Origin of the sequence: Pseudomonas graminis, from assembly GCF_001705435.1 — a bacterium.
GTDB lineage: Bacteria > Pseudomonadota > Gammaproteobacteria > Pseudomonadales > Pseudomonadaceae > Aquipseudomonas > Aquipseudomonas graminis_B.
Map to the genome: position 1 here is coordinate 1 of NZ_MDEN01000057.1, position 115343 is coordinate 115343.

The following is a 115343-nucleotide window of genomic DNA, read 5'->3' on the forward strand; positions in this document are numbered from 1 at the left end:
GTCCAACTCTTTGATTATCAAGGAGTTTTCCGTTTCGTCTGCGCCGGAAGTGGGGCGAATTATAGACAGATCCAGAGGGGCGTCAACCCCTAATTTAATGAAACTGTCATATCAGTCAAAAAATAGCTGCTGGGAGGGCAAGTTTGGCAACTTGCCCTCCCCAAAGCTTTAAAGACTCGGGAATGCGAACTGCGATGCCTCGTGACTGGCGCGCTGCGGCCACCGCTGTGTGATGGCTTTGCGGCGGGTATAGAAACGAACGCCATCCGGGCCATAGGCATGCAAGTCACCAAACAGTGAACGTTTCCATCCACCAAAGCTGTGATAAGCGACAGGCACAGGCAGCGGAACGTTCACCCCAACCATACCCACCTCGATCTGATCGCAGAACAAGCGGGCCGCCTCACCATCGCGGGTGAAAATGCAGGTGCCATTGCCGTATTCATGGTCGTTAATCAACTGCATCGCATGTTCAAGACTGTTCACACGCACAATGCACAGCACCGGCCCGAATATCTCTTCTTTATAGATACGCATCTCGGCCGTGACATGGTCGAACAGGCAGCCACCCAGAAAGAATCCATCTTCATGTCCGGGGACCGTGAGCCCACGACCATCTACCACAAGCTTCGCACCTGCACCCACGCCGTCTTCTATATAGCTGCTGACCTTGTCACGATGCTGCCCCGTGACCAGAGGGCCCATATCAAGGCCGTTGGAAGTCCCGGCGCCGATCTTCAATCCATTGATTTGCGGCACTAGCTTGGCAACCAATGCGTCGGCTACCTGGTCACCCACGCACACTGCAACCGAAATCGCCATGCAGCGCTCGCCGCACGAGCCATAGGCCGCGCCCATCAAAGCGCTCACGGCGTTATCCAGGTCTGCGTCGGGCATCAGCACGGCGTGGTTCTTCGCGCCGCCCAGTGCTTGAACCCGCTTGCCGCGTGCGGTGGCTTCTTTATAGATGTACTCGGCAATCGGTGTAGACCCCACAAAGCTCAGCGCTTTGACTTCAGGGGCTTCGATCAGCGCATCAACCGCCACCTTGTCGCCGTGCACGACATTGAGTACACCCTTCGGCAATCCGGCCTCATGCAGCAACTCAGCGATCAGCAACGTTGAGCTCGGATCGCGCTCGGACGGTTTGAGGATGAAACAGTTGCCGCAGGCGATCGCCAACGGGTACATCCAAAGCGGAACCATCGCGGGAAAGTTGAACGGGGTGATGCCCGCCACTACGCCAAGCGGCTGAAAGTCAGACCATGCATCAATGTTCGGGCCGACGTTGCGGCTGTACTCGCCCTTGAGGATCTCAGGCGCCGCACTCGCGTATTCGACATTCTCGATACCGCGTTTGAGTTCTCCCGCCGCGTCTTCGAGGGTCTTGCCGTGCTCTTCGCTGATCAGTCGGGCAATACGTGCCTCGTTCTGCTCCAAGAGCTGCTTGAAGCGGAACATCACCTGCGCGCGTTTGGCAGGAGGGGTGTTGCGCCATGCAGGGAAGGCCGCTTTGGCCGAGTCGATCGCCTGTTGCACGGTTTCGCGACTGGCGAGTGGCACCGTGCGAATGGCCTGGCCAGTCGACGGGTTGAACACATCGGCGCTGCGGCCGTTTTCGCTGATCAGCTCGCCATGTATCAGGTGTTGAATGGTGCTCATGCATAACTCCGGAAAATATCAGCCCGCAGGCGCTACCGAAGTGGCGCCTGTGAGCCTGCAAAGGGGATCAGTCGATTTGATTCAGGGCCTGACCAACTGCGTCAAACATGCGGTCGAGGTCGTCCGGCTTGCTGTTGAAAGTCGGGCCAAATTGCAGGGTGTCACCGCCGAAGCGCACGTAGAAACCGGCCTTCCACAGCTTCATCGCGGTCTCGAAGGGACGCACAATGGCATCGCCGTCACGCGGTGCAATCTGAATAGCGCCTGCAAGCCCATAGTTACGGATGTCGACGACGTTTTTGCTGCCCTTGAGGCCGTGCAACGAGTTTTCGAAATGGGGTGCGGTTTCGGCTACTTGCTGCACCAGGCTCTCGCGCTGAATGATCTCCAGGGCGGCAAGCCCGGCAGCGCAGGCAACCGGATGAGCTGAATAGGTATAGCCATGGGGAAACTCCACGGCGTACTCGGGCGTCGGCTGGTTCATGAACGTCTGGTAGATCTCGGTACTCGCAATGACTGCTCCCATGGGGATCGCACCGTTGGTGATCTGCTTGGCGATACACATCAAGTCCGGCGTTACGCCGAAGCTGTCGGCGCCGAACATCGAACCGGTGCGCCCGAAGCCAGTAATCACCTCGTCGAAAATCAGCAGAATATTGTGCTGATCACAGATTTCACGCAGACGCTTGAGATACCCCTGCGGCGGAACAATCACGCCCGCAGAGCCCGCCATGGGCTCAACGATCACCGCTGCAATGTTAGAAGCGTCGTGCAGCTCGATCAGCTTGAGCATCTCATCCGCCAGCGCAACGCCGCCCTGCTCCGGCATGCCACGTGAATAGGCGTTGCTGGCAAGCAGTGTATGAGGCAGATGATCGACGTCCATCAATTGCCCGAACATCTTGCGGTTGCCGTTGACGCCACCCAGGCTGGTGCCCGCGATGTTCACGCCGTGATAGCCACGGGCACGGCCGATCATCTTGGTTTTGGTCGCCTGGCCTTTCAAGCGCCAGTAAGCGCGCACCATCTTGACGGCAGTGTCAGCGCACTCCGATCCGGAGTCGGTATAGAAGACGTGATTCAGCTTGCCGGGTGTCAGATCGGTGATCTTTTCAGCCAGCTGGAAGGACAGCGGGTGTCCGAATTGGAATCCCGGCGAGTAGTCCAGCGTACCTAGCTGCCGGGAAACCGCTTCCTGAATCTCCTTGCGGGTGTGCCCTGCCCCACAGGTCCACAGCCCCGACAGACCGTCATAAATTTTGCGGCCTTTGTCGTCCGTGAGATAGCTCCCCTCGGCGGCGACGATCAGACGTGGATCGCGATGGAAGTTTCGGTTCGCCGTGTAGGGCATCCAGTGGGCGTCAAGTTTGAGTTGGCTCGCCAGAGACATGTCGGACGATTCGGGCATATTCATCGGAATTAACCTCACTGGTCGTGGGGGCCTGACTTCCCCATTGAAGTGCGGGCAGGTGCAAGCCGGTTGCAGCTAAAGTGTCACGGGCATAAAGTCTGGAAAACCCTGCTTTTACGATCCTCAGTTCACCGGCCACTAAACTATGAGCACCCGCCGCAACGACCCGCTGGCGCAAGTCAGCGATTTTGACATCCGTCTGCTGCGCATCTTTCGCAGCGTAGTAGAGTCCGGCGGCTTCTCGGCAGCGGAAAGCGCGCTGGGTATTGGCCGATCTGCCATCAGTCAGCAGATGAGTGATCTCGAACAGCGCCTGGGATTACGCCTTTGCCAACGAGGCCGTGCCGGGTTTTCCCTGACGGAGGAAGGCCGAGAGGTTTATCAGTCATCACTGCAGCTATTGAGCGCACTTGAGAGTTTTCGTACGGAGGTGAACGGTCTTCACCGACATCTGCGCGGCGAATTGAACATCGGGCTGACGGACAATCTGGTCACACTCCCCCACATGCGCATCACCCACGCGCTTTCCCAGCTGAAAGAACGTGGCCCGGACGTGCACATCAATATCCGCATGATCGCGCCCAACGAAGTCGAGCAAGGGGTGCTCGACGGCAGCTTGCATGTTGGCGTCGTACCCCAGGCCAGCGCCTTGTCAGGCCTGGAATATCAGCCGCTGTATAGCGAACGTTCGCTGCTGTATTGCGCGGTCGGGCATCCCTTGTTTTACGTAGACGATGCGCTGCTTGACGATGATCGACTGTCCGCACAAGAAACCATTGCGCCGACGTTTCGTCTGCCGAGTGAAATCCAGGCCCACTATCAGGCGTTGAAGTGCACCGCGAGCGCGTCGGATCGGGAAGGCATGGCGTTTCTGATTCTGACCGGGCGTTACATCGGTTATCTGCCCGACCACTACGCCAGCCTTTGGGTGCAACAAGGTCGGCTGCGTGCGCTGAAGCCCAAAGCGCGGTTTTACGACCTCAGCCTTGTGACCGTCACACGCAAAGGCCGCCGCCCCCATTTGGTGCTGGAAAGTTTTCTGGAGAGTCTGGCTGCCACACGATGAAGCCGGCTCAGTACGTCGGCGCCTCAATAACACGCAGTCAACCGGCTGCCATATTCGTCCAGCCCATGATACACGGGCATGTACAGCGAATCGGTGGACAGGTAACTGATCAATTGGACAGGTTTTTGCAGTAACGCTGGATGTCGAAGCCCCACACAAACATCGAGAGCCAGCATGCAGCCTGAAGCGCCAGACAATAACGACCTCATCTATGGCCTCAACGACCGGCCGCACCCCGGACCCGCGGTCCTGGCTGCAATCCAGCATGTCCTCGCCGCATTCGTGGGCATTATCACGCCGCCACTGATTATCGGATCGGCGCTCGGGCTCGGTGCTTACATGCCTTATCTGATCAGCATGGCGCTGATGGTCTCGGGTGTGGGCACGTTCATTCAGGCGCGCCGACCGTTCGGTATCGGCGCCGGCATGATTTGCCTGCAAGGCACCAGCTTCGCATTTCTCGGTGCGGTGCTGTCGGCAGGTTTCATGGTCAAGCAGCGCGGTGGCAGCCCGGAAGACATCATGGCCATGGTGTTCGGGGTATGTTTCTTCGGCGCCGTCGTGCAGATTGTGCTGAGCCGTTTCATCGGCCAGTTGCGTCGGGTGATCACGCCGCTGGTAACCGGCATCGTCATCACGCTGATCGGGGTCAGCTTGATCAAGGTCGGCGTGACGGATCTGGGAGGCGGCTTCAACGCTCCGGACTTCGGCGAGCCGGTGAATCTGGCCCTTGGCGTTCTTGTGCTGGCAGTGATCGTCGTGCTCAACCGTTCAAGCGCGCCCTGGTTGCGGCTGTCGGCCATTATTATCGGGCTCGCGGTCGGCAGCATTGCAGCGTGGTTCAGCGGCAAGCTCATACCTCACTCCATCGCCGATGTTGCGCTGGTCAGCATTCCCGTGCCCTTTCGGTTCGGATTCAGCTTCGACTGGGCCGCGTTCCTACCGGTGGCGCTTATTTATCTGATCAGCAGTATCGAAACCGTCGGCGACCTCACCGCCAACTGCATGCTCTCCCGCGAACCCATCAAGGGCCAAAGCTACATTGCCCGACTGAAGGGCGGCGTATTGGGCGACGGTGTCAGTTGCATGATCGCGGCGACTTTCAGCGCATTCCCGAATACCACCTTTGCGCAGAATAACGGGGTGATTCAGCTCACCGGCGTGGCCAGCCGCTATGTCGGCCTCTATATAGGAGCGATCCTTTTTCTGCTTGGACTGTTTCCGGTGATCGGCGCGATTCTTCAGCAGATTCCGAAACCGGTGCTTGGCGGCGCAACATTGGTGATGTTCGGCAGCGTCGCGGCGGCGGGCGTCCGGATCCTTGCTCAAGCGCCACTGGATCGCCGCAGCATGTTGATCATCGCCACCTCGTTCGGTGTAGGGCTGGGTATCGCGGCGCAGCCGACGCTGCTGCATCATTTGCCGCAATGGGTGCAGAGCCTGTTTGACTCGGCAATCACCAGCGGCGGTCTGACGGCCATCGTGATGTGCCTGTTACTTCCGGAGGCCAAGACCTCGAGTGAAGCCAACAACCAGGCAACGGAATCCTTTGAGCACTGATTTACAAGGTCACGCTTGTCGGATGATCGCGGGTGCGCTATGTGTTCACCGCGTCGCACCCAAATGATCCGTCTGGAACCGCACATGACCCTCGAAGTCCCCGCTCACAGCCCCAGCGCCACCAAACCGGCCAGCCGCATTCGGCAGAAGAACGAAGAAGCGATCCTCAAGGCTGCCGAGGACGAGTTCGCTCGGCATGGCTTCAAGGGCACCAGCATGAACACCATCGCGCAGAATGCCGGTTTGCCCAAAGCCAACTTGCACTATTACTTCACCAACAAGCTGGGTCTGTACATCGCGGTGCTGAGCAACATCATCGAGTTGTGGGACAGCACCTTTAACAACTTGAGCGCAGACGACGATCCGGCACAGGCGCTGACGCACTACATACGCGTCAAGATGGAGTTCTCACGACGCCAGCCACAGGCTTCGCGCATATTCGCGATGGAGATCATCAGTGGCGGCGAGTGCCTGAGCCAGTATTTCAGCCAAGACTACCGCGAATGGTTCCAGGGGCGTGCCGCCGTTTTCCAGGCCTGGATCGACGACGGGAAGATGGATCCGGTCGATCCGGTGCATCTGATTTTCCTGCTGTGGGGCAGCACTCAGCATTACGCTGACTTCGCCACGCAGATTTGCCAGGTCACCGGCCGTTCGAAGCTGACCAAGCAAGACATGGAGGCCGCTGGGGATAACTTGATCCGCATTATCCTCAAAGGCTGCGGACTCACGCCTGCTTTATAACCCTGAAAACCCAAGCGCAGTCTGGAACTACAATGCCTTTTACGCTCACCGGCCCCTGCGAGTTTCGCGAAGAGATTCGCAAGAGCCGATTCATTACCCTCGCCGCCCCCATCGACACGGCTGCCGATGCTCAAGCGTTCATCGAGGAGCACAGTGATCTCGACGCCACGCACAATTGCTGGGCCTGGAAGCTGGGCGCGCAGTACCGCAGCAACGATGATGGAGAACCGGGCGGCACGGCTGGGCGGCCGATACTCGCGGCCATTGATGCTCAGGATTTCGATCAGGTCGTAGTGATGGTCATCCGCTGGTACGGCGGGACTCAACTGGGCACCGGCGGGCTCGCGAGGGCCTACGGTGGAGGCGCCAATAAATGCCTGCAGCAGGCTGATCGGGTGCCGTTGATCAACCGAGTGTCGTTGCAATTCGATTGCAGCTTCAGTGAACTGGTGCTGATAAAGCTGCGAGTGGCTGAACTCAACGGGCTTGTGGAGGATGAGCGCTTCAACGCAAACGGCGTCACGCTCTCAATCGCCCTGGGGCCCGAGCAGATCGAAACGCTTCAGCGCCAATTGTCCGACATCAGTCGCGGTCGGATCGTGTTGCAGCGGCCGCAGTAACCGATCCACGGACCCATCGACGCCTTCCCGGCTAAAGCCGGTCCTGCAATGAAACGCGACGACCCTAATCGCCAGTGGATTTGCCCACATCTACTGTGCATCCGGCTGTGGACAAGCTGAGCACACACCGCCGCAGCCCTTGATCCATATGGCTTGGCGGAGCTTGATCACTTTTTAGCCAAAACAGTGCCTTGTGAGTAAAACCTGTCGTAAAACAGGATGTTAACGCCAGTTATGCCGATGCAACCCCCGATTCGAGCGGACTGTATCGCTACTCCACAGTTGCTCACATTACCTGTGGAGCAAACTGTGGATAACCCGTGCAAGCCTTCGCCGACTGCCGGGTACAGCACGCATTGGCGGAATTGGATATTTTTTATACAGACATACCGCCAGCAGGCACGAGCGTGCGCCATCCTGCCCCCTGAGCTTCCTGTGGGAAACGTCCACTCACATATGTCGCGAGCCTCTGTCATCCTCTGGCGCTAACGTGAGCGCCTCGCGGCAACACGGCGCTTCAAGAAACAAAATTCCCGTCGCGCCGTGCTGTCCATGGATTGAGCTAAATGTTTTGTTTGCCTGTAAAGGAGTCATTTCAATGTCCACCCCTAAAACAGCCCTGATCATCGGAGCGTCACGCGGCCTCGGCCTCGGACTGGTGAAACGTCTGACGGAACTGGGCTGGGAAGTCACTGCCACCGTCCGCGACGCTCAAAAGGCCGACGAGATCAAGGCACTGCCGAATGTCCAGTTGCAGACACTGGACATCGACGAGCCGTCTTCCCTCGAAGTGCTGACTCATAACCTCAAGGGCCAGACGTATGACCTGCTGTTCGTCAACGCCGGCGTGATGGGTCCGATGCATCCCAACCCCACCGACGCCACTGCCGGCGAACTGGGTCAGCTGTTTCTCACCAACGCCGTCGCGCCCATCCGCCTCGCCAAACGCTTCGTCGACCAGATCCGTCCCGAGACCGGCGTGATTGCGTTCATGAGCTCGGTGCTCGGCAGCGTCACCATGCCGGACGCGCCAGAGATGGCGCTGTACAAAGCAAGCAAAGCCGCGCTGAACTCAATGACCCACACGTTCGTGACGCAATTGGCCGATAACAAGCCCACCGTGGTATCGATGCACCCGGGCTGGGTCCGTACGGCGATGGGTGGCGAAGGCGCGGATATCGACGTCGAGACCAGCGTGCGTGGGATTGTCGAGCAGCTTGAGCGGTTTGCAGGGAAAGGCGGTCATCACTTCGTGAACTATAAGGGTGAGACGATTCCCTGGTGATTGCGATGCAAGTCGCGGCAACATGAGCTGACGTGACTTGCCCGCGCCCGCCACACCATTCTAGAATCCGCCCTCGCCTCGCAGCACGTTCGATGCTGCGGCGACCCTGGATCAGCAGACAGGGCAACACTGAGCTGGCGACCTGAACCCACTTTCAGAGGAGCCGGCCAATGCCCGCGATCCGTACCTGGTTGAAAAATCCCCTCGCCGTTTTCACGGCCAATGAACTCGATGCTCGCGGCGGCCTGGTGGTCGAAGGCGGGGTTATCGCTGAGATGCTCCCGCTCGGGCAACAGCCTGCACAGCCTTGCGATCACGTATTCGATGCACGGGAGCATGTGCTGCTGCCCGGCCTGATCAACACTCACCACCACTTTTATCAAACGCTGACTCGCGCCTGGGGCCCGGTGGTCAATCAGCCGTTATTCCCCTGGCTGAAAACCCTGTACCCGGTGTGGGCGCGATTAACGCCGGAAAAGCTCGCACTGGCCAGCAAGGTCGCCCTGACCGAGTTGCTGCTGTCGGGCTGCACCACCGCCGCCGACCACCATTATTTGTTTCCGCAGGGTCTGGAAGACGCCATCGATGTCCAGGTAGAAAGCGTCCGCGAACTGGGGATGCGCGCGATGCTGACGCGGGGTTCGATGACCCTGGGCGAGGCAGACGGAGGCCTGCCACCCCAACAAACCGTCCAGCAGGGCCAGGTGATTCTCGATGACAGCGTGCGGTTGATCGAGACCTACCACGAGCGGGGTGACGGCGCGCAAGTCCAGATTGCGTTAGCACCGTGTTCGCCGTTTTCCGTCACAACCGAGATCATGGCTGAAAGCGCGACGCTGGCGGAGAAGCACGACGTGCGCCTGCACACGCATCTGGCCGAAACCCTGGATGAAGAGGATTTCTGCCTGCAGCGCTTCGGCCTGCGCACAGTGGATTACCTGGACAGCGTCGGGTGGCTTGGCCCTCGTATCTGGCTGGCGCACGGGATTCACTTCAACAGTGGAGAGATCACGCGCCTCGGCCAGGCGGGCACCGGGGTCTGTCATTGCCCGAGTTCGAACATGCGCCTTGCGTCAGGCATCTGCCCCACGCTGGACCTGCTTGCGGCGGGCGCGACAATCGGTCTGGGCGTCGATGGATCTGCGTCAAACGACGCCTCGAACATGATGCTTGAGGCCAAGCAGGCGCTTTACCTGCAGCGCTTGCGTTACGGGGCGGAAAAGATCACGCCGGAACTGGCATTGGGCTGGGCGACCAAGGGCTCGGCGCAATTGTTGGGCCGGCAGGACATTGGCGAGTTGGCCGTGGGCAAACAGGCTGATCTGGCGCTGTTCAAGCTGGACGAGTTGCGCTTCTCTGGCAGCCACGATCCGCTCTCGGCGCTGTTGCTGTGCGGGGCCGATCGCGCAGATCGGGTGATGATCGGCGGCAAATGGCGAGTGATTGATGGTCAGGTAGAAGGGCTGGATCTGAAGGGATTGATCGCAGACCATCGGCAGGCCGCTGCGGAATTGATCAGGGGGTGATGCGCTGCTGCAGCGGTGGGGAAGTGAAACTGCTGACTCCCCACTGCTGCCCTCAAGCCAAAACCGGTCTACAGCCCCATCAAAGACAGCATGATGAAGGTGGCAAACAGCACAAAGTGCGTCATGCCTTCGATGGCGTTGGTTTCGCCGTCGTTGAGGTTGATGGCGCAGACCAGCAAGGTGACGAAGATCATCACTGTCTGCACCGGCGTCATCGCCATCTGGAACGCCTGACCGCTGTAGAGCGCCATGCCTTCCATGACCGGAACGGTCAGGATCACCGTCGACAGCGAGGCCCCCAGCGCAATGTTGACCACTGACTGCATGCGGTTGGCCAGCGCGGCTCGCAAGGCGGTCAGGATTTCCGGCGCTGCCGAGATCGCCGCCACCAGAATCGCCGTCATGACAGGCGGCGCGCCGCTGCCTTCCAGACCCAGATCGACGGTTTTCGACATGACCTCGGCCAACGCGCCAATCACCACCACGCCGAAAACCAGCGTGGCGATCGAACGCGTCAGGTTGACTGGCTCGTGCGCTTCTTCGGCCTCACCCTTGCGGCGCTTCTTGTCCGGGTAGTTGTAGCTGAAGAAGTAACTGTGCGGCCCAACCTGCATACGCAGGAACAGCGCATAAAGCAGAATCATTGCGCCGATGGTGAAGGCCGAGTAAAGCTTCCACTTCCCTTCGGGAATGAATTCCGGCACCACCATCGACACCGCCATGGCAGTCAGAATCATCACGCTGTAAGACCGCGCGGAGTCATCGTTGTAAGACTGTTCGCCGTGCTTGAGCCCGCCCATCAACGCGGCCAGACCCAGAATCCCGTTGATGTCGAGCATTACGGCCGAGTAGATGGTGTCCCGCACCAGCGTGGGTGAAGGTTCGTTGCTCATCATGATCGCCAGAATCACGACCTCAACCAGCACCGCCGACAAGGTCAGGATCATCGTGCCGTAGGGATCACCAACCTTTTCCGCCAGCAATTCGGCATGGTGAGCCACGCGCAGCGAGGCGCATATGATGAAGCCCACCAGGGCGATGCCCGCGATCAGCGCGATGGTGTTCCCATTGCTGAGCAACTGATGTTCGTAGAAGTACGCGAAAAAGGTCGCAATGACCGCCAGTAGAAGAAACTTTTCCTGCTTTAGAATCGTGCCCATCGCTGCCTTTTAGCCCCTTGCGACCCTGGCCGCACATCCATGAAGTGAAGTTTACTGAAGCGCTTGAGAGTGTGGATGTAAACAAAGGTTTCAAGACAGGTTAGCAGCGGGTCGCGACACATCGTCGCGCCGCCCCATCAAATTGTCTTCAATCTGACGGTGTTCAGGACCGGCAGTCGCCTATAAACGCCGGCAACTGCGGCGTATCGTCGCCTGAACCGTTGGTGATGCAAGCCAAAGTACCGTGTGAACCGTCCGGTCAGGTTTTATTCAGCCCACGCGCCTGACTCTGTAGAATGCCCGCCATTGCACCTTAAGAGACAACGCCCATGTACGACTGGTTGAACGCCCTGCCCAAGGCAGAACTGCACCTGCATCTGGAGGGCTCGCTGGAGCCGGAACTGTTGTTCGCTCTGGCTGAGCGCAACAAGATCGCCCTGCCCTGGGCAGACGTCGAAACCCTGCGCAAGGCCTATGCCTTCAATAACCTGCAGGAGTTTCTCGACCTGTATTACCGCGGCGCCGACGTGCTGCGCACCGAGCAGGATTTCTACGACCTGACCTGGGCCTACCTGGAGCGCTGCAAGGCGCAGAACGTCATTCACACCGAACCGTTCTTCGATCCTCAGACCCACACCGATCGCGGCATTCCCTTTGAAGTCGTGCTTAACGGCATTGCGGGCGCCTTGAAAGACGGCAAGGAAAAACTCGGCATCGGCAGTGGCCTGATCCTCAGCTTCCTGCGCCATTTGAGCGAAGACGAAGCGCAGAAAACCCTCGATATGGCCCTGCCCTATCGCGATACCTTCGTCGCCGTCGGCCTGGACAGCTCGGAAATGGGCCATCCGCCGAGCAAGTTCAAGCGCGTCTTTGATCGCGCTCGCGGTGAAGGCTTCCTGACTGTTGCCCATGCCGGTGAAGAAGGTCCGCCGGAGTACATCTGGGAAGCACTGGATTTGCTGAAGATCCAGCGTATCGATCACGGCGTGCGCGCCATCGAAGACGAGCGCCTGATGCAGCGCATCATCGATGAGCAAATCCCCCTGACGGTCTGCCCGTTGTCCAACACCAAGCTCTGCGTTTTCGATCACATGGGTCAGCACAACATTCTGGACATGCTCGAGCGCGGCGTGAAAGTGACCGTCAACTCCGATGATCCGGCGTACTTCGGGGGCTACGTGACCGAGAACTTCCACGCGCTGCACACCCATCTGGGCATGACCCAGGATCAGGCCAAGCGCCTGGCGCAAAACAGCCTCGACGCCCGCCTGATCAAGCCCTGATCAGTCACCTCCTTTGATGAGCAAAAGCGTGTAGACGTTCTGCGCCACACGCCGCGCTTCCTCCGAGGGCGTCACGCCGCCGAAGCGATCTTGCTGATTTCTCGCTGCCCATTGGAAGAGACCTGCAACGTGGAGGCCTCTTCCGTCGTCCGCAGCCAACCCAGCTGCATGAACAACTGCAAAAGCCCTGCCCCCAAGGCGCCGCCCAGGTGCGGCCTGCTTTCATGGCAGTCAACACAGGCACACACGGCTTCGCGTCGTCTGTGGGCCAGCGCGGGAATAAAAATCCCCCGTTCGGCAAAGCGGGAAATACCGACACTGGTGACTTCGAGACGGTGCTCGGATTGTTCGATCCAGCCCGCGCCCAGCATCCTCAAATACAGCTCGGCCCCCATTTCGCCACCCAGGTGATCCGCGCAGACACTGGCGCGACACAGCGGCAGTGGTGGCAACGGTTGCGCCATGCTGCGGCTGATCAGATCCGCGCTGACCATTGATGCACTGACCAGCGCCTGGACGGCGGTGCGGACTTCCGGGGCAGCGAGCCTGAAGTAGCGCTTGCGGGCACGCACTTCGTGGCGCAGCAATCCCCCGGCGGCAAGGCGCGCCAGATGCGCACCGGCGGAGGAAGTGGAAAGACCCACCAGCGAAGCTACTTCATTGGCCGCTCGCGATGTTCCGTCCATTAATGCCCACACGATCGCGCTGCGTTTGGGGTCGGCGAGCAACGCAGCGATCTGGCTGATGCAAGGTACATATTCCATGTCTTCACTCCCTGTTGAACATTATCTAAGCGGACCGGCGCCGGTGCGCAGGTCGAGGCGTGCATTGGCGCGGGATCACGGGCGTAATCAGTCGAAAGCACCGGGCCGCTGCTGTGGTGGACCATCATCGGTGTTTAAGGCGAAATCGAACCTTGATTTAAATCACCTCATACGAACTCTGATCGCTTGAACTTGCAGGCCATACAGATAGCTGCGCCATCGCAATACAGTTAGAAAAATGAGAATTAAATCGGATCCATGACGGCGCTAAGTATAAGACCTGCAGCCGATCGGCGGATCAACTTGTCCATGGACTTGCCCTTTGTTTGTGGGCCGTTTTGGCGAATGTTCAGCATAATCCGGCATATCATTTGATGGACAGACTCAGCTGGATAGCCGCCCTCCCCCCTTAAAGGACGGGCATTTGCGGGAATGACGGCAGTTCGCGAATTTAGCGCCAGGGCGATTGCCTACAACGGAAACTCCTGAGCCCTTCAAGAAAATAATCTGCTGACGGGGGATGTCAGAAGTGAACTTCTCTGGATAAATCACGCGACTCCCTTAAGCGTTGTGATTCTCTGTAAGAAGTTTCCAATTCGGAAGTAGTAAACAACCTCATATAACCCACTCTTTTTCAACAGGCTGAACATGCTTGTACAGGCACACATTAAACCCGGTGAAAATCGGCAACGCGTTAACGTTGCCGACGTCGGTTAAATACGCACATCCGTGTGGGGAGTCTGCGCGTCTCGCTTCTGCTGCGACCGGCGAGTGATCATGGCAAGCGTCACAGCCAGCACACCACACAAGGTAATGACGGTCGCCATCGGCACGGCTGTTCCGTCATGCAGTACGCCAACCAGTGCCGCAGCGCCCGCTGCGACACTGAATTGCAAACACCCCAACAAGGCCGACGCGCTGCCCGCGCGTTTGCCCTGCCCGCTCATCGCGCACGCTGAAGCGTTAGGGATGATGCAGCCCAGGCTGGCGATATAGATGAACAGCGGGATCAGCAGCGGCCACAGCTTTTCGGTGTGCAGGGAGGCGATGGTCAACAGCACGAGAGCGGCAGCGAGATAGATCCAGACAGTCCGCGACAGCAACCACGCCGGACCATAGCGGCCAACGAGTCGGGCGTTCACCTGGGCGATGAGGATGAAGCCGGCAGCGTTGATGCCGAACAACCATCCGTAGTGTTCCGCCGGGACGCCGTAGAGCTTGATGAAAACGAAAGGCGAGCCAGCAATGTAGGAGAACATCCCGGCCATCGCGATGCCGCCGGTGAGCGCGTGGCCCAGAAAGATCCGGTCGCCCAGCAGGTTCCAGTAAGAACCCAGCGCGCCCGAGAGCGGCAGTCGCGGGTGGCCGGCCGGCATGCTTTCCGGCAAGCCCCTGAATACCGCCACTGCGGTGAGTGCGCTGAATCCCGTCAAGGTCAGGAAGATGGCCTGCCAACCCACGACGTTGACCAACAACCCGCCCAGCATGGGGGCCAGGATCGGCGCCAGGCCCATGACCAGCATCAATTGCGAGAACACCTTGGCCGAGTCGACGGGTGAGCATTTGTCGCTGACGATCGCCCGCGACAGCACCATGCCGGCACATCCGCCCAACGCTTGTACGAAGCGGGCAGCAATCAGCCACTCCAGTGAAGGCGCCAGGGCGCACGCCAGGGATGCGAGGGTGAACAAGCCGACGCCAAACAACAGCGGGATCCGACGGCCGAAACGATCGGCGATCGGGCCATAGGCAAGCTGGCCGATGCTCAGGCCGAGGAAATAAGAGGCCAGGGTCAGCTGAACGTGTTTCTCGTCGGTGCCGAACGCCAACGCGATGGCCGGGAAACCTGGCAGGTAAAAGTCGATGGCCAACGGGCCAAAAGCGCTGAGTGCGCCGAGGATCAGAATCGTTCTGAGGTTCATCAATCTTCCTAAACGGTTTTGCGCAGCGCGACAGTTTAACAACCTTGAATCTGCACGGCCCGCTCAGAGGAAAATTACCGGATGTTTTTCAATCTATCGTCGCCAAGCAAACAAGGCGGAACTTATTGCGCGTGACCGGGCATCGGTTAATGGATTTCCTACAGCGTTTTTACCAATAACTCACAGAAGCGCTTCTAAACTTTTCTCAAGCAGTGAGGAAATCAAAATGAATGCGCGATGGGCTGTGCTGTGGTGCGTTGTAGTCTTCGCCGGATGTCAGTCTACCCACGACCAGTTAGTGGCTGAAGGTTACCCACCGGCATTCGCTGACGGTTTTCAGGATGGCTGCGGGAGCGGGCGGCAATCCATCGATCTCATGAAAGGGCAATTCAAAAAGGACGTGCCGCGCTATTTGCGTGACACGCTGTATGCGCAAGGCTGGTCGGACGGATTCCGCCAGTGCCAGGCGCAACTTGCCAACAGCAATGTCCAGGATCAGGGCCGCGACAGCATCTGGAATGACCGGGACCGCGATTGGGACCGTCAGCGAACCCAGGACGCCGCCAAAGCCTACCGCTCTCATTGAAAGCCTGCCGCGGCGGACAGCGCGTGAAACTATCGGGGACTCACTATGGCCCAATGTGATCAAGCCATGAACAGGAGCCCGCCATGAGTCGCGCCTTCGTCAACGAAGACAACGCCGCCGCGCATCGACCCGCCGGTTGAACGGCAGATCAGCGCCCAGATCAACTACGTCACCCAGCGCGGCTTTGATCAATTGCACGTTCAGGTTGAGCAGCTGCAAGCGCAATACAGCGAACAGAACGCCCAAGGTGATGACGCCGACAAACAGCGCATGGCCGAAATCGAACGCGACCTGCGTTATTTCAACCAGCGCCTGCAGAGCGCCCACGTGGTCAGCAGCACGTCAGAGGACAAGGTTCAGATTGGCAGTTGGGTGACCTTTGCCGACGAGGACAGTGTCGAGCAGCGCGTGCAACTGGTCGGAGAGGATCAGGCCGATGCTGGCAGTCAGTTGATCAATTGGGCGTCGCCGCTGGGCAAGGCGTTGCTCGGCGCCAGTGTCGGTGACGAAGTCACCTGGCAGCGGCCGGTCGGCGACGCAGTCATCGAGGTCATAAACATTGAGGCCGGCGACTGACCCCATCGACCCGCAGTAAGCCAGACATAAAAAACGGAGCCCGAAGGCTCCGTTTTTTTTAAAACCAACCTGAATCAGGCCAGCTTCTTGTGACGCACGCGGTGCGGCTGAGCGGCTGCGTCGCCGAGGCGTTTCTTGCGATCGGCTTCGTACTCGGTGTAGTTGCCTTCAAAGAACACAGCTTGCGAGTCATCCTCGTACGCGAGGATGTGAGTCGCAACGCGGTCAAGGAACCACCGATCGTGAGAGATCACAATGGCAGCGCCCGGGAAGTCCAGCAGGGCTTCTTCGAGGGAACGCAGGGTTTCAACGTCGAGGTCGTTTGACGGTTCGTCGAGGAGCAGGACGTTGCCGCCCTCCTTCAACGTCAGCGCCAGGTGCAGACGACCGCGCTCACCGCCAGACAGGTCCTTCACGAACTTCTGCTGATCGCCGCCTTTGAAGTTGAAACGGCCGACATAGGTGCGCGAAGGGATTTCGTAGTTGCCGATCTTGATCTGATCGGAGCCGTCGGAAATCTGCGCGAACACGGTTTTGCTGCCGTCCAGGTCGTCGCGGCTTTGATCGACGCACGCCAGCTGCACGGTTTCGCCGACTTCAATGGAGCCGGAATCCGGTTGCTCCTTGCCCATCAGCATGCGGAACAGCGTTGACTTACCGGCACCGTTACCGCCGATCACGCCGACGATGGCGCCTTTAGGCATGGAGAACGACAGGTTGTCGATCAGCACGCGATCGCCATAGCCCTTGGTGACGTTCTTGAACTCGATGACCTTGTCGCCCAGGCGCGGACCAGCCGGGATGTAGATCTCGTTGGTTTCGCTGCGCTTCTGGAATTCCTGGGACTGGAGCTCTTCGAAGCGCTGCAGGCGGGCCTTGGATTTCGACTGGCGCGCCTTGGCGCCTTTACGGACCCACTCGAGTTCTTCTTTCATGGCCTTTTCATGCGCCGACTGCTGCTTCGATTCGGCCGCCAGACGATCGGACTTGGCTTCAAGCCAGCCGGAGTAGTTGCCTTCGTACGGAATGCCCGCACCGCGGTCGAGTTCCAGAATCCAGCCAGCGACGTTGTCGAGGAAGTACCGGTCGTGGGTGATCGCCACGACAGTGCCCGGGAAATCGTGCAGGAAATGCTCGAGCCAGGCGACAGAATCGGCATCCAGGTGGTTGGTCGGTTCGTCGAGCAGCAACATGTCCGGGGCGGACAGCAACAGGCGGCACAGCGCGACGCGACGTTTCTCACCACCAGAGAGGTGTTCGACCTTGGCATCCCAGGCCGGCAGACGCAGCGCATCGGCGGCGACTTCCAGCTGGCGCTCCAGGTTGTGGCCGTCGCTGGCTTGCAGGATGGACTCCAGCTTGGCCTGCTCGGCCGCCAGCTTGTCGAAATCAGCGTCCGGCTCCGCGTAGGCGGCATAGACTTCGTCCAGACGCGCTTGAGCGTCCTTGATCACGCTGACCGCTTCCTCGACCACTTCACGTACGGTCTTGGTCGGGTCGAGCTGCGGCTCCTGGGGCAGATAGCCGATGTTCAGCTCGGGCATCGGGCGCGCTTCACCATCAAACTCGGTGTCGACACCGGCCATGATTTTCAGAAGCGTGGATTTACCCGAACCGTTGAGGCCGAGGACGCCGATCTTGGCGCCGGGGAAAAACGAGAGGGAGATGTTTTTCAGGATTTCCCGCTTCGGCGGAACAACTTTGCTCAGCCGATGCATGGTAAAGACGTATTGAGCCATGGAATGAAAACCTGGAATGAGACGGTGAATAAAGGAGCGAGCTTGGTGCTGCGTCGCAAAAAATGAGTTTATCTTCGCGCCGCAGCTTGCCGTAGCGCGATTCCGGGCCTTGAATTGATCAGGCCGAAGCGGCGCGGAGGGGACAAACTTCCGAGCACCGGTATTGAAGCTGGAGCAATGCTTGCAGTCTTTTGAAGCATGCAAGCACGCCGTGCAGAAACCGGCGCGTCGCGCGTGGCGCAAAGCTACCCGAATGCACGCAGCAGGGCAAACCGTCCGGCCCAATAGCGCTGGCACTTTGCCACAGCTCGGTGGCATGCTAGCCGCCTTTTGCGCACCGGGCTTATAGTGCGTATCGCACATGCTGATTCAGTCCAGTAGTCAGGATCACAGTTTGTTCAAACCGACACCCATCTCACCCCTGCGCCCATCCGATAGCGCAACGAATGTGCCTTTCAGAGGCGTACTCAGAGGTGCGCTCGCGGTCCTGGTTCTGATGATGTTGATGCTGTTGTTATGGCAGATGATCGAGCAGTTCCAGCAGTCTCAGGAGCGTCAGCACAAGCGCAGCATTGATTACAGCGTGCAGCTCGCCGACCGGTTGGGGCTGAACATGGCCCTCAGCGCGCAGGTGGCACTGAACGTGCTCGACGAGGCGCACGACGCTTCGCAATCTGCAGACGAATCAGCGGCAGTGCTGGCCAGTCTGCGTCAGTCCATGCCGGCGCTGAAAAGCCTGGTCTGGCTCGACAGCGACGGGAATGTCGCTGTTGACAGCGACGGCGATACCCGTGACGTCGGCTTTTTGACCCAGATGCACTCGGTCGTCCAGGGTCACCCATACTTTTATGCCAACGACTCGAGCGCCTCGACGCTCTACCTGTTCATCCGGCAGCCGGGCACCAGCACCGGCAATGAGCGCTACTGGGCGCTACGGCTCAAGCCCGACATGCTCAAATCCCTGTCCCACCAGAGCGACCTGGATTTCCAGCCCGCTTGGCGGCTGGAAGATATCAGCAGTCACCGCCCCCTTTACAAAAGCCTGCCTGACGCCGATGAGTCCGCTGACAGTGAGCTGCAGACCGTCCTTTTGCAGCCGCTGACCCACAGCGACTGGCAACTGCGTGGCCTGTTCGACCCGCAGAAAGCTCGCCAGACTCTGCTGCTGCCGCTGATCGGCAAATGCCTGCTCGCCCTGCTCTGTTCAATCATCCCGTTGTTCGCGTTGCGCAGCCTGCGCCGCCGCCAACTCCAGTTGCATCAAAGCCGTCGCCGCTACAAAGACATTTTTGAAGGCTCTGGCGTCGCGCTCTGTGTGCTGGACCTCTCAGGTCTGCCGGCCTGTCTGAAGCATCTGCACGTGAACAGTGGCGAAGACCTGAACGCGCGCCTGACCCGCCAGCCTGAGCAAATCAGCGATCTGCTTCAGCAGTTGCGCATCACCGAAGTCAATCAGGTCGCCGCTCAACTGTTACACGCAGAGTCGGCCCAGCATGTCTGGCAACAGCTCATCGAAGGTTGCCCCCGCCTCAAAAACGGCATTGGTCTGCAGATCCTTCAGGCCGTCCTCGACGGGCAACGTCAACTGGAGCTGGAAATCCTGCTACCCGGCGCTCAGGGCAGTGACCAGCATCTCTGGCTGGTCATGCGTTTGCCCGAGCAGCCCGAAGACTTCAACGCCGTCATCCTCAGCATCAGTGATTTTACTAACCGCAAGCAGGCCGAGTTGTCGCTGCAGGAGCGGGAGCGGTTCTGGTCGGATGTGGTGCGAACCGTTCCCGACCATTTGTACGTACAGGATGTGGTCACGCGCAGAATGATCTACAGCAACCACCACTTGGGCCAGACGCTGGGTTACAGCCGGCCCGAGCTGGAGGAGATGGGCGAATACTTCTGGGAGCTCTTGCTGCACCCGGATGATCTCAGCGCCTACGAGCAGTTACGCAGGACCCATGGCGAGCCTTGCAGCGGCGAGACGATTCATCGTCAGCTGCGCTTTCGTGACCGGCATGACGGCTGGCGCTTGCTCGACATCCGCGAACAGGCGCTGGCGGCGGATGACGACGGTCAGGTGCGGCGCATTGTGGGCGTCGCCAAAGACATCACCGAGCAAGTGGAGGCCAGTCAATCCCTGCGCGAGAGCGAACAGCGTTACCGCATGCTGGCGGAGAGCATCAGCGACGTCATCTTCTCCACCGACCCATTATTGCGGGCCAACTACATCAGCCCCTCTGTTCATACCGTGCTGGGTTACACCGCCGAGTGGATCCTGCAGAACGGCTGGAAAGCGATCATCGCCAACCCTCAGCAGCTCAGCGGCTTCAATGGGCTGCTGCAGCGGATCAGTAAGGCGTTGAAAAAGCCCGAGACCCTGGCAGACCTGCGCAGCGAGGTCACCACTCAATTGTTCCTGTTCGATTGCATGCGCGCTGATGGTCGCAAGATTCCCGTGGAACTGCGTCTGGTTCTGGTGTGGGATGAATCCGGGACCTTCGAAGGCGTTCTCGGTGTGGGACGTGATGTCAGTCAGCAGCGGCGCGCCGAAAAAGACCTGCGCATGGCAGCCACGGTATTCGAGCACTCGACCTCGGCTATTCTGATCACCGACCCTGCGGGCTACATCGTGCAGGCCAACGACGCCTTCACCCGGGTCAGTGGCTACGCCGTGTCGCAAGTGCTGGATCAGATGCCGATGATGCTGACCGTCGAGAACCAGCAGGCAGCGCACTTGGGCTACATCCTCAAACAGCTGAGCCAGCGCGGTAGCTGGGAGGGTGAGCTGTGGCTCAAACGGCGCGACGGCGAGCACTACCCGGCATGGGTCGGAATTACTGCGGTGCTCGACGACGAAGGCGATCTGGCCAGCTACGTGTGCTTCTTCAGCGACATCAGCGAGCGCAAGGCCAGCGAGCAGCGTATTCATCGGCTGGCTTATTACGACGCACTGACCCATCTGCCCAACCGCACGCTGTTTCAGGATCGCCTGCACAGCGCGTTGCTGCACGCCGAACGTCAGCAAACGTGGGTGGTGTTGATGTTCCTCGACCTCGATCGCTTCAAGCCGATCAACGATTCGTTGGGCCATGCTGCCGGCGACCGGATGCTCAAGGAAATGGCTTTGCGCCTGCTCGGATGCGTCGACGAAGACGACACCGTAGCGCGCATGGGCGGTGATGAATTCACGCTGCTGCTGCAACCTCGCCCCACTCAACAGGCGGCGCTGAACCGTGCGATTCATGTGGCCGAACAGATTCTTGCCAGTCTGGTGAAACCCTTCGTGCTGGAAGGGCGCGAGTTTTTCGTCACGGCCAGTATCGGCGTCGCGCTCAGCCCTCAGGACGGTAACGAACTGAGTCAGCTGATGAAGAACGCCGACACGGCGATGTACCACGCCAAGGAACGCGGCAAGAACAACTTTCAGTTTTACCAAGCCGACATGAACGCCAGTGCCCTTGAGCGTCTGGAGCTGGAAAGCGACCTGCGCCATGCCCTGGAGCAGGGCGAGTTCACGCTGTATTACCAGCCGCAGTTCAGTGGCGACGGCAAGCGTCTGACCGGCGCCGAAGCGCTGCTGCGCTGGCGTCACCCGCGCCGCGGTTTGGTACCGCCAGTGGAATTCATCCCGGTGCTCGAAGAGCTCGGGCTGGTGGTCGAAGTCGGCGAGTGGGTGCTCAAGGAGGCCTGCCGCCAGTTGCGCGAGTGGCACCTGGCGCGGGTTCGCGTGCCCAAGGTGTCGGTGAACATTTCCGCACGGCAGTTTTCGGACGGTCAGCTGGGTACGCGCATTGCCGGCATCCTTCAGGAAATCGGTCTGCCGCCCGCCTGCCTCGAGCTGGAACTGACCGAGAGCATCCTGATGCGTGAGGTGAGCGAAGCCATGCAAATTCTGGCCGGGCTCAAGCGACTGGGCCTGAGCATTGCGGTCGATGACTTCGGCACCGGCTACTCGTCGCTGAATTACCTCAAGCAGTTCCCCATCGACGTGCTGAAGATCGACCGCACCTTCGTTGATGGCCTGCCGTCCGGCGAACAGGACGCGCAAATCGCCCGGGCGATCATCGCCATGGCTCACAGCCTCAATCTGTCAGTGATCGCCGAAGGCGTGGAAACCCACGAGCAGCTGGAGTTTCTGCGCGAACACGGCTGCGACGAAGTGCAGGGCTATCTGTTCGGGCGTCCCATGCCGGCGACGCGGTTCGAGGCGCAGTTCAGCAACGATGCGCTGTTCATGCTCGACTGACGCGAGTTGCAAGCTTCAAGCGGCAAGCTACAAGCAGAAGCCGCGCCGCATTCAGCTTGAAGCTAACGGCTTGAAGCTTGAAGCTTGAGGCTTGAGGCTTGAGGCTTGAGGCTTGAGGCTTGAGGCTTGAGGCTTGAGGCTTGCAGCCAGGCTTTAGCCTTGCATCACGCTCATCACGTACATGACCCGCTTTCATATGCCAGATAAAACCCGATGGGTTAGAATGCCCCCCTTTTCTACTGCCCGATCCTCGAGGACCGCCATGTTCAGCCGCAATTTGACCATCGCCAAGTACGACTCCGACCTGTACGCCGCCATGGAACAGGAAGCCAAGCGTCAGGAAGATCACATCGAGCTGATCGCCTCGGAGAACTACACCAGCCCGGCCGTCATGGAAGCCCAGGGCTCGGTCCTCACCAACAAGTACGCTGAAGGCTACCCCGGCAAGCGTTACTACGGCGGCTGCGAATACGTCGACATCGTCGAGCAACTGGCCATCGACCGCGCCAAGCAACTGTTCGGCGCCGATTACGCCAACGTCCAGCCACACGCGGGTTCCCAGGCCAACAGCGCGGTGTACCTGGCGCTGCTCAATGCTGGCGACACCATCCTGGGCATGAGCCTGGCACACGGCGGTCACCTGACCCACGGCGCCAGCGTTTCTTCCTCGGGCAAGCTGTACAACGCCGTTCAGTACGGCATCGACGGCAACGGCCTGATCGACTACGACGAAGTCGAGCGTCTGGCTGTTGAGCACAAACCAAAGATGATCGTTGCCGGTTTCTCGGCCTACTCGCAGATCCTCGACTTCCCGCGTTTCCGCGCCATCGCAGACAAGGTCGGCGCTTACCTGTTCGTCGACATGGCGCACGTAGCCGGTCTTGTCGCTGCAGGCGTTTACCCGAACCCTGTTCCCTTCGCTGACGTCGTCACCACCACCACCCACAAAACCCTGCGCGGCCCACGCGGCGGCCTGATCCTGGCGCGCGCCAATGCCGAGATCGAGAAGAAGCTGAACTCCGCTGTTTTCCCGGGTGGCCAGGGCGGTCCTCTGGAGCACGTCATCGCGGCCAAGGCGATCTGCTTCAAAGAAGCGCTGCAGCCTGAGTTCAAGACCTACCAGGAACAAGTGGTGAAAAACGCCAAGGCCATGGCCGGCGTGTTCATCGAGCGTGGTTTCGACGTGGTGTCCGGCGGTACTGAAAACCACCTGTTCCTGCTGTCGCTGATCAAGCAGGACATCTCCGGTAAAGACGCCGACGCCGCATTGGGCAAAGCGTTCATCACCGTGAACAAGAACTCGGTGCCAAACGATCCACGCTCCCCGTTCGTCACCTCCGGCCTGCGCTTCGGCACCCCGGCCGTGACCACGCGCGGCTTCAAGGAAGCAGAGTGCAAACAGCTGGCCGGCTGGATCTGCGACATCCTGGATGATCTGAACAATGAAGCGGTGATCAACGCCGTTCGTGAAAAGGTCCAGGCCATCTGCGCCAAGCTGCCGGTTTACGGCGCTTGATCTGACGCAGTAGCAGTTGCATAAAAAAGCCCGGCTCTTGAGCCGGGCTTTTTTGTAGCTGACGAGTGAAGATCAAACCTGTGGGAGCGAGCTTGCTCGCGAAGGCGTCGGTTCAGTCCCATCGAATTCGTCTGACCTGGCACTTTCGCGAGCAAGCTCGCTCCCACAGGGGATTGTGTACATCCGAAAATGTCAGTCCGCCGCCACCTTCGAAAACCCCGATCGGATCTTGTCCTCCGGCAGCTCATCAGCAATAAACACGATCACGCTTTCGCGCTTTTCGCCTTCCGCCCACTCTACATCGAAATCAAATCCGTACAGCTTCAGCACGCCCTGAAACACCAGCTTGCGGTCTTCGCCAGCGATGTTCAGCACGCCTTTGTAGCGCAGCAGTTGTTTGCCGTGCTCTTCCAGCAACTCGTTCATGAAGGTGCTGAGCCTGTCGATATCCAGCGGCTGGTCACTGCGCAGGACCAGGCTGCTGATCCGGTCGATGGAGCGGCCTGCAGGGGCTGCCGGTCGCAAGGTCATCCCGCCGATGTCAGCGTTGAGGTTGAAGCCGCGCACGTCCAGCAGTTCGGCCAGATCGATCTTGCCGTGCTCGACCACACGGATCGGCGCACGTCGGTTGATGCGGGTCAAGCGCTCGCTCAATGCATTGAAGGCTGCTTCGTCCACCAGATCGGTCTTGCTCACCAGCAGACGATCCGCGAAGCCGATCTGCGCCTGGGCAATGGTCTGCTCCAGGTGCGTGTCGGCATGGGCGGCGTCGACCAGCGTAATGATGCCGTCGAGGATGTAGCGCTCACGCAGCTCCTCGTCGATGAAGAAGGTTTGCGCCACCGGTGTGGGGTCTGCCAGACCGGTGCACTCAATGACCAGCCGATCGAAAGCTATTTCGCCGCTGTCGAGCCGCTCCAGCAAAAGGAATAGCGCTTTGGTCAGGTCGGTGTGAATGGTGCAGCAGACGCAACCGTTGGACAGGGTCATGACCTGCACGGGCTCATCGCCCAGTAATTGGGTATCAACGCCGGCGTCACTGAATTCGTTCTCGATCACGGCGATCTTCAGGCCGTGCTCCTCCTTGAGCAGATGGCGCAGCAAGGTGGTTTTGCCGGCGCCGAGAAAGCCGCTGAGGATCGTGACGGGGATAGGTGTGAACAAAAAAAAGACCTCGATTCGCTGAAAAAAAACAGGAGTGAGATTGCTGGCGATTCGAAATGTCAGTCAGTACAGCGGCGACTGAATTAACGCATCGCGAGCAAGCTCACTCCTGCATGACCACGGGTCACATCATTAGCAACACTTTGGACCGCCCTTCCCGCCGTACCGTGCGTCCTGGCGTTCCCGGAAGAACGCTTCGTAGGACATCACCGGCTTGTCGGGGTGGGTCTTCTGCATATGCTCAACGTAGTTGTCGTAATCCGGCATGCCCACCATAAGGCGGGCGGCCTGACCGAGATACTTACCCAAGCGACTCAGATCGTTGAACATAAACAGTTCCTCGCGTTACAGCGCACTCAGTGGGATTCCGGGAAGGCCTGGAACGGCGATTCCTTGTCGGTACGCTCTTTCTTGACCCACGCCGCACGACCGACCTTCAGCGCATAAAACAGAATGCTCAGGACCACGAACAGGAACAGCGTGGTCAGGGTGGCGTTGGTGTAGGCGTTGAAGATCACATGCTGCATCTGGTCCATGGTCTTGGCCGGGGCCAGCACCTGACCGGCATCTGCCGCCGCGCTGTATTTGTTCGCCAACGCCAGGAAGCCTACCGCTGGGCTCGGGTCGAACAGCTTGATGAAGCCTGCCGTGACAGTGCAGATCAGCAGCCACGAGGCGGGCAGGATGGTCACCCAGACGTACTGCTGACGCTTCATTTTGATCAGCACGACCGTCGCCAGCATCAGCGCAATACCCGCCAACATCTGGTTGGAGATACCGAACAATGGCCACAACGTGTTGATCCCGCCCAGCGGATCGATCACGCCCTGATACAGCAGATACCCCCACAGCGCGACACAACCACCGGTGCCGATGGCGTTGGCGGTCCAGGACTCGGTGCGTTTCAGTGCAGGGACAAAACTGCCCAGCAAATCCTGCAGCATGAAGCGGCCGGCACGGGTACCAGCATCGACTGCGGTCAGGATGAACAGCGCTTCAAACAGAATCGCGAAGTGGTACCAGAACGCCATGGTGTTCTGACCCGGGAACGCCTGGTGCAGGATCTGAGCGATCCCCACGGCCAGGGTCGGTGCACCACCGGCACGTGCCAGCACAGTGTTTTCGCCGATGTCCTTCGCCACCGCGGTCAATTGATCCGGCGTGATGAGGAAGCCCCAACTGCTGACCATCTGCGCGACCGAATTGACGTCGGAGCCGACGATCGCCGCCGGGCTGTTCATCGCGAAGTACACGCCTGGCTCGATGACCGAAGCCGCAACCATGGCCATGATCGCCACGAACGACTCCATCAGCATGCCGCCGTAACCGATGTAACGGGCGTTGACTTCGTTATCCAGCAGCTTAGGCGTGGTGCCCGAAGAAATCAGCGCGTGGAAACCGGATACCGCGCCACAGGCGATGGTGATGAACAGGAACGGAAACAGGGTGCCTTTCCAGACCGGACCGGTGCCGTCGGTGAACTGCGTCAGCGCAGGCATTTTAAGCTCTGGCGCGAGAATCAGGATGCCGATCGCCAGGGCGATGATGGTGCCGATTTTCAGGAACGTGGACAGGTAGTCGCGAGGCGCCAGTACCAGCCAGACCGGGAGCATGGCGGCGACAAAGCCGTAGCCGACCAGCATCCAGGTGATCTGAACGCCAGTGAACGTGAACATCGGCGCCCACTCAGGACTCGCGGCTACCAGACCACCAACCCAGATCGACAGCAGCAACAGCACGACGCCCACCACCGAGATCTCGCCGATACGGCCCGGACGGATGAAGCGCATGTAGATGCCCATGAACATCGCGATCGGAATCGTTGCCATGACCGTGAACATGCCCCATGGGCTCTCGGCCAGTGCCTTGACGACGATCAGCGCCAGCACCGCAAGGATGATGATCATGATCAGGAAGCAGCCGAACAACGCAATGGTGCCGGGAATGCGGCCCATTTCTTCGCGGACCATGTCGCCCAGAGAGCGCCCGTTACGGCGCGTGGAAAGGAACAGGATCATAAAGTCCTGAACCGCACCGGCCAGCACGACACCGGCAATCAGCCACAGCGTACCGGGCAGATACCCCATCTGCGCGGCGAGCACCGGACCGACAAGAGGGCCGGCGCCGGCAATGGCAGCGAAGTGGTGACCGAAGAGGATGTGTTTATTGGTGGGAACGTAGTCGAGCCCGTCATTTTTCAGCACCGCGGGGGTGGCCCGGGTCGGGTCGAGTTGCATGACCTTAGTTGCGATGAACAGGCTGTAGTAACGATAAGCGACCAGATAAATGGCCACTGCGGCGACCACAATCCAGAGTGCGTTGATCGCCTCCCCGCGACGCAACGCAACCACTCCCAGCGCCCAGGCCCCAAGGATGGCAACCATCAGCCAGGGCACGTGGCGCAGCAGACCATTATTGTTTTTCATTTTTTTTGATTCCAACTGAGTGGACTTATTTTTATTCAGCAAGCGGAGTTTAGCGCCGCCGGAGCGAAAGGCTACCCCCACGATGGTCTAGCGCGATATTTGTCCTATAGTCAACGCAATGGGCGCTTGAGGCGCAGAAGGAGTAGTAGCGTAATGACCGAGAATCCCAATGAACGTCGTCGCTTCAAACGCGTTGCATTCGACGCGAAAACCAAACTCAGCCAGGGCGAGCAGACCTGGACGGTTCAACTGATCGACCTGTCGCTCAAGGGGCTGCTGATCGAAAAACCCTCGCCCTGGGAGGGTGATGCCAACCAGCGCTTCATGGTCGACATCGAGTTGCAGGACGGTATAGACGTCGTGATGGAGGTGCAGCTGACCCACGATGATCACAATCACCTGGGGTTTGTCTGCAAGCACATCGAGCTCGATTCAGTGACGCACCTGCGTCGACTGATCGAGCTCAATATTGCCGATCACGATGAACTGGAGCGCGAGCTGGGTGCGCTGATACATCTATAGGCCGCGCCGCCTTATTCGAACAACGCGTCCAGCGCTTGATCAAGGCGAGTCACGCCGATCACCGTCAGGCCCGGCGGCGACTCTTTAGGGGCGTTGCCCTTGGGCACGATGGCGCGCTTGAAGCCGTGCTTGGCCGCCTCTTTGAGTCGCTCCTGCCCACTGGGCACGGGGCGCACTTCTCCCGACAAGCCCACTTCACCGAACACCAGCAAGTCGCCCGGCAGCGCCCGGTTGCGCAGGCTGGACATCACGGCGGCCATCAAGGCCAGGTCGGAAGCGGTTTCCAGCACTTTCACCCCGCCCACGACGTTGAGAAACACATCCTGGTCATGGGTGGGAATGCCGCCGTGGCGGTGCAGTACGGCCAGCAACATGGCGAGCCGGTTTTGATCCAGCCCCAACGTCACGCGACGCGGGTTGGACAGGTGGCTGTCATCGACCAGCGCCTGCACTTCGACCAGCATCGGCCGGGTGCCTTCCCACGTGGCCATGACCACGCTGCCCGCGACTTCTTCCTGCGCGCGGGTGAGAAAGATCGCCGAGGGATTCGAGACTTCTTTCAAACCTTTGTCGGTCATGCCGAAAACGCCCAGTTCGTTGACGGCACCAAAGCGGTTCTTCACGGCGCGCAGCAAGCGCAGGCGGCCATCGGACTCACCTTCGAAATACAACACGGTGTCGACCATGTGCTCCAGGACGCGAGGCCCGGCCAGCGCGCCTTCTTTGGTCACGTGGCCGACCAGGAAGATCGCGGTACCGCTCTGCTTGGCGTATCGCACCAGCAACGCGGCGCTCTCGCGCACCTGGGATACGCCGCCGGGCGCAGATTGCAGCTGTTCGGTGAAGATGGTCTGGATCGAATCGATCACCATGACCTTCGGCTGCTCGATGCGCGCCGTGGCAATGATGGTTTCGATGCAGGTCTCGGTCATGACCCGCAGCTTGTCCTGGGGCAGGCCAAGCCTGCGGGCACGCATCGCGACCTGCTGCTGCGACTCTTCGCCGGTGACGTACAGCGCCGGCATGCGCTCGGCAATGGCGCAGAGGGTCTGCAACAGAATGGTCGACTTGCCAATGCCGGGGTCACCGCCGATCAGCACCACCGAGCCATCTACCAGGCCGCCGCCAAGGACGCGATCCAGTTCAGTGGAGTTGGTGGAAAAACGCGGGATTTCTTCGACACTGACTTCGGCCAGGGTTTTGATCTGCGCCTGTTGGCCGGTCCAGCCGGAACGACCGCTGGGCGCAGCCGCTGGGCTGTTGTCGATCACGGTTTCAACAAGGGTGTTCCAGGCGCCGCATTCGCTGCACTGGCCGGCCCATTTGGGAAACGTCGAACCGCACTCGGTGCAGCCGTACATGCGTTTGGCCTTGGCCATGACACCCCCGATGTAAAAAGGGGCAATCATACCCGATGCGTCAAACCGTCGGGCGCAGCGCTACCGGGCATGCATGCTTTTGGAGGATTAAATAAAACTTACCGGGTCGTACCCGGTCGATTGCATGGTTTAAGCGGGATGCAGCTAGCTGACTTACACTACATTTACCCCTCACATCTGTAACAAAGGAATACACCCATGAGCGTACTAAGCGAGTTCAAAGCCTTTGCCGTAAAAGGAAACGTCGTCGACATGGCCGTCGGTATCATCATCGGCGCGGCATTCGGCAAGATCGTTTCGTCGTTCGTAGGCGATGTAATCATGCCGCCCCTCGGGTTGCTGATCGGCGGCGTGGACTTCAGTGATCTGTCGGTCGTGCTGCGACCTGCGGAAGGTGCCGCGCCAGCAGTGGTGCTGGCTTACGGCAAGTTCATTCAGACCGTGATCGACTTCATCATCGTGGCATTCGCCATCTTCATGGGCGTCAAGGCAATCAACCGCCTGAAACGCGAAGAAGCCAAAGCCCCGACCCTGCCGCCAACCCCGTCCAAAGAAGAACTGCTGCTGGGCGAAATCCGCGATCTGCTGAAAGAGCAGAACAGCAAACCGGCTGCGCCACTGCCAGTGACGCCCGACCGGTTCGTTTAAGGGCTGAGGGCTGCGAGCATCCGGCTGTTTGCTCTGCATACTGAACGCGAGCTTCGCGAGCAAGCTCGCTCCCACAGGATCGGGGGATGGCTCGGAATCACCGCTCGCTGCTGGACGTGTGGGAGCGAGCTTGCTCGCGAAGACGGCATACCGGCCGCTGGAAACTCAGCGGATGTATCCCCATCTACTCGAGCAAGCCCGCTTCTGTGCGGGTCTTGCGATTGCAACGCTGTATGAACCTACCAGTAATTCTCCACCGCAATCTGTCCCGGCTTGCGCGTCAGCGCCAGGCGAATGTCGCGGGTCTTCAGTATCGCGCGAGTGTCTTCGATCATCTGCGGATTGCCGCAAATCATCACCCGTGAGTGCTCGGGTGTCAGCTCCACACCGGCCGCCTTCTCCAACTCACCGTTTTCGATCAGCGTGGTAATCCGTCCGCTGAGCGCCCCCGGATGCGACTCCCTCGTTACCGTCGCGATAAACGTGAACTTGTGAGCGTACTCAGCCAGGTATTCGCGCTGGGTCAGCTCGGCAATCAGCTGCTGGTAGGCCAGCTCCCGGGACTCGCGAGCGCTGTACACCAGAATGATGCGCTCGAATTTTTCCCAGACCTCAAAGTCCTGCAGAATCGACAGAAACGGCGCCACGCCAGTGCCCGTGGATAACATCCAGAGGTCGCGACCATCGGTGAAGCGATCCAGGGTCAGGTAACCCACCGCCTGTTTTTCCACCATCAGCGTGTCGCCCTGACGAAGCCGGCTCAACTCGCTGGTGAATTCGCCGTTGGGCACCACGATCGAGAAAAATTCGAGGAATTCATCGAAGGGTGAGGACACCACCGAGTACGCCCGCCACACCGTCGTGCCATCGGGTTTGTTGACGCCCAGACGTGCGAATTGTCCCGCCGTGAAGCGGAAACCGGGATCGCGGGTGGTGCGAAAGGTAAAGAGACTGGGAGTCAGCGGCGTAACGTCCAGCAGCGTTTGCCGGGTGAATTTCTCTGCACTGGCAGTCATGGGGCGCTCCTGGCTCCTGTCTCGCAAAAAAGGGTGATCAGTGTCCCGCAAACCCGCCGCGATAAACACCGTCGGTTTGTAGTGATATCCGCAGCGGACTGAGCGATTTTTAGAGTATTTCGCTATCGGTGTAATCGCGAAGCGGCTCGCAACGGCGCATAACGCTGCCCTAACCTTTTGATTTTATGGCTGTTCAAAGATGCCGCTGGTAGCTCATCAGTCACCACTCCGGCTTGTTCCCCAGGCGCGACGCTTTTGAGGCCGTGATTGTTTCCTAGACTTCGATCAGGACGATCAAGACTGAGCATGGAGGCACGCGATGGACATCGGCAAGAGGGGGGACGGCTGCACGACGAGCGCGGAGACGCTCACCTACAAGGGCCTGACGATCAGAGAGGTAGAGGTATTGAAGTGGTGCGCTACGGGCAAGACGGCGGCCGAAGTCGCGTTGATCCTTGATGTCACAGCGCGCACCGTTAATTTCCACGTGGGCAAAGCCATTCAGAAGATCGGCGCCTGCAACAAGATGTCGGCAGTGGTTCAGGCAACGAAAGACGGGGTGATCTAGGCATAAGGCGACGCTGGGGCGAAGCCAGGACGAAAAGCCCGGTGCGTGTGGGCAAAAAACACGTAAAATCGCCGGCTTCGCGAACCTCGTGACGCCGGCACAGGTGCAACTCCCGCCAGCACGCCGATCACGCCATCAACGACTGGAAACGCTCCGCCCATGCCCCTGCTTACCACCCCGCTTGCCCAGCTCGATCTGATCCGCCAGCCGGAACAGTCGGATGAGCCCTTGCAGGCCTTCGATGCCGCTGACGAGTACCTGCTCAACCACGTCGCTGAACAGGGCGTAACGCTGCAAACACGGGTGCTGGTGCTCAACGACAGTTTCGGCGCGCTCGCAGCCAGTCTCGCGCCCCATGCCACAGTGGTCAGCAGCACGGATTCGTACCTCGGCGCCCAGGCTCTGGAAAAGAACCTGGTGCGCAACGGCCTGACCTATGACGCTGTGCCGGTGATCCCAGCCAGCGCGCCGTTGACCGGCCCCTTCGACTGGGTGCTGATTCGCGTGCCGAAGACACTCGCCTTGCTGGAAGAACAGCTGATTCGTTTGCAGGACCAACTGGCCCCGAACGCCAAAGTCGTCGCTGCCGGGATGATCAAGCACCTGCCCCGCTCGGCTGGCGAGCTGATGGAAGAGTACATCGGCCCCGTGCAAGCATCCCTCGCCGTGAAAAAAGCGCGGCTGCTGTTCTGCACCCCTGAGGTCAAAACCGTTCAGCCTTCGCCCTACCCCACCCGTTACACGCTGGACGAGCCGAAGATCGAACTGATCAACCACGCCAACGTGTTTTGCCGTGACGGTCTGGACATCGGCACGCGGGCCTTCCTGCCGTACTTGCCCAAAGGCCTGGGCTCGGCGCGGGTCGCGGATCTGGGCTGCGGCAATGGCGTGCTCGCCATCGCCAGTGCCTTGGACAACCCTGACGCGCATTACACGCTGGTGGACGAGTCGTTCATGGCGGTGCAGTCGGCGCAGGAGAACTGGAGACTTGCCCTCGGCGAGCGGCCGGCGGTGATTCACGCAGGTGACGGGCTGGCGTCGCAGGAACCCGATTCGCTGGACGTCGTCCTGTGTAATCCGCCGTTTCACCAGCAACAAGTGGTCGGCGACTTCCTCGCCTGGCGAATGTTCCAGCAGGCGCGCTCGGCGCTGGTCACCGGCGGCGCGCTGTACATCGTCGGCAACCGGCATCTGGGCTATCACAGCAAACTGGCGCGACTGTTCCGAGGCGTGGAGCAAGTGGCGGCGACGCCGAAGTTCGTGATCCTCAAGGCGCGTAAATAGCTCACCGCGCTCGTCGTCTTGACTTCAGATGTGCAGCCAAAAAAAACCCGCCGAGGCGGGTTTTTTATCGAGCGGGAATAACTCAATGCGACTTCATGCCTGCCGCTGTCATGAACATGCGCAGCAGCATGGCGACCACGAACAGCGCCAGCACGCTGCCGGTCCAGATGATCAACAGCCAGCCGATGCGCTGCCACAGTGGCTTGCCTTGCGCTGGATCAACCTCGCGCTTGTGCTCGTTTTGATTCCGACCTTCGTACTGAACAGATTCTTTAACCGACATCGCTAAACCCTCCTCTCCCGCAGTCAGGCCCCGGCAATAACCCGGGGCCACTGGCTGCTAGTGATAGCCGTGTTCGTGGGTGACTTTGCCGCGGAATACGTAATAGCTCCAGAACGTGTAACCCAGGATCAGCGGAATGATGAACAGCGTACCGACCAGCATGAAACCCTGGCTCTGTGGCGGCGAGGCAGCGGCCCAGATGGACACGGTTGGCGGAATAATGTTCGGCCACAAGCTGATGCCCAGACCGCTGTAGCCCAGGAAGATCAGCACCAGTGTCAACAGGAACGGCGCGTAGTTGGCGTTGCGCGCCACCGCTTTGAACAGGCCGTACATCGTTACCATGACCAGCGCCGGCACCGGCATGAACCACAACAGGTTTGGCAGGCTGAACCAGCGATCGGCGATGGCCTGATGGGCCAGTGGCGTCCACAGGCTGACGATCGCCATGACCACCAGCGTGGCCAGGGCCAAAGGTCGTGCCAGATCGTGCATGGCTTTCTGCAACGCCCCTTCGGTCTTCATGATCAGCCAAGTGCAGCCGAGCAATGCGTATGCCACGATCAGCGCCAGGCCGCAGAAGATCGAGAACGGCGTCAGCCAGTCCAGGCCACCGCCGGCATAGGCTCGGTCGACCACGGGAATGCCGTCGATGTACGCGCCCAGTGCCACGCCCTGGAAGAATGTCGCCACCAGCGAACCGCCGATGAACGCCTTGTCCCACAGGTGCCGCTTGATATCAGTGGCCTTGAAGCGAAACTCGAAGGCCACGCCGCGAAATATCAGCCCGAACAGCATGAAGATCAACGGCAGGTACAGCGCTTCGAGCACGACCGAGTAGGCCAGCGGGAAGGCGCCGAACAAGCCGGCCCCGCCCAGTACCAGCCAGGTTTCATTGCCGTCCCAGACCGGTGCGACGGTGTTCATCATCACGTCGCGGTCCGTCTTGTCCTTCATGAACGGGAACAGTATCCCGATGCCCAGATCGAAGCCGTCCATGATGACGTACATCATGACGCCGAAGATGATGATCACGGCCCAGATCAGTGGAAGATCGATACCCATGGCTCAGTTCCCCTCAGTCAGGCTGTCTTTACGGTGGTCCGTGCTGCTTTCATCAGCAGCAGAGAGAGGACGCGCCGGGGTGCGTTTCTGCCCTGGTCCGCCATGTGCCGGCGTGTCGCCTTCATGGGTTTTTGGCCCTTTGCGCACCAGACGCATCATGTAGCCGAAGCCTGTGCCGAACAGCAGGAAATACACCACCACGAACAGCACCAGAGTGATGCTCAACTGTTCAACGCTGTGTCTGGACACGGCATTCGCCGTGCGCATGATCCCGTAGACCACCCAGGGCTGACGCCCGATTTCGGTGGTAAACCAGCCCGCCAGCATCGCAATCAGACCGGCCGGCCCCATGCACATGACCAGCCGCAGGAACCAGCGATTGGTGTACAGCCCGCCGCGCCAGCGCAACCAGGCACTCCACAGACCGACCGCGATCATCAGCATGCCCAGCGCCACCATGACGCGGAACGACCAGAACACGATCAGCGCATTCGGACGGTCTTCCGGCGGGAAGGACTTCAGCGCCGGGATCTGCTTGTCCAGGCTGTGGGTCAGGATCAGGCTGCCCAGATACGGAATCTCGACCGCGTATTTGGTGCGCTCTTCTTTCATGTCCGGGATGCCGAACAGGATCAGCGGGGTCGGCTCGTCACCGACATTCTCCCAGTGACCCTCGATGGCTGCGATCTTGGCCGGTTGATGCTCAAGGGTGTTCAGGCCGTGAGCGTCGCCCACCATGGCCTGAATTGGCGCAACGATCAGCGCCATCCACATGGCCATGGACAGCATCCTGCGAATCGCCGGATTGTCACGACCACGCAGCAGATGCCAGGCCGCCGATGCGCCGACGAAGAACGCCGTGGAGACGAAGGCGGCGATTGCCATGTGCATCAGGCGGTACGGGAACGACGGGTTGAAGATCACCGCGAACCAGTCCACCGGGATGATGCGGCCATCAATGATCTCGAAGCCCTGCGGGGTCTGCATCCAGCTGTTGGAGGCCAGAATCCAGAAGGTCGAAATCAGCGTGCCAACCGCCACCATGGACGTAGCGAAGAAATGCAAGCCACGGCCGACACGGTTCCAGCCGAACAGCATGACGCCCAGGAAGCCCGCTTCGAGGAAGAACGCCGTGAGCACTTCGTAGGTCAGCAAGGGCCCGGTCACAGCACCGGCGAAATCGGAGAAGCGACTCCAGTTAGTGCCGAACTCGTAGGCCATGACCAACCCGGAAACCACACCCATGCCGAAGTTGACGGCGAAGATTTTCGACCAGAAGTGATAGAGGTCGCGATAAGTGTTGTCATGGGTTTTCAGCCACAAGCCTTCGAGCACCGCGAGGAAGCTCGCCAGACCAATGGTGATGGCAGGGAAAAGAATGTGAAATGAAACAGTGAACGCAAACTGGATTCGGGCGAGATCGAGCGCCTCTAAGCCGAACATAGGTCTTCCTCTATCAGGTGGAACTGGCTTCAGACTTGGGGCCTGCAGCGACTGCTCCCACGGTGTATTGAGTACGAGGTGTGGCCGTTGTTCTCGTGGTTTCGTACTCAGGTCGGCGACCGGGGAGATGCGTCAGGCGGCCAGTTCGACCAATACACGCCAAGGTATTGATCCAGGTCAGCTGACATGGAAAGAGTAGTCCCATTTCGGCACTTGCTCTGCGTGGTCTTTTGTCGCGTGGCGAGTTGACTCACCTTTCAGGGCAGTGCAGTTGACGGGAAGCAGAGCAGAGCGGCGAATCTGCAGCACGGCAGTTAAAACCTCCAGGTGCAAGGCCCTACAAAGGATCGCGAATAAAGCCCAACAGCGCGCAAACCAGCCGCTGATAAAGCGCGTCCACTTCCGGCACCTGGCCTTTGCCCCTGAGACTGCCGTGAAGCAGCCCGAGCCCGGGATCGAACTCGGTGCGCACACCCGCTTCGCGCAATGCACGCTCGTAGCAGACGCCGTCATCACGCAAGGGGTCGAACTGCGCGACAGCAATGAACGCAGGCGCCAGATCATTGAAATTTCCGGCGTCGAGTGGCCGGGCATAGGCCGATTGTTCGTCCGCCGTCATGTAGAGCTGTCGGTAATACGCCAGCTCAGCGGTAGAAAGAAGCGGCGCGTCGGCGCATTCATGGCGCGACGGCAGATCGTTGGCGCCGCCCAGTTCCGGGTAAATCAGCGCCTGCCCCACCGGCTGGCGCTCACCGGAATCGCGCAATGCCAGGCACACTGCAGCGGCAAGATTGCCGCCGGCGCTATCGCCGGCGATGGCGATACGGCGTGGGTCGATGTCCAGCCGCTGCGCGTGTATCTGCAAGGCGTGCCAGACCGCCAGACAGTCGCCGAACCCTGCGGGAAATGGATGTTCGGGCGCCAGCCGGTAATCCACGGCGATGACCACGGCATTGAGGTCGGCCGCCAGTGCCGCGGTCAGAAAGTCGTGGGAATCGAGATCGCCCACCACCCAGCCGCCGCCGTGGAGGTACATCACGCACGGCGCCGGGTGTTCGAGGGACAACCGCTGAGGCCGGTAACTGCGCACCGCCACGCCGCCGAGGGCGAAGTCCCTTACATCGAGCTGCCCCGGACGGGTGGGCGTGAACGCTTCACTCATCCGGGAATACGCGCGGCGCTGCTCGTTGATGTCCTCGGACGTGCTGCTGAAACTCAGGGTATGGGTCACGAACGCCGACATTTCGGGGGACAGCGGGTAAGACGTGGGCATTGGCTGCTCCAGCCCGAGCCCTTGGCCAGGCGTGCTTGGTTACTTGTTCACCGCCACTTGCACGGCGGACGCTGCGTCTTTGCCATCGAAGGTTGTCACGCCATCCAGCCAGCGCTTCATGTCTTCAGGATGATCCTTGAGCCACTGGCGAGCAACGTCGGTTGGCGCCTTGCGGTCCATGATCGGCACCATCATCTGGCTTTCCTGAGCGGCCGTGAACTTCAGGTTGCTCATCAGCTTGCTGACGTTCGGGCAGCGCGATGCGTAATCCGGCGCCGTGACCACGGAAACGGTCGCAGCGCCTTCACCCGGCCCGAACACATCTTCGCTGCCGGTCAGGTAGGCGATCTTCATGTTGATGTTCATCGGGTGCGGGGTCCAGCCAACGAATACCACCCATTCATTACGCTTGATCGCACGCTGCACCGCCGCGAGCATGCCTGCCTCCCCGGACTCGACCAACTGGAAACCGCCGAGCCCGAACTGGTTCTTCTCGATCATGCCCTTGATGTTGGCGTTGGCGCCGGTGCCGGGCTCGATGCCGTAGATCTTGCCACCGAGTTTGTCTTTGAATTTTGCGATATCGCCGAATGTTTTTAATCCGCCTGACGCCACGTAATCCGGCACCGCCAGGGTTGCCTGGGCATCACTCATGCTCGGCACGTCGAGGACTTTGACCTGATTGGCGGCCACAAACGGCGCGATGTTCTTGTCCATCGCCGGCTTCCAGTAACCCATGAATACGTCGAGCCGATCGTCACGCAAACCGCCGAAGACGATTTGCTGAGCGGCGCTGGTCTGTTTGACCTCGTAGCCCATGTTCTGAAGCAGCACTTCGGCAACAGCGCTGGTGGCGACGACGTCCGTCCAGTTGACCACACCCATGCGCACGTTTTGGCATTTGGCGGCTTCTGCAGCCATCAGGGCGTTGCTGCTCAGCATCAACACAGCGCAACTGATATGACGAATAAATGAGTTCATGGGTGCTCCTCGGGTCGGCTCGTTATTTTATTCAGCTCTTTTCGGCAGTTTTTCAAGGCTTGAAGACCCACGGCAATTCGGTGGCTGCCGCGTTGGTGCAAGGTACGCAGCAGGCCTGAGCAACAAGCGCACCAGCGCGACCTGTGCTTGCACTGGGGCGACATTGAATGAGGGGGATTAGAGGGCACAGCAGAGAAAATGATCGTTCCCACGCAGAGCGTGAGAACGATCAGGGCACAAGATACGGCGTTGGTTACAGCACTTTATCCAGCGTAATCGGGAATTCCCGGACCCGCTTGCCCGTGGCGTGGTAGATGGCATTGGCAATGGCCGAGGCCACGCCGACGATGCCGATCTCGCCCACACCCTTGGAGCCCAGGTCATTGACGATGCTGTCGTTCTCTTCCACGAACAGCACGTCGATCTCGCCGATGTCCGCGTTCACTGGAATGTGATACTCGGCCAGGCTGTGGTTCATGAAGCGCCCGAGGGTGTGGTCGGTCTGGCTTTCTTCCTGCAACGCCTGACCGATACCCCAGACCACGCCGCCGAGAATCTGGCTGCGCGCGGTTTTCGGATTGACCACACGGCCCGCCGCAACGGCGTCGACCACCCGATTGACGCGGATAGTGCCCAGGTCTTCGTCCACCAGCACTTCGACGAATACCGCCGAGTGCGTCGCCGTCGAGTAGCCTTCGCGCTTGTCGTCAGGCTTGGCGTCGATCTGCACTTCAAGCGTCTCGTGGGACGACTCGCGGACAATGTCGGCGTAAGCAAAACGCTCATCGTCGATGAGCAGATAACCGTCGCCGTAACCCACATCGGCCATGTCCACCACCGCGTATTGCGGATGCGCCATGCGAACGGCGTCGAGCAACTTGGCGCGCAAGGCACGACAGGCCTGCTGCACCGCCGTGCCCACGGACGACACCGTGAACGAGCCACCCTGCAATGGCGACGTCGGCAGCGAAGAATCACCCAGTACGAAGGTGACGTCCTCAGGCTTCACGCCAGCGGCCTCAGCGGCGATCTGGGTCATGACCGTGTAAGTGCCAGTGCCGATGTCGGTGGTGGCGCTGCTGACGGTGATCTTGCCGCTGCTGTCGATACTGGCCTTGGCGCTGGCGGGCATCTGCATGGCTTCCCATACACCGCCGGCCATGCCCCAACCCACCAGTTGCCGGCCCTGACGCATGCTGCGCGGCTCGGGGTTGCGCTTGCTCCAGCCGAAACGCTCGGCGCCTTGTTCGTAACACGCCAGCAGTTCTTTACTGGAATACGGCTTGCCTTCGTTGCCGTTGCTGTCGGCAAAGTTGATCACTCGCAGCTGCACGGGGTCGATACCGGCCGCAATGGCCAGCTCGTCCATCGCACATTCCAGCGCGACCATGCCGGAAGCGGCGCCCGGTGCGCGCATGTCCAGCGGCGTGTAAACGTCCAGCGGCGCGAGCTTGTAGCTCAATGCCACGTTGTCGCACTGATAGAGCATGCCGCTCCATTCAACGACGTGCTCGGCAAAGTCCTCAAAGCGCGAGGTCTGACCGATGGCGTCGTGGGCGACCGCCATCAGCTTGCCGTCTTTGGACGCCCCGAGCCGCATGTGCTGCAAGGTTTGCGGACGATAGCCGAAGGTAAACATCTGCTGGCGGGTCAGGGTCAGACGCACCGAACGCTGGAGCTTCAATGCCGCCATGACGGCCAGCGGCAACTGGTATTGCGGACGCAGGCCGGAACCGAAGGCGCCACCGACGAAGGCTGCGAGGATGCGGATCTTCTCTTTCTCCAGACCGAACACACTGTGCAGGTAGTCCTGGCAGTTCTGCGTGCCTTGGGTTTTATCGTGGATCTCCAGGCTGCCGTCAGCCTTGAAGAACACCGTGGAGGCGTGCGGCTCCATCGGGTTGTGGTGTTCGTTGGGCGTGCTGTAGTGGCTGTCGACCGTGACCGCCGCCTGGGCGAATGCGCCCGAAAAATCCCCACGCGGTTTCGGCGTTTCGGCCGGCGCGGTGTGGGCGTCACTCTGACCCACACTGAGGTCGGTCTGGTGCGGCTTGGTTTCGTACTCAATGCGCACGAGGGAGCCGGCATGCCGCGCCAGTTCAAGGGTGTCTGCCACTACCAGCGCCAGAGGCTGGCCGCTGTAAAGCACGTGGTCGTTGTAGAACGGGCGGAACGGCGAGCCTTCGGCGGCGTCGGCGTCCTGATAGTCCTCGTCATAGCTGGCGATGTGCGGGCGATTGGTGTGATCGATAACCGCGATCACGCCAGGGACCGCCAGCGCTTGCGAGGCATCGATACGCACGACGCGACCCGAGGCGATAGTGCTGGAGACCACGCTGGCATGCAGCAGGCCTGCCTCCGGGTACTCGCCGGCGTAGCGGGCCTGGCCGGTGACTTTCAGGCGTCCATCGACGCGGTCCATCGGTTGGCCCAGCGCGGAGGCCGTTCCCGGGGTGGGTGTATTGGCGTTCATTAAACAGTTCCTCCCAAGGTGGCATCGCTCAAGGCGCGAACGATCGCGCGGCGGGCCAGCTTGATCTTGAAAGCGTTGTGCGCCAGCGGCTGAGCGTCGCGCAGCATCGCGTCGGCGGCGGCAACAAAGTTTTCCCGCGAGACCGGCTGACCTTTGAGCGACTGCTCGACGGCCGTGTCGCGCCAAGGTTTGTGCGCCACGCCACCCAGGGCGATGCGCACGTCACGGATGACATCGCCATCAAGCTCGACAGCAGCGGCCACTGAGATCAGGGCAAAGGCGTAAGAGGCGCGGTCACGGATTTTCAGGTAGTGGCTGTGCTGCTGAAAACGTGGCGCTGGCAGCTCGACAGCGGTGATCAGTTCATCGTCGGCGAGCTGGTTGTCGCGCTGCGGCGCATCTCCCGGCAAGCGATGGAAGTCAGCGAACTCGATCACCCGGGCACCGGCGCGCCCCTGGACGTGGACGCGGGCTTCGAGCGCAGCCAGGGCCACGCACATATCCGAGGGGTGAGTCGCGACGCAGGCATCGCTGGCGCCCAGGATCGCGTGGATGCGGTTCAGGCCCTCTTTCGCCGGGCAACCCGTGCCAGGCTCGCGCTTGTTGCACGGCACGGTTGAGTCGTAGAAGTAGTAGCAGCGGGTGCGCTGCAACAGGTTGCCACCGGTGCTCGCCATGTTGCGCAACTGCGGCGAGGCGCCCGCCAGAATGGCTTGGGACAGCAGCGGATAATCGCGCTCGATCAGCGGATGCCAGGCCAGGTCGGCGTTACTCACCAGCGCGCCGATCATCAGGCCGCCACTGTCGGTTGCGCGGACGTCTTTGAGCGGCAGCCCGGTGATGTCGATCAGGTGCTCGGGGCGGGCGATGTTTTCTTTCATCAAATCCAGCAGGTTCGTACCGCCTGCGATGAACCGGCTGGCAGGGCCTGCAAGATTGACCGCCTGAGCGATGTCGGACGGCTTGCTGTAGCTGAAGGGATTCATTGGCCGCGCCCTCCCTGATCCGGTGCGGCATTCATTGATGGCAAGACTTCCACCACCGCCGCGCGGATGTTGCTGTAGGCGCCGCAACGGCACAGGTTGCCGCTCATCAGTTCTTTCACTTCGTCGTCGGTGCTGGCGCGGCCTTCGTTGGCCAGGCCGACTGCCGAGCAGATCTGCCCGGGCGTGCAGTAGCCGCACTGGAAGGCGTCATGTTTGATGAACGCTTGCTGCATCGGGTGCAGCGTGTCGCCTTCGGCAAGCCCTTCGATCGTGGTCAGCTCGGCGCCGTCACACATGATCGCCAGGGTCAGGCACGCATTGATGCGTTTGCCATCGCGCAGCACGGTGCATGCACCGCATTGGCCGTGGTCACAGCCCTTTTTGGTGCCGACCAGATCGAGCTGCTCGCGCAGCATATCCAGCAGCGTGGTCCAGGGCTGCACGTCCACTTGTCGGGTCTGGCCGTTCAACGTCAGGGCGATGGAATGCCCTGCGAACGCCTGTTCATTGGTTGCACTCATGGGAAGCCTCACGGTAGGTACTCGATCAGCGCAGTGATCTGCGTCTTAAGGGGTACGACTTGTGTGGTTTCGGAAACGTTCAGGGTTTGTGATGAGCGTTTTGACGCAGCGGGGCGCCCGGATGGGGCAAGCCGATCCGGACATTTGCAATCCGACGACACGCGCCAGGCCCCATCGCCCGGAGCTGCTGGTATGATGCGCGGCTTTTTGCAACTGGCAGAATTTGTGCAAGCCGTTTCGGTGAGCTGTGCTTTGCTGTTTCAGTCGACTACATAAATGACGCGGAGCGTCACCGGGGAGCCTTAAATGCTGGAGCGGTTGTTTCAACTCAGGGCACATAACACCAATGTGCGCACCGAAATTCTGGCCGGGGTCACCACCTTCCTGGCCATGGCCTACATCCTGTTCGTAAACCCGAGCATTCTTGGCGAGACCGGCATGGACAAGGGCGCGATCTTTGTCGCTACCTGCCTGGCGGCGGCCATCGGCTCCACAGTCATGGGGCTGATCGCCAACTACCCGATCGCGCTGGCGCCGGGCATGGGCCTGAATGCCTTCTTCACCTACACCGTGGTGCTGCACATGGGCCACACCTGGCAAGTAGCGCTGGGCGCGGTGTTCATTTCGGCAGTGATGTTTTTCCTGCTGTCGATCTTCCGCATCCGCGAATGGATCATCAACAGCATCCCGCTGCCGCTGCGCTCGGCCATTGCCGCCGGTATCGGCCTGTTCCTGGCGCTGATTGCGCTGCACAACGCCGGCATCGTGGTGACTAACCCGGCCACCATGGTTGGCCTGGGCGATCTGGCCAAACCGGCACCGATTCTTGCGGCGCTGGGCTTCGCACTGATCGTGGCCCTGGAAGCCCTGAAAATACGCGGCGCCGTGCTGATCGGCATTCTGGCCGTCACCATCATTTCTATTGTGATGGGCTTCTCGCCGTTCGGCGGTGTGGTGTCGATGCCGCCTTCACTGGCGCCGACCTTCCTGCAGCTGGACATTCCCGGCGCACTGAACATCGGTCTGGTCAGCGTGATTTTCTCCTTCCTGTTCGTCGACCTGTTCGACAACTCCGGCACCCTGATCGGCGTCGCCAAGCGTGCGGGCCTGATGGGCAAGGACGGCCACATGCCGAAGATGGGCCGTGCGCTGATCGCCGACAGCACCGCGGCCATGGCCGGTTCTCTGCTGGGCACCTCGACCACCACCAGTTACATCGAATCCGCGGCGGGCGTGAGTGCCGGCGGCCGGACCGGTCTGACGGCTATCGTGGTTGCCGTGCTGTTTCTGCTCGCACTGTTTTTCGCGCCGCTGGCTGGCAGCGTTCCAGCATTCGCCACCGCCCCTGCCCTGCTGTTCGTGGCTGTGTTGATGACCTCGGGCCTTGCCGAAATCAACTGGGACGACATCACTGAAGCAGCACCTGTGGTGATCACCGCACTGGCCATGCCATTCACGTATTCGATCGCCAACGGCATCGCCTTTGGCTTCATTTCCTGGACCGTGATCAAGCTGTTGTCGGGCCGGGGCCGCGAGCTGAATTCGGCGCTGGTCGTGCTGTCGATTCTGTTCGTGATCAAGCTGGGCTTTTATCCATGAGTTCTACGTTCGACCCTGCAAACTACGCCGCTCAGCTCGATGAAAAGGCCGCGCGCCTGCGCGAGCTACTGGCGCCTTTCGAGGCGCCCGAGCCTCAGGTCTTCAATTCGCCGCGCGAGCACTACCGCTTGCGCGCCGAGTTCCGCCTGTGGCGCGACGACGGCAAGCGTCACTATGCGATGTTCGCGCCGGGGGACAAGCACACGCCGATCCTGATCAACGACTTCCCTATTGCCAGCCAGCAGATCAACGCGCTGATGCCGGTGCTGCGGGATCGCTGGGAGGCCAGCAAGACCCTCAATCACAAGCTGTTTCAGGTGGATTTTCTGACCACGCTGGCCGGCGACGGCATGATCACCCTGTGCTATCACCGCCCGCTGGATGAGGCCTGGCAAGTCGAGGCGGAGCAATTGGCGGCTGATCTGAAGGTCAGTGTGATTGGCCGCTCGAAAGGGCAGCGACTGGTGATTGGCCGCGATTACGTGACCGAGCAGCTGGACGTCGCTGGCCGGACTTTCAGTTATCGCCAGCCGGAGGGCGCGTTCACCCAGCCCAACGGCACGGTAAACCAGAAAATGCTGAGCTGGGCGTATGACGCGCTGGGCGACCGCGACGATGATTTGCTGGAGCTGTATTGCGGCAATGGCAACTTCACGCTGCCGTTGGCGACCCGCGTGCGCAAGGTACTGGCGACCGAGATCAGCAAGACGTCGGTCAACGCGGCGCTGAGTAACCTGGCGGACAACGCTGTGGATAACGTGTCGCTGGTGCGACTGTCGGCTGAGGAGCTGACAGAAGCCCTGAATGAGGTGCGCCCGTTTCGTCGTCTGGCCGGTGTCGACCTGAAAAGCTACGACTTCGGCAGCGTGTTCGTCGACCCGCCCCGCGCCGGCATGGACCCAGACACGTGCGAGCTGACGCGACGTTTTGAGCGCATCCTGTACATCTCGTGCAACCCGGAAACCCTGGCCGCCAACATCGCACAACTGCACGACACCCACCGGGTCGAGCGGTGCGCGCTGTTTGATCAGTTTCCGTATACCCATCACATGGAGTCGGGGGTTTTGCTGGTTCGCCGCTGACAGCGCGATTCCGTCGTTCCCGGCTGAAGCCGGTCCTACTATCATCAGTAGGACCGGCTTCAGCCGGGAACAGGCCTTCTGATCTCCATGCGCCCGCAGCATATCCCGCACCATCCATCATTAAATTCCTGACAGCTAGCGGCGAACCGCGCCAGACCGGTGTATAACTCTCGGCCGTCTTTCGCTTCGATGGATGCCTTGCCTTGAGCTCCGAATCGCCCGCCTCATCGTCTGAATCTTCCGCCAAAAGCGCCCTGCGGCTGCCCGGCTTTTTCGCCTTCCTGACCGCGCGCCTTGCTGCCGTTTTCGCCATGCAGATTCAGGCGGTGGTTGTCGCCTGGCAGGTCTACGACATGACCCGCAGCCCGATTTCGCTGGCGTATGTAGGCCTCGCGCAGTTCATTCCCATGCTGCTGCTGTTGATGCCGGCCGGCGACTTGATCGACCGCTATGATCGCAAGATGATCCTGACCATCAGTTGGTCGGTGCAAGCCGTATGCAGCCTGATGCTGATGCTGTTCTCTGTGACCCATCATCAAGACACACGGCTGATTTACGCCACCCTCGCCTTGTTCGGTTGCGCGAGGGCGTTCACCGGGCCGGCGTTGCAGAGCCTGCTGCCACAAGTCGTCCCGCGTGAAAAACTCGCGTCGGCCATCGCCACCAACAGCATGATCATGCGCATTGCAACCATCGCCGGGCCGCTAGTCGGCGGCGGTCTGTATGCAGCAGGCGGCGGCGGGCTGACCTATTCCGTGTGCATGGCCAGCTTCATCGCTGGCGTGCTGTTGCTGATCCGCGTGCCGGTGCTGTACGCCGGCAAAAAGCAGATTCTCGAATCCACGGCCTGGAAGCGTTTCACCGCCGGCATCGCCTTCATCCGCTCGCGGCCGATTATCCTCGGCACCATCTCACTGGATCTATTCGCGGTGCTACTCGGCGGCGTGGTGGCGCTGCTGCCGATTTATGCCCACGAAGTGCTGCACCTGGGCCCCCAAGGGCTGGGCGCGCTGCGCAGCGCGATGAGTCTGGGTGAGGTCAGCACGGGTCTGTATTTGAGTTTCCGGCCTTTTGATCGACACGTCGGTCTGGTCATGTTCATCGCCGTCGCGGTGTTCGGCGTCGCCAATCTGGTGTTCGCCCTGTCGACGCTGTTCTGGCTGTCGCTGCTGGCTTTGATGATCGCCGGTGCGGCGGATATGGTCAGCGTCTATATCCGCTCCACACTGGTGCAATTCTCGACGCCGGACGACATGCGCGGGCGGGTCAATGCGGTGAATATGTTGTTTATCGGTTCGTCCAACGAGCTGGGCGAATTCCGCGCCGGCAGCAGCGCGGCGCTCTGGGGGGCCGTGCCCGCCGCGATCATCGGCGGCGTGTGCACACTGGGTGTCGTTGGCGCCTGGATGGTTGGCTTCAAGGCCCTGCGCCAGGTGAACCGCTTGGCCGACGCCTCGCCGGTCGAGACCATCGAGAAGCAGACGGCGCGGGTTTGATGTAAGCGCTCTCGGGTATTTACTGTTGGCGCGCACCCTCTGCGCGCCACGCGAATCCGGCAGTTTCCAGCCCTTTTGAACGACTACTGCGGCGAACATCACCCGTTACGGAATCTTCCGTAAGACGTGCCAAGGGACCAGTGTAGGACCGTTCTGAAAATCACTTTCAGCCCCCCTCGCCGCGCTTCAAAGCCCAATGCCCTCTCCCTATCCTTGCTGGATCTGACCTCAGCAAGGACACGCAGCATGGCATTTGACGGATTCATCAAGGTGAACGGGATCGACGGCGAGTCGCTGGATGAGCGCAACAAGGGCTGGATCGAAATCGTGGCCTACGACTTCGGCGTTAGCCAGAGTACTTCGGCCACCGCCAGCTCGAACGGCGGCGCGGGCTCGGGTCGGGCCAGCCTCAGCGACTTCAGCTTCAGCAAACGCCTGGATCAATCCAGCGCTGCGTTGTTTGAAGCCAGTTGCGCGGGCACGCACATCAAGGACCTGACGTTGTGCCTGTACCGCGCGGGAGGCGACAAGCTCAAGTACTACGAAGTGCGCCTCGAAGAGGTGATCATTTCTGACTTCAGCCAAAGCGGTGAGAGCGGCGAGCCGCTGGAACACGTGCAAATCAACTTCGGCCGCGTCCGCATTCTGTACACCCAGCAGAAACGCAGCGATGGCGCGGCAGCCGGCAATGTAGTTGGCGGCTGGGACCGCATCGCCAACAAGCGCTTTAGCTGAGGACAGCCCGTGTCCAAACCACATGTGTTTATCAATGACCGCATACAGACCTATTTCACACTCAAGGCACGGGTGGGCGGAGGTGCGAAGTTCGATGTGCTTAACGCACATATCCGAAACGTTGTGGTGATGCCAGGCCAACTGGTGATTGTCAGCGACGGTTCAAACGGCACTCTCACGGCGGAAGAGACAGAGCTGATGAACCTGGCGCGTAACGTCCATCGTCAAGTGAAAGGGGCGGGCAGCCAGCTCATCGAGAACTACGACCTGCTGCAGAACATGCTCAGTTATGGATCGCTGGGTATCGGCGCTGCCACCGGGAGTTGGGGCAAGCACCTTGAAGGTGTGAAGAAAACCCTGGAAGAGATCGAGCGGCTTTACAAATTGTCGCTGGCGCGCGGAACACCCATTGCCCGGCAGGAGTTCATCAACCAGCGAAGAGCGCTGTTTGCCACGCTTGATAAGCAACTGGAAGGCATTGCCCGCTGGGGGACCGGGTTGCGGAAAAAAGGTCCGCTTAAGAAGATGCTGGGGTTGTCGACCAAGAGTTATCTGCATACGGGCGAGATCCAGGGGTATGCGGAGCGGGTGGGGCGAATCGCTAGAGTGGCGAAGTTGCTGAAATTCGGGACGCCTGTGGGGATTGGGCTGAATGCAATTTCAGCAGGCCTTGAAATCAAGGAGGCATGTTCGACGGGGCGGGAGGAGTTTTGTCGGAAGGCGCAACACATCGAAGGTGGCAAATTTGTCCTCAGCACAATGTTTGGTCACGTCGGCGGTGGAGTGGGCGCGTCAGCAGGAGCCTCGATTTGTGCAGTTGTTTTGGGAGTTCCTACCTATGGAGTCGGCGTAATTGGCTGCGGAATCGTCGGCGGCGTGGTTGGCGGATACAGCGGAGGTCTAGTTGGTGAATTTGTCGGCGAATTGACCGGCGAGTACATCTATGAGTGGGGCCAATAATGGCAGATATCCCCACCGGACTCTTGGCACTGATATTGACAGTGATCACGACCTTACATCTCGCCGGCTACTACATCTTCTTCTACATCAATTTGGAAAAGATCGAAAACCATCTATGCGATATTGAAATGTTTTCATTGAACAGAGAGTTCTACGGAGACAGTTTTCTCGGACGAAGGATGAGGGAAACCTTCGTAATGCTGGTTGCAGTGGCCCCAGAGATCTTCTGGAGACAGGAACGTATCCCCAGGCAAAAGCTTCTCAAATTACCTCCCCGATTGCTGTGGGGAGTGCGGATAGTTTATGGCTCTATGATTTTCATAAGCGTTTATGGGGGATTGCTCTATTATTTTCGTGCGCCACACGGCTAAACAGCGACAAAGTGCGGCCAACTCAAATGATAGTTTTAGTCGGCGGTTTCGAAATCTCAATCACAGAGTTAGCTTTCTGACTTCTTGAATATTGAGCAGTCACGGGTCGCGCCAACTCGACGGATAGGGGGGAGGGAATCCTTGGGATAATAAAAAATTCTGCCCGATCGTGAATTACTACAAGGTTAAACACATGACTTGCCCTACGACTACTGGCCTGCTCGGACTGACTTTAATAATATCAATGTGGATCAATAACCTCCTCATGGCATGGTTCACCTATCGAAACATTAACCATCTTGAAAACCGACTATCTCACTGCACGTGCATCAGTGACACCAAAGCCCTTTGGCAAGGAGGATTAATAGCCAGGCAAATGCGGTTAAACATGGTAGTTACAGTCATTACGCTGCCCAAAGCAATGTATCGGCGAGGCCACATCACAAAAAATGCTCACCACTCTGTGCCTCTCCAGCTTAAATTGAGGATCTGGGGAATATACAGCTGGCTTTTCGTTAACTGTACCTGCTTGGCTATATTGGCCTGGCTAACAAAATGATTATGCTCGAGAAGGCCTGGTGGGTGATGGCGGTATTTGGAAGCATATTCGCCAATATCATCATAATGATTTACTTTCAGCTCAATAAGTTAGCCACTATGGAGGAACTGCTATCAGATGTGAAACTAGCCCATCTAAATGACTGCAGATGCATATCTGATGCTCGAAGGATGTGGGACGACGGCATTATCGGAAGACAGATGCGCATGAACATGGTGACTGTCCTCCTTACTTTTCCGAATTTTATGTACCTCCGTGGAGATATTTCAAAAGACGCAAACTTAAGAGTCCCACCACATTTAAGGGCCTGGATACTCTGACACCACATCAATCTAAATACAGTATTTGTATGCATGATCGGGCGTTATGCCTTTATCACAGCACAGTGAGAGAAGTGACAAAAATGACCGAAAAGTATCTCTATGAATGGACATCGTGATGGATGACATCCCGACTGGACTACTCTCACTCATCATACTATTGCTCACCGCCGCCCACATTGTGTGGCTCCCATATATTCTTCTACATATACCTGGAAAAGATCGAAGACTACCTATGTGATATCGAGATGTTCTCATTGAACAGAGCGGTCTGCGGCGACAGTCTTTTCGGACGAAGAATGAGGGAAACCTTTGTAATGCTGGTCGCAGTCGCACCTGAAATCTTCTGGAGGCAGGAGCGCATTCCCAGGCAAAAACTTCTCAAACTGCCTCCCCGGCTGCTGTGGGGAGTGCGGATAATTTATGGCTCGATGATCCTCATCGGCGTGAGTAGCGGACTGCTCTACTATTTTCGCGCGCCTCATTAACGCACTCAGAGGGCGCTGCCTTGGCATGGGTCTACTTCTCCGCAGGTTGAAAAACACAAATAAGGTTCCATGCTGCCAACCCCACCAAGCAGCTCTGCAGGTGAGCAATACCTCTGAAGAACCGATTCGCGAACTATTCCCCCTCCTCTCCTCTCTTAGTCCAGCAGACCAGACGTCGCACGCCCGCCGTCTACACTTCCCACACGACCAAAAGAGGATTCCCACATGCTATGGAAAAAAGGACGTCGCAGTGACAACGTCGTGGACGCACGTGGCGATTCCGGGGGCGGCGGTGGCGGCGGGATGCGCATTGGCGGCAAGGGGTTGGGGCTTGGGGGGATCGTGATCATCGTCGCGATCGGTCTGCTGACCGGCCAGGACCCGATGCGGATTCTGGGTGAAATCACCGGCCAGATGGGGTCGGATCAGACAGCCGCGGTCAATCCGCAAACGCGCCAGGCGCCGCCAGCCAATGACGAGCAGGCTGATTTCGTGCGCGCTGTCCTGGGCGACACCGAAGACACGTGGCAGCAGGCGTTCCAGCAAATGGGGAGTCAGTACAAGGCACCGACCCTGATTCTGTTCAGCGGTCGGGTGCAATCGGCCTGCGGCTCCGCCTCTTCCGCGAGCGGCCCGTTCTACTGCCCGGCTGACCAGCGCGTGTACCTGGACATGGAGTTCTTCCGTGAAATGAGTCAACGCTTCAAGGCCGCAGGAGACTTCGCTCAGGCGTACGTGATTGCGCACGAAGTTGGCCATCATGTGCAGACCTTGCTGGGGGTTTCGGCTAAAGTTGACGCCGCCCGCCAACGCGGCATGAAAATGGAAGGTGACAACGGTTTGCTGGTGCGTCAGGAGCTGCAAGCTGACTGCCTGGCAGGCGTTTGGGCCAACAACGCACAAAAGCGTTTGAACTGGCTGGAGCCGGGTGATATTGAAGAGGCGCTGAACGCCGCCAATGCCATTGGCGACGACCGCTTGCAGCAACAGGGTCAGGGCCGGGTCGTGCCAGACTCGTTTACCCACGGCACTTCTGCTCAGCGCGTGCGCTGGTTCAAGACAGGTTTTGCCGCAGGACAAATCAACCAATGCGATACATTCGCCGCCAAGAGCCTCTGATCACATGATGAAACCGCTTTCGATCCTGTTGTTGGGCACCCTGATGAGCCTCAATGCTCATGCGGCGGATCAGGCGGTTAAATCCATCAGCCCCGACCGGCTTCAGATCAACGGGACCACCCAGGCCACGCTCGGCCTGAGTCAGAGCTGGGTTCGTCCAAGCCCGCAGGTCCAGCGGGTTGTCATTGTCTTTCACGGTCGGCTGCGCAACGCGCAAACCTACCTGCGCAGCGTCGAGCGCGCGGCCAACCAGTCGCATCAGCGCTCGAAAACGCTGTTGATCGCGCCGCAATTTCTCGATGAGAAAGACATTTCACAGCACCGCCTGCCCGAATCGGTGTTGCGCTGGCACGCCAATGACTGGATGGCAGGCGAAAAGTCGTTGGGCCCCAAGCCAGTCAGCTCGTTTGTGGTCATCGATCACATCCTCAAGCGTCTGAGCGACAGCAAGCTGTTCCCGAATCTGAAGGAGATTGTGATCGCTGGCCATTCCGGCGGTGCTCAGGTGGTGCAGCGTTACGCGATGATCGGCGGCAAGGAGGATGCGTTGCTGAAGAAGGAAGGCATCAAGCTGCGCTATGTGATCGCCAATCCGTCTTCTTATGCGTATTTCGACGCGACCCGGCCGCTGCCGGTCGATGCGGCGAGCTGCCCGACCTTTGACACTTGGAAGTACGGTCTTAACAAACTGCCAGCCTATGCCGGCAAGGAAACACCGGCCGAGCTTGAGGCTGCTTACGTGAAGCGCGACATTACTTACCTGCTGGGCGAACTGGACACCGATCCGGAGCACCCGGCGCTGGACAAGGATTGTGGCGCCGAAGCACAGGGGCCTCAGCGTCTGGCCCGTGGTCACAACTACTTCGATTACCTGACCAAGCGTCATCCGGAAGGCTTGAATCAGCGCCTGGTGGAAGTGAAAAACGTCGGGCATAACGGCGAAGCGATGTTCACTTCACCTGAAGGTCAGACGGCGTTGTTCAAGGCGAATTGAGAGCACTGCGCTAGCAGGACCTGCTTTAAGCGGGAAGAGGCCGGTGCGTACACCACTCATTTTGCAGTGAATTGCCTGCCGCCTTCCCGGCTAACGCCGGTCCTACTCGTTAAACGTAATCAGGCAGAAGGAGCGGCTTCAGCCGGGAAAAGGCCGGTGCGTATACCACTAATTTTGTGGTGAATTGCCTGACGCCTTCCCGGCTAAAGCCGGTCCTACTCTTTAAACGCGATCCGGTAGTAGGACCGGCTTCAGCCGGGAAAAGGCCGGTGCGTATACCACTCATTTTGTGGTGAATTGCCAGACGCTTTACCGGCTAAAGCCGGTCCTACTATTTGAATGCGCGTCCTATTTCACTTCAATCATCTTTCTTAACGCCACGCAATCCGCCGCATGCCAATCGGTCAACTCCGGCCACGGGTTGTCCGGCAGATTGACCAGCACGGTCTGACTCCCAGCTGCGCGACCGCAGGCCAGGTCGAACTGATAGTCACCCACCATCACCATGTCCGACGGCTTCACATTCCACGCTTGGGCCAGCTTCAGCAGGCCTCCCGGATCGGGTTTCGGCGCCGCTTCGTCGCGACCGAGCACGTCGTCCACCGCAAAGCAGTCCGCGATGCCGATGGCTTCCAGTGTCACGTGAGCAAGCTCCCGGGCATTACGGGTCAGGATGCCCAGACGATACCCCCGCCCTGCCAGCTCCCTCACCAACTCGACAGCCCCCGTCGCGGGTTTGGACTCAATCGCCACCGCGCGCTCGTGCTCCAGCAGCCAGGCATGTTTGGCCGCTGCGACGTCGGCCGGCAACGCAGCGAGATGCCCGAGGATGTCGTCTTCCTGCGGGATATCCAGCGCCCGTTTAATGGCCGGAAAATCATGGGCGGCGATAGTCAGCGTGCCGTCCATGTCGAATACCCAGTGGCGTACCTGTTTAAGGCTCATGACCAATCCTTGCGGTGGCGAATCAAACCTTCCTGAGTGACGGAAGCCACGAGCTTGCCCGCGCGGTTGAACACGCTTCCGCGGGAAAATCCGCGCGCGTTGCCGGCCCATGGACTGTCCATGGCATAGAGCAGCCAGTCGTCGGCGCGCAGTTCGCCGTGGAACCACAGCGAGTGATCAAGGCTGGCGATCTGCATGTCTTTCTGCCAGACCGTCCTGCCGTGGGGCAGCAGCGACGTGGTCAACAGATTGAAGTCCGAGGCGTAGGCGAGCATGTAGCGGTGCAACGCGGGGATGTCGGGCAACGTGCCGTCTGCGCGAAACCACACATACTTCACTGGGTCCGCAGGCTTGGGATTGTAGGGATCAGACTCGGTGACCGGGCGGAATTCGATGGGCTTGGGGCACAGCAGCTTGTCCTTCATGTGCTCGGGGATGAGGTGCTCGCGCTGACGCATCAGTTCAAGCTCCGACGGCAGGCTCTCGGGGCCGACCACCTGTGGCATCTGAGTCTGGTGCTCGAAGCCCTCTTCGTCGTACTGGAACGACGCGCTGCAGGTGAAGATCGGCTGCCCCTTCTGAATCGCCGTCACCCGGCGCGTGCTGAAACTGCCGCCGTCACGGACCCGGTCGACCTGGTACACCACCGGCAGGTGCGCGTCGCCGGGGCGCAAAAAATAGCCATGCAATGAATGCACATGGCGCGCGTCTTCGACCGTCTTGCTCGCCGCCGACAGCGACTGCCCCAGCACCTGACCGCCAAACAGCTGGGGAAAGCCAAGGTCCTGGCTGCGCCCGCGAAAGAGGTTTTCTTCGATCGGCTCCAGGCTCAACAGCGACACCAGATCATCCAGCACGTGACTCATTCAGGGTTCCTCACACGGTCGTCTCGCCGACCGTCATCGCATCAATCAGGCCATGGGCGCCGAAGGTCGGCGCAGATGGAAGTGGGACGAAATGATACAGAGGTTTGTAGCCCGATTCCCTCAGCGAATCACAGGGTCGCCAGCCAGCCTGGCCGGTTGATGCGATACAGCACGTGGGGCCTGAGGGGATGACCCTCGGGCAATTTGGGATGATTGAAGTTGTCGGCCGGATCGTTGCGCATGCCGATGGCCTGCATGACCTTTTGCGAGGGCAGGTTGTTGACCGCCGCGAACGCCACGATTTCATCCAGATCCAGGTGCTCGAAACCGCAGCCGAGCACCGTCCACGCGGCTTCGCTGGCGTAACCCAGGCCCCAATGCTCGCGAGCCAGGCGCCAGCCGATTTCCACCGCAGGCGTGAACGCCGCTTCAAAGCCCACCACGCTCAAACCGGTGAAACCGATGAATTCGCCGGTGTCCTTGCGCTCAAGGGCCCAGAACCCAAAACCGTATTCGGCAAAATGCCCGCGCACGCGGCCAATCAGCTTGGCGCTCTCCATGCGGCTCAAGGGCTGCGGGAAATGGCGCATCACTTGGGGATCGGCGCACATCTGCGCGAAAGCCGGCAAATCATCATCTCGCCATTGACGCATCAACAAGCGTGCGCTGTTGAGCTCAAGAATCGGCTCCATCGATCGTCTCCCTGTGCCTCGCCTTTCAAATTACCCGCCGGCTGGCGATTCTCCCGCTCAGGCAAATCGCTGTGCGGTGGTCGTCAGAACTGGCAAGATTCCCCTTCGAACCAGACGCGTGCACACCATGCCCCTGCCCCTCATTTACCACGAAGACTACAGCCCGGACTTTCCGCCGGACCATCGCTTCCCGATGGACAAGTTCAGGCTTCTGCGCGACCACCTTATCGACAGCGGCCTGACTACAGATGCTCAATTGTTTCGCCCGCAGGTCTGCCCAACGGACATCCTGGCGCTGGCCCATGACCCCGGCTACATCAGCCGTTATATGGAAGGCGCGCTATCGCGCGAGGATCAACGTCGCCTTGGCCTGCCCTGGACCGAGGATCTGGCCCGACGTACGGTGCGTGCGGTAGGGGGTTCTTTGCTGACAGCGGAACTGGCGCTGCAACACGGGCTGGCCTGTCACCTCGCCGGCGGCACCCATCATGCCCATTACGATTACCCGGCCGGGTTCTGCATCTTTAATGACCTGGCGATCATCAGTCAGTACCTGCTGCACAGCGGACGCGTCGACCGGGTGCTGATTTTCGACTGCGACGTGCATCAGGGCGACGGCACCGCGCGGATCCTCGAACACACCGATGACGCGATCACCGTGTCGCTGCACTGCGAGAAGAACTTCCCCGCGCGCAAGGCCCAAAGTGACTGGGACATTCCGCTGCCAATGGGCATGGGAGATGACGATTACCTGAAGGTGGTCGACGACACGCTGAATTACCTGCTGCCGCTGTATCGGCCTGATCTGGTGCTGTACGACGCCGGTGTGGATGTGCACAAGGACGATGCGTTGGGTTACCTACAGCTGACGGACGCGGGGGTTGCCCGCCGTGACGAGGCGGTGATGCGTCATTGTCTGGGCCGCGACATTCCGGTGATGGGCGTGATTGGCGGTGGTTACAGTAAGGACCGCGAAGCGCTCGCCCGGCGGCACGGCATTCTGCACCACAGTGCGCAGCGGGTGTGGGTGGAGCGCGGGCTTTGATTGACCACAGAACTTACCCACATCCGCTGTGGAACCGCCTGTGGATAACCTGAGCGCAAGGCCACGATCCCCTGATAACACTGGGCCTGGAGAATACTGTACGTTTTTTGATCGATTAGTTTTCCACAGGGTGGCTGCGTTTCACGAAGCTCGCGTAGAATGCGCGCCCCTCACTCAACCAATGTCCGCTTAGCCATGACGCTACCCGCCACTTCACGCACCCAGACAGTCGCCATCATCGGCGGCGGCCCTGCCGGCCTGATGGCCGCTGAAGTGCTGAGCCAGGCGGGGCTCAAGGTGGATCTTTACGACGCCATGCCCTCGGTCGGGCGCAAGTTCCTGCTGGCCGGCGTGGGCGGCATGAACATCACCCACTCCGAGCCGTCCCCTGCATTCGTCGCCCGCTACGCCGAACGCGCCCAAGTGATCGCGCCCTTACTGCGCAGCTTCGGCGCGCAGGCGCTGTGCGAGTGGATTCACGGCTTGGGCATTCAGACATTCGTCGGCAGTTCGGGCCGCGTGTTCCCCACTGACATGAAAGCCGCGCCACTGCTGCGCGCCTGGCTCAAGCGGCTGCGGGAGTCCGGCGTAGTTATCCACACCCGTCACCGATGGATGGGCTGGAATGCCGACAATACGCTGCGGATCGCCGGCCCTGAAGGTGAACTTGCCCTGCGCCCTGCCGCCACGTTGCTGGCATTGGGCGGGGCAAGCTGGTCGCGGCTGGGCTCGGACGGCGCGTGGGTACCGCTGCTTGAACACCGCGGGGTCAGGATCGCGCCGCTGCAGGCTGCCAATTGCGGGTTTGAGGTCTCGGCCTGGAGCGAACTGCTGCGCAGCAAGTTCGCCGGCGCGCCGCTGAAAAACATCGCGATGGGCCTGGAGGGGCACACCCTTCGACTGGGCGAATGCGTAATCACCCAGACAGGCGTGGAGGGCAGCCTCGTTTACGCGCTGTCCGCGCAGATCCGCGAGGCGATCAATCGATCAGGCTCGGCCACGGTCGAGATTGATTTGCTGCCCGGCAAAACCATCGCCGAGGTGCAGAAGGCCCTGAGCAAACCGCGCGGTTCACGTTCGATGTCCAAGCATCTGCACAGCCAGTTAGGGCTCGACGGCGTGAAGGCGGCGCTGTTGCGTGAGCTCACCCCCGCGACGACATTCACTGATCCGGCCCTGCTCGCGATGGCGATCAAGACCTTGCCGCTGCCACTGATCAAGCCGCGCCCGCTGAATGAGGCCATCAGCACGGCGGGCGGGGTGAGGTTCGAAACGCTGAACGAGCAATTGATGATCCCGTCCCTACCCGGCGTGTTCTGCGCCGGCGAGATGCTCGACTGGGAGGCGCCCACCGGCGGCTATTTGCTCACCGCCTGTTTCGCCAGCGGCCGCGCGGCAGGGCTGGGAATGGTCGACTGGTTGCGCCGCGAGTAAGGCTCAGCGCAACCCTTACGGATTCACGCCGCGCGATCGACCTGCGGCTTCAAGCCACCACCAAGCCCCTGATTGACCGGCGCCTTGCCCTGCGAAGGCCCGACCATCCGTTTGCCCAACGCGACGCCCTTCAGTTCGATGTACGTGTGAGCCAAGGCAGCCAGGCCGATCGCCACGAGGGTGACAGCGACCACCAGCGCGTTGTTGCCCAGCTCTGACCCGGTGTCCATGAACCGCTGACCATTGATCATAGGCGCCAGGTCGCGGCCCGTGAGCTTCTGCGCCACGATGAACACCGTCGACAGGCAAAACAGCAGCGCAGCGTGGGTCATGTAGATGGAGTACGACAATTTGCCCAGCAGCCTGAACACCGCGGTTTTCAGGAACGTCGATACCAGCCCGGCCTCGAACGCAAACACCAGCACCAGCACGCAGAACGTCAGACTGGCGATGGGCGAGCGGTCGCTGTAGTCGTTCATCACCATCCAGTACGTGGTGCCTGTCAGCGCCACTTCGAACACCGTCATCGGCCAGCGCACCGGCACGAATCGGTCGCGAACCAGCAAGTAGGCCAAGTACGTGATGTTGCCGGCGAAGAAGCAGGACAGACCCAGCATCGCACGCCAGACCAGCGGCTCGTTTTCGGTGAAGATCATCGTGAACGCGACGACGGCCACGCAGGCAAACATCGCGAAACGGCTTCTCAGCGAAAGCAGGCACAGGGCGCCAAAGAGCATGTAGATGTAGAACTCGATGCTGATGCTCCATGACGGGTAGTTGAACGACATGGTCTCAGTGAGCGGCGTCCAGGCTTGCACCAGCAGCAGATTGGGCAGGATCTCTGTCGGGTCGAACAGCCCGGTGAACGGCACGTTGTTGAGGGTGAAGCCTTTCTTCCAGGCCGCCCAACGCACGCCTTCGAAGCCAATAAACACCAACAGCATCACCACGTGCAGCGGGTACAGGCGGAACAGGCGCGAGATGACGAAACGCTTGAAACCGAACTGCGGCTTCAGCCCATACGAGTGGGCCAGAACAAAACCGCTGAGCACGAAGAAGAAGTTAAGCAGGATGTCAGCTCTGCGGAAAAACGGCAGCTCGATGAAAGCGCCCACGACATGCAGGTGGTAGAACACCACCAGCAAGGCGAACACGCCCCTGAAGCTGTCGAGCGTCGTAAATCGCTGAACTGATCCCATGGCCCACCGCCCCGTCCTGAGTGAGAAAACGCCTTTGGCGGCCGCGAATTCTCGCGGCCTTTACACGGTAGGGGGCTGGCCGGCTTATCAACAGTTGAAATATTTCATGTCCGGTACATCCGACGGCGCAAAGATTGACGCCAGCGTTTGTCAGTCGTGACCAATGAGTCACTTTGAGGATTTCTGGTCGCAGCAGCAACGACACCCGTCAATACTTTGCTGCCAGCCTCGCCGTCGACTGTCGGACAATTCCTACATCGGTTTCAGATTCTCGCGAACCTGCCGATGCACTCGTACACATGAATGTTTTGCTGGCTCCATAACAAAAAACCTCCAGCTGACGATTTCAAATATTACGGATTCTGGAGAAATGGAATGAACAACTGGATGGCCAATATCAGCGTCAACAAGAAGCTAGCCCTCGGCTTCGGCGTCGTGCTTGTACTGACTGCCCTGCTGGCCCTGGTGGGCTGGAACAGCTTGGGCCAGATGAGCTTGCGCAGCCAATGGGTGGGTGATATCACCAAGCTCAGCCAGAAGCTCACAGACCTGCGGGTGACGCGCCTGCAATATATGCTCAGCAACGGCGACGAAGTGGCCGCGCGAAGCGTTCAGACCGCGCTCGACGCATTCAAGGCGCAGCAGCAATTTCTGCAAAAAACGTTCACTAACCCACAGAATGTGCCGCTCATCAAAACGATGGGCGAGCAACTCAGCGCTTATGAGACCTCGTTGAAAAAAATGCGCGAGGCCTACCAGGCGAGCGCCGGGGTGCGCGATAGCATGGGCGTCGACGCGGTAAAAGCAGCGGAGCTGATTGCCGCGATCAACGATGATGTGATGAAGCTCGACCCTACGGATGAACGTCGTTCCGAGCAGTACCAGGCCGTCATTAAAGCCCGCGAAGACGTGATGCTGGTGCGCTACGAAGTGCGCGGCTACACCGCCGGCGTCTCGGCCAAAACTGAGGAAGCGGCCATGCGCCAACTGACCGTCGCCCTTGACGGCCTCGCCCCACTCAACGCCATGTTTGGCGGTACTCAGGCCGAGCGCCTGAAGCAGCTGGAAGCGGCGCTGATCGGCTATCGCAACTCGGTTCAGGGATTCAAGCTCGCCACTGGCAATATCAATGCTGCGCGCACAGAGATGACCGAGGAACAGGGTGTCATCGTCAAGCTGGCACAACAGCTCACTGATCTGCAGAACACCTTGGGCCAGGCTGACATTCAGCAAGCCCGTATGCTGCAGTTGGCCGGCACGCTTCTGGCGCTGATCCTTGGCACCTTGGCGGCGATCATCATTACCCGTCAGATCACCCGTCCGCTTCAGCAGACCCTGGCTGTCGTTGACCGCATTGCCTCCGGCGACTTGTCCCACAACATGGTCGTGACCCGTAAAGATGAGCTGGGCGTTCTGCAAATGGGCATCCAGCGCATGGGCGCCACGCTGCGCGAATTGATCGGCGGCATCCGTGACAGCGTCACGCAAATTGCCAGCGCTGCTGAAGAGCTGTCGGCGGTGACCGAACAGACCAGCGCCGGGGTCAACAGCCAGAAAGTCGAAACCGACCAGGTCGCCACCGCGATGCACGAAATGTCAGCCACTGTTCACGAGGTCGCGCGCAACGCCGAGCAGGCATCGGTTGCCGCCTCCGCCGCTGACAAGCAGGCACGGGAAGGCGACAAAGTGGTGGGCGAAGCGATCATACAGATCGAGAAACTGGCCAGTGAAGTGGTCCGTTCCACTGACGCGATGTCCGTGCTGGAACAGGAAAGCGACAAGATCGGCAAAGTCATGGACGTGATCAAAGCCGTTGCGGAGCAGACCAATCTGCTGGCCCTTAACGCGGCAATCGAGGCGGCCCGTGCCGGTGAAGCCGGTCGCGGTTTTGCCGTGGTCGCCGATGAGGTCCGTGGCCTGGCGCAACGCACTCAGCAATCCACCGAAGAGATCGAAGGCCTGGTCGCCGCACTGCAAAACGGCACACGCCAGGTGTCGGAGATCATGCTCAGCAGCCGCAACCTGACTGACAGCTCGGTTACCCTGACCCGCAAGGCCGGGACGTCGCTGGAAAGCATTACCCAGACGGTGTCGAACATTCAGGCCATGAACCAGCAGATCGCGGCAGCTGCCGAGCAGCAAAGCTCGGTGGCCGAAGAGATCAGCCGCAGTATCGTCAACGTGCGCGACGTGTCTGAACAGACGGCTGCCGCCAGCGAAGAAACCGCCGCTTCAAGCGTCGAACTCGCACGACTGGGCAATCAGCTGCAAATGCTGGTCAGTCACTTCAAGGTGTAAACCGGCTTTATCTGCGTCGGACGAAAAGCCGCCCGGCGCAGGCGGTGCAAGGGGTTGAAGACGAACAGCGCGGGTGCGTTGGCAAGAAAGGGATTTACTGATCCTACAATTGCCACATACTGCCCGCGCTGTTTTATTTCGTCATATTCATCTTCAACGCCGGGTTTATCTCCATGAAAAGAATGTTGCCTTATCTCCTCAGTGCTGCCCTCTCCCTCGTTCCAGTCGCCTTCTCCCATGCCGCCACGGCACCTGCACCTGTCCAGCTGATCGTGCTGAGTTCCGGCGGAATCATGGGCGCGTTCAAAGCAGTAGCCCCCGATTACGAACAGCGCGCCGGTGTGAAGCTGCAGGGCGAAGTCGCGCCGTCAATGGGCGCGACGCCCCAGGCCATTCCCAACCGACTGGCCCGCCATGAGCCGGCCGACGTGGTGTTGATGGTCGGTGCAGCGCTGGACAAGTTGATCAAGGACGGCAAGGTCGATCCGAAAACCCGCGTCGATCTGGGCAAATCCTACATCGCCATGGCCGTGCGTCATGGTGCGCCGCACCCTGACATCAGCACCATGGAAGCCTTCAAGCAGACCCTGCTGGACACTAAAAGCATTGCGTACTCGGACAGTGCCAGCGGCGTGTACCTGTCCCGTGTGCTGTTCAGTCAGATGCACATCGCCGACCGGATCCAGAGCAAAAGCCGCATGATCCCCGCCGAGCCCGTCGGCGAAGTCGTGGCACGGGGAGACGCCGAGATTGGCTTTCAACAGCTGAGCGAGCTCAAGCCGGTGGACGGTATCGACATCATCGGCCTGATCCCCGACCAGGCGCAGCAGATGACCCTCTACTCCGCAGGCGTCGTCACTCAGAGCAAACACCCTGAACAGGCGAAACAGTTTCTGGAATTCCTGAGTTCATCGGCAGCGGCCCCGGCCATCAAAGCCAGTGGCCTGGACCCGATCGCGAAGTAGCTGGATGCCCGGCGGCTTATTTGAGCGCCAGCTCGATCAACTCGCCGCGCACCTCATCGCCGTCGATGTGCAGCAGACCCACCGTGATCGGCAACTTGAAGCGACGCGGCCCGGCGCTGCCCGGGTTGATGAACAGCACGCCATCGCGCATCTGCTGCAAGGGTCGGTGTGAGTGCCCGGTGACCACCACGCGTATCCCATCCGGCAGCGATTTCGGTACGTCGGCCAGTATGTGCGTGGTGTAAATCCCTACGTCGCCAATCCGCAAAACCGCCTCATAGGGCACGTCGCAAGCCCAGGCGTCATCGGTGTCGTTGTTGCCTCGCACCACCGTCAGCGGCGCGATGGCCTTCAACGCGTCGAGGATTTCCGGCTTGCCGATGTCGCCGCCGTGGATCAGGTAATCGCAGCCCTGCAACGCCTCCAGTGCCTGAGGGCGCAGCAGACCGTGGGTGTCCGAGATCAAGCCGATTTTGACGCTCATTGCTCAGCTCCCGGACGCCGACAGAGCGGCCTGTCTGGACTGCACGCGTTTCATGCTGATCATCGCCAGCAAGGCAACCACCGCCACCAACGAGGCGAAGAATTCGCCCACATGCTCCAGCCCGAACACTCGCACGCTGAAACCCACCGCCACCACCGGCACCGAAATCGACACGTAAAGCACCACGAAGAAGGCGGACGTCACGGCAGCCTTCTGATCAGGCGGGCTGCTGGCGGTGACCGCGCCCATCCCGGCGCGCAGGATCATGCCCTGGCCGATACCCGCCACCAGACCCGCCGCGATCAACAGCCCCAACTGCGACGTGGCAATGCTCAGTCCCAGACAGATCATGCCGACAATCAGCCCGACGCAACCGAGGGTCATATGCCGGTCCTTCGGCAGCACCTGCAGCAGCGCCTGGCCGATGATCGACGCGACGAAGAACAAGCCGATGACCGCGCCGATCAACAGCCCGCCTTGCTCGTGCATGACGTGAATCATCACCGACGGCACCATGCTGGTGAACAGGCCTGCCACGCTGAAACCCGCCAGCCCGGCGATGGACGCGGAGATAAACACGCTGCGCACGGACGCCGGCACGGAAGGCTTTTGAATGCCCAGTTTCAGCACCGCCGGACGCTGCACGGTTTCGCGAATCAGTGCGATACCGACCGTCGCCAGCAGGAGCATGCCCAAGTGCACGTAGAACACCAGGTGCAGCGCGTCCGGCAGAAACTGGGATGTGTAGCCGGCGAGCAGAGGCCCGATGCCGAGGCCGAACATGTTGGCGGCCGTGGCCACCAACGTGGCGTTCTTCCAAGTCTTGGGGGCCAGCTCGATGACGGCCACGGTGGCCGTGCCGGTCATGATGCCCGCGCTGAAGCCTGAGAAGAGCCGTCCTGTCAGCAGGCCGCCAATCGAATCGCTGAACAGAAAGATGACCGCACTGATCGCCCCCATTGCCAGCCCTGCCAGCAGCAACGGCTTGCGCCCCAGTTGATCGGACCAGCTGCCCACCGCCAGCAGCGCTGCGATAACGCCCGCCGCGTAGATCGAGAAAATGATTGTCAGCCAGCTGGCGTCGAAGCCGAGCCGCTGTTGATAGAGGGCATACAGCGGCGTCGGCAGCGTGGTGCCGACCATGGCAATGAGCAACGCGCAGGCGGCGAAGATGAAGTCGCGCGTGGAGGTAGAAGCAGGCAAAGACATGAGCGCTCCGGGCACCGGTATAAACAAGACACGCAGTGTCGCTGATACCGGCTAGGCAAGGTAGCCTGCAAGCGTTATCGGGGCTCATGCTCAGGGCAGTTTTGAGGTATGCGTGAAAATATTCATCATCAGGTTAAACACTTTGACTTTGCGTGCGTCTCGCCCATTCGCGCGGATCAACGCCCTAACGCAACAATATTGAGAGAACAATCAGGCCAACAGGGCAGATTTTAAAAACCGCAATACCGGATACCGCAAAAGACTGTTACTGAATGGAAGAATAACTAAAAGAGAGCACTAAGCGGCCGTTTGGCTAACCTGGAAAAGTTCTTTAGAGTCCCGGCCTTAATACCCGCTCAACAGTGAAAAACGTGTGAATAACGATCTACAACTTGTTAAGTCAGCACTGATGCGTTTCGCCGTCATGCTGACGCTGACGCTCTTCAGTATCGGCATGGTGTTCATCGACATCTTTGTCGCCAAGACCGACATTCTCGAAACCTCGTTCACCGAGGTCAGTCAGGAAGTCATGCTGGCGCTCATCGCCGGTGTGTTCTGGCTTTCGGCGCGCCAGCCAGGGCAACGTGGCGTTGGCATCCTGATTGGCGGCTTCTTCGCCTGCATGCTGATCCGTGAGCTGGACGGGCTGTTTGACCCGATCAGTCACAGTTTCTGGCTGTGGCCTGCACTGCTGACGGCTGGCACCTGTGTCTATAAGGCATTGGGTTACAGGAACGCGTGGCGCGACGTGGTCTCGGGGTTGGCTCGTTTTTCAGTGCGCCCGGCCTTCGGTTTCGTCATGGCGGGCCTGTTGGTGCTGATCTTCTCGCGACTCTTCGGCATGGGCTCGCTGTGGCACGGCATCCTTCAGGGCGGCTACGCGCGACTGGCGAAAACCACTGTCGAAGAAGGCGTCGAATTGCTGGCCTACAGCATCTGCCTGAGCGGCGCGCTGGATTACATCCTTGAACTGCGCCGCGAGCTTTCGCGCTTTGACGAGTTCACCGAATTGCAGATTTCCATGCCCGTCAAAGCCAGACCTCGTGCCGTCGCCGAGGCCATGGAAACCAGCATCTAAACCCGGCGCCTGCGTGTTGGCCGAGCGTCATCGGACGCTCGGCCAACGCCCGAAAATAAAGCCATCGGTTTGCCTGTCAGGCCCGACATCGGCATCCCTTTGGCGCCCTCCATCGTGCTAGCCTTGGCACTCTTTGGAGGGATGCGACTGCCCCGCAGGTTGTCCCGGATTTCAGGCAGCCAATCGCCCATGAGCAAGAAAACCCCCGTCACCATTTCCGACATCGCCCGCCGCGTGAACATGACGCCTGTCACTGTTTCCCGGGCGCTGAACAAACCCGATCTGGTCAAGCCCGCCACCCTGGCGCGCATTCTGGAAGTGGCGCAAGAACTCGATTACGTCCCCAATGCCTTTGCCCGCAGCCTCAAGCGCAGCGAGAGCATGATCATCGGTGTCATTACTGCGTCGGTGGACAACCCCTTCTACAGCGAGATGATCAAGGCGATCTCCCGCGAGGCGAAAACCCGTGGTTACACCATCATGCTGGTGGACACCGACGGCTCTGAAGAACTCGAGGCCAAGGCGGTGGATACGCTGCTCAGTTACCGCGTGGCCGGCATCGTGCTGTCGCCGGTGTCGGACGAGCCGGCTTACCAGCCGGTCTATCTCAGTCGCCTGAGCAACGGCGACATTCCCGTGGTGCAACTGGACCGCGCGCTGCCTGCCAGCCCGTTCAGCCATGTGGTGCTCGACAACTATCACAGCGGCCTGAAAGGCGCCCGTTACCTGCTGGCACAAAGCCCGTCGATGCGTCGCATGCTGGTGCTGACCGGCCCTGCGCATTCGCGGATTTCCGAGGAACGCCTGAAGGGCGTGAAGGCGGCGATCGCCGAGAGCGGCAAGCCGGTGCAAGTGGATGTGTTTGCCGGGGATTACACGCTGGAGCCGTCGCATCAGAGCACACTGGATTACCTGCGCGACCACCCGCTGCCGGACGCGATTTTCGGCTTCAACCAGCTCATCACCCTGGGCGCCATGAAAGCCCTGCGCGACCGCGACATCGCCCACAATAGCGTGGCCATCTGCGGCATTGACCGGCTGCCCTTCGCCGACATCTTCGGCATCCCCATCGCCTGCATCGCCCACGATGCGTCGCTGGCGGGAAGCAGCGCGGTGAAACTGCTGCTGGAGCGAATCGAGGATCGGCATCTGCCGAAGGCGCAGGTGGTGATTGTCGGGGAGCTGGAGAATGGCGTTAGCGGGTGAGCCTTTATTATCGACTCATCGCCAAACCTCTCCCGTGAAACTCTTACCCTCCCCAACTCGACGCGGTCCCCTGTAGGAGCGTGGCTTGTCCCGCGATCGACCGGGAACCGGTCGCGATGACAGACGCTACGGTATTTCTGTTTCACCGCGTCGACAGACTTTGCTGCCGGTGCCCGGCAGATCGCGGGACAAGCCACGCTCCTACCATTGCGAGTTGCGTTCTAGCGGCTCGTGTATCCCCCATCAATCGGCAGCGACACACCGCTGATCATCGACGCTGCGCTGCTCAGCAGGAACAGGATTGGGGCCGCGACTTCTGCGGTTTCGGCGAAGCGGCCGAGGGGAATCGCCGCCAGCGCCGGGTCGCGTTTGCTCGGCTCGCTCCAGGCCATCTGCGCCATGGGCGTCAGGGTCACAGTGGGGTTCACGCTGTTGACGCGAATCCCGTGGCGACCCCATTCGCCACACTGCACCCGGGTCATGGCGTCCATCGCGCCCTTCGACGCGCAATAGCTCAGATGATCATCCAGCGCCACCAACGACGCCTGACTCGACACGTTGACGAGGCTCCCCGCCACGCCTTCGGCGATCATCTTTTTCGCCACCGTCCCGGCGATCATCGCCGCCGCCCGCACGTTGACCGCCATGACCTGATCGAACGCCCCGGCGCTCACCTCGATCGCGGACTCCAGTATGGAAATCCCGGCGCAGTTGACCAGCCCGTGCATCACCGGCAAGTCCGCCAACACTGCGGCCAATGACGGCTGATCGGCCACGTCCACGCGCAACGCCACACAGCCCTGCCCTGCCAGGTTTTCCAGCGCCGCTGCATCGCGGCCCATCGCATACACCTCGGCGCCGCTGTTCAGCAGTTGCTGCGCGACCTCCCAGCCAATGCCGCTGCTGGCGCCGGTGACCAGAACGCGCTGGCCGCTGAAATCAAATTGGGCGGTGTTCACAGTCACGCTCCCTGCAAGCGATGCATGATGGGTTTCAGCGCCGGATACAGCGCCACGTAATCGGCGAACAGTCGCGAATACAACTCGACGTTCTCCGCTTGAGGCTCGGCCCGAAGCTCCAGTTGAACCCAGCCTTTATGAACCTGCGCCTCATCCACTAACCCGACCGCGTGGGCGGCGAGCAAAGCTGCACCGAGCGCCGCTTCGACTTCCTGGACGATGGTGTAGACCGGGAAGTTGGTGACGTCGGCGATGATCTGCATCCACAAGTCCGAGTGGCTGGCGCCGCCGACCACGATCAGCCGAGGGTCCAGGGACTGCGCGCCTTTTGTGCCCGCTTCGATGTTGTGCCGAAGCGCGAACGTGACGCCTTCGAGCACCGCGCGGTACAGGTGAATCCGGCTGTGATAGAGGCTCAGCCCGACAAAGCTGCCGCTGGCTCTGGCGTCCCACACCGGGCTGCGCTCGCCCATCAGGTAAGGCTGGAACAGCACGCCGTCACTGCCGGCCGGAATCTTCATCGCGGCGCGTTCGAGTATGACGTGGCTGTCTTCGCCGCTCTCGCGACCCTGCTGCTCTTCGGCCTGGCAGAACTGCTCGCGAAACCAGCTGACCGAGGCGCCGGCGGTGATCGCGCCGCCGAAGATGTAGAGGTCTTTGGCGCCGTTGAAAACGTGGGGAAAACTGACCAGACCATGCCGGGCATCGACCTGCTGATTGAGGTAGCCCCAGCACATGCTGGTGCCGATCATGGCCACGTGGTTGCCGGCCTGGGTAACGCCTGCGGCGAAGGTCGCCATGGCGGCATCTACCCCGCCCCCAAGCAGCGGAATTTCAGGGCTAAGCCCAAGCCGATCGGCCCATTCGGGTAACAGACCGCCGACCACCTCACCGGAGTGAACCAGCCGCTCGGGCATCATCGACGCCGGGATGCCCAGCGCGTCGAGCATCTCTGCCGACCAGCCCCGTGCCTTGACGTCGTAGACGCCGCCGATGTTGCCGGCAGAGCTGTGGTCCACCGCAACCTCGCCGGTCAGGCAGTAATTGACGTAGCTGTTGGGCGGCAGCAGGTAGCGCGTGTCGGCCCAGACGTGCGGCTGCTTGTCCTTGAGCCAGAGCATTTTGGTGAAGCCGTAATAACTGTCCACCGCATTGCCGGTGATCGCGTACAGCCGCTCCAGATCCACGTGCTGATTGACCCACTCGACCTGTTCCTCAGCGCGGCGGTCCATCCAGATCAGGCACGGGTACAAGGGTTTGATCTGCGCATCGACCGCAATGCCGGAGCCGCCGTACAGGCTGCTGACACACAGGGCTTTGACGCTGTCTTTGGGCAACGCGCTCTTGCGCATGCAGGCGGCGACGCAGATTTCCACGGCGTCGAGCCAGACCTGTGGCCATTGCTCCGCCCAGCGCGGTTTGGGGGTGTCGACCTTATAACTGTGGCTGTGCTGCGCGACGATCCGGCCCTGACCATCGACCAGCAATGCCTTGGTGCTTTGGGTGCCGATGTCGACACCGATGACGTAATCCATCCGGGTGCGCTCTAGTTGTTATTGGAGTGCTACGCAAAACCTGTAGGAGCGTGGCTTGTCCCGCGATCGACCGGGAACCGGTCGCAATCATGAGGCCACGGTATGCCTGATTCACCGCGTGGCGAGGTTTGCTGCCGGTGCCCGGCAGATCGCGGGACAAGCCACGCTCCTACAGAATGGGGGTTATCAGTTCACCGGTTTGAGCAGCACCTTGATCGACTTGGTCGAGTCCGCCAGGGCGAACGCTTCGGCGTAGTCGTCCAGACCGAAGTCGTGGGTGACGATACCCTCCGACGTCACCAGCCCGCGCTCGAACAGATCGATGGCAATCGGGTAGCAATACGGGCCCAAGTGAGCGCCGCGCACGTCCAGTTCTTTGCGGTCGCCGATGATGGACCAGTCAGCGCTGGTCTCGGCGCCGAACACGCTGAACTCCACAAAGCGGCCCAGCTTGCGGATCAGATCAAGGCCTTGGGTGACGCCGATCGGCACGCCCGTGGTCTCGATGTAAACGTCGCAGCCATAGCCGTCGGTGAGGCCGTTGATGATCTCTTTGGCATTGTCGCGGCTCGGGTTGATCACCACGTCGGCGCCGAATTTTTTCGCCAGCTCCAAGCGCTCGTCGACCATGTCGATGACCACCAGCTTCTTCGGCGTTTTCAGCGCGGCGACCTGCACCATGCACAGACCCAGCGTGCCGGCGCCGGCGATCACCAGCACGTCGTCGAGCTGAACATCACCGCGGTTCACCGTGTGAATCGAGCAGGCCATCGGCTCGATCAACGCCGAATCTTCCAGCGAAACCGACTCGGGAATGTGATGCACGATAGCGGTCTTCGGGATGCGCATGTACTGCGCCATGCCGCCCTCGGCGACGTCCTTCTGGAAGCCAAAGATGTTGTGCACTTCGCACATCCAGTACTTGCCGGATTTGCAGAACTTGCACTTCTCGCACGGGACGATCTGCTCGGCGATGACCTTGTCACCCACCTTCACGCCGAAGTGCTCTTCAGCGCCCTCGCCCACCGAATCCACATAGCCGAAAAATTCGTGGCCCGGTACCACCGGCGCCTTGACCCACGGGCTCTCGCCGCCCCAGAACATCGCCGCGCCTGAGTGACATTTGCAGTCACTGGCGCAGATCCCGCAGGCACCGATGCGAATCACCAGTTCATTGGCCCGCGCAACAGGCTTGCTGATCTGCTCCAGACGGTAGTCTTTCGGGGCATGGCAGACGACGGCTTGCATGGTGTTTGTTGTGTTTTGTTCCATGTCGGTTCACCTGTTTTGATCGTTGGATGGCGTGTAGAAGCGCGCTTCTACACGCGCTGCTTTTCGGTTTATTTATGCCGCTGCCGACTGATGAAGATCGCCAGCAAAATGATTCCGCCCTTGATCACGCTCTGCACATAAGGAGAGACGCCGAGCATATTCAGGCCGTTGTTCAGCACGCCCAGCAGCATCGCGCCCACCAGCGTGCCAATGATCACGCCGCGCCCGCCGGCAATCGAGGCGCCGCCCAGCACCACGGCCGCAATGGCGTCCAGCTCGAAGCCGACGCCCGCGTTCGGTTGCCCGCTCATCAGCCGCGACGACAACACCAGCCCGGCAATCGCTGCCGTCAGCCCGCTGATCGAGTACACCAGCAGCTTGAACCGCGAGGCGCGAACGCCGGACAGACGCACGGCTTCTTCATTGCCGCCGATGGCATAAACGTAGCGACCGACGCGGGTGTGCTGCAGCAGCACCCAGGCGAAGAAGTAGGTCGCAAGCATGATCAGAATCGGCACCTGGATGCCGAACAGCGTGCCGCGCCCGAACCAGGCAAACCACTCCGGCATCCCCGCAATCGGGTAGCCGTCGGTGTACATCAGGCCCAGCCCGCGCGCGATGCCCATGGTCGCCAGCGTGACGATGATCGGCGGCATTTTCAGGTACGCGACGAAGATGCCGTTGCCCACTCCGAAGCCCACGCCAATCAGCAAACCGATGAGGATGGCGAGCGGCGCAGGGACGCCTGCGACCATCAGTCCGGTGGTCAGCGTGCCGGACAAGGCCATCACCGGACCGACCGACAAATCGATGCCGCCGGTGAGGATCACGCAGGTCATGCCGACCGCGATGATGGCGTTGATAGACACTTGGCGGGCGATGTTTTCCAGGTTCGCCCCAGTGAGAAACTTGTCGCTGGCGAAGATCATGAAGACCGTCACCACCACCAGGCCAATGAAGGGATAGAAGGCGGGCGAGCGGATCAATCGGGCGAAGTTGAGCTGCATCCGGTTGGGTTGCGCGTTCATGGGTTTAATGGAGGTGTTCACTGTTCAGACTCCCGGTGGCGTGGCGCATCACTTCCTGCGGATTGATGGCCGAAGCCTCCAGCACGTTGACGATGGCGCCCTTGTTGAAAACGGCCACGCGGTCGCACATACCGATGATTTCCGGCAGTTCCGAAGAGATCATGATGATCGCGAAGCCTTGTTCGGTGAGTGTGCGCATCAGGGTGTAGATCTCCGCTTTCGCGCCGACGTCGATGCCTCGAGTCGGCTCGTCGAAGATCAGGATGTCGCAGTGGTGATTGATCCAGCGCGCGATCACCACCTTCTGCTGATTGCCGCCGCTGAGATTAATGACCCGGCTTTCACAGCTCGGCGCCTTGATCGACAGCTGCTTCATCAGTTGAGCGGTGGTGGTGTCTTCCTTGTGCCGATCAAGCAGGTGCGCCGCGCCTTCGTACTTGCCCAGATTGTTCAGGGAGATGTTCTCGCGGATGCTGAAATCCACAATCAGCCCTTCGCTCTTGCGGCTTTCCGGCAACAAACCGATGCCACTGGCCAGCGCCTGCGCCGGATCATTGAGGTGCGCAGGCTGCCCCCGCAGCAGCATGTCCTTGCTGACCACCGGCAACGCACCGATCACGCCCAGCGCCAGTTCCGTGCGCCCGGACCCGACCAGCCCGGCAAAGCCGAGAATCTCGCCCTTGTGCAGATTGAAACTGTTGTGCGGGCCGTTGCGGGTCAGCTGGATGTCACGCACTTGCAGCACCACTTCGCCTTGGGCCCGGGACTGCTTGGGCGGAAAGCTCGCTTCCAGACGCCGCCCCACCATCATCTCCACCAGCGTGTCGATGTCACTGTTGGCGACGGTCAGTGCGCCGACGTTGGCGCCATCGCGCAGCACGCTGATGCGGTCGCAGACCTGAAAGATCTCTTCCAGATGGTGAGAGATGAAGATCACCGCCACGCCCTGGCTTTTCAGCTCGCGCATGATGTCGAACAGCAGCTCGGCCTCGGACGGCGTCAGGGTGGCGGTGGGTTCGTCGAGAATCAGCAAACGCGCTTCAAGGGCCAGCGCCTTGGCGATCTCGACAAACTGCTGCTCGGCCACGCTCAAATGCTGCACCGAACAATCCAGATTGATCTTCACGCCGAGCCGGTCGAACAGCGCGATGGCCCTCTCGCGCATCTCGCCTTTGCGCAGCAAGCCGAAGCCGTTGACGATCTCGTGGCCAAGAAAAATGTTCTCCACGGCATTGAGATAGGGGATCAGGCTGAACTCCTGAAAGACAATGCCGATGCCGGCGGCAATGGCCTCGTTGTAGGTCGCGAAATGCTGCTCCGCGCCGTCAATGAGAATGCTGCCTTTGTCCTGATGCTCGACGCCCGCGAGGATCTTCATCAGGGTCGATTTGCCCGCACCGTTTTCACCGAGCAGCGCGTGAATTTCGCCGCGCTCGACCTGCAGGTTGATCGACTTGAGCGCCTGCACACCGGGGTAGCTTTTACAGATGTTTTCCAATTGCAGAAGGCAGCTCATGGGCACCTCGTCGCAGCAGAATATCGCTGCGCAACTCACCAAAATCCGGGGCCTAAGTCCCTGGCCAGAACCCGTGGCGCCCGCCTGACCGAAAACCTCAGGCGAGCAGCGCCACGGCCGTTACCAGGTGAAGGTTTTCGCCTTCGCCTGATCCACCAGCAGGATGTCGACCGGAATGGTCGCCGGGACTTGTGAGCCCCACTTCTTGGCGAGCGCCAGCCCGAGGGCCAGACGTACCTGATCGCGTGGGTATTGAGCGGAAGTGGCGATGAACTTGCTGTTGGGCTTCTGGATTTCCTTGATGGCTTCGGGCGCGCCGTCGACGCTGGTCAGCTTGACGTCCATGCCGCTGGACTCGATGGCAGCCAGCGCGCCGAGCGAGCCGTTGTCGTTGACGCTGAACAGGCCTTTGAGAGTGGGCTGCGCCTGCAGCATGTTTTCAGTCACGGTCAGCGCCTGATCACGCTCCTGCTTGCCGTTCTGGATGCTGACAATCTTGATGTCTTTGTACTTGCCCAGGGCTTCCTTGCAGCCGCGCACGCGCTCAAGAATCGGCACTACCGCGATGCCGTCGAGAATCCCGACGTCGCCCTTGCCGCCGATGTTCTTGGCCAGGTAATCGCAGGCCTGCACCCCGGCGTCGAAGTTCTTCGAGCCAACGAACGAGTCCAGCGGGCCATTGGCCTGTGCGTCCACTGCGACGACCACCACGCCTTTGTCATGGGCCTGCTTGACCGCGGACTGAACGCCCACCGAATCGGTCGGGTTGATGATCAGGATATCGATGCCTTTCTGCAGCATGTCTTCGATGTCGCTGATCTGCTTGGACACGTCATGGCGCGCGTCAGTGACCAGCAGCGTTGCACCGATGCTGGCAGTGGCGTCCTGAAGAGCGTCCTTCATGGTCACGAAATACGGGTTGTTGATCTCTTGAAACGACGCACCGATCTTCAGCGGACCGGTCTTGGCGGCGTCTGCGGCTTGAACGTTGAGGGCGCTGCCGCAGGCGACAGCCACGGCGAGGGAACAGAGAACGGCGGAGAAGCCCTTCTTGAGGCGAGTTGTCATAGCGAAAAATCCCGTTGTTTTTATTTTTAAAGCGGAAATGTCATCGTTAACATTTTCGAAATTAGCAGAGAAACTGGGGGGCCGCAATATCCGCTGGCAACCGTTGGTAAGGCTGGCATGACGACCGTTGGCGAGTTTCCTCGCCCCGCGCGTTGACAGTCTAAAGATCTCTGCCGATACTCAAGATCGCGTTGTACGACAACGCATAACTGATAACAAAAATAAAAAGGAATGCTTCCATGACGATGACAGTCAATCGGCGCCTGTCGCCCCAAGAAATCCGCCCCACCTCCCCTTCTCATTCTGTTGACCCCGCTGTGCCTGTGTCCGCGCGTGTGCCTGCGTTTGCCCACGCCGCCACCGCGAGGGACTGATCGACGACGGCCGTTTCGATCAGCCAGTGAGCCTCATTCAAAACCGGTGACTTGAGCACCCATGTCCACGCCTTCGGCGCCTCGGCGGCGACCTCCGGTGCGGGACCGTTTTGTCAGCAGAAAGGGAGAACAATAAGAAATGAAGATCCAGACCAACCGTTCGTGGCTGTTGCTTGGCGCCGGCAGCGTCGCGTTCAGCCTGCCATTGATGAGCCTCGCTGAAGGTTTTATCGATGACACCAAAGCCACGCTCAACCTGCGCAATGCCTACTTCAACCGCAACTTCACCAATGCGGCGAACCCTCAGAACTACGCCGAAGAGTGGACGCAAAACTTCATCCTCGACGTGAAATCGGGCTTCACCCCGGGCACGGTCGGCTTCGGCCTCGATGTGCTGGGCCTGTACTCGCAAAAGCTCGATGGCGGCAAGGGCACGGGCGGCACTCAGTTGTTGCCGATCCATGACGACGGGCGCCCCGCCGACAATTTTGGCCGCCTGGGTGTGGCGGCGAAGGCGCGGCTTTCCAACACCGAACTGAAGATCGGCGAGTGGATGCCGGTGCTGCCGATCCTGCGCTCCGATGACGGTCGTTCTCTGCCGCAAACCTTCCGCGGCGGGCAGATCACCTCCAAGGAGATCGCCGGCCTGACGCTGTACGGCGGCCAGTTCCGCGGCAACAGCCCGCGCAACGATGCGAGCATGGAAGACATGTTCATGAACGGTAAATCCGCTGCGTTCAAGTCGGACCGCTTCAACTTTGGCGGCGGCGAATACACCTTCAACGAGAAGCGCACTCAGGTCGGGCTCTGGTACGCGCAGCTGGAAGACGTCTACCAGCAGGAGTTCCTCAACGTTATCCACAAGCAACCCATCGGCGACTGGACCCTGGGCGCCAACCTGGGCTACTTCCTCGGCAAAGAGGACGGCAACAAGCTGGCCGGCGAGCTGGATAACAAGACCGCCTACGCGATGCTTTCCGCTAACTACAAGGGCAACACCGTCTACCTCGGCCTGCAAAAGGTCTATGGCGATGACCAGTGGATGCGCGTCAACGGCACCAGCGGCGGCACGCTGGCCAACGACAGTTACAACTCCAGCTACGACAACGCCAAGGAACGCTCCTGGCAACTGCGTCACGACCTGGATTTTGCGATATTCGGCGTCCCCGGCCTGACAATGATGAACCGCTACATCAGCGGCGATAACGTGCACACCGGTACCGTGACCGACGGCAAGGAGTGGGGACGCGAGTCCGAGCTGGCGTATACGGTGCAAAGCGGTACGTTCAAGAGCCTGAACGTCCGGTGGCGCAACTCCTCGATGCGGCGTGATTACAGCACCAACGAGTTCGACGAAAACCGAGTGTTTGTCAGCTACCCGATCTCGCTGATGTAAGCGTTCAAGCGTCGTGCCGGGCAGTCAGTGGGACCGGCTTTAGCCGGGAAAGCGTCGGGCGTCACACTGCAAACTGCAGGCACGGCATTCTCCCGGTAGCTGCGCTGTTCGGACGACATGTACAAACCGGCGTCAAAGGGGCTTACACCTTCGTCGCGTTGACAAAATTTGTGGGCCCTGTCGATAATCCCGCAAGCGTCATACGACAACCGATGACACCATAAAAACAACATCAGAATCAGGGTTTCCCACGATGACTGAATTCAACGCCCAGGCCCCGCTCAACCGCATTTTGCTGACGGGCGCCGCAGGCGGCCTCGGTAAAGTCCTGCGCGAAAGCCTGCGTCCGTTTGCCAAGGTCCTGCGTCTTTCCGATATCGCCGAAATGACACCGGCAGCCGGCCCCCACGAAGAAATCCAGATCTGCGACCTGGCCGACAAAAACGCGGTTCACGAGTTGGTCGAAGGCGTCGACGCCATCGTCCACTTTGGCGGCGTCTCGGTGGAGCGGTCTTTTGAAGAAATCCTCGGCCCGAACATCTGCGGCGTTTTCCACATCTACGAAGCCGCGCGCCGACATGGCGTGAAGCGAGTGATCTTCGCCAGCTCCAACCACGTCATCGGTTTCTACCGTCAGGATGAAGTCATCGACGCCAGCGCCATGCGTCGCCCGGACAGCTATTACGGCCTGTCGAAATCCTACGGTGAAGACATGGCCAGCTTCTATTTCGATCGCTATGGCATCGAAACCGTCAGCATCCGTATCGGCTCTTCATTCCCTGAAGCACAGAACCGCCGCATGCTCGCCAGTTGGCTGAGCTACGACGACCTGACCCAACTGATCGAGCGCGGCCTGTTCACCCCGAACGTCGGCCACACCATCGTTTACGGCGCGTCGGACAACAGCAAGGTCTGGTGGGATAACCGCCTGGCCAATCACTTGGGCTATCAGCCGAAAGACAGCTCCGAGCAGTTTCGCGCCAAGGTCGAAGCACAACCGATGCCGGCTTCCGACGACCCCGCCATGGTTTATCAGGGTGGTGCATTCGTGGCGAGCGGGCCGTTCGGCGACGAGTAGGCCTCAACGACGGCCAGGCCGACTGCAAGGTCGGCCTCTCATCATAAAAATCAGGGAATGATCGTCATGGAAGCTGAGCTGATTCTCGATGCACGCAACGCAACCGGTGAATCGCCGGTCTGGAACGCCCGGGAACAGGCGCTCTACTGGGTCGACATTCCGGCCCGTCGCCTCCACCGCTGGAGCCCGCAGGACAGTCTCACCACAAGCTGGGAAACGCCGGAAATGCTCGCCTGCATCGCTCGTTACGATGACGGCAGCTGGCTGGCCGGCATGGAAAGCGGCCTGTTCCGCCTTCATCCCCAGGACAATGGCACTGTCGCCACGCAACTGCTCAGCAGCGTCGAGCACGCGACCGACAATATGCGTTTCAACGATGGTCGCTGCGACCGCCAGGGCCGCTTCTGGGCCGGCACCATGTTCATGGACATGGCCAAAACGCTGGCAGTGGGCTCGTTGTATCGCTACAGCGCCGGCCAGCCCGAGCCACTGACCGCGCAGCTCACAGACATGATTGTGCCCAACGGCCTGGGGTTCAGCCCCGACGGTCGCGTCATGTACCTCTCCGACTCCCACCCCTCCGTGCAGAAGATCTGGGCGTTCGATTACGACATCGACACCGGCAAGCCGCACAACCGTCGGCTGTTCGTGGACATGAATCACCACGCCGGCCGCCCTGATGGCGCAGCGGTCGACGCGGAGGGCTGTTACTGGATCTGCGGCAATGACGAGGGCGTGATCCACCGTTTCACCCCCGCAGGCAAGCTGGATCGCTCACTCAAGGTGCCGGTTAAAAAACCGGCCATGTGTGCCTTCGGCGGCTCAGGCCTGGACACCCTTTACGTCACCTCCATACGCCCCGGCGGGGACATCAGCGACCAGCCGCTGGCCGGCGGCGTGTTCGCGTTAAACCCTGGGATCAAGGGCCTCGAAGAACCCCTGTTCAACGGCTGAGCCACACCCTCGGCCACCGCTGCGCCGCCGTACCGCTGCCCCGTTCTATCTGAAAAAACAATAACAACACCGGAGAACATCCATGGAATTCAAACGCACGTTGCTCCTCGCCGCACTCCCTCTCGCGCTGTGCCTCGCGAACACAGCGCTGGCGGAAACCAAAATCAAATTCGCTGAAGTACACCCCGCAGGTTATCCGCCCGTTGTCGCTGAACAAAACATGGGCAAGAAACTGGAGGAGCAAAGCAAAGGCGAGATCAGCTTCAAGATGTTCGCCGGCGGTGTGCTCGGCTCCGAGAAGGAAGTCGTCGAACAGGTTCAGGCCAACGCCGTCCAGATGACCCGCATCAGCCTCGGCATCGTCGGGCCGGTGGTACCGGACGTGAACGTCTTCAACCTGCCCTTCGTGTTCCGTGATCACGCCCACATGCGCAAGGTTATCGATGGCGAAATCGGCCAGGAAATGCTCGACAAAATCACCAACTCCGAAGCCAAACTGGTCGCCCTGGCCTGGATGGACGGCGGCACCCGCAACCTCTACACCAAGAAGCCGGTACACGACGTAGCCGACCTCAAGGGCATGAAGATCCGCGTGCAGGGCAACCCGGTGTTCATCGACACCATCAACGCGATGGGCGGCAACGGTATTGCCATGGCGACGGGCGAAATTTTCAGCGCCCTGCAGACCGGTGTCATCGACGGCGCCGAGAACAACATGCCCACCCTGCTTGAACACAACCACTATCAGAACGCCAAGTTCTACACCCTGACCGAGCATCTGATCCTGCCGGAGCCTGTGGTGATGTCCAAAGCCGCCTGGGAAAAACTGACCCCGGAACAGCAGGCGATGGTGAAGAAACTGGCAGTCGAGGCCCAGGCTGAAGAGCGCGTTCTGTGGGACAAGAAGTCGGCCGAAAGCGAGACGAAGCTTAAGGCGGCAGGTGTGGAGTTCATCACGCTGAAGCCTGAGCAGAAGAAAGCCTTCTACGACGCGACAGCGAGCGTGCGAGCCCAATACGGCGCGCCTTTCGCTGACCTCATCAAGCGCATCGAAGCGGTCCAATAAGTCCTTCAGCCCGATAGCACGGCGGTGGCGGCCCTGGCCGTCCACCGTCGTTGTGGTGAGCCTATGAAAAACACGATTCTGCGCTTCAATGACGCACTGTATCGCCTCTGCATCGGGATCGCGGGCCTGTCGATGCTGACCATGGCGCTGATCATCCCGTGGGGCATCTTCGCCCGCTACGTCCTGGGTACCGGCTCCAGCTGGCCGGAACCGACTGCCATTCTGCTGATGGTGGTGTTCACCTTCTTTGGCGCCGCTGCCAGTTACCGGGCCGGCGCGCACATGGCTGTGAATATGGCCACTGATCGCCTGCCGGAAAACGCACGCAAGGCTGCCGCGGTGCTGGTGCAAATCCTCATGGCCGTGGTCTGCGTGTTCATGGCCGTCAAGGGCATGAAGCTGTGCCTGAACACCTGGAATCAGTTTCTGGGTGAAATGCCGGGGCTGCGGGTTGGCATCTCCTATCTGCCGATTCCCATCGGTGGCGTACTGACGCTGATCTTCGTTCTGGAGAAGCTGTTTTTGGGTGACCAGCGTCACCGTCGAGTGGTGAGTTACGACGTGGTCGAATCCAGCGAAGAGGCAGCATGATGGACGCATTTATTCTGTTGGGCAGCTTCATCGCACTGATCCTGGTCGGCATGCCGGTGGCGTTCGCTTTGGGCCTGTCTGCGCTGATCGGCGCATGGTGGATCGAGATCCCGTTCGACGCACTGATGATTCAGGTCGCGGGTGGCGTGAACAAGTTCTCGCTGCTGGCGATCCCGTTCTTCGTGCTGGCCGGCGCGATCATGGCCGAGGGCGGCATGTCCCGCAGGCTCGTGGCGTTTGCGGGCGTGCTGGTGGGCTTCGTGCGCGGCGGCCTGTCACTGGTGAACATCGTCGCCTCGACGTTCTTCGGCGCCATCTCTGGCTCGTCGGTTGCCGACACCGCGTCGGTCGGTTCGGTGCTGATTCCGGAAATGGAGCGCAATGGCTATCCCCGCGACTTCTCCACGGCGGTAACGGTGAGTGGTTCAGTGCAGGCGCTGCTCACACCACCCAGCCACAACTCGGTGCTGTATTCGCTGGCAGCGGGTGGCACCGTATCGATCGCGTCGCTGTTCATGGCCGGGATCATGCCGGGCCTGCTGCTCAGCGCCGTGTTGATGGTGCTGTGCATGATCTTCGCCCGTAAGCGCAACTACCCGAAGGGCGAAGTGATCCCGCTGCGCAAGGCGTTGAAAATTGCCGGTGAGGCCCTGTGGGGCATGATGGCGATGGTGATCATCCTCGGCGGCATCCTGTCGGGGGTGTTCACCGCCACCGAGTCCGCGGCGATCGCTGTGCTCTGGGCGTTCTTCGTCACCATGTTCATCTACCGCGATTACAAATGGCGCGACCTGCCCAAGCTGATGCATCGGGCCGTGCGCACGGTTTCCATCGTGATGATCCTGATCGGTTTCGCCGCCAGCTTCGGCTACATCCTGACGCTGATGGAAATCCCGATGAAGATCACCACAGCGTTTCTGACGCTGTCGGACAACCGCTACGTGATCCTGATGTGCATCAACGTCATGTTGCTGCTGCTGGGCACGGTGATGGACATGGCGCCGCTGATCCTCATCCTCACCCCGATCCTGCTGCCGGTGATCGTCGGCATCGGCGTCGATCCGGTGCACTTCGGGATGATCATGCTGGTCAACCTGGGCATCGGGCTGATAACGCCGCCTGTGGGAGCCGTGCTCTTCGTCGGCGCCGCAGTGGGCAAGGTCACGATCGAGGACACGGTGAAAGCGCTGCTGCCGTTCTATGTCGCACTGTTCCTGGTGCTGATGGCAGTGACGTACATTCCTGCGATCTCGCTGTGGCTGCCGAGCGTGGTGCTGTAAGTCACGTGAAGTGAAAGCGCTAAAAAACGCCCTCTTTCCGAGGGCGTTTTCAGTTATCGCCCCTGGCAGACATCCTGGCCTGTCTCACGGAAGGAACAGGCGCCGACATATTCAGTGACACAAATTCGTTACGTCTCGCCGCCCATCTATTCGGCGCGTTCTTCGCCGATCTGTTTCATAAATGGACGGAAAACCTCGGCTTTTTAGCTGAAAATTAACATTTTGAAATATTACTTCCTTGCGCGTGGATAAAGTTGTGCTAGCTGCTAGGCTCTGGCCTCGCCCGGCTGAACCGGTACATCTCAAGCAGTAGGTCCGACGGGTTTCGCTGTTCCTCGGTCTACGTCATGAGGTTGCGCCAGATGCCTTACACGACTTTTTCGGAAGCTCAGGTTCAGAGCTTGATCAAGGCCATCGACAGTGACGGATACGCTGTCTTGCCGGACTGGGCCAGTCCGTCCCAGCTCGAATCACTGCAAGCAATGGTTGCCCGGACCGTGGCCGATAGCGGCAACGATTACGTGGCCCTCTCTGGCCGACAGGCCGTGCAGGATACGCCGCTCCATGAGTGGGGCTCGTCGCGGGACTTCATCGATTTATGCCGACGCATCGTGGCGGGCGTCACCGGCGATCGCTCAAGCGAAAATGGCATGACCCAGACATTGCGCTGCCTGACCGGCAGCGGCGGGCGTCGCGAATCGCTGATCTTTCACTACGACTCGTTTGTGCTGACCACCATCCTCCCGGTCTGCATGCCCACCAGCGGAGAACGCGGCGACCTGCTGATGCTGCCGAACCGTCGGCCAATCCGCCGCACCTACTTCGCCAACCTGCTCGACAAGGTGCGCGTGGACAACGGCTGGGTGCAGCGCCGCCTCAGGAGCAAAGCCGCGAAGGCTGACAACGCCTTTACACGCATCGCCATGCAACCCGGCCACCTGTACCTGTTCTGGGGTTATCGCTCGCTGCACACCAACATGCCCGTAGCCGAAGACGCCCTGCGCGCCACAGCGGTGTTTCACTACCACAACGTCCACGGCAGCAGTTCGCTGGCCAGCCGGCTGCGCCGATCACTCGGCACCTGGAAGGACCAGGGTTTGCAGGAGGATGTGCCACAGATGTGAAGTGATCGGGTGATGCCGCAAAACGAAAGGCTTATGACCTTGAGCCTCGGAGATTAATCTGCTGCATAAACTCTCCTTCTATATTTATGCCAAATAGTGATTAGCGAAGCGCCGATTTATATCCTTATGATCTGAGCATCAATAGCCCAGATCGAGGTCAAGGACATGGCGATTCAGATCAAACCCGTTGCGGGAAAAATCGGTGCCGAGGTGAGCGGCGTCAAACTCTCCGCAGATGTCTCCACGCAGGATTTCGATTTCATTAATCAGGCGCTGCTCACGCACAAGGTGCTTTTCTTCCGTGAGCAGTTTCTCAGCGACGAACAGCATGAAGGCTTCTCCCGCCGCTTCGGTGATCAGGTCCCTCACCCCACCGTTCGCTCCGCCGAGAAAAGCAGCGCCATCCTGCACCTCGACGCCAGGGAAACTCGGGCTAATTCGTGGCACACCGACGTCACCTTCGTCGCCAACTACCCGAAAATCTCGATCCTGCGTGGCGTGGTCATCCCGCCCTACGGCGGCGACACCGTGTGGGCCAACACCGCGGCTGCCTACGCTGACCTCCCCGACAGCCTGAAAACCCTGGCCGACGGCCTCCGCGCGCTGCACACCAACGTCTACGACTACGCGGTGCCCCGCGACACCGGCGAAGCGGGCGTGAAACGCTACCGCGAGCAGTTCACCGCCGAAGTCTACGAAACCGAACACCCACTGGTGCGCGTGCACCCTGAAACCGGCGAGCCCAGCCTGTTGCTCGGCCACTTCGTCAAACAGATTCAAGGCGTCAGCAGCAACGACTCGAAACAGCTGATCCGCTTGTTCCACGATCGCATCACGCACCTGGACAACACCGTGCGCTGGCGCTGGAACGAAGGCGACGTGGTGATCTGGGACAACCGCGCCACCCAACACATCGCCGTCAACGACTATGGCCAGGCCGAGCGCGTTGTGCGCCGTACCACCGTGGCAGGCGACATTCCGGTCGGCGTCGACGGACGCGCCAGCCAGGCCATTAAACCCACACCCGAAACCCTCTCGCCCAAGACCGAAGCCGACAAGAAACACCTGGCTGCCTGATCGCGCGTCACCCACTCTCCAAGGAAGAAACGCCATGGCAAATCCCAAGCGAACATCTCTATTCAGCAAGACACGCGTAGCTACCGCACTGGCGGCGCTGCTGATGATGCCCTTGGCCGAAGCCGACGTTCTGCGCATTGGTGTGGCCAGCGCCGGTGGCGGTGATCCGGTCACGTTCAGCGGCTCGTCCCTGGGCATCGTGCGCAACCAGCAGCGCCTTGAAAAAGCCTTCGCCGGCACCGACATCGAAGTGCAGTGGTTCTTCTTCAAGGGCGCCGGGCCGGCCATCAACGAGGCACTTTCCAATCAGCAACTGGATTTCGCCTACGAAGGCGACTTGCCCGCGGTAGTCGGCCGTTCCAACGGCCTGGACACCAAATTGCTTGCGGCCATCGGCGTGCGCTCGAATGTGTATCTGGCCGTGCCCAAAGGCTCCGAGATCAAGAGCGTCGAAGACCTCAAGGGCAAGAAGGTCGCGGTGTTCCGTGGCACCAACGCCCACCTGGTGTCGATCAAGTTACTGGCCGATCACGGCATGACCGAGCGCGACCTGAAAGTGATCAATCTGGACAGCGGCAGCAGCCAGGCCGCGCTGGCGTCCAAAGGCGTCGATGCCGCATTCGGCGGGCGCGAGCTGTTCAAACTGCGCGATCAAGAGCTGGCCGACATCATCTTCGATAACCCTGACAACAACGTGCGCTACACCCGCCAGTGCGCATTGGTGGTCCGTGGGGATTACGAAAAACAGCACGCCGACAATGTGCAGAAAGTCGTCAACGTGCTGGTCGATGCCGCGCGATGGGAATCCGAAGCCAGCAACCGCGACGCCGTGCTCAACGAGTGGGCGAAGACCAACGAACCGCTGGCCTCGCTGCAAGCCGACTTCGGTGGTCTGGATTTGCGCGACAGCGCGTCACCGCTGGTGGATGCGTTCCTGCGCGACAGCTATCAGGCCGTCGCTGATCAGGCCAGGAACGAGAAGATGATTCGCCGGCCTGTGAGCGTCGAAGGCTGGTTCGACACCCGCTATCTGGACAATGCGCTGAAAGCCAAAGGTCTTGAGCACTACTGGACCGCCTACGGTGCGGACGGCAAAGCCGCGAACACGGCGACGGCGTCTTCGGACAAATCCGTCAACAACGGAGGCTGATGCCATGGCCCGAGCCACCGCTGAAGCGCTTGAACGGCAGCATATTCCTGTGAAAACCCTGGCGCCGGTCAAGCGTCTGCCAAACGCCCCAACCCGCCCCGCTCGGCGAGTTGCGGCGCCAGCATCCACCAAGCCCTGGCTAACCCGCGCGGCCAACGTCGCGCTGGCCTGGTTGCTGCCCATCGTGCTGCTGGGCCTGTGGTACCTCGGCACGGAGCGCGGCTGGTTGTCGGAACAAGTACTGCCGCCTCCCGCGTTCGTTTACCAGACGTTGGGCGATCTGGTCAGCAGCGGCGACTTGTGGCTGAACGCCTCCGCCAGTCTGCAGCGCGTGCTGGTGGGCTTTATGATCGGCTCGGCATTGGGGATCACCCTGGGGCTGGCGATGGGGTTGTCGAAAACCGTCGAAGATTATCTGCTGCCGACGTTCAACGCGCTGGTGCAGATTCCGGTACTGGGCTGGATGCCGTTTGCACTGCTGCTGTTCGGCATCGGCGAGCCGCTGAAATATGTATTGATCGCCCACGCCGCGCTGGTCCCGGTGACGCTGTGTACGCTGCAAGCCTTCCATGAAGTGCCCAAACGCCTGCTGGAAGTGGGCCGCGCGTACGGATTCAGCCAACGCCAGATCGTCACCGACATCGTCCTGCCCTCCGCCGTCGCGCCGATCTTCACCGGCCTGCGTCTGGGATTCACCAAGGCCTGGCTGTCGCTGGTGGTGGTTGAGCTGTTGGCGTCCAGCGAAGGGCTGGGCTACCTGATCGCCTATGGTCGGCAGTTGTTTCAGCTGGATCTGGTCATGGCCGCCGTGGTGGTGGTTGGCACCCTCGGGCTACTGATTGATCGCGGTTTCGAATTCATCGAGCGGCGCCTAAACCGAGGCCGTCCGGTCAAGACCGGGAGGTTGGCATGAGCACACTGACAATCCCACACGGCACCCAGACCCACCGCTATCGAGGTTGGGTGGTTCCCCTCTTGGCGGTGGCGGTCTGGTGGCTTGCGTCCAGCCAGGGCTGGAGCAGCTCCGGCTTGTTGGTTTCGCCACAAAAGGTCGCCGTCACCGCTTGGGAGCAAGTGACGTCCGGGCAGTTCTGGCGTGCGATTTCCGCCAGTCTTGCCCGCGACCTGAGCGGCTTTTTCATCGGCACCACACTGGGCTTGGTGCTCGGTTGCCTGCTGGGGTTTTCGCGGCTGTTCGAGCGAGTGGTGGGCCCGAGCTTCAACACGTTCAAACAGATCTCGTTGTTCGCCTGGATCCCGCTGATCTCGGTGTGGTTCGGTCTGGGCGACGTCGCCAAAGTGGTGTTCCTGTCCCTCGCAGCACTGGTGCCGGTGGTGGTCAACACGTGCGACGGCTTGCGCAGCGTTTCCCCGGCGCTGCTGGAAGTCGCGAAGGTCTACGGCTTCACCCGCTGGCAGACGATCACCGGCGTCATGCTGCCCGCAGCGCTGCCTTCGATCTTTACCGGTATCTACCTGGCGCTGGTGTATTCGTGGCTGGCGACCATCGGCGCGGAATACCTGCTGGTGTCGGGCAGCGGCATCGGCAATACGCTGATCGATGGCAGCGAGCACTTCATGATGGACCTCGTGCTGTTCGGCATGATCGTCATCGGGCTGGTCGGCTGGGGGCTTAACCTCTTGGCGCGTCTTTTTGAACGACGCCTGCAACGGCTGTACGGCATTGCCCCTCGCTGAGGTCGTCGTGTTCGGCCTCTCTCGAATCTCTCGCTTCCCCAAACCGAATGTCAGAAGGAACGCTCATGCCCAGTACCCAATCGCTTACCGCCCAGCCCCTCGCCCCGTCACAGGGCAACGGGCTGCGCCTGGAAAACATCAGCAAGCACTTTACCCATGCAGCCGCCGACACCCAACTGCACGTTCTGGACAACGTCCAGCTGGACATCGCGCCGGGGGAGTTCATCACCATCGTCGGTGCCAGTGGTTGTGGCAAATCAACGCTCCTCAGGTTGATCCTCGGCCTGGACGAAGCATTCGACGGCCGCATCCTGCTGGACGACAAGCCGATCACGGGCACGGGGCTTGAGCGCGGCATCGTGTTCCAGGATCACCGGCTTTTCCCGTGGCTCACGGTTGAGCAGAACGTCGCGGTCGGCCTGAAGAACGCACCGCTGAGCGCCGCGCAAAAGCGTGACACCGTACGCGAACACATTCAGCTGGTTGGCCTGCAGGATTTCACTGAGTCGTACCCGCACCAGATTTCCGGCGGCATGGCGCAACGGGTGGCGATTGCCCGGGGACTGGTCAATCGACCCAGCGTGCTGCTCCTTGACGAACCCTTCGGCGCACTGGATGCGCTGACCCGTACGCGATTGCAGCGTGAGTTGCAGCACATCTGGCAGCAGGAAAAGATCACCATGGTCCATGTCACCCATGATGTGGATGAGGCGGTTTATCTCGGTGATAGGGTGGTGGTAATGCAGCCGCATCCGGGGCGGATCCGGCGTATCGTCGACATCGACCTGCCCCGCCCGCGCAATCGCAGCGACGCACGGTTTATCTCTCTAAGGGATGACGTGCTCAGCGATTTCGCGGAGTTGTCCTAGCGGGTGAAGACCGCCTTCGAGGCGGCCCTCCGCCGGTGCTTCAATCCGACGTATCCACCGACACGCGATTGCGACCGTTCTTTTTGGACTCGTACAGGGCCTGATCTGCGCGCTCAATGAGCGTCTTGTGATCATCCATCGGCGAGGTCATGTCAGCGACGCCCAGGCTGATCGTGCAATGAATGGCTTCGCCTTCCTGCATGACGTCCAGCGCCTCGACGGCGGCGCGCAGACGCTCAGCGAACATGGCGCCGCCTTGCTTGTCGGTGTCGGGCAGCAAGACCGCAAACTCTTCGCCGCCGTAACGACCGGCGATGTCAGCTTCACGGATGTGTTCACGCACGACGTCCGCCACCCGCTGGATCACCCGGTCTCCGCATTGATGCCCGTAGGTGTCGTTGACGCGCTTGAAGTGATCGATGTCGAACATCACCAGCGACGCCGTAGTGCCGTAGCGCACGTGCCGCGCATGCTCCAGACGCAGTGCTTCTTCCCAGTGACCGCGGTTGTACAGGCTGGTCAGGCGGTCAGTGCTCGATAGCTTCTGCAGCTCGCGGTTGGCGGCCTGCAATTGCAAACGGTTCGTCGCCACATCGGTGACGTCGTAGATCACCAGGCACACATGGCTGACCACCCCGGTCGTCGACCGCAGCGGGTACATCGTGGTGTTCTGGTACATGAAGTCTTCTTGCCCGGTGATGGGCTGATAGCTCTTGAAATGAACCAGATAAGGGCGCTGCTCCCAGATCGTGAACGCTGGGGTTCCCAGCGTAAGCACGCTGTCGATCTTGTTCTTCAGCCAGCGCTCGTTGATCTCCGGGAACAGCGAAAAGAACGAACGGGTCGCCGCTTCATACGACAGTATCCCGGAACGGTTCTCCATGAAGGTGTTCCAGACCTGCACCCGGTACTCCTGATCCAGCACCACCACGCCGACGTCGATGTTCTGCGTCACGGTGAGCAGCCAGTGCAATTCTTTGAAATCGATACGATCGTTCATGAATCAGCTCATCAAATGGGCGAGTTTCCGCGACAGCAGCTCGACCGAGTCCTCGGTGAACAACATCAACAGATCGAAATGGATGTTATGGCCTTCCAGGCTGTAACTGATCTCCACAGCCAGCGTCTTCTTCCAGCGCCGCTCGTTGAGACGGATCAGCTCTTCAATGCCGCTGTGCAAGCCCAGCACTTGGGGGTGGCTTTGGGAAAAGGCGACGTCGAGCTGCTCCGCAATGCCGCTCAGACAAGCGCCGATCAGGATGGAAGACAGGTCCAGCAACATCTCCATGTCAGAGTAGTCGGCGTCGTCGACCTTCATCAGTTGCGCCATGTCGGAGATTTCCGAATCATGAAACAACAACAGCGCTTCGCCGGCGATGCCGCCACCGATATAGCCCTGACACACCGCCGTGAGCCGGTCATTGGCCTGGGCATCCGCCAGCGCCATGTGCAGCTCGCCCACCTCCAGCATGTTGACGTTGGGCACCGGCAGTTGCACGAACACGCCCAAGACCCGCGCCAGCAACGCGGCGGCGCGGCCCATTGCGACGTTCACGGTCTCGCGGAATGCGTCATTGAAACTGATGGCGGCCTGATCGCCACCCGATGTCAGGGCCAGAGACTGATTGGCGCTCTCTCCCAACAGGCCTAGTCGCTCAAGGGTCTGCTGCAGTTGATCGGGATCAGCCGGTTTTTTCAGGAAGGCCAGCGCGCCCAGTTCCAGGGTGCGCCGCACCGCTTCTTCCTGAACGTCACCGGAGACAACGATGACGCTGGCCTGCAGGCTTTCCGCGCGAATGGCGGCCAGCGTCTGATAACCGTCCATGTCCGGCATCGTCAGATCCAGCAGCACCACGCGTCCCAGACCCTGGCGAATCGCCTCGATCCCTTCACGGCCATTGGCCGCCGTGGTCACCGACACATCCCACTCGGGCGGCAGGGCCTTCATCAGCTGCTTGCGCGCCATGTTGGAGTCGTCGCAAATCAGTAAGGGAATCGTGGGCATCTACTTCTCACAGCAAAAGAGTTTCAGGCCTGGCCCGGAGTAAAGCAGCTTCGCCACAGAGAAGCGAAGGTACGCCAGACTGTAGCCGATGACAGGTCATCAAAGTGTCAAGGCTGTGGGTAGATTCGCCACCCATCCAGCAATGGGCTGCGTGATATGCAATTACTGTGCACAGCCGCACTGACTTCTATCAATTGGATGGTTTAGACACCTTCACTTGGATAGCGCGCGGCGTAGGAGGATAACTCAGTGGGCGTGGCGAGAAGATGTCAACTGCTCGTCTCAGCTGCGAAACAAGCTGGTCGTGCAGAAATGAGGGCATAAAAAAACCCCGGCGCGAACGTCGGGGTTTTTGTTGACCACATCCTTGTGGCCCTTCGCATGAACCTTGAATCAGTCGCCTGACGACTTTCACACTGTCAGCCGGCTATATTCCAGGTTCAGCAGAATGTAATTACTCAGCTTTCAGGCCATCAGCCGAAACAGCTTTTACGCCTTTGATTTTCTTGGTGATCGCAACAGCGGTGGTTTTCTGCGCATCAGTGATAGCGACAGTCGACGACAGGGATACCACGCCTTTGTTGGTCTCAACCTTGATGTCGGAGCCTGGAATGCCTTTTTCGGTCAGCAGATCAGATTTGACCTTGGTGGTGATCCAAGTGTCAGAAGTAGCTTCTTTGGTTTTGGCGACTTCGTTTGCAGCTACAGTCATTGGAGCTTGAGCAGAGGTCTGAGCCATGGCTACGTTGGCCATAGTCAGAGTCAGAGCAGTGGCGGTAGCAGCAGCAATAGCGAACTTCTTCATACGGGTAACTCCTGTTTTTCTCAGAATCTGCGCCAATCTGATTGGCTGCAGGGTTACCTACAATGTCGCAAGCGCTGTGCCAACACACGATCACAAATATATTCCTTATAAATCAAAGACTTATGTTTTCATGGATCCACAGCTGTCGTGCAGATTGCCCGCTTTACGAAAGTTCCGCTTGCAAGATGCATGTTCTGACAAGCCGCCCGACGACGGTCTGGCTCCCTAAGCCATTAATTGCATTCAAAAAAAAGAGCCCCGAAGGGCTCTTTTTCATCAACTGCAGGAGACGGGTTAAACCCCCGACGCCTTGGCAGCTGCAACGTCTTTGATCGAAAGCTTGATACGGCCGCGGTTATCCACGTCCAGCACCAGCACTTCGACTTCTTGACCTTCTTTCAAGATGTCGGTGACCTTCTCTACGCGAGCGTCGCTCAACATGGAGATGTGCACCAGACCGTCTTTGCCCGGCAGGATGTTAACGAACGCGCCGAAGTCGACGATGCGCTCGACCTTGCCGACGTAGATCTTGCCGATCTCGGCTTCAGCGGTGATGCCCAGAACGCGCTGACGTGCAGCTTCAGCAGCTTCCTTGGTTTCGCCAAAGATCTTGATCGAGCCGTCGTCTTCGATGTCGATCGACGCTTTGGTTTCTTCGCAGATGGCACGGATGGTAGCGCCGCCCTTGCCGATCACGTCGCGGATCTTGTCGGTGTCGATCTTCATCGCGATCATGGTCGGAGCGTTTTCCGACAGCTCGGTGCGCGACTGACCAATGATGGTGTTCATCTGACCCAGGATGTTCAGACGTGCTTCCAGCGCCTGACCCAAAGCGATCTCCATGATCTCTTCGGTGATGCCCTTGATCTTGATGTCCATCTGCAGCGCGGTGACACCTTTGGCGGTACCGGCCACTTTGAAGTCCATGTCGCCCAGGTGGTCTTCGTCACCCAGGATGTCGGTCAGGATGGCGAACTTCTCGCCTTCTTTAACCAGACCCATGGCGATACCGGCGACCGGCGCCTTCATTGGAACACCAGCGTCCATCAGCGCCAGCGAAGCACCACAGACCGACGCCATGGAGCTGGAACCGTTGGACTCGGTGATTTCCGATACGACGCGGATGGTGTACGGGAACACGTCGGCAGCCGGCAGCATGGCCTGAACCGAACGGCGGGCCAGACGGCCGTGACCGATTTCACGGCGACCGGCGCCACCCATGCGACCACACTCGCCCACCGAGAACGGAGGGAAGTTGTAGTGCAGCATGAACGGGTCTTTCTTCTCGCCTTCGAGGGTGTCGAGCAGCTGAGCGTCACGCGCGGTACCCAGGGTGGCCACGACCAGCGCCTGAGTTTCGCCACGGGTGAACAGCGCCGAACCGTGAGTCTTCGGCAGAACGCCGACTTCGATGTTCAGCGGACGCACAGTCTTGGTGTCGCGACCGTCGATACGCGGCTTGCCGTTGACGATGTTTTCGCGAACGGTGCGGTATTCGATCTCGCCGAATGCCGCTTTGACTTCGCTGGCGGACGGGCTGCCGTCTTCAACAGCCAGCTTGGCAACGATCTGATCCTTCAGCTCACCCAGGCGAGCATAGCGATCGGCCTTGACGGTGATGGTGTAGGCCTCGGAGATCGCTGCGCCGAACTCGGAGCGGATAGCGCCCAGCAGTTCAGTGGCTTCAGCTTTCGGCGCCCAGTTCCAGGTTGGCTTGGCAGCTTCGGCGGCCAGCTCTTTGACGGCCTTGATGACCGACTGGAATTCGTCGTGGGCGAACAGCACGGCGCCCAGCATCTGGTCTTCGGTCAGCTCTTTGGCTTCCGACTCAACCATCAGTACCGCTTCTTCGGTGCCGGCAACGACCATGTCCAGGCTCGATGCTTTCAGTTGCTCGTAAGTCGGGTTCAGCAGGTAGCCGGTGCTCTCGTGGAAAGCAACGCGCGCGGCACCGATCGGGCCGTCGAACGGAATACCGGAGATTGCCAGCGCAGCCGAAGTACCGATCATCGCAGCGACGTCCGGATCGGTTTTCTTGCTGGTGGAGACGACGGTGCAGACAACCTGCACTTCGTTCATGAAGCCTTCTGGAAACAGTGGGCGGATCGGACGGTCGATCAAACGCGAGGTCAGTGTTTCTTTTTCGGAAGGACGGCCTTCACGCTTGAAGAAACCACCAGGGATCTTGCCAGCGGCGTAGGTCTTTTCCTGATAGTGAACGGAAAGAGGGAAAAAGCCTTTGCTTGCGTCTGCATGCTTGGCGCCGACCACAGTCACGAGAACGGTGACGTCGTCGTCAACGGTGACCAATACAGCACCAGAGGCTTGACGGGCAATACGGCCAGTCTCGAGGGTTACGGTCGATTGACCGAATTGAAATTTCTTGATTACCGGGTTCACGGTTTCCTACCTTCTTTGTGGCTCTTGGGGAACTGGTTTCTTGCGAATTCTTGGGCAGCGAGGGGAATCGGACCCTTCGGCAGTCCAGATACAACTAGAGGCTGGGAGCCCGCCAGCCCACTGGTAAAACCAGCGGAACATGACGACCAACCAACCTCTATCCGAGTCGTTATTAGCGACGCAGACCCAGACGACCGATCAGGGCGCTGTAACGGCTAACGTCCTTACCTTTCAGGTAATCCAGCAGCTTGCGACGCTGGTTTACCATACGGATCAGACCACGACGGGAGTGGTGATCCTTGCCGTTGGCCTTGAAGTGGCCTTGCAGTTTGTTGATGTTGGCGGTCAGCAGTGCAACTTGCACTTCTGGCGAACCAGTATCACCAACAGCTTGCTGGTAGTCGGTTACGATCTGAGCTTTATCTTCAACGCTGAGTGCCATGTGGGCATTCCTTTTATCAAGAAACCGCTCCTGAGAGACGGTTTCAACAGGCCGAGAGCTGACTCTCGTATTTAAATGTGAGGAGTGACCATGCCTGTTAACAGCCACCCTCGTACCGCCGTGCCAGGAAACCCTGCCGCGACGGGTCCGGTCACTCTGACCGAATCAGTCGACGCGGCGCAATGCGCCCGTCTTCACTCACTTCACCGATCCCGATGAAGCGTCCTTCATGATCCTGCACCCGCACCATGCCAAACTTCGGCGCGTCGGGGGCTCTCACCGGCTGGCCATGCAGCCAGTAGAACGAACTGTGCTCGGAGAACTGCAGCAGCGGCCAATCCAGCAATCCGCTGTCCGATGGCATCAGGAAGCGATCAACCGCTTCGTTACCGCCTTCGGCATGCACGGCTTCCAGCTCTTCCAGCGTTACCGTCTGGGCCAGCGTGAAAGGACCGGCCTGGGTGCGACGCAACTGGGCGACGTAAGCACCGCAGCCCAGCTTTTCACCGATATCTTCCACGAGGGTACGAATATAGGTGCCTTTGGTGCAGTCGACAGCCAAACGAGCGGTCTCACCTTCACACGCCAATAATTCCAGGCGCGCAATAGTAACAGAACGCGGTTCGCGCTCCACCACTTCCCCTGCTCGGGCCAGCTTGTATAACGGCTGACCGTCCCGCTTGAGGGCGGAGTACATCGGCGGTATCTGACTGATATCCCCGCGAAATGCCGGAAGCACCGCCTCGATATCCGAGCGACCAACGGTCACAGGCCGCGTCTGCAGCACCTCACCCTCGGCGTCGGCCGTGGTGGTGGTCTTGCCGAGCTGCATCAGGGTTTCATAACCCTTGTCGGAATCGAGCAGGTACTGGGAAAACTTGGTGGCTTCACCGAAGCACAGCGGCAGAACGCCGGTTGCCAGCGGATCGAGACTGCCCGTATGGCCGGCTTTTTCGGCGTTGAGCAACCAGCGCACTTTCTGCAGCGCGGCGTTGGACGTGAAGCCCAGCGGCTTGTCGAGCAGGATGATCCCGCTGACGTTACGGCGAATACGCTTGACCTGAGCCACGCCTTATTCCTCCGGACCGTCTTGCTTGGGTGCGGTTTGGTGCTGACCATCTTCAGCCACCGCACGCTCGATCAATGCCGACAAATGCGCGCCACGGGCAACGCTTTCGTCGTAATGGAAATGCAGTTGCGGAACGCTGCGCAGCTTCATCTCACGGGCCAGCTGCATACGCAGGAACCCTGCAGCAGCATTGAGCACCTTGATCGACTGCGCGATTTCTTCGGCGCTGTCCTGCCCCATCACGGTCATGAAGATTTTGGCGTGGCCGACATCACGGCTGACGTCGACGGCGGTGATGGTGACCAACCCCACGCGGGGGTCTTTGATTTCACGACGGATCAGCTGTGCCAGCTCACGCTGCATCTGATCGCCGATACGTTGGGTACGGCTGTATTCTTTTGCCATGTCTTGTTACCTGTCACTGCTGACCCATGGCAAAAGCCATGTGGTCTGAAAGCGGCAAACGCCCGGCCTGGCGAGAGCCGGACCGGGCGTTGCGTTTAGAGTCCATGACCGACGCCTGGCACTTTCATGCGGCGCAAGCCATGACTCCTGAAGCTCGCGATTTAGAGGCTGCGAGCCACTTGGACCTTCTCGAAGACTTCGATCTTGTCACCGACCTTGACGTCGTTGTAGCTCTTGACGCCAATACCGCACTCCATGCCGGCACGTACTTCGGAAGCGTCATCCTTGAAGCGACGCAGGGATTCCAGCTCGCCTTCGAAGATAACGATGTCTTCACGCAGTACACGGATTGGACGGTTACGGAAGACAACGCCTTCGATGACCATGCAACCTGCGATCGCGCCGAATTTCGGCGAGCGGAACACATCGCGGACTTCAGCGATACCCAGGATGTTCTCCCGAACGTCACTGCCAAGCATACCGGTGAGGGCTTTCTTGACGTCTTCGATGATGTCGTAGATGACGTTGTAGTAACGCATGTCCAGACCTTCCTGCTCGACGATCTTGCGCGCGCCAGCATCGGCACGCACGTTGAAGCCGAACAGTACAGCGTTGGAGGCCAGTGCCAGGTTGGCGTCGCTTTCGGTGATACCACCGACGCCGCCGCCCACTACGCGCACTTGCACTTCATCGTTACCCAGGCCATTCAATGCACCCTGCAACGCTTCCAGAGAACCGCGGACATCGGATTTGAGGACGATGTTGAGCGTCTTCTTCTCTTCCTGACCCATGTTCTCGAAGATGTTTTCCAGCTTGCCGGCGTGAGCACGGGCCAGCTTGACTTCGCGGAACTTGCCTTGACGGAACAGAGCCACTTCACGGGCTTTCTTCTCGTCGGCAACAACGCTCATCTCGTCGCCAGCGTCCGGCGTACCGTCCAGGCCGAGAATCTCGACAGGGATCGATGGACCGGCTTCTTTGATTGGCTTGCCGTTCTCGTCGAGCATTGCCCGAACGCGACCGTAGTTGGAGCCAACCAGAACCATGTCGCCTTGACGCAGCGTACCGTCCTGAACCAGAACAGTCGCAACCGGGCCGCGGCCCTTGTCCAGACGCGATTCAACGACAACACCACGACCCGGAGCCGACGGCGTTGCCATCAATTCCAGAACTTCGGCCTGCAGCAGAACGGCTTCAAGCAGCTCGTCAACGCCCGTACCCATCTTCGCGGAAACCGAGACGAAAGGCGTCTCGCCACCCCACTCTTCGGACGTTACGCCGTGAACGGACAGTTCACTGCGGATACGGTCCAGGTCGGCGCCCGGCTTGTCGATCTTGTTCACGGCAACAACTAGCGGAACACCGGCAGCCTTGGCGTGTTGCACGGCTTCGATGGTCTGCGGCATTACGCCGTCGTCGGCAGCGACAACCAGAATCACGATGTCGGTTGCCTTGGCACCACGGGCACGCATTGCGGTAAACGCAGCGTGACCCGGGGTATCGAGGAACGTCACCATGCCACGTTCGGTTTCTACGTGGTACGCACCGATGTGCTGGGTGATACCACCGGCTTCGCCAGCAGCAACCTTGGCGCGACGGATGTAATCGAGCAGCGAGGTCTTACCGTGGTCAACGTGACCCATGACCGTTACAACCGGCGCACGGGAGAACGTCTCACCTTCGAACTTCAGGGACTCGGCCAGGGAATCTTCCAGCGCGGTGTCGCTGACCAGGGTCACTTTGTGGCCCAGTTCTTCAGCGACCAGCTGGGCAGTTTCCTGATCCAGAACCTGGTTGATGGTGGCCGGAGTACCCAGCTTGAACATGAACTTGATGATCTCGGCCGCTTTGACCGACATCTGCTGAGCAAGATCGCCCACGCTGATGGTCTCGCCGATCTTCACTTCACGAACGACAGGGCCGGTAGGGCTCTGGAAACCGTGCGCGTTGCGCTTCTTCAGCTTGGCCTTGCCGCGACCGCCGCGACGGAAGCCATCGCTTTCTTCGTCGGTAGTACGAGGAGCGACGCGTGGCGTTGGCGCCTTTTCCTTGACCGATGCGCGATGCGGGGCGTTCTTGCGATCGCCGTCACCACCGCCGCCGCTGCGACGATTGTTATCGTCGTTGCGTGGTTTGTCAGGGCGACGCTGTTCGTCTTTCTTGCGATCGGCAGCAGGCGCAGGTGCCGTAGCCGGAGTTTCCCGGGCTGGCTCGGCAGCTTGCGGTGCCGGTGCCGGCGCTGCAACAGCCTCGGCAACCGGCGCACCCGACGAAGGCTGACGGCGCGCTTCTTCTTCGGCACGCTGACGGGATTCTTCTTCAGCCTTTTGACGAGCGGCATTTTCTACCGCACGACGTTCGTCCAGCTCGCGCTTGCGTTCGGCTTCGATTTCTTCCGGGCTGCGCTGAACGAAAACTTTCTTTTTGCGTACTTCAACGCTGATGCTTTTGCTGCCAGCAACGCGCAGGGTACTGGTGGTCTTGCGCTGCAAAGTGATCTTGCGCGGCTCTTCCACCTTGGCCTTGTGACCGCTTTTCAGGTGCGTCAACAGGGCTTGCTTTTCGATATCGGTCACAACTTGTTCGGCGGCGTTGTGCGGCAAACCTGCCTCACGCATCTGCTGTAACAGGCGCTCTACCGGTGTGTCGACCGTTTTGGCCAGTTCTTTCACCGTGACTTGCGTCATGCACTTCTCTCCTCAGGCCGCATCTACTTACTCGAACCAATGGGCTCGGGCGGCCATGATCAACTTGCCGGCACGATCATCGTCAATGCCGTCGATGTCGAGCAGATCGTCAATAGACTGCTCGGCCAGGTCTTCGCGGGTAATTACGCCGCGCACCGCCAGTTCCATCGCCAAATCCTTGTCCATACCCTCAAGCGAGAGCAGGTCTTCGGCCGGATGGGCGTCTGCCAGCTTTTCCTCAGTAGCGATGGCTTTAGTCAACAAACGATCCTTGGCACGAGCGCGAAGCTCGTTGACGGTATCTTCGTCAAAGCCGTCGATGTTGAGCATTTCTTCCAACGGTACGTAGGCAATCTCTTCCAGGCTGGTGAAGCCTTCGTCTACCAGAACCTGAGCGAGATCCTCATCGACTTCCAGCTCGTCGATAAAGTTGCGCAGGATGTCACCGGTTTCCGCTTGCTGCTTGGCCTGGATGTCCGATTCGGTCATCACGTTAAGGGTCCAGCCAGTCAACTGACTGGCCAACCGCACGTTCTGGCCACCGCGGCCAATCGCCTGGGCGAGGTTATCTGCGCCTACAGCGATGTCCATGGCGTGGGCATCTTCATCAACGATGATCGCTGCCACTTCGGCAGGCGACATGGCGTTGATGACGAACTGCGCCGGGTTATCGTCCCAAAGCACGATATCCACACGCTCGCCGCCCAACTCGCCGGAAACAGCCTGTACGCGCGAACCACGCATGCCGATGCACGCGCCCTGCGGGTCAATGCGTTTGTCCTTGGAGCGAACTGCGATCTTTGCACGCGATCCAGGATCACGAGAGGCAGCCATCACCTCGATGAGCCCTTCAGCGATTTCCGGAACTTCAATCCGGAACAGCTCGATCAGCATTTCCGGCGCAGTACGCGACAGGATCAACTGAGGGCCGCGGTTCTCGGTGCGGATTTCTTTGAGCAATGCACGGACGCGGACACCTACGCGGAAAGTTTCCCGCGAAATGATGTCTTCACGCGCCAGCAGAGCTTCGGCATTGTTGCCAAGGTCGACGATGACATTGTCACGTGTAACTTTTTTAACAGTGCCGGAAATGATTTCGCCCAGACGCTCACGGTAGGCGTCCACGACTTGAGCTCGCTCGGCTTCGCGAACTTTCTGCACGATGACTTGCTTGGCAGTCTGCGCAGCGATACGGCCGAACTCGATGGAATCGATCTTTTCTTCTACTACATCGCCAACGTTGGCACCGGGGTGCGTCAGCGCAACTTTGCTCGGCCACGTTTCGATCGCCGGATCGTCGAGATCGTCTTCTTCGACCACCGTCCAACGACGGAATGTCTCATAGGCGCCTGTTTGACGATTGATCTCGACACGCAGATCTACTTCATCTTCAAAACGCTTCTTGGTGGCCGTAGCCAGCGCTATCTCAAGCGCTTCAAAAATCACATCGGCCGGTACGCCTTTTTCATTGGATACCGATTCAACAACCAGCAGTACTTCTTTGCTCATCGTACGCCTCGCCTTTCGCAAGCCATTGGATCCGCGGGATCCGCTGTATCTGGCACGTCTTAGTCAAACGTGGGAATAATGTTGGCTTTGTCGATCAGATCGATCGGCAACAGAAACTCGTGATCTTCAACCTGGACCACGACGTCCTGCTCCTCCACCCCGCGGAGAAGGCCTTGAAAGTTGCGTCGACCTTCAAACGGTGAACGCAGCTTTATCTTCACTTGTGCCCCGGCAAACTCCGCAAACTGCTCAATGGTAAACAGTGGGCGTTCCATGCCTGGAGAGGAAACTTCGAGCGTGTATTCGGAGCTGATCGGATCTTCTACATCCAGAATACCGCTGATCTGACGGCTGACGATCGCGCAATCGTCCACCAACACGCCGCCTTCTTTATCGATATAGACGCGCAACATCGAGTGACGCCCTTGAGACGAAAACTCGATACCCCAGCATTCATAGCCTAGGGCCACGACCACCGGGGCCAGCAAGGCCTGCAACTCTTCTAGCTTGCTCGACACCTGAACCCCCTCGTGCATGCTGCAAATAAAAAATGGGCAAAAGCCCAATCATGAAAACGCCGGCGAAAAGCGGCGTCATAAAGTGTCCAGCTAACAAAAAGCCCCTGAAAAGGGGCTCCGCTAAAACTGGTTGCGGGGGCTGGATTTGAACCAACGACCTTCGGGTTATGAGCCCGACGAGCTACCAGACTGCTCCACCCCGCGACAAAGCTGGGGCGGAAGTATACGACCGATCCAAATTTGGGTCAATCCGACACATCCACCTACAAGAAAGCCCGCTACTGCGGGCTATCTTGTTAATTGGTACCGAGAAGGGGACTCGAACCCCTACACCCTATGGGCACAACCACCTCAAGGTTGCGTGTCTACCAATTCCACCACCTCGGCATTACAACTCTTTTGCAGCCCCAAAAACAGCTGCGAATCCGGTGTTACTTTTGCTCTGGAGTGGCAGGAACATCAGCAGGTACTGCAGCTGGTTTCTGTTGCCCTTCCAAAACCGGAACATCATCTGCTGCCGGCTTTTGCTTCACTTCCAGTACCGCTGGATTTGGCAAACCTACTTGAGTCAGCTGGTGAGCTTTCTCTTTAGCAAAGTAACCTAACCCTAAGCTGGTCATGAAGAAACAGGCGGCAAGTATAGCAGTAAGTTTACTGAGAAAGGTAGAGGAACCTTGTCCACCGAACACAGTATTTGATGCACCTGCTCCAAATGATGCGCCAGCGTCGGCACCTTTACCCTGCTGCAGCAAAACCAGAGCAACAACGCCCAGAGCACCCAGCAGATGAAGAACGACTACGACTGTTTCCAGCATTTTTTCAGTTTCCCGCGGCGCGAATGATCGCACCGAACTCATCTGCATTCAGGGAGGCGCCACCAATGAGGCCTCCATCGATATCCGGCATGCCGAACAGTTCGACCGCATTGGCCGCCTTCACGCTGCCGCCATATAGAAGACGCACACCTTGTGCGACTTCAGAATTCTCTTGTCTCAACTGCGCACGAATCGCTGCGTGCACTTCCTGCGCCTGTTCAGGCGAGGCAGTCAATCCGGTACCAATGGCCCAGACTGGCTCATAAGCAATGACCGCATTAACGAAAGCACCGACGCCAAGCTCTTCGATGATGCTGCCCAGCTGCTGCCCGACAACCTCAAGCGTCTTGCCTGCTTCTCGCTCCTCGAGTGTCTCGCCGATGCAAAGTATCGGGATCAGACCTGCTGCCTGGGCAGCCTCGAACTTGCGATTCAGGACCTCGTTACTTTCGCCCATTACCTGACGACGCTCCGAGTGCCCGACGAGCACAAACTTGCAACCTGCATCCGCCAACTGGGTCGACGACACTTCGCCAGTCAGAGCGCCCTGCCCTGCTTGATGGGCGCAGTTCTGCGCACCGACGGAGATCAACTGCCCTTCCAGGCAATCAACTACAAGACTCACGTGCAGGCTTGGCGGGAAGACCGCCACATCTACACCACCCGGAAGGGCAAGATTTGCGAGACCCTCGATCAGCTCAGCGACGCTGGCGCGGGTACCGTGCATCTTCCAGTTACCAGCTACCATAGGGCGACGCATGCTGTACCTCGTCGGTCAAAGTGGGCGCAGATGTTACCCAACAGTTTCAACACTGGCAAGCCGAAATCAGGCGCAAACTTCAGCAACCAGTTTTGCCAGTTCATCGGCATACCCGCGAACCAGGATTTCGTCCTCGCCCTCGACCATTACACGCACCAGCGGCTCGGTACCAGACTTGCGCAGAAGCACACGCCCACGCCCGCCCATGGCGACGGTCACGCGGTCACAGGCTTCAATAACGGCGGGGTGTTTGACCGGATCAACGCCTCCACCCTCAAACCGCACATTGATCAATACCTGAGGGCATTTCTTCAGGCCTTCGCGCGATTGCGCGAGGCTCTGTCCGGTACGCTTCATCGACAGCAGTACCTGTAATGCAGCGATGATTGCATCCCCCGTTGTGGTATGCCGGAAGCAGACGACATGGCCCGAGTTCTCGCCACCCACTTGCCAATCGCGCTCCAGCAGCTCTGCGATGACATAGCGGTCGCCAACATTGGCTCGCACGAACGGAATATTGAGATCCGCAAGCGCCAGCTCCAGTCCGAGGTTGCTCATCAGCGTACCCACGACACCGCCTTGCAACTGACCGCGCTCCTGAAGGTCCCGCGCAATGATGTACAGCAGCTCATCACCGTCAACGATCGCGCCGGTATGGTCGACCATCAGCACACGGTCGCCGTCACCGTCGAAACCGATGCCCAGGTCAGCGCCATGCTCGACAACGGCGGCCTGCAGCGCTCCCATGTGGGTGGAGCCGCAGTTGTCATTGATGTTGAGCCCGTTGGGGGCCGCCGACAGTACAGTGACCTCGGCGCCAAGCTCACGGAGCACATTTGGCGCTACCTTGTACGTCGCACCATGGGCGCAATCGACAACGAGCTTCAACCCGTCGAAGTCAGTGCTGGTCGGAACGCTGCTTTTACAGAATTCGATGTAACGGCCAGCGGCGTCGTTGATACGGGACACCTTGCCGAGTTTCTCGGACTCCTCGACGGTCATCGGCGAGTCAAGCAACTCCTCGATCATCAGCTCGATTTCATCAGGCAGCTTGGTGCCCTGCCCGGAGAAGAATTTGATGCCGTTGTCGTAATGCGGATTATGTGACGCACTGATCACGATGCCCGCTTCGGCATGGAATGTACGCGTCAGATAGGCGATCGCAGGCGTCGGCATCGGCCCCAGGAGCATCACGTCCGCACCCGCTGCAGATAAGCCGGCTTCGAGCGCCGACTCGAACATGTAGCCCGAAATACGGGTGTCCTTGCCTACCAGGATTCGGCATGCGCCCATTTTCCGGAATGCCATCCCTGCCGCCCAGCCAAGCTTGAGCATGAAATCAGGGGTGATCGGGAATTGGCCTACACGACCGCGGATACCGTCGGTACCGAAATATTTCTTGGTGCTCATGGGTGCTCCAGATTTCTTATTTTGCTGACTGAACAGCAGCAATCATACGCACTACGTCGACCGTCTCCGGGACGTCGTGCACACGCAGGATTTTTGCGCCTTTGACCATTGCCATGGCGGCAAGCGCCAGGGCGCCGTGCAGACGCTGGTCAACAGGCTTGTCGAGAACCTTGCCGATCATGCTTTTGCGGGAGACACCGACCAGCAGTGGACGGCCCAGTGCAAGAAGCGCTTCCATGTGTTTGAACAGGCTCAAGTTATGCTCAAGGGTCTTGGCGAACCCGAATCCCGGATCAAGGATAATCCTCTCGGCAGGAATACCCGCTTCAACGCACTGCTCCATGCGCTCGCGCAAGAATGCACTGACCTCACCGACCAGATCAGTGTAGTGAGGGTCATTCTGCATGTCCGTCGGTTCGCCACGCATGTGCATGAGGCAGACGGGTAAACCCGTTGCCGCAGCGGCGTCCAGCGCCCCGTCACGGCGAAGCGAGCGAACATCGTTGATGAGCCCTGCCCCCAGACGTGCAGTCTCGCGGATGACCGCCGGCGTGGAGGTGTCGACCGAAATAATCACATCGAGCTCGGCGCTGATGGCTTCAACGACAGGTGCCACGCGCTCCAGCTCTTCAACGGGAGAAACCGATCGCGCGCCGGGCCTTGTTGACTCACCCCCGACGTCGATCAAGGTCGCACCCGCCAGCATCATCGCTTCGGCATGACGCAACGCAAGGTCGCGCTGCGCAAAACGGCCGCCGTCCGAGAACGAATCAGGGGTGATATTGAGGATCCCCATCACGTGCGTGCGGGATAAATCAAGAACCCGGTTGCCGCAAGGCAACCGGGTCGGGTGAAGCGCAGAAGTCATGTCAGACCTTAGTGTTCAGCAGCAGGGCCGCCAATAGGCGATTCCGGACGCGGACCTACAGGTGCGATCGGGGTGCCGGAATCTCCGGAACCACCTTCCCAATCACGAGGCTCGCGTGGTGTGCGGCCTGCCATGATGTCATCGATCTGCTCGGCATCGATGGTCTCGTATTTCATCAACGCATCAGCCATCGCTTCCAGCTTGTCACGGTTGTCCGTGAGGATCTGTTTCGCGGTGCCGTAGCATTGATCAATGATGCTGCGCACTTCGGAGTCGATCAGACGAGCAGTGTCCCCGGAGAGACTGGCGTTCTGACCGCCACCGCCACGCCCCAGGTAACCGCCTTCTTCCTCGTCCGAATACATCAATGGACCAAGCTTCTCCGAGAGGCCCCATTTGGTGACCATGTTCCGAGCGATCTGGCTGGCCCGCATAATGTCGTTGGAGGCACCCGTGGTGACACCATCGAAGCCAAGCGTCATTTCTTCGGCAATTCGACCGCCGTACAGCGAGCAGATCTGACTGATCAGGGCACGCTTGGACAGACTGTAGCGGTCCTCCTCGGGCAGGAACATCGTCACACCTAACGCACGACCGCGCGGGATGATCGACACTTTGTAGACCGGATCATGCTCCGGCACGACGCGGCCAACAATCGCATGACCTGCCTCGTGATAAGCGGTATTGCGCTTCTCTTTGTCGGACATGACCATCGATTTGCGCTCAGCGCCCATCATGATCTTGTCTTTCGCCAATTCGAACTCTTTCATCTCGACGATGCGCTTACCGGTACGGGCAGCGAACAGCGATGCCTCGTTAACCAGGTTGGCCAGATCGGCACCGGAGAACCCCGGGGTACCACGAGCAATCACGCCTGGCTGAACATCGTCGCCCATTGGCACTTTGCGCATGTGTACTTTAAGAATCTGCTCACGACCGCGGATATCGGGCAGGCCAACCACCACCTGACGGTCGAAACGGCCTGGACGCAGCAGCGCAGGGTCGAGAACGTCTGGACGGTTGGTGGCGGCGATCACGATGATGCCGTCGTTCATCTCAAAGCCGTCCATCTCAACCAGTAACTGGTTGAGCGTCTGCTCACGCTCATCATGACCACCGCCCATGCCGCCGCCACGATGGCGGCCTACGGCATCGATTTCGTCGATGAAGATGATGCAAGGCGCGTGCTTCTTGGCCTGTTCAAACATGTCACGAACACGGCTTGCACCCACGCCGACAAACATTTCGACAAAGTCGGAACCGGAGATCGTGAAAAACGGAACCTTGGCTTCACCCGCGATGGCCTTCGCGATCAGGGTTTTACCTGTACCTGGAGGACCCACCATGAGGACGCCGCGAGGGATGCGACCGCCGAGGCGCTGGAACTTGCCCGGGTCGCGCAGAAACTCGACGAGCTCGCCGACTTCCTCCTTGGCCTCATCACAGCCGGCGACATCAGCCAGCGTGGTTTTGACCTGATCCTCGGAGAGCAGACGCGCCTTGCTTTTACCAAAGCTCATCGGTCCGCCTTTGCCCCCCGCACCGCCCTGCATCTGGCGCATGAAGAACATGAAGACAGCAATAATCACGAGGATAGGGAAGCTGGCGACAAGGAGCTGAGTCCAGATGCTTTGCTGCTCTGGCTGCTTGCCCTCGATCACAACGTTGTTGTCGACCAGATCACCGATCAGACCGTTGTCCTGAATGGCAGGGCGAATGGTCTTGAAGGAGTCGCCATCGCTGCGCTTGCCGGTAATGACGTAACCGTCAACGGCAACCTTCTCGACTTTGCCGTCCTTCACCTGCTGGATGAATTCGGAATAGTTGAGGGTCTGCGGCTCGTTAGGACTGGAGAAGTTGTTCATCACGGTCACGAGAACCGCCGCGATGATCAACCACAGGATCAAATTCTTTGCCATATCGTTCAATTAGCTACCCTCTGAAGCAAGCTCCACGCTGGAGCGTGCCTCGCATGATATTTACCGGCCTAACGTACTACAGATCCTACAGGCGTGGCAGGCGGCGTCTGTAACCCTTTGTGAAACTTTGACTACGGGATGTTGGTTACGCTCCCTTGATAAAGCCATTTGAAAAAAGCTATCGCTTGATCAAAGGCGCTCATCGCTTGCCGATCCTTCTATGCCGCGAAACCCGCGACCCAACAAGTACTGCTCCCTGGAACGGTCTCGCGACGACAAAGGCTTGCGCATCTGTACCTTGTCGAACAGCTTGCGGATGTCCTTGTGGTACACGTCAAACCCTTCACCCTGGAAGACTTTGATCAGGAAATCGCCACCTGGACGCAGCACACGGCCGGCTAAATCAAGCGCCAACTCACAGAGGAACATTGCGCGGGGCATATCAACAGCGCTCAATCCACTCATATTGGGGGCCATGTCGGAAATCACAAGGTCTACCTGCGTATTACCGACAGCCTCGAGGATCTGCGCCAGTACCTCATCCTGGGTGAAATCCCCCTGAATGAAGGTCACATCGGGGATGCTATCCATTTCCAGGATGTCAGATGCAATCAACCGACCTTGACCACCAATCAGACGACTGGTCACCTGCGACCAGCCGCCTGGCGCTGCGCCAAGGTCGATGACCGTCATGCCGGGACGAATGATCTTGTCCTTCTCCTGAATCTCCAGAAGCTTGTAACTGGCGCGGGAACGGTAACCATCCCGCTGCGCCATTTTGACGTACTTGTCGTCGAAGTGTTCTTTAAGCCAGTTATGGCTGGTTTTGGAACGTGCCACGGAGCACCTCAAAAAATTAGGACGAGTCGCGATTAACCGGGCGGTCCCGGACTCGCTCGGGTAAACTGGCCGCCGCTTTTTACAAGATCAGACGCAGAGGTCAGATTATGCCGCTCACTCAAGAGCAGAAGAAACAATACAAATCCATTGGCCACCATCTGAAACCGGTGTTGATCGTGGCGGACAATGGTCTGACTGAAGGTGTGTTGGCCGAACTGGAGCGCGCACTGGGCGATCACGAGTTGATTAAAATCAAACTCAACATCCTCGACCGCGAAAGCCGCCTGGCAGCCATCGCTGAACTGTGCAAAGTCGGCAAGGCCGATCTGGTGCAGGTCATTGGCAAAATGGCGCTGATTTACCGCAAGAACCCGAAGGTAAACAAGCAGCTGTCCAACGTCCACCGCTTCAACTGATCCTCTTCGGGTCAGCGGCGAACACGCGCTGGCCGTTAGATTCGATGCCCAGCTGCAAAGTTGAGCGCCGAACCGGTCAGACCCGACATGCGACCGCCGGTTCGATAGGCCATGCAATGACCTGCGAACCCGCTGTCTGAATCTACACCCGCGCAATGCGGGTGTTGATCATCAAACGTGACGCACTTCCACGATTTCGTACTCGATCACACCGCTTGGTGTCTTCACAGCGACGACATCGCCCTCTTCCTTGCCAATTAACGCGCGAGCGAGCGGCGAGCCCACCGAAATCTTGCCCAGTTTGAAGTCAGCTTCGTCCTCACCCACGATGTGATAGGTGACGCGGTCGTCTGTCTCCACGTTTGCAATTTCGACGGTAGTGCCGAAGATCACTTTCCCAGTGTGAGGGATGGTGGTGACGTCGATGATCACCTGATTCTGGATCCGGCCTTCGATGTCGCGGATGCGCGCTTCGACCATGCCCTGCTGTTCGCGGGCGGCATGGTACTCGGCGTTTTCCTTGAGATCGCCCAGCTCGCGCGCAGTCCCGATGTCCTGACTGAGCTTGGGACGAACCACCTTGGTCAGGTGTGCGTGTTCCTCTTCCAGGGCGCGAGCGCCCTGAACGGTCATTGGGTACTTGATCATGTTTTCAGTCCTGCGTGTAGATCCTGCAAGCGGCGTACGGTTTTTTCAGGGCCGAACTTCAGCGCTTCACAGATGGCCTCGCCCGCAGCGATAGTCGTGGTGCAGTAGATCTTGTGCTGCAGGGCATTGCGGCGAATGGAGTAGGAATCAGCGATCGACTGGCGCCCTTCGGTCGTGTTGATGATCAGCGTGACTTCGTCATTCTTGATCATGTCGACCACGTGTGGACGGCCCTCGGTCACCTTGTTGACGCGGCGAACTTTCAGCCCGGCCTCTTCGATCAGGCGTGCGGTCCCAGCGGTTGCAACGATATCGAAGCCCAGTTCGATCAAGCTGCGTGCCACACCTGCCACCAGCGGCTTGTCGTCGTCACGCACGCTGATGAAGGCCGTGCCGCCAGTCGGCAGGACTTCACTGGCGCCCATCTGGGCTTTCGCGAATGCTTCGCCGAAGGTGTCGCCGACACCCATGACTTCGCCGGTCGACTTCATTTCTGGGCCGAGGATCGGGTCGACGCCCGGGAACTTGGCGAATGGGAACACCGCTTCTTTCACGCTGTAGAAATTCGGAATGATTTCTTTGGTGAAGCCGAGTTCTTTCAGCGTTTTGCCAGCCATGACGCGAGCGGCAATCATCGCCAGGGAGACTCCGATGCACTTCGACACGAACGGTACCGTACGCGATGCGCGCGGGTTCACTTCAATGACGTAGATGTCTTCGCCCTGCAATGCGAGCTGCACGTTCATCAGACCAACAACGCCGAGCTCCAGGGCCATTTTCTTGACCTGCTCACGCATTTCGTCCTGGATATGCGCCGGCAGCGAATATGGTGGCAGCGAGCATGCCGAGTCACCGGAGTGAACACCGGCCTGTTCGATGTGCTGCATGATTGCGCCGATCACCACGTCGGTGCCGTCGCAGACCGCATCAACGTCCATTTCGATGGCGCAGTTGAGGAAGTGGTCAAGCAGCACCGGGCTGTCGTTGGACACTTGAACCGCTTCACGCAGGTAGCGCTTGAGTTCGTCTTCTTCGTAGACGATCTCCATCGCACGGCCGCCCAGTACGTAGGACGGACGCACCACCAGCGGGTAGCCGATCTTCGCCGCCGCCCGAATGGCTTCGTCTTCGCTGCGCACGGTGGCGTTTGGTGGCTGACGCAGGTTCAGTCGCTCGACCATCTGCTGGAAGCGCTCACGGTCTTCTGCACGGTCAATGGCGTCCGGGCTGGTGCCGATGATTGGCACGCCTGCAGCTTCCAGTGCGCGCGCCAGCTTCAACGGGGTCTGGCCGCCGTACTGGACGATCACGCCTTTCGGCTTCTCGACGCGGACGATTTCCAGCACGTCTTCCAGGGTCACCGGCTCGAAGTACAGACGGTCAGAGGTGTCGTAGTCGGTCGATACGGTTTCAGGGTTGCAGTTGACCATGATGGTCTCGTACCCGTCTTCACGCAGGGCCAGCGCGGCGTGTACGCAGCAGTAGTCGAACTCGATGCCTTGGCCAATGCGGTTCGGACCGCCACCCAGAATCATGATCTTGTCGCGATTCGTCGGGTTGGCTTCGCACTCTTCCTCGTAGGTGGAGTACATGTACGCGGTGTCGGTGGCGAACTCGGCGGCGCAGGTGTCAACGCGCTTGTAGACCGGCAGCACGTCCAGTTTGTGACGATGCGTGCGCAGGTTCTTCTCGGTCACACCCAGCAGCTTGGCCAGGCGGGCATCGGAGAAGCCCTTGCGCTTGAGGCGATACATGATGTCGCGGTCAATTGCCGACAGGCCGAGGGTCTTGACCTTCTCTTCGTCCTTGATCAGATCTTCGATCTGCACCAGGAACCAGGGGTCGATCATGTTCATGCCGAAAATCTGTTCAACCGTCATGCCGGCACGGAAAGCGTCAGCGACGTACCAGATGCGCTCGGCACCCGGAACCGTCAGCTCGCGCTTGAGAATGCTCATGCTTTCCGGATTGCTGAGGTCCAGCTTCGGATCGAGACCGCTGACACCCACTTCCAGGCCGCGCAGGGCTTTCTGCAGGGATTCCTGGAAAGTCCGGCCGATGGCCATGACTTCGCCGACTGACTTCATTTGAGTGGTCAGGCGCGCGTCAGCTTTGGCGAACTTCTCAAACGCAAAGCGTGGCAGTTTGGTCACGACGTAGTCGATCGATGGCTCGAACGACGCCGGGGTCTTGCCGCCGGTGATTTCGTTCTGCAACTCGTCCAGCGTGTAGCCGACAGCCAGCTTGGCTGCAACTCGGGCGATCGGAAAACCGGTGGCCTTGGAAGCCAGTGCAGAAGAGCGAGAAACCCGCGGGTTCATCTCGATCACGACCATACGGCCGGTGTCCGGGCAGATGCCGAACTGAACGTTCGAGCCGCCTGTTTCGACGCCGATCTCACGCAGGACCGCCAGCGAGGCGTTACGCAGGATCTGGTATTCCTTGTCGGTGAGCGTCTGTGCCGGCGCGACCGTGATGGAGTCGCCGGTGTGCACGCCCATCGGGTCGAAGTTTTCAATGGAGCAGACGATGATGCAGTTGTCCTTTTTGTCGCGGACAACTTCCATTTCGTATTCTTTCCAGCCGATCAGCGATTCGTCGATCAGCAGCTCTTTGGTCGGCGACAGGTCGAGACCGCGGGCGCAGATTTCTTCGAACTCTTCACGGTTGTACGCGATGCCGCCACCAGTGCCGCCCATGGTGAAGGACGGACGAATGATGCACGGGAAGCCCAGCTTTTCGAGGACCGTATTGGCCTCTTCCATGCTGTGGGCGATACCGGAACGCGGGCAAGCCAGGCCGATGGACTTCATGGCCTTGTCGAAACGGGAGCGGTCTTCAGCCTTGTCGATGGTATCGGCATTGGCGCCGATCATCTCAACGCCGAACTTCTCCAGAACGCCTTCGCGCTCCAGGTCCAGCGCGCAGTTCAGTGCGGTCTGGCCGCCCATGGTTGGCAGCAGCGCGTCGGGGCGTTCTTTTTCGATGATCTTGGCGACGGTCGCCCATTTGATCGGCTCGATGTAGGTCGCATCCGCCATGGCCGGGTCGGTCATGATGGTGGCCGGGTTCGAGTTGACCAGAATGACGCGGTAACCCTCTTCGCGCAGGGCCTTGCAGGCCTGGGCGCCGGAGTAGTCGAATTCGCAGGCCTGGCCGATCACGATCGGGCCAGCGCCAAGAATCAGGATGCTTTTAATGTCTGTACGTTTTGGCATGGGTTGTCACTCGAATCCTGTGTCAGTCGGCAAGCCGTCTTGAACATCTCAGGTGCCGGGCGGGCTATCGAACCTTGTCCGATCCGCCGCGGCCACCTGCTCGCTACAGTCGCAAGGCAGCCTTAGCGGCGCTTGTCCATCGCTGTGATGAAACGATCAAACAGCGGCGCGACGTCGGTCGGGCCCGGGCTCGCTTCAGGGTGGCCCTGGAAGCTGAACGCGTCCTTGTCGGTGCGCTCGATGCCTTGCAGGCTGCCGTCGAACAGCGATTTGTGAATCGCGCGAACGTTGCTAGGCAAAGTCGCTTCGTCCACCGCAAAACCGTGGTTCTGGCTGGTGATCATGACCACGCCGGTGTCCAGGTCCTGAACAGGGTGGTTGGCGCCGTGGTGGCCCAGATCCATCTTGATGGTACGAGCGCCGGAAGCGAGCGCCAACAGCTGATGACCCAGGCAGATACCAAAGACTGGAATGTCAGTCTCCAGCACATCCTTGATCGCCTGAATGGCGTAGTCGCAGGGCTCCGGGTCGCCAGGGCCGTTGGACAGGAAGATGCCGTCCGGCTTGAGGGCAAGCACTTCACTGGCAGGGGTTTGCGCAGGTACGACCGTCACACGGCAACCACGCTCAACCAGCATGCGCAGGATGTTCAGCTTGACGCCGTAGTCCCAGGCGACCACGTGGTACTTCAAATCAGCGGCGGCAACTTCGGGGCTGCTGTCGGACTGCAGATTCCAGACCGTGGAGCGCCACTCGTAGGTGTCTTTCGTGCTGACTTCCTTGGCGAGGTCCATGCCCTTCAGGCCCGGGAAGCCCCGGGCTGCCGCGATGGCCGCTTCTTCGGAAATGTTGTCGCCAGCCATGATGCAGCCATTTTGAGCGCCCTTCTCGCGGAGAATGCGCGTCAGGCGGCGAGTGTCGATGCCTGCAATCGCAACGGTTTTATTGGCTTTCAGATACTCAGCGAGCGGCATCTTGTTACGCCAGTTGCTCGCCACCAGTGGCAGGTCGCGAATCACCAGACCCGCCGCCCAGACGCGGTCGGACTCGGCATCTTCCGGCGTGGTGCCGGTGTTGCCGATGTGCGGGTAAGTCAGGGTGACGATTTGCTGGGCATAGGAAGGATCGGTAAGAATTTCCTGATAGCCGGTCATTGCGGTGTTGAACACCACTTCACCAACGGTTTGACCGTCGGCACCAATGGCTTCGCCGCGAAAAATGCTGCCATCAGCAAGGGCGAGTATGGCTGGCTTAGTCAAGAAGACCTCCCGTAATAAAGCCTGAAAGGGCGATCGCAGGTTGTAAAAAAGCGGAATGACGTATAGACACGTCACCCCGCTTTTTTCATAGAATTATCTGCGCGCTTTTAGTGGACACACTAAAGCTGTAGCTTACAGAAAGAGGTCTTTTTAATCCACCGCTAAAATTGCCGTGAGGGCTGGGGAGTGCGACGGGACATCGCGTAGCGGGTGTGTAATGGCTTGAAACTGCGGGCAGGATACAGGGAAAGCCCCTCTCCTGCCCGCATTGTTACTTGTCAGATTCAGAGCACCGGACCACTCAACGCAGATCGAGCACGTCCTGCATGTCGTAAAGACCCGGCGCCTTGCCATCGAGCCACAGCGCTGCACGCACTGCGCCCTTGGCGAATGTCATGCGACTTGACGCCTTGTGCGTAATCTCCAGGCGCTCGCCCTCGGCGGCGAACAGCACAGTGTGATCACCTACGACGTCACCGCCACGGACCGTGGCGAAACCGATCGTCTCGCGGTCACGAACACCCGTGTAGCCCTCACGACCATAGACAGCGACCTTGCTCAAGTCACGCCCCAAGGCATTGGCAACGACCTCGCCCATGCTGACCGCCGTACCCGACGGCGCATCGACCTTGTTGCGGTGATGAGCTTCGATGATCTCGATGTCCGCATCTTCACCCATCACTCGCGCCGCCAGATCCAGCAGCTTGAACGACAGGTTCACACCCACACTGAAATTGGACGCGAAGACGACAGGAATGTCCCGGCTCGCCTCCCCCAGCAGGCGCTTTTGTTCGACGCTCAAGCCGGTGGTACCAATGACCATCGCCTTGCCCACCTTACGACAAAGCGCCAGATTTTTCAGCATGACGTCTGGCAATGTGAAGTCGATCAGGACGTCGAACTCGTCGGCAACCTGCTCCAGATTACCGGTCAACTGAACACCGATACGCCCCAGCGATGCGAGTTCGCCGGCGTCGGCACCGATCATCGTGCTGCCGGGACGAACGATTGCCGCCGTCAGCCCGGTGAGCGGCGCACGATCCTGCACCGCCTCGATCAGGTTCTTGCCCATGCGCCCGGCGGCGCCCATCACTGCAATGCGTCGCATGCCCTGCCCCTTAGAGATCGCCGAAGAAACGCTTCACACCTTCGAACCAGCCACTGGCTTTAGGCGAGTGAGAGCTGTCACCTTCAAGGGAGGCACGGAACTCTTCAAGCAATTCACGCTGACGACGCCCGAGGTTGACCGGAGTTTCGACGGCAACACGGCACATCAGGTCGCCGGCGCCGCCACCACGTACAGGGGCAACGCCCTTGCCGCGCAGGCGGAACTGCTTACCGGTTTGCGTGCCTTCCGGGATCTTCAGTTTGACGCGACCATCCAGCGTCGGCACTTCCAGCTCGCCACCCAGTGCAGCGTCGGTGAAGCTGATTGGCACTTCGCAGTACAGGTGCTTGCCGTCGCGCTGGAAGATCGCGTGTTCACGCACGTTGATCACGACGTACAGGTCGCCCGTTGGGCCGCCCTGTGTCCCCGCTTCACCTTCGCCCGACAGACGAATGCGATCGCCGGTATCGACGCCTGGCGGCACTTTGACCGACAGCGTCTTGGACTCTTCCACACGGCCTTCGCCATGGCAGGAGTCGCAAGGATCGGAGATGATCTTGCCGTTGCCGTGGCAACGCGGGCAGGTCTGCTGAACAGAGAAAAAGCCCTGCTGCATGCGCACCTGGCCGATGCCGCCGCATGTCGGGCAGGTCACAGGGGACGAGCCCTTTTTGGCGCCGCTGCCGTCACACGGCTTGCAGTTGACCAGCGTCGGCACACGGATGCTGACAGTCGTGCCGCGCACCGCTTCTTCAAGATTCAGCTCGAGGGTATAGCGAAGATCGCTGCCACGTTGGGCACCACCACGACCACCACCGCCAGCGCGACCCCCGCCGAAGAAGTCGCTGAAGACATCGCCAAAGATGTCGGAGAAGTTGGCGCCACCGCCGCCGAATCCGCCGCCACCCATGCCTTGATCGACGCCGGCATGACCGTATTGGTCATAGGCCGCGCGCTTGCTGGCATCGGAAAGCACTTCGTACGCTTCGTTGGCTTCTTTGAAGGCGTCTTCCGAAGCCTTGTCACCCGGGTTGCGGTCAGGGTGATATTTCATGGCGAGACGGCGATACGCCTTTTTCAGGTCTGCTTCACTGGAGCCACGCTCCACGCCCAATACTTCGTAATAATCACGCTTTGACATAAATTTTCCGCACTCTTGAGGACGTCCGGCATGACCCTCCTGAGTCTGCCGAACTCGTTGAGCCCCTTTCAGGCCCGGACCCAACTCACGTCAATTCAACGATCCTGGTCTTGGTTCAACGGCCTTCGATCGACCGAGAAAAGCGGCTGAACAAGCCGGAGTGCAGGAGCATCCGGCTTTGCCACAAAGCCCGCGATACGGAATCGCGCGCTTGAAAATTCGGGTGTTCCAGACACGCCAACGCGGGAGCAAGCTCCCGCGCGGCGACATCCTACCAGCGACCACTGGAAGGTGGTCAACCGGCGATCAAGTGAGCCTGCGCTTACTTGTTTTCTTTTACTTCTTCGAACTCGGCGTCGACAACGTCGTCGGCCGGCTTGCTTTCTTCCTGAGCGGGCTGAGCACCGCCTTCAGGTTTTTCGCCTTGCTCGGCGTACATTTTCTGAGCGACCGGCGCGGAGACTTTCGACAGCTCTTCGATCTTGGCGTCGATGGCAGCCTTGTCGTCGCCTTTCACAGCGGCTTCAAGTGCAACCAGTGCAGCCTCGATAGCGGTCTTCTCTTCGGCGGTGACTTTATCGCCAGCGTCGGAGATCATTTTGCGCGTCGAGTGAACCAGCGCATCGCCCTGGTTACGGGCAGATGCCAGCTCTTCAAACTTGCGGTCTTCGTCCGAGTTCGCTTCAGCGTCGCGAATCATCTGCTGGATTTCTTCGTCCGACAGACCGGAGTTGGCCTTGATCACGATCGACTGAGTCTTGCCCGTCGCCTTGTCTTTCGCGCCGACGTGCAGGATGCCGTTGGCGTCGATGTCGAAGGTTACCTCGATCTGAGGCACGCCACGTGGTGCTGGCGGAATCTCGGCCAGGTCGAACTTGCCCAGGGACTTGTTCTGAGCCGCTTGCTTACGCTCGCCCTGCAGCACGTGAATGGTCACTGCGCCCTGATTGTCGTCGGCAGTCGAGAACACTTGGGATTTCTTGGTAGGAATCGTGGTGTTTTTCTCGATCAACGCGGTCATCACGCCGCCCATGGTTTCGATACCCAGCGTCAGCGGGCTGACGTCCAGCAGCAGAACGTCTTTCACGTCGCCGGCCAGTACCGCACCCTGGATGGCTGCACCCATAGCGACGGCTTCGTCAGGGTTGACGTCTTTACGCGCTTCTTTACCGAAGAACTCGGTGACCTTCTGCTGAACCAGTGGCATACGGGTCTGACCGCCGACCAGGATCACGTCGTTGATCGCGCCGATGTCGATACCCGAATCTTTCAACGCAATGCGGCAAGGCTCGATGGTGCGCTGAACCAGGTCTTCAACCAGCGATTCCAGCTTGGCGCGCGAGATCTTCACGTTCAAGTGCTTAGGACCGGTGGCATCTGCAGTGATGTACGGCAGGTTCACGTCGGTCGAATTGCTCGAAGACAGTTCGATCTTCGCTTTCTCGGCAGCTTCTTTCAGACGCTGCATCGCCAGCGGATCACCTTTCAGGTTCATGCCGGATTCTTTCTTGAATTCGTCAACCAGGTAATCGATCAGGCGGATGTCGAAGTCTTCACCACCCAGGAACGTGTCGCCGTTGGTGGCCAACACTTCGAACTGGTGTTCGCCATCGACCTCAGCGATTTCAATAACGGAGACGTCGAACGTACCGCCACCCAGGTCATAAACGATGACGGTGTGATCGCCCTTCGCTTTGTCCATACCGTAAGCCAACGCGGCTGCGGTCGGCTCGTTGATGATGCGCTTCACGTCCAGACCTGCAATACGACCGGCGTCTTTGGTGGCCTGACGCTGGCTGTCGTTGAAGTAAGCAGGGACGGTGATGACTGCTTCAGTCACGGTCTCGCCGAGGTAGTCTTCGGCGGTCTTCTTCATTTTCTTCAGGATTTCAGCCGAAATCTGAGGAGGGGACATTTTCTTGTCGTTGACTTCAACCCACGCATCGCCGTTATCAGCCTTGGCGATTTTGTAAGGGACCATCTTGATGTCTTTCTGCACGACTTCTTCGTCGAACTTACGGCCGATCAGACGCTTCACCGCGTACAGGGTGTTGTGCGGGTTGGTGACTGCCTGACGCTTGGCCGATTGGCCTACGAGGATCTCGCCATCATTGGCATACGCAATGATCGACGGGGTGGTACGAGCGCCTTCGGCGTTCTCGATAACCTTGGCTTTACCGTTTTCCAGAACCGAGACGCAGGAGTTGGTGGTCCCCAGGTCGATACCGATAATCTTGCCCATTTTTGACTCTCCCGAAACTTAAATTTGGTTGCCGCAACTGCATTTACAAATTGCGGTAATTCTTAAACGCTTGGCCTGTAAATGGGGGCCACTCAGCTAATTTCAAGCCTGCTCGTCAATCGACGGCGAAACAGGCGATGGCGCCTTGCTGACCACGACCATGGCCGGGCGAAGCAGACGGCCATTGAGCTGATAACCCTTCTGGAACACCTTGAGCACGCTGTTCGGCTCGACGTCAGCGCTTTCCTGCATCGCCATTGCCTGATGGTGCTCGGCGTTGAACGGCTGGCCATGTGGGTCGATGGCTTCAAGGTTGTAGCGCTTGAGCGTGTCGTAGAACATTTTCAGCGTCAGCTCGATGCCTTCCCGCATCGGCCGGATGCTCTCGTCATCCGAGTTGGACAAGTCCAGACCACGCTCAAGGCTGTCGACGATCGGCAGCAGATCGCTCGCAAACTTTTCGAGCGCAAACTTGTGCGCCTTCTCAACGTCTTGCTCGGCACGGCGGCGGACGTTCTGCAGATCCGCAGCCACACGCAGAGACTGGTCCTGCGCCGCCTTCAGCTGTTCTTCAAGCACTTGCACACGGGTTGCCAGATCATCTTGAGAAGTCGCCGTGTCGGCAGCCTGATCCTGGGCCTGCATGTCCGGGTTCTGTTCGTCAGCCATAAATTCTCTCCTTCTAATTACATCCGTGAGCTCAACTCACGCCTCTGCCCGGCTATATGGGGTCGTAATTTTCGGGTTCAAGGGGTTTAGGTGCAGGATCGGCCGAATAACCCTACAAATATTCCGACATGAGTTCGACGGCCCCGCACGGTGGCGAAATGCAGGTTTGATGCTAAAAATGGGCGATGACCTTTCAAATCGAGCTAAGAGCGGGCATTGTCAGCCCAAACCAAAACACTGTATAAATAACCAGACAAATTGTTTGGGAGCCGCTCTGATGCTGGTCCACCTGTCCATACATAACTACGCCATCGTTGAACATCTCGATCTCGAACTGGATCGCGGCATGAGTGTGATCACCGGGGAAACCGGGGCCGGCAAGTCGATCATGCTCGACGCCCTCGGCCTGACGCTGGGCGATCGCGCCGACAGTGGCGTGGTAAGGCCAGGGGCCGACAAGGCAGACATTCTCGCGACCTTCGATGTGTCGGATATCCCTGAAGCAAGCGCCTGGCTGAAGGAGCGGGACCTCGAAACCGACGGCCCGTGCATTCTGCGCCGCGTCATTACTGCCGAAGGTCGCTCACGCGCCTACATCAATGGCACGCCATGCCCCCAGGGCGACCTGAAAGCACTTGGTGAACTGGTCATCGACATTCACAGCCAGCACGAGCATCAGTCACTGCTCAAGACCGATACCCATCGGCGACTGCTGGACGAATACGCGGGCGCCACCGATCTCGCCCGCCAGGTTCATCTGGCCTCCCAGCGGTGGCGGCAAACGCGGCAGGAGCTTGAACGTCTTTCCAACTCCGGCGACGAGCAGCGTGCCAAGCATCAGTTGCTGAGCTACCAGCTTGAAGAGCTGGAAAGCCTGAGCCTCGGCGAAAACGAACTCGAGCGGCTGGAACAGGAACACACCACGCTGACCAATGCCGAGAGCCTGCTGGGCATCTGCCGGCAAGTGGTCGAGCTGTGCAGTGAAAGCGATTCGGGCAATGCGCTGAACGCACTGACCGCCAGCCTCAACAGACTCAGCAGCGTGAACAACACGCCCGATGCACTGAATGAAGCGACCAATCTGCTTTCCAGTGCGCAGATTCAGGTCGAAGAAGCCGTCGGCGAGATCAATCGTTTCCTCGATCGCTTCGAAGCGGACCCCGCCCGCCTGCAGCAAATCGAAGAGCGCCTCGACACCATCTACACGCTGGCTCGCAAACACCGCGTGCAGCCGACTGAAGTCGCGGCGCTGCATCAGAAATTGCTCGACGAGATCGAAACCCTCAACGCCAACGATGAAGCGATCGAGAGACTGGAGC

98 protein-coding genes, 2 tRNA genes and 2 pseudogenes (1 of these 102 running past the window's edge) are annotated in these 115343 nt (G+C 59.6%); 45 read left to right on the forward strand and 57 right to left on the reverse strand.

The window, feature by feature from the left end:
* Positions 1 to 168: 168 nt before the first annotated feature.
* Entirely contained in the window at positions 169 to 1662 is a 1494-nt protein-coding gene (locus BBI10_RS06270; RefSeq protein WP_065987525.1) for a CoA-acylating methylmalonate-semialdehyde dehydrogenase, read from the reverse strand.
* Between the two features lie 67 nt (positions 1663 to 1729).
* On the reverse strand, positions 1730 to 3076 hold the full coding sequence (locus BBI10_RS06275; protein ID WP_065987526.1) for an aspartate aminotransferase family protein: 1347 nt from the start codon (positions 3074 to 3076) through the stop codon (positions 1730 to 1732).
* Between the two features lie 142 nt (positions 3077 to 3218).
* Between BBI10_RS06275 and BBI10_RS06280 the strand changes: the two genes are divergently transcribed.
* From BBI10_RS06280 to BBI10_RS06305, 6 genes are all read left to right on the forward strand, one after another.
* The gene (locus tag BBI10_RS06280) at positions 3219 to 4139 is read left to right on the forward strand and encodes a LysR family transcriptional regulator (protein WP_065987527.1); all 921 of its coding nucleotides are present in this window, start codon (positions 3219 to 3221) and stop codon (positions 4137 to 4139) included.
* A 174-nt stretch (positions 4140 to 4313) separates the two neighbouring features.
* Positions 4314 to 5699, forward strand: coding sequence for a uracil-xanthine permease family protein (locus BBI10_RS06285; protein ID WP_065987528.1), 1386 nt, complete (start codon positions 4314 to 4316; stop codon positions 5697 to 5699).
* An 84-nt stretch (positions 5700 to 5783) separates the two neighbouring features.
* Positions 5784 to 6443 (forward strand): TetR/AcrR family transcriptional regulator, encoded by a 660-nt coding sequence (locus BBI10_RS06290; RefSeq protein ID WP_065987529.1) that lies wholly within the window; start codon positions 5784 to 5786, stop codon positions 6441 to 6443.
* A gap of 32 nt (positions 6444 to 6475) precedes the next feature.
* Positions 6476 to 7063 carry an IMPACT family protein gene (locus tag BBI10_RS06295; protein ID WP_065987530.1) on the forward strand — a complete coding sequence of 196 codons (588 nt, stop codon included), beginning with the start codon at positions 6476 to 6478 and terminating at the stop codon, positions 7061 to 7063.
* 598 nt (positions 7064 to 7661) lie between these two features.
* Positions 7662 to 8348, forward strand: coding sequence for an SDR family oxidoreductase (locus BBI10_RS06300; RefSeq protein WP_065987531.1), 687 nt, complete (start codon positions 7662 to 7664; stop codon positions 8346 to 8348).
* Between the two features lie 170 nt (positions 8349 to 8518).
* Positions 8519 to 9874 carry an 8-oxoguanine deaminase gene (locus tag BBI10_RS06305; RefSeq protein WP_065987532.1) on the forward strand — a complete coding sequence of 452 codons (1356 nt, stop codon included), beginning with the start codon at positions 8519 to 8521 and terminating at the stop codon, positions 9872 to 9874.
* 68 nt (positions 9875 to 9942) lie between these two features.
* Here the strand turns inward: BBI10_RS06305 and BBI10_RS06310 are convergent, their stop codons facing one another.
* Complete coding sequence (locus BBI10_RS06310) at positions 9943 to 11034, reverse strand: calcium:proton antiporter (RefSeq protein ID WP_065987533.1); 1092 nt, start codon at positions 11032 to 11034, stop codon at positions 9943 to 9945.
* Between the two features lie 329 nt (positions 11035 to 11363).
* Here BBI10_RS06310 and BBI10_RS06315 point away from each other — a divergent pair, with 329 nt between their 5' ends.
* On the forward strand, positions 11364 to 12317 hold the full coding sequence (locus BBI10_RS06315) for an adenosine deaminase (protein ID WP_065987534.1): 954 nt from the start codon (positions 11364 to 11366) through the stop codon (positions 12315 to 12317).
* Between the two features lie 71 nt (positions 12318 to 12388).
* On the opposite strand, the gene BBI10_RS06320 is transcribed toward BBI10_RS06315, so the two are convergent.
* Together BBI10_RS06320 and BBI10_RS06325 are read right to left on the reverse strand one after the other, a co-directional pair.
* Positions 12389 to 13081 carry an ArsR/SmtB family transcription factor gene (locus tag BBI10_RS06320; RefSeq protein WP_065987535.1) on the reverse strand — a complete coding sequence of 231 codons (693 nt, stop codon included), beginning with the start codon at positions 13079 to 13081 and terminating at the stop codon, positions 12389 to 12391.
* A gap of 713 nt (positions 13082 to 13794) precedes the next feature.
* Entirely contained in the window at positions 13795 to 15003 is a 1209-nt protein-coding gene (locus BBI10_RS06325; protein ID WP_065987536.1) for a multidrug effflux MFS transporter, read from the reverse strand.
* Between the two features lie 226 nt (positions 15004 to 15229).
* Between BBI10_RS06325 and BBI10_RS06330 the strand changes: the two genes are divergently transcribed.
* Together BBI10_RS06330 and BBI10_RS06335 are read left to right on the forward strand one after the other, a co-directional pair.
* Positions 15230 to 15589 carry a hypothetical protein gene (locus BBI10_RS06330; protein WP_065987537.1) on the forward strand — a complete coding sequence of 120 codons (360 nt, stop codon included), beginning with the start codon at positions 15230 to 15232 and terminating at the stop codon, positions 15587 to 15589.
* A gap of 83 nt (positions 15590 to 15672) precedes the next feature.
* A pseudogene (locus BBI10_RS06335) lies at positions 15673 to 16165 on the forward strand (GreA/GreB family elongation factor).
* A 74-nt stretch (positions 16166 to 16239) separates the two neighbouring features.
* Here the strand turns inward: BBI10_RS06335 and ettA are convergent.
* On the reverse strand, positions 16240 to 17904 hold the full coding sequence (gene ettA / locus BBI10_RS06340; RefSeq protein WP_065987538.1) for an energy-dependent translational throttle protein EttA: 1665 nt from the start codon (positions 17902 to 17904) through the stop codon (positions 16240 to 16242).
* A gap of 412 nt (positions 17905 to 18316) precedes the next feature.
* Here ettA and BBI10_RS06345 point away from each other — a divergent pair, with 412 nt between their 5' ends.
* Both BBI10_RS06345 and glyA read left to right on the forward strand, forming a co-directional pair.
* Entirely contained in the window at positions 18317 to 22144 is a 3828-nt protein-coding gene (locus BBI10_RS06345) for a sensor domain-containing protein (RefSeq protein ID WP_432213742.1), read from the forward strand.
* Between the two features lie 262 nt (positions 22145 to 22406).
* Positions 22407 to 23660: a serine hydroxymethyltransferase gene (glyA, locus tag BBI10_RS06350; RefSeq protein ID WP_065987539.1), complete on the forward strand. Its 1254-nt coding sequence runs from the start codon at positions 22407 to 22409 to the stop codon at positions 23658 to 23660.
* Between the two features lie 192 nt (positions 23661 to 23852).
* Here the strand turns inward: glyA and yjiA are convergent, their stop codons facing one another.
* The 3 genes from yjiA to BBI10_RS06365 all read right to left on the reverse strand — a co-directional run bounded on the left by yjiA (position 23853) and on the right by BBI10_RS06365 (position 27250).
* Positions 23853 to 24824, reverse strand: a complete 972-nt coding sequence (yjiA, locus tag BBI10_RS06355; RefSeq protein ID WP_065987540.1) for a GTPase — start codon at positions 24822 to 24824, stop codon at positions 23853 to 23855.
* A 132-nt stretch (positions 24825 to 24956) separates the two neighbouring features.
* Entirely contained in the window at positions 24957 to 25154 is a 198-nt protein-coding gene (locus tag BBI10_RS06360; protein ID WP_065987541.1) for a YbdD/YjiX family protein, read from the reverse strand.
* A gap of 26 nt (positions 25155 to 25180) precedes the next feature.
* Entirely contained in the window at positions 25181 to 27250 is a 2070-nt protein-coding gene (locus BBI10_RS06365) for a carbon starvation CstA family protein (RefSeq protein ID WP_065987542.1), read from the reverse strand.
* 153 nt (positions 27251 to 27403) lie between these two features.
* Here BBI10_RS06365 and BBI10_RS06370 point away from each other — a divergent pair, with 153 nt between their 5' ends.
* The gene (locus tag BBI10_RS06370) at positions 27404 to 27772 is read left to right on the forward strand and encodes a PilZ domain-containing protein (protein ID WP_065987543.1); all 369 of its coding nucleotides are present in this window, start codon (positions 27404 to 27406) and stop codon (positions 27770 to 27772) included.
* 11 nt (positions 27773 to 27783) lie between these two features.
* On the opposite strand, the gene radA is transcribed toward BBI10_RS06370, so the two are convergent.
* A complete protein-coding gene (gene radA, locus BBI10_RS06375; RefSeq protein ID WP_065987697.1) occupies positions 27784 to 29151 on the reverse strand; it encodes a DNA repair protein RadA in 1368 nt (455 codons plus the stop codon).
* 198 nt (positions 29152 to 29349) lie between these two features.
* On the opposite strand from radA, the gene mscL reads away from it, so the two are divergent.
* Positions 29350 to 29799, forward strand: a complete 450-nt coding sequence (gene mscL, locus BBI10_RS06380; protein WP_065987544.1) for a large-conductance mechanosensitive channel protein MscL — start codon at positions 29350 to 29352, stop codon at positions 29797 to 29799.
* Between the two features lie 239 nt (positions 29800 to 30038).
* Here the strand turns inward: mscL and BBI10_RS06385 are convergent, their stop codons facing one another.
* The gene (locus BBI10_RS06385; RefSeq protein WP_065987545.1) at positions 30039 to 30815 is read right to left on the reverse strand and encodes a ferredoxin--NADP reductase; all 777 of its coding nucleotides are present in this window, start codon (positions 30813 to 30815) and stop codon (positions 30039 to 30041) included.
* Positions 30816 to 31134: 319 nt separating this feature from the next.
* Between BBI10_RS06385 and BBI10_RS06390 the strand changes: the two genes are divergently transcribed.
* Positions 31135 to 31383: a helix-turn-helix transcriptional regulator gene (locus tag BBI10_RS06390; RefSeq protein ID WP_065987546.1), complete on the forward strand. Its 249-nt coding sequence runs from the start codon at positions 31135 to 31137 to the stop codon at positions 31381 to 31383.
* A 159-nt stretch (positions 31384 to 31542) separates the two neighbouring features.
* On the forward strand, positions 31543 to 32667 hold the full coding sequence (locus tag BBI10_RS06395) for a methyltransferase (protein WP_065987547.1): 1125 nt from the start codon (positions 31543 to 31545) through the stop codon (positions 32665 to 32667).
* Positions 32668 to 32749: 82 nt separating this feature from the next.
* Here the strand turns inward: BBI10_RS06395 and BBI10_RS06400 are convergent, their stop codons facing one another.
* The 8 genes from BBI10_RS06400 to BBI10_RS06435 form a co-directional block, all read right to left on the reverse strand.
* Positions 32750 to 32950: a DUF2474 domain-containing protein gene (locus BBI10_RS06400; protein ID WP_065987548.1), complete on the reverse strand. Its 201-nt coding sequence runs from the start codon at positions 32948 to 32950 to the stop codon at positions 32750 to 32752.
* Positions 32951 to 33007: 57 nt separating this feature from the next.
* Positions 33008 to 34015 carry a cytochrome d ubiquinol oxidase subunit II gene (gene cydB, locus BBI10_RS06405; protein ID WP_065987549.1) on the reverse strand — a complete coding sequence of 336 codons (1008 nt, stop codon included), beginning with the start codon at positions 34013 to 34015 and terminating at the stop codon, positions 33008 to 33010.
* A gap of 3 nt (positions 34016 to 34018) precedes the next feature.
* On the reverse strand, positions 34019 to 35458 hold the full coding sequence (locus tag BBI10_RS06410; protein WP_065987550.1) for a cytochrome ubiquinol oxidase subunit I: 1440 nt from the start codon (positions 35456 to 35458) through the stop codon (positions 34019 to 34021).
* Positions 35459 to 35795: 337 nt separating this feature from the next.
* Positions 35796 to 36731, reverse strand: a complete 936-nt coding sequence (locus BBI10_RS06415) for an alpha/beta hydrolase (protein ID WP_065987551.1) — start codon at positions 36729 to 36731, stop codon at positions 35796 to 35798.
* A gap of 39 nt (positions 36732 to 36770) precedes the next feature.
* Positions 36771 to 37712: a choline ABC transporter substrate-binding protein gene (gene choX / locus BBI10_RS06420; protein WP_065987552.1), complete on the reverse strand. Its 942-nt coding sequence runs from the start codon at positions 37710 to 37712 to the stop codon at positions 36771 to 36773.
* A gap of 253 nt (positions 37713 to 37965) precedes the next feature.
* Positions 37966 to 40185 carry a xanthine dehydrogenase family protein molybdopterin-binding subunit gene (locus tag BBI10_RS06425; RefSeq protein ID WP_065987553.1) on the reverse strand — a complete coding sequence of 740 codons (2220 nt, stop codon included), beginning with the start codon at positions 40183 to 40185 and terminating at the stop codon, positions 37966 to 37968.
* The gene (locus BBI10_RS06430; protein ID WP_065987554.1) at positions 40185 to 41171 is read right to left on the reverse strand and encodes an FAD binding domain-containing protein; all 987 of its coding nucleotides are present in this window, start codon (positions 41169 to 41171) and stop codon (positions 40185 to 40187) included. Before BBI10_RS06430 ends, BBI10_RS06425 begins: the two co-directional genes overlap by 1 nt.
* The gene (locus BBI10_RS06435) at positions 41168 to 41692 is read right to left on the reverse strand and encodes a (2Fe-2S)-binding protein (RefSeq protein WP_065987555.1); all 525 of its coding nucleotides are present in this window, start codon (positions 41690 to 41692) and stop codon (positions 41168 to 41170) included. Before BBI10_RS06435 ends, BBI10_RS06430 begins: the two co-directional genes overlap by 4 nt.
* Before the next feature lie 306 nt (positions 41693 to 41998).
* On the opposite strand from BBI10_RS06435, the gene BBI10_RS06440 reads away from it, so the two are divergent.
* The 9 genes from BBI10_RS06440 to BBI10_RS06485 all read left to right on the forward strand — a co-directional run bounded on the left by BBI10_RS06440 (position 41999) and on the right by BBI10_RS06485 (position 51415).
* On the forward strand, positions 41999 to 43291 hold the full coding sequence (locus BBI10_RS06440) for an NCS2 family permease (protein ID WP_065987556.1): 1293 nt from the start codon (positions 41999 to 42001) through the stop codon (positions 43289 to 43291).
* Positions 43288 to 44373, forward strand: coding sequence for a tRNA (uridine(54)-C5)-methyltransferase TrmA (gene trmA, locus BBI10_RS06445; RefSeq protein ID WP_065987557.1), 1086 nt, complete (start codon positions 43288 to 43290; stop codon positions 44371 to 44373). The genes BBI10_RS06440 and trmA overlap by 4 nt, the downstream gene beginning before the upstream one ends.
* 203 nt (positions 44374 to 44576) lie before the next feature.
* Positions 44577 to 45869: an MFS transporter gene (locus BBI10_RS06450; protein ID WP_065987558.1), complete on the forward strand. Its 1293-nt coding sequence runs from the start codon at positions 44577 to 44579 to the stop codon at positions 45867 to 45869.
* A 246-nt stretch (positions 45870 to 46115) separates the two neighbouring features.
* On the forward strand, positions 46116 to 46604 hold the full coding sequence (locus BBI10_RS06455) for an Hcp family type VI secretion system effector (RefSeq protein ID WP_065987559.1): 489 nt from the start codon (positions 46116 to 46118) through the stop codon (positions 46602 to 46604).
* Between the two features lie 9 nt (positions 46605 to 46613).
* Entirely contained in the window at positions 46614 to 47564 is a 951-nt protein-coding gene (locus BBI10_RS06460; protein WP_065987560.1) for a hypothetical protein, read from the forward strand.
* The gene (locus tag BBI10_RS06465) at positions 47564 to 47935 is read left to right on the forward strand and encodes a hypothetical protein (protein ID WP_065987561.1); all 372 of its coding nucleotides are present in this window, start codon (positions 47564 to 47566) and stop codon (positions 47933 to 47935) included. Before BBI10_RS06460 ends, BBI10_RS06465 begins: the two co-directional genes overlap by 1 nt.
* 1196 nt (positions 47936 to 49131) lie before the next feature.
* Positions 49132 to 49302 carry a hypothetical protein gene (locus BBI10_RS27535; RefSeq protein WP_167355777.1) on the forward strand — a complete coding sequence of 57 codons (171 nt, stop codon included), beginning with the start codon at positions 49132 to 49134 and terminating at the stop codon, positions 49300 to 49302.
* A gap of 225 nt (positions 49303 to 49527) precedes the next feature.
* Positions 49528 to 50421: a KPN_02809 family neutral zinc metallopeptidase gene (ypfJ, locus tag BBI10_RS06480; RefSeq protein WP_065987564.1), complete on the forward strand. Its 894-nt coding sequence runs from the start codon at positions 49528 to 49530 to the stop codon at positions 50419 to 50421.
* 4 nt (positions 50422 to 50425) lie between these two features.
* A complete protein-coding gene (locus BBI10_RS06485) occupies positions 50426 to 51415 on the forward strand; it encodes a hypothetical protein (RefSeq protein WP_065987565.1) in 990 nt (329 codons plus the stop codon).
* Positions 51416 to 51763: 348 nt separating this feature from the next.
* Here the strand turns inward: BBI10_RS06485 and BBI10_RS06490 are convergent, their stop codons facing one another.
* The 3 genes from BBI10_RS06490 to BBI10_RS06500 all read right to left on the reverse strand — a co-directional run bounded on the left by BBI10_RS06490 (position 51764) and on the right by BBI10_RS06500 (position 53918).
* Positions 51764 to 52360, reverse strand: a complete 597-nt coding sequence (locus tag BBI10_RS06490; RefSeq protein WP_065987566.1) for an HAD family hydrolase — start codon at positions 52358 to 52360, stop codon at positions 51764 to 51766.
* The gene (gene tesB / locus BBI10_RS06495) at positions 52357 to 53226 is read right to left on the reverse strand and encodes an acyl-CoA thioesterase II (RefSeq protein WP_065987567.1); all 870 of its coding nucleotides are present in this window, start codon (positions 53224 to 53226) and stop codon (positions 52357 to 52359) included. Before tesB ends, BBI10_RS06490 begins: the two co-directional genes overlap by 4 nt.
* Positions 53227 to 53354: 128 nt before the next feature.
* Complete coding sequence (locus tag BBI10_RS06500; protein ID WP_065987568.1) at positions 53355 to 53918, reverse strand: GNAT family N-acetyltransferase; 564 nt, start codon at positions 53916 to 53918, stop codon at positions 53355 to 53357.
* Between the two features lie 127 nt (positions 53919 to 54045).
* Here BBI10_RS06500 and BBI10_RS06505 point away from each other — a divergent pair, with 127 nt between their 5' ends.
* Both BBI10_RS06505 and BBI10_RS06510 read left to right on the forward strand, forming a co-directional pair.
* Positions 54046 to 54963: a histone deacetylase family protein gene (locus BBI10_RS06505; protein WP_065987569.1), complete on the forward strand. Its 918-nt coding sequence runs from the start codon at positions 54046 to 54048 to the stop codon at positions 54961 to 54963.
* 195 nt (positions 54964 to 55158) lie between these two features.
* Positions 55159 to 56397 (forward strand): TIGR03862 family flavoprotein, encoded by a 1239-nt coding sequence (locus BBI10_RS06510; RefSeq protein ID WP_065987570.1) that lies wholly within the window; start codon positions 55159 to 55161, stop codon positions 56395 to 56397.
* A gap of 23 nt (positions 56398 to 56420) precedes the next feature.
* On the opposite strand, the gene BBI10_RS06515 is transcribed toward BBI10_RS06510, so the two are convergent.
* On the reverse strand, positions 56421 to 57596 hold the full coding sequence (locus tag BBI10_RS06515) for an acyltransferase family protein (RefSeq protein ID WP_065987571.1): 1176 nt from the start codon (positions 57594 to 57596) through the stop codon (positions 56421 to 56423).
* Between the two features lie 387 nt (positions 57597 to 57983).
* On the opposite strand from BBI10_RS06515, the pseudogene BBI10_RS28525 reads away from it, so the two are divergent.
* Together BBI10_RS28525 and BBI10_RS28530 are read left to right on the forward strand one after the other, a co-directional pair.
* Positions 57984 to 59039 (forward strand): annotated as a pseudogene (locus BBI10_RS28525) (methyl-accepting chemotaxis protein); the annotation flags it as partial.
* Between the two features lie 141 nt (positions 59040 to 59180).
* Entirely contained in the window at positions 59181 to 59894 is a 714-nt protein-coding gene (locus BBI10_RS28530) for a methyl-accepting chemotaxis protein (RefSeq protein ID WP_432213743.1), read from the forward strand.
* Here the strand turns inward: BBI10_RS28530 and BBI10_RS27540 are convergent.
* Complete coding sequence (locus BBI10_RS27540) at positions 59879 to 60133, reverse strand: hypothetical protein (protein ID WP_167355776.1); 255 nt, start codon at positions 60131 to 60133, stop codon at positions 59879 to 59881. The genes BBI10_RS28530 and BBI10_RS27540 overlap by 16 nt on opposite strands.
* Between BBI10_RS27540 and BBI10_RS06525 the strand changes: the two genes are divergently transcribed.
* Complete coding sequence (locus BBI10_RS06525; protein WP_065987573.1) at positions 60068 to 60859, forward strand: substrate-binding domain-containing protein; 792 nt, start codon at positions 60068 to 60070, stop codon at positions 60857 to 60859. The two genes, BBI10_RS27540 and BBI10_RS06525, sit on opposite strands and share 66 nt — an antisense overlap.
* A 16-nt stretch (positions 60860 to 60875) precedes the next feature.
* Here BBI10_RS06525 and BBI10_RS06530 read toward each other — a convergent pair whose 3' ends face one another.
* Both BBI10_RS06530 and BBI10_RS06535 read right to left on the reverse strand, forming a co-directional pair.
* Positions 60876 to 61343, reverse strand: a complete 468-nt coding sequence (locus tag BBI10_RS06530) for a metallophosphoesterase family protein (protein ID WP_065987574.1) — start codon at positions 61341 to 61343, stop codon at positions 60876 to 60878.
* A gap of 3 nt (positions 61344 to 61346) precedes the next feature.
* A complete protein-coding gene (locus BBI10_RS06535) occupies positions 61347 to 62552 on the reverse strand; it encodes an MFS transporter (protein WP_065987575.1) in 1206 nt (401 codons plus the stop codon).
* Between the two features lie 409 nt (positions 62553 to 62961).
* On the opposite strand from BBI10_RS06535, the gene BBI10_RS06540 reads away from it, so the two are divergent.
* The gene (locus BBI10_RS06540) at positions 62962 to 63630 is read left to right on the forward strand and encodes a hypothetical protein (protein ID WP_065987576.1); all 669 of its coding nucleotides are present in this window, start codon (positions 62962 to 62964) and stop codon (positions 63628 to 63630) included.
* Between the two features lie 189 nt (positions 63631 to 63819).
* Positions 63820 to 64836, forward strand: coding sequence for a LacI family DNA-binding transcriptional regulator (locus BBI10_RS06545; RefSeq protein ID WP_065987577.1), 1017 nt, complete (start codon positions 63820 to 63822; stop codon positions 64834 to 64836).
* A gap of 221 nt (positions 64837 to 65057) precedes the next feature.
* Here the strand turns inward: BBI10_RS06545 and BBI10_RS06550 are convergent, their stop codons facing one another.
* The 6 genes from BBI10_RS06550 to BBI10_RS06575 form a co-directional block, all read right to left on the reverse strand.
* The gene (locus BBI10_RS06550; protein WP_065987578.1) at positions 65058 to 65795 is read right to left on the reverse strand and encodes an SDR family oxidoreductase; all 738 of its coding nucleotides are present in this window, start codon (positions 65793 to 65795) and stop codon (positions 65058 to 65060) included.
* Between the two features lie 2 nt (positions 65796 to 65797).
* Complete coding sequence (locus BBI10_RS06555) at positions 65798 to 67330, reverse strand: FGGY-family carbohydrate kinase (RefSeq protein WP_065987579.1); 1533 nt, start codon at positions 67328 to 67330, stop codon at positions 65798 to 65800.
* A gap of 186 nt (positions 67331 to 67516) precedes the next feature.
* Positions 67517 to 68602, reverse strand: coding sequence for an alcohol dehydrogenase catalytic domain-containing protein (locus BBI10_RS06560; RefSeq protein WP_065987580.1), 1086 nt, complete (start codon positions 68600 to 68602; stop codon positions 67517 to 67519).
* A 68-nt stretch (positions 68603 to 68670) separates the two neighbouring features.
* A complete protein-coding gene (locus BBI10_RS06565; RefSeq protein ID WP_065987581.1) occupies positions 68671 to 69630 on the reverse strand; it encodes an ABC transporter permease in 960 nt (319 codons plus the stop codon).
* Positions 69631 to 69634: 4 nt separating this feature from the next.
* Positions 69635 to 71146, reverse strand: a complete 1512-nt coding sequence (locus tag BBI10_RS06570) for a sugar ABC transporter ATP-binding protein (protein ID WP_065987582.1) — start codon at positions 71144 to 71146, stop codon at positions 69635 to 69637.
* Between the two features lie 120 nt (positions 71147 to 71266).
* A complete protein-coding gene (locus BBI10_RS06575; protein ID WP_065987583.1) occupies positions 71267 to 72214 on the reverse strand; it encodes a substrate-binding domain-containing protein in 948 nt (315 codons plus the stop codon).
* 513 nt (positions 72215 to 72727) lie between these two features.
* Here BBI10_RS06575 and BBI10_RS06580 point away from each other — a divergent pair.
* From BBI10_RS06580 to BBI10_RS06635, 12 genes are all read left to right on the forward strand, one after another.
* Entirely contained in the window at positions 72728 to 73984 is a 1257-nt protein-coding gene (locus BBI10_RS06580) for an OprD family porin (protein WP_065987584.1), read from the forward strand.
* Between the two features lie 253 nt (positions 73985 to 74237).
* A complete protein-coding gene (locus BBI10_RS06585; RefSeq protein ID WP_065987585.1) occupies positions 74238 to 75062 on the forward strand; it encodes an NAD-dependent epimerase/dehydratase family protein in 825 nt (274 codons plus the stop codon).
* Positions 75063 to 75128: 66 nt separating this feature from the next.
* Entirely contained in the window at positions 75129 to 76016 is an 888-nt protein-coding gene (locus BBI10_RS06590) for an SMP-30/gluconolactonase/LRE family protein (protein WP_065987586.1), read from the forward strand.
* An 82-nt stretch (positions 76017 to 76098) separates the two neighbouring features.
* Positions 76099 to 77082, forward strand: a complete 984-nt coding sequence (locus tag BBI10_RS06595) for a TRAP transporter substrate-binding protein (protein WP_065987587.1) — start codon at positions 76099 to 76101, stop codon at positions 77080 to 77082.
* 63 nt (positions 77083 to 77145) lie between these two features.
* Positions 77146 to 77673 (forward strand): TRAP transporter small permease, encoded by a 528-nt coding sequence (locus tag BBI10_RS06600; protein ID WP_065987588.1) that lies wholly within the window; start codon positions 77146 to 77148, stop codon positions 77671 to 77673.
* Positions 77673 to 78953, forward strand: a complete 1281-nt coding sequence (locus BBI10_RS06605; RefSeq protein WP_065987589.1) for a TRAP transporter large permease — start codon at positions 77673 to 77675, stop codon at positions 78951 to 78953. The genes BBI10_RS06600 and BBI10_RS06605 overlap by 1 nt, the downstream gene beginning before the upstream one ends.
* A 362-nt stretch (positions 78954 to 79315) precedes the next feature.
* Positions 79316 to 80077 (forward strand): hypothetical protein, encoded by a 762-nt coding sequence (locus BBI10_RS06610; RefSeq protein WP_065987590.1) that lies wholly within the window; start codon positions 79316 to 79318, stop codon positions 80075 to 80077.
* Positions 80078 to 80242: 165 nt separating this feature from the next.
* Entirely contained in the window at positions 80243 to 81154 is a 912-nt protein-coding gene (locus tag BBI10_RS06615; protein WP_065987591.1) for a TauD/TfdA dioxygenase family protein, read from the forward strand.
* Positions 81155 to 81188: 34 nt separating this feature from the next.
* The gene (locus BBI10_RS06620; RefSeq protein WP_065987592.1) at positions 81189 to 82304 is read left to right on the forward strand and encodes an ABC transporter substrate-binding protein; all 1116 of its coding nucleotides are present in this window, start codon (positions 81189 to 81191) and stop codon (positions 82302 to 82304) included.
* A 4-nt stretch (positions 82305 to 82308) separates the two neighbouring features.
* Positions 82309 to 83217, forward strand: coding sequence for an ABC transporter permease (locus BBI10_RS06625; protein ID WP_083233046.1), 909 nt, complete (start codon positions 82309 to 82311; stop codon positions 83215 to 83217).
* Positions 83214 to 84002, forward strand: coding sequence for an ABC transporter permease (locus BBI10_RS06630; protein WP_065987593.1), 789 nt, complete (start codon positions 83214 to 83216; stop codon positions 84000 to 84002). Before BBI10_RS06625 ends, BBI10_RS06630 begins: the two co-directional genes overlap by 4 nt.
* Positions 84003 to 84067: 65 nt before the next feature.
* On the forward strand, positions 84068 to 84871 hold the full coding sequence (locus BBI10_RS06635) for an ABC transporter ATP-binding protein (protein WP_065987594.1): 804 nt from the start codon (positions 84068 to 84070) through the stop codon (positions 84869 to 84871).
* 40 nt (positions 84872 to 84911) lie between these two features.
* On the opposite strand, the gene BBI10_RS06640 is transcribed toward BBI10_RS06635, so the two are convergent.
* The 18 genes from BBI10_RS06640 to rlmE form a co-directional block, all read right to left on the reverse strand.
* Positions 84912 to 85871 (reverse strand): GGDEF domain-containing protein, encoded by a 960-nt coding sequence (locus BBI10_RS06640; protein ID WP_065987595.1) that lies wholly within the window; start codon positions 85869 to 85871, stop codon positions 84912 to 84914.
* A 3-nt stretch (positions 85872 to 85874) separates the two neighbouring features.
* Positions 85875 to 86876 carry a response regulator gene (locus tag BBI10_RS06645; protein ID WP_065987596.1) on the reverse strand — a complete coding sequence of 334 codons (1002 nt, stop codon included), beginning with the start codon at positions 86874 to 86876 and terminating at the stop codon, positions 85875 to 85877.
* A gap of 454 nt (positions 86877 to 87330) precedes the next feature.
* Positions 87331 to 87681 (reverse strand): BON domain-containing protein, encoded by a 351-nt coding sequence (locus BBI10_RS06650; protein ID WP_065987597.1) that lies wholly within the window; start codon positions 87679 to 87681, stop codon positions 87331 to 87333.
* A gap of 294 nt (positions 87682 to 87975) precedes the next feature.
* Positions 87976 to 90081 (reverse strand): polyribonucleotide nucleotidyltransferase, encoded by a 2106-nt coding sequence (gene pnp, locus BBI10_RS06655; protein WP_065987598.1) that lies wholly within the window; start codon positions 90079 to 90081, stop codon positions 87976 to 87978.
* A gap of 172 nt (positions 90082 to 90253) precedes the next feature.
* Positions 90254 to 90523 carry a 30S ribosomal protein S15 gene (gene rpsO, locus BBI10_RS06660; RefSeq protein ID WP_037015114.1) on the reverse strand — a complete coding sequence of 90 codons (270 nt, stop codon included), beginning with the start codon at positions 90521 to 90523 and terminating at the stop codon, positions 90254 to 90256.
* A gap of 151 nt (positions 90524 to 90674) precedes the next feature.
* Positions 90675 to 91592 carry a tRNA pseudouridine(55) synthase TruB gene (truB, locus tag BBI10_RS06665; RefSeq protein ID WP_065987599.1) on the reverse strand — a complete coding sequence of 306 codons (918 nt, stop codon included), beginning with the start codon at positions 91590 to 91592 and terminating at the stop codon, positions 90675 to 90677.
* Positions 91593 to 91595: 3 nt separating this feature from the next.
* Positions 91596 to 91997, reverse strand: a complete 402-nt coding sequence (rbfA, locus tag BBI10_RS06670; RefSeq protein WP_065987600.1) for a 30S ribosome-binding factor RbfA — start codon at positions 91995 to 91997, stop codon at positions 91596 to 91598.
* 161 nt (positions 91998 to 92158) lie between these two features.
* The gene (infB, locus tag BBI10_RS06675; protein ID WP_065987601.1) at positions 92159 to 94684 is read right to left on the reverse strand and encodes a translation initiation factor IF-2; all 2526 of its coding nucleotides are present in this window, start codon (positions 94682 to 94684) and stop codon (positions 92159 to 92161) included.
* Between the two features lie 27 nt (positions 94685 to 94711).
* A complete protein-coding gene (gene nusA / locus BBI10_RS06680; protein WP_065987602.1) occupies positions 94712 to 96193 on the reverse strand; it encodes a transcription termination factor NusA in 1482 nt (493 codons plus the stop codon).
* Positions 96194 to 96252: 59 nt separating this feature from the next.
* Positions 96253 to 96711: a ribosome maturation factor RimP gene (rimP, locus tag BBI10_RS06685; protein ID WP_065987699.1), complete on the reverse strand. Its 459-nt coding sequence runs from the start codon at positions 96709 to 96711 to the stop codon at positions 96253 to 96255.
* Between the two features lie 127 nt (positions 96712 to 96838).
* Positions 96839 to 96915: transfer RNA gene (locus tag BBI10_RS06690), tRNA-Met, on the reverse strand.
* Positions 96916 to 97012: 97 nt separating this feature from the next.
* Positions 97013 to 97098 (reverse strand) — tRNA-Leu (locus tag BBI10_RS06695).
* A 44-nt stretch (positions 97099 to 97142) separates the two neighbouring features.
* On the reverse strand, positions 97143 to 97526 hold the full coding sequence (gene secG, locus BBI10_RS26510) for a preprotein translocase subunit SecG (protein WP_074888489.1): 384 nt from the start codon (positions 97524 to 97526) through the stop codon (positions 97143 to 97145).
* A 4-nt stretch (positions 97527 to 97530) separates the two neighbouring features.
* A complete protein-coding gene (gene tpiA, locus BBI10_RS06700; protein ID WP_065987603.1) occupies positions 97531 to 98286 on the reverse strand; it encodes a triose-phosphate isomerase in 756 nt (251 codons plus the stop codon).
* Positions 98287 to 98352: 66 nt separating this feature from the next.
* The gene (glmM, locus tag BBI10_RS06705) at positions 98353 to 99696 is read right to left on the reverse strand and encodes a phosphoglucosamine mutase (protein ID WP_065987604.1); all 1344 of its coding nucleotides are present in this window, start codon (positions 99694 to 99696) and stop codon (positions 98353 to 98355) included.
* A gap of 16 nt (positions 99697 to 99712) precedes the next feature.
* Positions 99713 to 100564 (reverse strand): dihydropteroate synthase, encoded by an 852-nt coding sequence (gene folP, locus BBI10_RS06710; protein ID WP_065987605.1) that lies wholly within the window; start codon positions 100562 to 100564, stop codon positions 99713 to 99715.
* Between the two features lie 8 nt (positions 100565 to 100572).
* Positions 100573 to 102483, reverse strand: coding sequence for an ATP-dependent zinc metalloprotease FtsH (gene ftsH, locus BBI10_RS06715; protein WP_065987606.1), 1911 nt, complete (start codon positions 102481 to 102483; stop codon positions 100573 to 100575).
* A gap of 189 nt (positions 102484 to 102672) precedes the next feature.
* Positions 102673 to 103323 carry a 23S rRNA (uridine(2552)-2'-O)-methyltransferase RlmE gene (rlmE, locus tag BBI10_RS06720; RefSeq protein WP_065987607.1) on the reverse strand — a complete coding sequence of 217 codons (651 nt, stop codon included), beginning with the start codon at positions 103321 to 103323 and terminating at the stop codon, positions 102673 to 102675.
* Positions 103324 to 103430: 107 nt separating this feature from the next.
* On the opposite strand from rlmE, the gene BBI10_RS06725 reads away from it, so the two are divergent.
* Positions 103431 to 103739: a YhbY family RNA-binding protein gene (locus tag BBI10_RS06725; RefSeq protein WP_065987608.1), complete on the forward strand. Its 309-nt coding sequence runs from the start codon at positions 103431 to 103433 to the stop codon at positions 103737 to 103739.
* 171 nt (positions 103740 to 103910) lie between these two features.
* Here BBI10_RS06725 and greA read toward each other — a convergent pair whose 3' ends face one another.
* From greA to grpE, 7 genes are all read right to left on the reverse strand, one after another.
* A complete protein-coding gene (greA, locus tag BBI10_RS06730; protein ID WP_037015137.1) occupies positions 103911 to 104387 on the reverse strand; it encodes a transcription elongation factor GreA in 477 nt (158 codons plus the stop codon).
* On the reverse strand, positions 104384 to 107605 hold the full coding sequence (carB, locus tag BBI10_RS06735) for a carbamoyl-phosphate synthase large subunit (RefSeq protein WP_065987609.1): 3222 nt from the start codon (positions 107603 to 107605) through the stop codon (positions 104384 to 104386). Before carB ends, greA begins: the two co-directional genes overlap by 4 nt.
* Before the next feature lie 122 nt (positions 107606 to 107727).
* On the reverse strand, positions 107728 to 108864 hold the full coding sequence (gene carA / locus BBI10_RS06740) for a glutamine-hydrolyzing carbamoyl-phosphate synthase small subunit (RefSeq protein WP_065987610.1): 1137 nt from the start codon (positions 108862 to 108864) through the stop codon (positions 107728 to 107730).
* Positions 108865 to 109165: 301 nt separating this feature from the next.
* Positions 109166 to 109972, reverse strand: coding sequence for a 4-hydroxy-tetrahydrodipicolinate reductase (gene dapB, locus BBI10_RS06745; protein ID WP_065987611.1), 807 nt, complete (start codon positions 109970 to 109972; stop codon positions 109166 to 109168).
* A gap of 10 nt (positions 109973 to 109982) precedes the next feature.
* Entirely contained in the window at positions 109983 to 111113 is a 1131-nt protein-coding gene (gene dnaJ, locus BBI10_RS06750) for a molecular chaperone DnaJ (protein ID WP_065987612.1), read from the reverse strand.
* 322 nt (positions 111114 to 111435) lie between these two features.
* Positions 111436 to 113355 carry a molecular chaperone DnaK gene (gene dnaK, locus BBI10_RS06755; protein WP_065987613.1) on the reverse strand — a complete coding sequence of 640 codons (1920 nt, stop codon included), beginning with the start codon at positions 113353 to 113355 and terminating at the stop codon, positions 111436 to 111438.
* Positions 113356 to 113457: 102 nt separating this feature from the next.
* Complete coding sequence (gene grpE, locus BBI10_RS06760; protein ID WP_065987614.1) at positions 113458 to 114024, reverse strand: nucleotide exchange factor GrpE; 567 nt, start codon at positions 114022 to 114024, stop codon at positions 113458 to 113460.
* A gap of 277 nt (positions 114025 to 114301) precedes the next feature.
* Between grpE and recN the strand changes: the two genes are divergently transcribed.
* On the forward strand, positions 114302 to 115343 hold the 5' portion of the coding sequence (gene recN, locus BBI10_RS06765) for a DNA repair protein RecN (RefSeq protein ID WP_065987615.1). 632 nt of this gene lie beyond the right edge of the window; the window shows 1042 of its 1674 coding nt (coding positions 1–1042); the start codon lies at positions 114302 to 114304; the stop codon falls past the right edge of the window.

Bases quoted from the DNA above. Each gene is read 5' to 3' on its own strand.
- BBI10_RS06485 (WP_065987565.1), top strand. From the start codon at position 50,426: ATGATGAAACCGCTTTCGATCCTGTTGTTGGGCACCCTGATGAGCCTC.
- BBI10_RS06275 (WP_065987526.1), bottom strand. From the start codon at position 3,076: ATGAATATGCCCGAATCGTCCGACATGTCTCTGGCGAGCCAACTCAAA.
- tesB (WP_065987567.1), bottom strand. From the start codon at position 53,226: ATGAGTCACGTGCTGGATGATCTGGTGTCGCTGTTGAGCCTGGAGCCG.
- BBI10_RS06490 (WP_065987566.1), bottom strand. From the start codon at position 52,360: ATGAGCCTTAAACAGGTACGCCACTGGGTATTCGACATGGACGGCACG.
- BBI10_RS06425 (WP_065987553.1), bottom strand. From the start codon at position 40,185: ATGAACGCCAATACACCCACCCCGGGAACGGCCTCCGCGCTGGGCCAA.
- BBI10_RS06540 (WP_065987576.1), top strand. From the start codon at position 62,962: ATGCGTTTCGCCGTCATGCTGACGCTGACGCTCTTCAGTATCGGCATG.
- BBI10_RS06315 (WP_065987534.1), top strand. From the start codon at position 11,364: ATGTACGACTGGTTGAACGCCCTGCCCAAGGCAGAACTGCACCTGCAT.
- BBI10_RS06595 (WP_065987587.1), top strand. From the start codon at position 76,099: ATGGAATTCAAACGCACGTTGCTCCTCGCCGCACTCCCTCTCGCGCTG.
- BBI10_RS06280 (WP_065987527.1), top strand. From the start codon at position 3,219: ATGAGCACCCGCCGCAACGACCCGCTGGCGCAAGTCAGCGATTTTGAC.
- ettA (WP_065987538.1), bottom strand. From the start codon at position 17,904: ATGGCTCAATACGTCTTTACCATGCATCGGCTGAGCAAAGTTGTTCCG.
- BBI10_RS06585 (WP_065987585.1), top strand. From the start codon at position 74,238: ATGACTGAATTCAACGCCCAGGCCCCGCTCAACCGCATTTTGCTGACG.
- choX (WP_065987552.1), bottom strand. From the start codon at position 37,712: ATGAACTCATTTATTCGTCATATCAGTTGCGCTGTGTTGATGCTGAGC.
- tpiA (WP_065987603.1), bottom strand. From the start codon at position 98,286: ATGCGTCGCCCTATGGTAGCTGGTAACTGGAAGATGCACGGTACCCGC.
- BBI10_RS06365 (WP_065987542.1), bottom strand. From the start codon at position 27,250: ATGAAAAACAATAATGGTCTGCTGCGCCACGTGCCCTGGCTGATGGTT.
- BBI10_RS06610 (WP_065987590.1), top strand. From the start codon at position 79,316: ATGCCTTACACGACTTTTTCGGAAGCTCAGGTTCAGAGCTTGATCAAG.
- BBI10_RS06500 (WP_065987568.1), bottom strand. From the start codon at position 53,918: ATGGAGCCGATTCTTGAGCTCAACAGCGCACGCTTGTTGATGCGTCAA.
- carB (WP_065987609.1), bottom strand. From the start codon at position 107,605: ATGCCAAAACGTACAGACATTAAAAGCATCCTGATTCTTGGCGCTGGC.
- BBI10_RS06395 (WP_065987547.1), top strand. From the start codon at position 31,543: ATGCCCCTGCTTACCACCCCGCTTGCCCAGCTCGATCTGATCCGCCAG.
- BBI10_RS06430 (WP_065987554.1), bottom strand. From the start codon at position 41,171: ATGAATCCCTTCAGCTACAGCAAGCCGTCCGACATCGCTCAGGCGGTC.
- mscL (WP_065987544.1), top strand. From the start codon at position 29,350: ATGAGCGTACTAAGCGAGTTCAAAGCCTTTGCCGTAAAAGGAAACGTC.
- BBI10_RS06410 (WP_065987550.1), bottom strand. From the start codon at position 35,458: ATGTTCGGCTTAGAGGCGCTCGATCTCGCCCGAATCCAGTTTGCGTTC.
- BBI10_RS06555 (WP_065987579.1), bottom strand. From the start codon at position 67,330: ATGGATTACGTCATCGGTGTCGACATCGGCACCCAAAGCACCAAGGCA.
- BBI10_RS06635 (WP_065987594.1), top strand. From the start codon at position 84,068: ATGCCCAGTACCCAATCGCTTACCGCCCAGCCCCTCGCCCCGTCACAG.
- BBI10_RS06360 (WP_065987541.1), bottom strand. From the start codon at position 25,154: ATGTTCAACGATCTGAGTCGCTTGGGTAAGTATCTCGGTCAGGCCGCC.
- rbfA (WP_065987600.1), bottom strand. From the start codon at position 91,997: ATGGCAAAAGAATACAGCCGTACCCAACGTATCGGCGATCAGATGCAG.
- BBI10_RS06505 (WP_065987569.1), top strand. From the start codon at position 54,046: ATGCCCCTGCCCCTCATTTACCACGAAGACTACAGCCCGGACTTTCCG.
- radA (WP_065987697.1), bottom strand. From the start codon at position 29,151: ATGGCCAAGGCCAAACGCATGTACGGCTGCACCGAGTGCGGTTCGACG.
- dnaJ (WP_065987612.1), bottom strand. From the start codon at position 111,113: ATGTCAAAGCGTGATTATTACGAAGTATTGGGCGTGGAGCGTGGCTCC.
- BBI10_RS06385 (WP_065987545.1), bottom strand. From the start codon at position 30,815: ATGACTGCCAGTGCAGAGAAATTCACCCGGCAAACGCTGCTGGACGTT.
- dnaK (WP_065987613.1), bottom strand. From the start codon at position 113,355: ATGGGCAAGATTATCGGTATCGACCTGGGGACCACCAACTCCTGCGTC.
- ypfJ (WP_065987564.1), top strand. From the start codon at position 49,528: ATGCTATGGAAAAAAGGACGTCGCAGTGACAACGTCGTGGACGCACGT.
- BBI10_RS06725 (WP_065987608.1), top strand. From the start codon at position 103,431: ATGCCGCTCACTCAAGAGCAGAAGAAACAATACAAATCCATTGGCCAC.
- BBI10_RS06515 (WP_065987571.1), bottom strand. From the start codon at position 57,596: ATGGGATCAGTTCAGCGATTTACGACGCTCGACAGCTTCAGGGGCGTG.
- BBI10_RS06580 (WP_065987584.1), top strand. From the start codon at position 72,728: ATGAAGATCCAGACCAACCGTTCGTGGCTGTTGCTTGGCGCCGGCAGC.
- BBI10_RS06290 (WP_065987529.1), top strand. From the start codon at position 5,784: ATGACCCTCGAAGTCCCCGCTCACAGCCCCAGCGCCACCAAACCGGCC.
- trmA (WP_065987557.1), top strand. From the start codon at position 43,288: ATGAGTTCTACGTTCGACCCTGCAAACTACGCCGCTCAGCTCGATGAA.
- folP (WP_065987605.1), bottom strand. From the start codon at position 100,564: ATGACTTCTGCGCTTCACCCGACCCGGTTGCCTTGCGGCAACCGGGTT.
- BBI10_RS28530 (WP_432213743.1), top strand. From the start codon at position 59,181: ATGCACGAAATGTCAGCCACTGTTCACGAGGTCGCGCGCAACGCCGAG.
- BBI10_RS06640 (WP_065987595.1), bottom strand. From the start codon at position 85,871: ATGAACGATCGTATCGATTTCAAAGAATTGCACTGGCTGCTCACCGTG.
- BBI10_RS06320 (WP_065987535.1), bottom strand. From the start codon at position 13,081: ATGGAATATGTACCTTGCATCAGCCAGATCGCTGCGTTGCTCGCCGAC.
- glyA (WP_065987539.1), top strand. From the start codon at position 22,407: ATGTTCAGCCGCAATTTGACCATCGCCAAGTACGACTCCGACCTGTAC.
- BBI10_RS06455 (WP_065987559.1), top strand. From the start codon at position 46,116: ATGGCATTTGACGGATTCATCAAGGTGAACGGGATCGACGGCGAGTCG.
- BBI10_RS06600 (WP_065987588.1), top strand. From the start codon at position 77,146: ATGAAAAACACGATTCTGCGCTTCAATGACGCACTGTATCGCCTCTGC.
- ftsH (WP_065987606.1), bottom strand. From the start codon at position 102,483: ATGGCAAAGAATTTGATCCTGTGGTTGATCATCGCGGCGGTTCTCGTG.
- BBI10_RS06570 (WP_065987582.1), bottom strand. From the start codon at position 71,146: ATGAGCTGCCTTCTGCAATTGGAAAACATCTGTAAAAGCTACCCCGGT.
- BBI10_RS06300 (WP_065987531.1), top strand. From the start codon at position 7,662: ATGTCCACCCCTAAAACAGCCCTGATCATCGGAGCGTCACGCGGCCTC.
- infB (WP_065987601.1), bottom strand. From the start codon at position 94,684: ATGACGCAAGTCACGGTGAAAGAACTGGCCAAAACGGTCGACACACCG.
- BBI10_RS06330 (WP_065987537.1), top strand. From the start codon at position 15,230: ATGAATGCGCGATGGGCTGTGCTGTGGTGCGTTGTAGTCTTCGCCGGA.
- BBI10_RS06435 (WP_065987555.1), bottom strand. From the start codon at position 41,692: ATGAGTGCAACCAATGAACAGGCGTTCGCAGGGCATTCCATCGCCCTG.
- BBI10_RS06605 (WP_065987589.1), top strand. From the start codon at position 77,673: ATGGACGCATTTATTCTGTTGGGCAGCTTCATCGCACTGATCCTGGTC.
- BBI10_RS06565 (WP_065987581.1), bottom strand. From the start codon at position 69,630: ATGAACGCGCAACCCAACCGGATGCAGCTCAACTTCGCCCGATTGATC.
- secG (WP_074888489.1), bottom strand. From the start codon at position 97,526: ATGCTGGAAACAGTCGTAGTCGTTCTTCATCTGCTGGGTGCTCTGGGC.
- glmM (WP_065987604.1), bottom strand. From the start codon at position 99,696: ATGAGCACCAAGAAATATTTCGGTACCGACGGTATCCGCGGTCGTGTA.
- grpE (WP_065987614.1), bottom strand. From the start codon at position 114,024: ATGGCTGACGAACAGAACCCGGACATGCAGGCCCAGGATCAGGCTGCC.
- BBI10_RS06295 (WP_065987530.1), top strand. From the start codon at position 6,476: ATGCCTTTTACGCTCACCGGCCCCTGCGAGTTTCGCGAAGAGATTCGC.
- BBI10_RS06625 (WP_083233046.1), top strand. From the start codon at position 82,309: ATGGCCCGAGCCACCGCTGAAGCGCTTGAACGGCAGCATATTCCTGTG.
- BBI10_RS27540 (WP_167355776.1), bottom strand. From the start codon at position 60,133: ATGGGAGAAGGCGACTGGAACGAGGGAGAGGGCAGCACTGAGGAGATA.
- BBI10_RS06305 (WP_065987532.1), top strand. From the start codon at position 8,519: ATGCCCGCGATCCGTACCTGGTTGAAAAATCCCCTCGCCGTTTTCACG.
- BBI10_RS06535 (WP_065987575.1), bottom strand. From the start codon at position 62,552: ATGTCTTTGCCTGCTTCTACCTCCACGCGCGACTTCATCTTCGCCGCC.
- BBI10_RS06390 (WP_065987546.1), top strand. From the start codon at position 31,135: ATGGACATCGGCAAGAGGGGGGACGGCTGCACGACGAGCGCGGAGACG.
- BBI10_RS06400 (WP_065987548.1), bottom strand. From the start codon at position 32,950: ATGTCGGTTAAAGAATCTGTTCAGTACGAAGGTCGGAATCAAAACGAG.
- BBI10_RS06650 (WP_065987597.1), bottom strand. From the start codon at position 87,681: ATGAAGAAGTTCGCTATTGCTGCTGCTACCGCCACTGCTCTGACTCTG.
- BBI10_RS06415 (WP_065987551.1), bottom strand. From the start codon at position 36,731: ATGCCCACGTCTTACCCGCTGTCCCCCGAAATGTCGGCGTTCGTGACC.
- BBI10_RS06560 (WP_065987580.1), bottom strand. From the start codon at position 68,602: ATGGAACAAAACACAACAAACACCATGCAAGCCGTCGTCTGCCATGCC.
- cydB (WP_065987549.1), bottom strand. From the start codon at position 34,015: ATGGGTATCGATCTTCCACTGATCTGGGCCGTGATCATCATCTTCGGC.
- BBI10_RS06620 (WP_065987592.1), top strand. From the start codon at position 81,189: ATGGCAAATCCCAAGCGAACATCTCTATTCAGCAAGACACGCGTAGCT.
- BBI10_RS27535 (WP_167355777.1), top strand. From the start codon at position 49,132: ATGCTGGTCGCAGTCGCACCTGAAATCTTCTGGAGGCAGGAGCGCATT.
- BBI10_RS06645 (WP_065987596.1), bottom strand. From the start codon at position 86,876: ATGCCCACGATTCCCTTACTGATTTGCGACGACTCCAACATGGCGCGC.
- BBI10_RS06545 (WP_065987577.1), top strand. From the start codon at position 63,820: ATGAGCAAGAAAACCCCCGTCACCATTTCCGACATCGCCCGCCGCGTG.
- BBI10_RS06440 (WP_065987556.1), top strand. From the start codon at position 41,999: ATGCTGGAGCGGTTGTTTCAACTCAGGGCACATAACACCAATGTGCGC.
- BBI10_RS06370 (WP_065987543.1), top strand. From the start codon at position 27,404: ATGACCGAGAATCCCAATGAACGTCGTCGCTTCAAACGCGTTGCATTC.
- BBI10_RS06285 (WP_065987528.1), top strand. From the start codon at position 4,314: ATGCAGCCTGAAGCGCCAGACAATAACGACCTCATCTATGGCCTCAAC.
- greA (WP_037015137.1), bottom strand. From the start codon at position 104,387: ATGATCAAGTACCCAATGACCGTTCAGGGCGCTCGCGCCCTGGAAGAG.
- BBI10_RS06575 (WP_065987583.1), bottom strand. From the start codon at position 72,214: ATGACAACTCGCCTCAAGAAGGGCTTCTCCGCCGTTCTCTGTTCCCTC.
- BBI10_RS06510 (WP_065987570.1), top strand. From the start codon at position 55,159: ATGACGCTACCCGCCACTTCACGCACCCAGACAGTCGCCATCATCGGC.
- BBI10_RS06530 (WP_065987574.1), bottom strand. From the start codon at position 61,343: ATGAGCGTCAAAATCGGCTTGATCTCGGACACCCACGGTCTGCTGCGC.
- BBI10_RS06615 (WP_065987591.1), top strand. From the start codon at position 80,243: ATGGCGATTCAGATCAAACCCGTTGCGGGAAAAATCGGTGCCGAGGTG.
- BBI10_RS06590 (WP_065987586.1), top strand. From the start codon at position 75,129: ATGGAAGCTGAGCTGATTCTCGATGCACGCAACGCAACCGGTGAATCG.
- rpsO (WP_037015114.1), bottom strand. From the start codon at position 90,523: ATGGCACTCAGCGTTGAAGATAAAGCTCAGATCGTAACCGACTACCAG.
- BBI10_RS06630 (WP_065987593.1), top strand. From the start codon at position 83,214: ATGAGCACACTGACAATCCCACACGGCACCCAGACCCACCGCTATCGA.
- BBI10_RS06270 (WP_065987525.1), bottom strand. From the start codon at position 1,662: ATGAGCACCATTCAACACCTGATACATGGCGAGCTGATCAGCGAAAAC.
- BBI10_RS06465 (WP_065987561.1), top strand. From the start codon at position 47,564: ATGGCAGATATCCCCACCGGACTCTTGGCACTGATATTGACAGTGATC.
- BBI10_RS06310 (WP_065987533.1), bottom strand. From the start codon at position 11,034: ATGGGCACGATTCTAAAGCAGGAAAAGTTTCTTCTACTGGCGGTCATT.
- dapB (WP_065987611.1), bottom strand. From the start codon at position 109,972: ATGCGACGCATTGCAGTGATGGGCGCCGCCGGGCGCATGGGCAAGAAC.
- BBI10_RS06525 (WP_065987573.1), top strand. From the start codon at position 60,068: ATGAAAAGAATGTTGCCTTATCTCCTCAGTGCTGCCCTCTCCCTCGTT.
- BBI10_RS06325 (WP_065987536.1), bottom strand. From the start codon at position 15,003: ATGAACCTCAGAACGATTCTGATCCTCGGCGCACTCAGCGCTTTTGGC.
- nusA (WP_065987602.1), bottom strand. From the start codon at position 96,193: ATGAGCAAAGAAGTACTGCTGGTTGTTGAATCGGTATCCAATGAAAAA.